At 73.9% G+C, this 113,786-nt stretch carries 97 protein-coding genes (1 of these 97 running past the window's edge); 57 read left to right on the forward strand and 40 right to left on the reverse strand.

Going from position 1 to position 113,786, the window contains the following annotated elements:
- Positions 1 to 120 precede the first annotated feature (120 nt).
- The 4 genes from D7318_RS05575 to D7318_RS05590 all read right to left on the reverse strand — a co-directional run bounded on the left by D7318_RS05575 (position 121) and on the right by D7318_RS05590 (position 3,266).
- Complete coding sequence (locus D7318_RS05575) at positions 121 to 795, reverse strand: response regulator (protein ID WP_120695748.1); 675 nt, start codon at positions 793 to 795, stop codon at positions 121 to 123.
- On the reverse strand, positions 792 to 2,060 hold the full coding sequence (locus D7318_RS05580) for a sensor histidine kinase (protein WP_120696075.1): 1,269 nt from the start codon (positions 2,058 to 2,060) through the stop codon (positions 792 to 794). Before D7318_RS05580 ends, D7318_RS05575 begins: the two co-directional genes overlap by 4 nt.
- A 75-nt stretch (positions 2,061 to 2,135) precedes the next feature.
- Positions 2,136 to 2,414 (reverse strand): PspA-associated protein PspAA, encoded by a 279-nt coding sequence (gene pspAA, locus D7318_RS05585; RefSeq protein WP_120695749.1) that lies wholly within the window; start codon positions 2,412 to 2,414, stop codon positions 2,136 to 2,138.
- A 36-nt stretch (positions 2,415 to 2,450) separates the two neighbouring features.
- Positions 2,451 to 3,266, reverse strand: coding sequence for a PspA/IM30 family protein (locus D7318_RS05590; protein WP_120695750.1), 816 nt, complete (start codon positions 3,264 to 3,266; stop codon positions 2,451 to 2,453).
- Positions 3,267 to 3,522: 256 nt separating this feature from the next.
- Between D7318_RS05590 and D7318_RS05595 the strand changes: the two genes are divergently transcribed.
- Positions 3,523 to 4,113 (forward strand): DUF3043 domain-containing protein, encoded by a 591-nt coding sequence (locus tag D7318_RS05595; RefSeq protein ID WP_120695751.1) that lies wholly within the window; start codon positions 3,523 to 3,525, stop codon positions 4,111 to 4,113.
- 98 nt (positions 4,114 to 4,211) lie between these two features.
- A complete protein-coding gene (locus tag D7318_RS05600) occupies positions 4,212 to 5,240 on the forward strand; it encodes a S1C family serine protease (RefSeq protein WP_120695752.1) in 1,029 nt (342 codons plus the stop codon).
- Positions 5,241 to 5,299: 59 nt separating this feature from the next.
- On the opposite strand, the gene D7318_RS05605 is transcribed toward D7318_RS05600, so the two are convergent.
- On the reverse strand, positions 5,300 to 5,512 hold the full coding sequence (locus D7318_RS05605; RefSeq protein ID WP_113686584.1) for a hypothetical protein: 213 nt from the start codon (positions 5,510 to 5,512) through the stop codon (positions 5,300 to 5,302).
- A 222-nt stretch (positions 5,513 to 5,734) separates the two neighbouring features.
- Between D7318_RS05605 and D7318_RS05610 the strand changes: the two genes are divergently transcribed.
- On the forward strand, positions 5,735 to 6,934 hold the full coding sequence (locus D7318_RS05610; RefSeq protein ID WP_120695753.1) for a bifunctional adenosylcobinamide kinase/adenosylcobinamide-phosphate guanylyltransferase: 1,200 nt from the start codon (positions 5,735 to 5,737) through the stop codon (positions 6,932 to 6,934).
- A gap of 53 nt (positions 6,935 to 6,987) precedes the next feature.
- Positions 6,988 to 8,109 carry a nicotinate-nucleotide--dimethylbenzimidazole phosphoribosyltransferase gene (locus D7318_RS05615; RefSeq protein WP_120695754.1) on the forward strand — a complete coding sequence of 374 codons (1,122 nt, stop codon included), beginning with the start codon at positions 6,988 to 6,990 and terminating at the stop codon, positions 8,107 to 8,109.
- A 1,209-nt stretch (positions 8,110 to 9,318) separates the two neighbouring features.
- Here D7318_RS05615 and D7318_RS05620 read toward each other — a convergent pair.
- Positions 9,319 to 10,068 (reverse strand): hypothetical protein, encoded by a 750-nt coding sequence (locus D7318_RS05620; protein ID WP_120695755.1) that lies wholly within the window; start codon positions 10,066 to 10,068, stop codon positions 9,319 to 9,321.
- Between the two features lie 34 nt (positions 10,069 to 10,102).
- Here D7318_RS05620 and D7318_RS05625 point away from each other — a divergent pair, with 34 nt between their 5' ends.
- From D7318_RS05625 to D7318_RS05650, 6 genes are all read left to right on the forward strand, one after another.
- Positions 10,103 to 10,945 carry an adenosylcobinamide-GDP ribazoletransferase gene (locus D7318_RS05625; protein WP_120695756.1) on the forward strand — a complete coding sequence of 281 codons (843 nt, stop codon included), beginning with the start codon at positions 10,103 to 10,105 and terminating at the stop codon, positions 10,943 to 10,945.
- A gap of 98 nt (positions 10,946 to 11,043) precedes the next feature.
- Entirely contained in the window at positions 11,044 to 12,567 is a 1,524-nt protein-coding gene (locus D7318_RS05630) for a leucyl aminopeptidase (protein ID WP_120695757.1), read from the forward strand.
- Positions 12,568 to 12,751: 184 nt separating this feature from the next.
- Positions 12,752 to 14,140: a dihydrolipoyl dehydrogenase gene (gene lpdA, locus D7318_RS05635; protein WP_120695758.1), complete on the forward strand. Its 1,389-nt coding sequence runs from the start codon at positions 12,752 to 12,754 to the stop codon at positions 14,138 to 14,140.
- A 66-nt stretch (positions 14,141 to 14,206) separates the two neighbouring features.
- On the forward strand, positions 14,207 to 15,979 hold the full coding sequence (gene sucB, locus D7318_RS05640) for a 2-oxoglutarate dehydrogenase, E2 component, dihydrolipoamide succinyltransferase (protein ID WP_120695759.1): 1,773 nt from the start codon (positions 14,207 to 14,209) through the stop codon (positions 15,977 to 15,979).
- 124 nt (positions 15,980 to 16,103) lie between these two features.
- Positions 16,104 to 16,727 carry a GntR family transcriptional regulator gene (locus D7318_RS05645; RefSeq protein ID WP_120695760.1) on the forward strand — a complete coding sequence of 208 codons (624 nt, stop codon included), beginning with the start codon at positions 16,104 to 16,106 and terminating at the stop codon, positions 16,725 to 16,727.
- 242 nt (positions 16,728 to 16,969) lie between these two features.
- Positions 16,970 to 17,944, forward strand: coding sequence for a helix-turn-helix transcriptional regulator (locus D7318_RS05650; protein ID WP_120695761.1), 975 nt, complete (start codon positions 16,970 to 16,972; stop codon positions 17,942 to 17,944).
- A 169-nt stretch (positions 17,945 to 18,113) separates the two neighbouring features.
- On the opposite strand, the gene D7318_RS05655 is transcribed toward D7318_RS05650, so the two are convergent.
- The gene (locus D7318_RS05655) at positions 18,114 to 19,046 is read right to left on the reverse strand and encodes an SDR family oxidoreductase (RefSeq protein WP_230423402.1); all 933 of its coding nucleotides are present in this window, start codon (positions 19,044 to 19,046) and stop codon (positions 18,114 to 18,116) included.
- A gap of 148 nt (positions 19,047 to 19,194) precedes the next feature.
- Here D7318_RS05655 and D7318_RS05660 point away from each other — a divergent pair, with 148 nt between their 5' ends.
- The gene (locus tag D7318_RS05660; RefSeq protein ID WP_120695763.1) at positions 19,195 to 20,115 is read left to right on the forward strand and encodes a TIGR01777 family oxidoreductase; all 921 of its coding nucleotides are present in this window, start codon (positions 19,195 to 19,197) and stop codon (positions 20,113 to 20,115) included.
- Between the two features lie 230 nt (positions 20,116 to 20,345).
- A complete protein-coding gene (locus D7318_RS05665; RefSeq protein WP_230423404.1) occupies positions 20,346 to 21,623 on the forward strand; it encodes an FAD-dependent oxidoreductase in 1,278 nt (425 codons plus the stop codon).
- A 52-nt stretch (positions 21,624 to 21,675) separates the two neighbouring features.
- Here D7318_RS05665 and D7318_RS05670 read toward each other — a convergent pair whose 3' ends face one another.
- A complete protein-coding gene (locus D7318_RS05670; RefSeq protein WP_120695765.1) occupies positions 21,676 to 23,286 on the reverse strand; it encodes a regulator in 1,611 nt (536 codons plus the stop codon).
- A gap of 230 nt (positions 23,287 to 23,516) precedes the next feature.
- Here D7318_RS05670 and lipB point away from each other — a divergent pair, with 230 nt between their 5' ends.
- From lipB to D7318_RS05690, 4 genes are all read left to right on the forward strand, one after another.
- Complete coding sequence (lipB, locus tag D7318_RS05675) at positions 23,517 to 24,308, forward strand: lipoyl(octanoyl) transferase LipB (RefSeq protein WP_120695766.1); 792 nt, start codon at positions 23,517 to 23,519, stop codon at positions 24,306 to 24,308.
- A 79-nt stretch (positions 24,309 to 24,387) separates the two neighbouring features.
- The gene (lipA, locus tag D7318_RS05680; protein ID WP_120695767.1) at positions 24,388 to 25,329 is read left to right on the forward strand and encodes a lipoyl synthase; all 942 of its coding nucleotides are present in this window, start codon (positions 24,388 to 24,390) and stop codon (positions 25,327 to 25,329) included.
- An 80-nt stretch (positions 25,330 to 25,409) separates the two neighbouring features.
- Complete coding sequence (locus tag D7318_RS05685) at positions 25,410 to 25,631, forward strand: hypothetical protein (RefSeq protein ID WP_120695768.1); 222 nt, start codon at positions 25,410 to 25,412, stop codon at positions 25,629 to 25,631.
- Between the two features lie 10 nt (positions 25,632 to 25,641).
- Positions 25,642 to 26,349, forward strand: a complete 708-nt coding sequence (locus tag D7318_RS05690; RefSeq protein ID WP_120695769.1) for a DUF4191 domain-containing protein — start codon at positions 25,642 to 25,644, stop codon at positions 26,347 to 26,349.
- Positions 26,350 to 26,474: 125 nt separating this feature from the next.
- Here D7318_RS05690 and D7318_RS05695 read toward each other — a convergent pair whose 3' ends face one another.
- The gene (locus D7318_RS05695; protein ID WP_120695770.1) at positions 26,475 to 26,942 is read right to left on the reverse strand and encodes an RDD family protein; all 468 of its coding nucleotides are present in this window, start codon (positions 26,940 to 26,942) and stop codon (positions 26,475 to 26,477) included.
- Between the two features lie 203 nt (positions 26,943 to 27,145).
- Here D7318_RS05695 and glnA point away from each other — a divergent pair, with 203 nt between their 5' ends.
- Positions 27,146 to 28,561 (forward strand): type I glutamate--ammonia ligase, encoded by a 1,416-nt coding sequence (gene glnA, locus D7318_RS05700; RefSeq protein ID WP_120695771.1) that lies wholly within the window; start codon positions 27,146 to 27,148, stop codon positions 28,559 to 28,561.
- Positions 28,562 to 28,603: 42 nt separating this feature from the next.
- On the opposite strand, the gene D7318_RS05705 is transcribed toward glnA, so the two are convergent.
- The 3 genes from D7318_RS05705 to D7318_RS05715 all read right to left on the reverse strand — a co-directional run bounded on the left by D7318_RS05705 (position 28,604) and on the right by D7318_RS05715 (position 34,476).
- Positions 28,604 to 33,622 (reverse strand): wHTH domain-containing protein, encoded by a 5,019-nt coding sequence (locus D7318_RS05705; RefSeq protein WP_120695772.1) that lies wholly within the window; start codon positions 33,620 to 33,622, stop codon positions 28,604 to 28,606.
- A gap of 16 nt (positions 33,623 to 33,638) precedes the next feature.
- Positions 33,639 to 33,995 (reverse strand): Pepco domain-containing protein, encoded by a 357-nt coding sequence (locus D7318_RS05710; RefSeq protein WP_120695773.1) that lies wholly within the window; start codon positions 33,993 to 33,995, stop codon positions 33,639 to 33,641.
- Positions 33,996 to 34,071: 76 nt separating this feature from the next.
- A complete protein-coding gene (locus D7318_RS05715; protein WP_120695774.1) occupies positions 34,072 to 34,476 on the reverse strand; it encodes a hypothetical protein in 405 nt (134 codons plus the stop codon).
- Positions 34,477 to 34,583: 107 nt separating this feature from the next.
- Between D7318_RS05715 and D7318_RS05720 the strand changes: the two genes are divergently transcribed.
- From D7318_RS05720 to D7318_RS05730, 3 genes are read left to right on the forward strand one after another with little or no spacing between them, the layout of a single operon-like run.
- Entirely contained in the window at positions 34,584 to 35,090 is a 507-nt protein-coding gene (locus tag D7318_RS05720) for a 2Fe-2S iron-sulfur cluster-binding protein (protein ID WP_120695775.1), read from the forward strand.
- Positions 35,087 to 36,079 carry an FAD binding domain-containing protein gene (locus D7318_RS05725; protein ID WP_120695776.1) on the forward strand — a complete coding sequence of 331 codons (993 nt, stop codon included), beginning with the start codon at positions 35,087 to 35,089 and terminating at the stop codon, positions 36,077 to 36,079. The genes D7318_RS05720 and D7318_RS05725 overlap by 4 nt, the downstream gene beginning before the upstream one ends.
- Positions 36,076 to 38,172: a xanthine dehydrogenase family protein molybdopterin-binding subunit gene (locus D7318_RS05730; RefSeq protein WP_120695777.1), complete on the forward strand. Its 2,097-nt coding sequence runs from the start codon at positions 36,076 to 36,078 to the stop codon at positions 38,170 to 38,172. The genes D7318_RS05725 and D7318_RS05730 overlap by 4 nt, the downstream gene beginning before the upstream one ends.
- A 56-nt stretch (positions 38,173 to 38,228) precedes the next feature.
- Here D7318_RS05730 and D7318_RS05735 read toward each other — a convergent pair whose 3' ends face one another.
- Positions 38,229 to 38,702, reverse strand: a complete 474-nt coding sequence (locus D7318_RS05735) for a DUF4396 domain-containing protein (RefSeq protein WP_120695778.1) — start codon at positions 38,700 to 38,702, stop codon at positions 38,229 to 38,231.
- 253 nt (positions 38,703 to 38,955) lie between these two features.
- On the opposite strand from D7318_RS05735, the gene rsgA reads away from it, so the two are divergent.
- From rsgA to D7318_RS05750, 3 genes are all read left to right on the forward strand, one after another.
- A complete protein-coding gene (gene rsgA / locus D7318_RS05740; protein WP_408055447.1) occupies positions 38,956 to 40,047 on the forward strand; it encodes a ribosome small subunit-dependent GTPase A in 1,092 nt (363 codons plus the stop codon).
- Between the two features lie 275 nt (positions 40,048 to 40,322).
- Entirely contained in the window at positions 40,323 to 40,721 is a 399-nt protein-coding gene (locus D7318_RS05745) for a DUF2795 domain-containing protein (RefSeq protein ID WP_120695780.1), read from the forward strand.
- Positions 40,722 to 40,841: 120 nt separating this feature from the next.
- A complete protein-coding gene (locus D7318_RS05750; RefSeq protein ID WP_120696076.1) occupies positions 40,842 to 41,780 on the forward strand; it encodes a bifunctional helix-turn-helix transcriptional regulator/GNAT family N-acetyltransferase in 939 nt (312 codons plus the stop codon).
- A 326-nt stretch (positions 41,781 to 42,106) separates the two neighbouring features.
- Here D7318_RS05750 and D7318_RS05755 read toward each other — a convergent pair whose 3' ends face one another.
- Positions 42,107 to 43,000: a Gfo/Idh/MocA family protein gene (locus D7318_RS05755; RefSeq protein WP_120695781.1), complete on the reverse strand. Its 894-nt coding sequence runs from the start codon at positions 42,998 to 43,000 to the stop codon at positions 42,107 to 42,109.
- Positions 43,001 to 43,166: 166 nt separating this feature from the next.
- Here D7318_RS05755 and D7318_RS05760 point away from each other — a divergent pair, with 166 nt between their 5' ends.
- The 5 genes from D7318_RS05760 to D7318_RS05780 all read left to right on the forward strand — a co-directional run bounded on the left by D7318_RS05760 (position 43,167) and on the right by D7318_RS05780 (position 49,305).
- Positions 43,167 to 44,456, forward strand: a complete 1,290-nt coding sequence (locus D7318_RS05760; protein WP_120695782.1) for a sensor histidine kinase — start codon at positions 43,167 to 43,169, stop codon at positions 44,454 to 44,456.
- Positions 44,457 to 44,614: 158 nt separating this feature from the next.
- Entirely contained in the window at positions 44,615 to 45,661 is a 1,047-nt protein-coding gene (locus D7318_RS05765) for a phosphatidylinositol-specific phospholipase C domain-containing protein (protein ID WP_120695783.1), read from the forward strand.
- Between the two features lie 70 nt (positions 45,662 to 45,731).
- Positions 45,732 to 46,379 (forward strand): LuxR C-terminal-related transcriptional regulator, encoded by a 648-nt coding sequence (locus D7318_RS05770; protein ID WP_113686617.1) that lies wholly within the window; start codon positions 45,732 to 45,734, stop codon positions 46,377 to 46,379.
- 374 nt (positions 46,380 to 46,753) lie between these two features.
- The gene (locus D7318_RS32670) at positions 46,754 to 48,619 is read left to right on the forward strand and encodes a hypothetical protein (protein ID WP_183091283.1); all 1,866 of its coding nucleotides are present in this window, start codon (positions 46,754 to 46,756) and stop codon (positions 48,617 to 48,619) included.
- Positions 48,620 to 48,672: 53 nt separating this feature from the next.
- Positions 48,673 to 49,305, forward strand: a complete 633-nt coding sequence (locus tag D7318_RS05780; RefSeq protein WP_147437625.1) for a hypothetical protein — start codon at positions 48,673 to 48,675, stop codon at positions 49,303 to 49,305.
- A 30-nt stretch (positions 49,306 to 49,335) separates the two neighbouring features.
- Here D7318_RS05780 and D7318_RS05785 read toward each other — a convergent pair whose 3' ends face one another.
- From D7318_RS05785 to D7318_RS05805, 5 genes are read right to left on the reverse strand one after another with little or no spacing between them, the layout of a single operon-like run.
- Positions 49,336 to 50,439, reverse strand: coding sequence for a LacI family DNA-binding transcriptional regulator (locus D7318_RS05785; protein WP_120695785.1), 1,104 nt, complete (start codon positions 50,437 to 50,439; stop codon positions 49,336 to 49,338).
- Positions 50,440 to 50,473: 34 nt separating this feature from the next.
- Positions 50,474 to 52,141: a glycoside hydrolase family 13 protein gene (locus tag D7318_RS05790; protein ID WP_120695786.1), complete on the reverse strand. Its 1,668-nt coding sequence runs from the start codon at positions 52,139 to 52,141 to the stop codon at positions 50,474 to 50,476.
- 21 nt (positions 52,142 to 52,162) lie between these two features.
- On the reverse strand, positions 52,163 to 53,068 hold the full coding sequence (locus D7318_RS05795; protein ID WP_120695787.1) for a sugar ABC transporter permease: 906 nt from the start codon (positions 53,066 to 53,068) through the stop codon (positions 52,163 to 52,165).
- A 2-nt stretch (positions 53,069 to 53,070) separates the two neighbouring features.
- Complete coding sequence (locus D7318_RS05800; protein WP_120695788.1) at positions 53,071 to 54,093, reverse strand: carbohydrate ABC transporter permease; 1,023 nt, start codon at positions 54,091 to 54,093, stop codon at positions 53,071 to 53,073.
- A gap of 12 nt (positions 54,094 to 54,105) precedes the next feature.
- Positions 54,106 to 55,362 (reverse strand): extracellular solute-binding protein, encoded by a 1,257-nt coding sequence (locus D7318_RS05805; RefSeq protein ID WP_120695789.1) that lies wholly within the window; start codon positions 55,360 to 55,362, stop codon positions 54,106 to 54,108.
- Between the two features lie 238 nt (positions 55,363 to 55,600).
- Here D7318_RS05805 and D7318_RS05810 point away from each other — a divergent pair, with 238 nt between their 5' ends.
- Positions 55,601 to 56,629: a LacI family DNA-binding transcriptional regulator gene (locus D7318_RS05810; RefSeq protein ID WP_120695790.1), complete on the forward strand. Its 1,029-nt coding sequence runs from the start codon at positions 55,601 to 55,603 to the stop codon at positions 56,627 to 56,629.
- A 137-nt stretch (positions 56,630 to 56,766) separates the two neighbouring features.
- Entirely contained in the window at positions 56,767 to 57,630 is an 864-nt protein-coding gene (locus D7318_RS05815; RefSeq protein ID WP_120695791.1) for a phosphatase PAP2 family protein, read from the forward strand.
- A gap of 3 nt (positions 57,631 to 57,633) precedes the next feature.
- Here the strand turns inward: D7318_RS05815 and D7318_RS05820 are convergent, their stop codons facing one another.
- Complete coding sequence (locus D7318_RS05820; protein ID WP_120695792.1) at positions 57,634 to 60,618, reverse strand: bifunctional [glutamine synthetase] adenylyltransferase/[glutamine synthetase]-adenylyl-L-tyrosine phosphorylase; 2,985 nt, start codon at positions 60,616 to 60,618, stop codon at positions 57,634 to 57,636.
- Between the two features lie 67 nt (positions 60,619 to 60,685).
- Complete coding sequence (locus D7318_RS05825; protein WP_120695793.1) at positions 60,686 to 62,047, reverse strand: glutamine synthetase family protein; 1,362 nt, start codon at positions 62,045 to 62,047, stop codon at positions 60,686 to 60,688.
- Positions 62,048 to 62,366: 319 nt separating this feature from the next.
- Between D7318_RS05825 and D7318_RS05830 the strand changes: the two genes are divergently transcribed.
- Both D7318_RS05830 and D7318_RS32675 read left to right on the forward strand, forming a co-directional pair.
- Entirely contained in the window at positions 62,367 to 63,659 is a 1,293-nt protein-coding gene (locus D7318_RS05830; protein WP_147437626.1) for a sensor histidine kinase, read from the forward strand.
- Between the two features lie 35 nt (positions 63,660 to 63,694).
- Positions 63,695 to 65,119, forward strand: coding sequence for a cytochrome P450 (locus D7318_RS32675; RefSeq protein ID WP_183091282.1), 1,425 nt, complete (start codon positions 63,695 to 63,697; stop codon positions 65,117 to 65,119).
- On the opposite strand, the gene D7318_RS05840 is transcribed toward D7318_RS32675, so the two are convergent.
- A complete protein-coding gene (locus D7318_RS05840; RefSeq protein WP_120695795.1) occupies positions 65,043 to 66,101 on the reverse strand; it encodes a terpene synthase family protein in 1,059 nt (352 codons plus the stop codon). The genes D7318_RS32675 and D7318_RS05840 overlap by 77 nt on opposite strands.
- 186 nt (positions 66,102 to 66,287) lie before the next feature.
- Between D7318_RS05840 and D7318_RS05845 the strand changes: the two genes are divergently transcribed.
- Positions 66,288 to 68,039: an NAD+ synthase gene (locus D7318_RS05845; protein WP_120695796.1), complete on the forward strand. Its 1,752-nt coding sequence runs from the start codon at positions 66,288 to 66,290 to the stop codon at positions 68,037 to 68,039.
- 10 nt (positions 68,040 to 68,049) lie between these two features.
- Here the strand turns inward: D7318_RS05845 and pspAB are convergent, their stop codons facing one another.
- The 3 genes from pspAB to D7318_RS05860 all read right to left on the reverse strand — a co-directional run bounded on the left by pspAB (position 68,050) and on the right by D7318_RS05860 (position 70,684).
- Positions 68,050 to 68,634 carry a PspA-associated protein PspAB gene (gene pspAB, locus D7318_RS05850; protein WP_120695797.1) on the reverse strand — a complete coding sequence of 195 codons (585 nt, stop codon included), beginning with the start codon at positions 68,632 to 68,634 and terminating at the stop codon, positions 68,050 to 68,052.
- 7 nt (positions 68,635 to 68,641) lie between these two features.
- Complete coding sequence (gene htpX / locus D7318_RS05855; RefSeq protein ID WP_120695798.1) at positions 68,642 to 69,541, reverse strand: zinc metalloprotease HtpX; 900 nt, start codon at positions 69,539 to 69,541, stop codon at positions 68,642 to 68,644.
- 84 nt (positions 69,542 to 69,625) lie between these two features.
- Positions 69,626 to 70,684 carry an endonuclease/exonuclease/phosphatase family protein gene (locus D7318_RS05860; protein WP_120695799.1) on the reverse strand — a complete coding sequence of 353 codons (1,059 nt, stop codon included), beginning with the start codon at positions 70,682 to 70,684 and terminating at the stop codon, positions 69,626 to 69,628.
- Between the two features lie 206 nt (positions 70,685 to 70,890).
- Here D7318_RS05860 and panB point away from each other — a divergent pair, with 206 nt between their 5' ends.
- Positions 70,891 to 71,760 (forward strand): 3-methyl-2-oxobutanoate hydroxymethyltransferase, encoded by an 870-nt coding sequence (gene panB, locus D7318_RS05865; RefSeq protein WP_120695800.1) that lies wholly within the window; start codon positions 70,891 to 70,893, stop codon positions 71,758 to 71,760.
- 34 nt (positions 71,761 to 71,794) lie between these two features.
- Here the strand turns inward: panB and D7318_RS05870 are convergent, their stop codons facing one another.
- From D7318_RS05870 to D7318_RS05880, 3 genes are read right to left on the reverse strand one after another with little or no spacing between them, the layout of a single operon-like run.
- Positions 71,795 to 72,013: a hypothetical protein gene (locus D7318_RS05870; RefSeq protein ID WP_120695801.1), complete on the reverse strand. Its 219-nt coding sequence runs from the start codon at positions 72,011 to 72,013 to the stop codon at positions 71,795 to 71,797.
- 38 nt (positions 72,014 to 72,051) lie between these two features.
- Positions 72,052 to 72,744 carry an NADPH-dependent F420 reductase gene (npdG, locus tag D7318_RS05875; protein WP_120695802.1) on the reverse strand — a complete coding sequence of 231 codons (693 nt, stop codon included), beginning with the start codon at positions 72,742 to 72,744 and terminating at the stop codon, positions 72,052 to 72,054.
- Positions 72,745 to 72,799: 55 nt separating this feature from the next.
- Entirely contained in the window at positions 72,800 to 73,039 is a 240-nt protein-coding gene (locus tag D7318_RS05880; RefSeq protein WP_120695803.1) for a hypothetical protein, read from the reverse strand.
- A gap of 33 nt (positions 73,040 to 73,072) precedes the next feature.
- Between D7318_RS05880 and map the strand changes: the two genes are divergently transcribed.
- The 3 genes from map to D7318_RS05895 all read left to right on the forward strand — a co-directional run bounded on the left by map (position 73,073) and on the right by D7318_RS05895 (position 76,463).
- Positions 73,073 to 73,939 carry a type I methionyl aminopeptidase gene (map, locus tag D7318_RS05885; protein ID WP_120695804.1) on the forward strand — a complete coding sequence of 289 codons (867 nt, stop codon included), beginning with the start codon at positions 73,073 to 73,075 and terminating at the stop codon, positions 73,937 to 73,939.
- A 143-nt stretch (positions 73,940 to 74,082) separates the two neighbouring features.
- Positions 74,083 to 75,369, forward strand: a complete 1,287-nt coding sequence (locus D7318_RS05890) for an ABC transporter substrate-binding protein (protein ID WP_183091281.1) — start codon at positions 74,083 to 74,085, stop codon at positions 75,367 to 75,369.
- Complete coding sequence (locus D7318_RS05895; RefSeq protein WP_120695806.1) at positions 75,366 to 76,463, forward strand: carbohydrate ABC transporter permease; 1,098 nt, start codon at positions 75,366 to 75,368, stop codon at positions 76,461 to 76,463. Before D7318_RS05890 ends, D7318_RS05895 begins: the two co-directional genes overlap by 4 nt.
- On the opposite strand, the gene D7318_RS05900 is transcribed toward D7318_RS05895, so the two are convergent.
- The gene (locus tag D7318_RS05900) at positions 76,426 to 77,685 is read right to left on the reverse strand and encodes an RNA-guided endonuclease InsQ/TnpB family protein (protein WP_120695807.1); all 1,260 of its coding nucleotides are present in this window, start codon (positions 77,683 to 77,685) and stop codon (positions 76,426 to 76,428) included. The genes D7318_RS05895 and D7318_RS05900 overlap by 38 nt on opposite strands.
- 158 nt (positions 77,686 to 77,843) lie before the next feature.
- On the opposite strand from D7318_RS05900, the gene D7318_RS05905 reads away from it, so the two are divergent.
- The 4 genes from D7318_RS05905 to D7318_RS05920 are packed head-to-tail and all read left to right on the forward strand — an operon-like array spanning position 77,844 to position 82,479.
- Positions 77,844 to 78,689, forward strand: coding sequence for a carbohydrate ABC transporter permease (locus tag D7318_RS05905; RefSeq protein ID WP_120695808.1), 846 nt, complete (start codon positions 77,844 to 77,846; stop codon positions 78,687 to 78,689).
- 46 nt (positions 78,690 to 78,735) lie between these two features.
- Positions 78,736 to 80,340, forward strand: a complete 1,605-nt coding sequence (locus D7318_RS05910; protein ID WP_120695809.1) for an alpha-amylase family glycosyl hydrolase — start codon at positions 78,736 to 78,738, stop codon at positions 80,338 to 80,340.
- 60 nt (positions 80,341 to 80,400) lie between these two features.
- Positions 80,401 to 81,402: an aldo/keto reductase gene (locus tag D7318_RS05915; protein WP_120695810.1), complete on the forward strand. Its 1,002-nt coding sequence runs from the start codon at positions 80,401 to 80,403 to the stop codon at positions 81,400 to 81,402.
- A gap of 36 nt (positions 81,403 to 81,438) precedes the next feature.
- Positions 81,439 to 82,479, forward strand: a complete 1,041-nt coding sequence (locus tag D7318_RS05920; RefSeq protein ID WP_220729518.1) for a DUF5685 family protein — start codon at positions 81,439 to 81,441, stop codon at positions 82,477 to 82,479.
- Between the two features lie 25 nt (positions 82,480 to 82,504).
- Here the strand turns inward: D7318_RS05920 and D7318_RS05925 are convergent, their stop codons facing one another.
- The gene (locus D7318_RS05925; protein WP_120695811.1) at positions 82,505 to 83,500 is read right to left on the reverse strand and encodes a threonine ammonia-lyase; all 996 of its coding nucleotides are present in this window, start codon (positions 83,498 to 83,500) and stop codon (positions 82,505 to 82,507) included.
- Positions 83,501 to 83,595: 95 nt separating this feature from the next.
- Between D7318_RS05925 and D7318_RS05930 the strand changes: the two genes are divergently transcribed.
- Complete coding sequence (locus D7318_RS05930; protein ID WP_120695812.1) at positions 83,596 to 84,501, forward strand: LysR family transcriptional regulator; 906 nt, start codon at positions 83,596 to 83,598, stop codon at positions 84,499 to 84,501.
- 42 nt (positions 84,502 to 84,543) lie between these two features.
- Here the strand turns inward: D7318_RS05930 and D7318_RS05935 are convergent, their stop codons facing one another.
- The gene (locus tag D7318_RS05935; RefSeq protein ID WP_120695813.1) at positions 84,544 to 86,019 is read right to left on the reverse strand and encodes an HtaA domain-containing protein; all 1,476 of its coding nucleotides are present in this window, start codon (positions 86,017 to 86,019) and stop codon (positions 84,544 to 84,546) included.
- The gene (locus D7318_RS05940) at positions 86,016 to 87,509 is read right to left on the reverse strand and encodes an HtaA domain-containing protein (RefSeq protein WP_120695814.1); all 1,494 of its coding nucleotides are present in this window, start codon (positions 87,507 to 87,509) and stop codon (positions 86,016 to 86,018) included. Before D7318_RS05940 ends, D7318_RS05935 begins: the two co-directional genes overlap by 4 nt.
- Before the next feature lie 99 nt (positions 87,510 to 87,608).
- Here D7318_RS05940 and D7318_RS05945 point away from each other — a divergent pair, with 99 nt between their 5' ends.
- The 4 genes from D7318_RS05945 to D7318_RS05960 all read left to right on the forward strand — a co-directional run bounded on the left by D7318_RS05945 (position 87,609) and on the right by D7318_RS05960 (position 92,299).
- Positions 87,609 to 88,643, forward strand: a complete 1,035-nt coding sequence (locus D7318_RS05945; RefSeq protein WP_120695815.1) for a heme/hemin ABC transporter substrate-binding protein — start codon at positions 87,609 to 87,611, stop codon at positions 88,641 to 88,643.
- Between the two features lie 53 nt (positions 88,644 to 88,696).
- Entirely contained in the window at positions 88,697 to 89,725 is a 1,029-nt protein-coding gene (locus D7318_RS05950) for a FecCD family ABC transporter permease (protein WP_120696077.1), read from the forward strand.
- Positions 89,722 to 90,609, forward strand: coding sequence for a heme ABC transporter ATP-binding protein (locus D7318_RS05955; protein ID WP_120695816.1), 888 nt, complete (start codon positions 89,722 to 89,724; stop codon positions 90,607 to 90,609). The genes D7318_RS05950 and D7318_RS05955 overlap by 4 nt, the downstream gene beginning before the upstream one ends.
- Positions 90,610 to 90,790: 181 nt before the next feature.
- Positions 90,791 to 92,299, forward strand: a complete 1,509-nt coding sequence (locus D7318_RS05960; RefSeq protein ID WP_120695817.1) for an exopolysaccharide biosynthesis polyprenyl glycosylphosphotransferase — start codon at positions 90,791 to 90,793, stop codon at positions 92,297 to 92,299.
- Here the strand turns inward: D7318_RS05960 and D7318_RS05965 are convergent.
- The gene (locus D7318_RS05965) at positions 92,296 to 93,264 is read right to left on the reverse strand and encodes a GDP-L-fucose synthase family protein (RefSeq protein WP_120695818.1); all 969 of its coding nucleotides are present in this window, start codon (positions 93,262 to 93,264) and stop codon (positions 92,296 to 92,298) included. The two genes, D7318_RS05960 and D7318_RS05965, sit on opposite strands and share 4 nt — an antisense overlap.
- Before the next feature lie 92 nt (positions 93,265 to 93,356).
- Here D7318_RS05965 and gmd point away from each other — a divergent pair, with 92 nt between their 5' ends.
- The 4 genes from gmd (at position 93,357) to D7318_RS05985 (ending at position 98,589) form a co-directional block, all read left to right on the forward strand.
- Positions 93,357 to 94,370 carry a GDP-mannose 4,6-dehydratase gene (gene gmd / locus D7318_RS05970; RefSeq protein ID WP_120695819.1) on the forward strand — a complete coding sequence of 338 codons (1,014 nt, stop codon included), beginning with the start codon at positions 93,357 to 93,359 and terminating at the stop codon, positions 94,368 to 94,370.
- 93 nt (positions 94,371 to 94,463) lie between these two features.
- Positions 94,464 to 97,238: a CBM96 family carbohydrate-binding protein gene (locus D7318_RS05975; RefSeq protein WP_120695820.1), complete on the forward strand. Its 2,775-nt coding sequence runs from the start codon at positions 94,464 to 94,466 to the stop codon at positions 97,236 to 97,238.
- Complete coding sequence (locus tag D7318_RS05980) at positions 97,238 to 97,741, forward strand: hypothetical protein (RefSeq protein WP_120695821.1); 504 nt, start codon at positions 97,238 to 97,240, stop codon at positions 97,739 to 97,741. Before D7318_RS05975 ends, D7318_RS05980 begins: the two co-directional genes overlap by 1 nt.
- A complete protein-coding gene (locus D7318_RS05985) occupies positions 97,738 to 98,589 on the forward strand; it encodes a glycosyltransferase family 2 protein (RefSeq protein WP_120695822.1) in 852 nt (283 codons plus the stop codon). The genes D7318_RS05980 and D7318_RS05985 overlap by 4 nt, the downstream gene beginning before the upstream one ends.
- Positions 98,590 to 98,665: 76 nt before the next feature.
- Here D7318_RS05985 and D7318_RS05990 read toward each other — a convergent pair whose 3' ends face one another.
- From D7318_RS05990 to D7318_RS06000, 3 genes are all read right to left on the reverse strand, one after another.
- The gene (locus tag D7318_RS05990) at positions 98,666 to 99,772 is read right to left on the reverse strand and encodes a zinc-binding dehydrogenase (RefSeq protein WP_220729519.1); all 1,107 of its coding nucleotides are present in this window, start codon (positions 99,770 to 99,772) and stop codon (positions 98,666 to 98,668) included.
- A 624-nt stretch (positions 99,773 to 100,396) separates the two neighbouring features.
- A complete protein-coding gene (locus D7318_RS05995; RefSeq protein WP_120695823.1) occupies positions 100,397 to 100,894 on the reverse strand; it encodes a hypothetical protein in 498 nt (165 codons plus the stop codon).
- Positions 100,895 to 100,903: 9 nt separating this feature from the next.
- Positions 100,904 to 102,343: a helix-turn-helix domain-containing protein gene (locus D7318_RS06000; RefSeq protein ID WP_120696079.1), complete on the reverse strand. Its 1,440-nt coding sequence runs from the start codon at positions 102,341 to 102,343 to the stop codon at positions 100,904 to 100,906.
- 329 nt (positions 102,344 to 102,672) lie between these two features.
- On the opposite strand from D7318_RS06000, the gene D7318_RS06005 reads away from it, so the two are divergent.
- The 4 genes from D7318_RS06005 (at position 102,673) to D7318_RS06020 (ending at position 104,037) form a co-directional block, all read left to right on the forward strand.
- Positions 102,673 to 103,077 carry a hypothetical protein gene (locus tag D7318_RS06005; protein ID WP_147437627.1) on the forward strand — a complete coding sequence of 135 codons (405 nt, stop codon included), beginning with the start codon at positions 102,673 to 102,675 and terminating at the stop codon, positions 103,075 to 103,077.
- Positions 103,074 to 103,346, forward strand: coding sequence for a hypothetical protein (locus D7318_RS06010; RefSeq protein WP_120695825.1), 273 nt, complete (start codon positions 103,074 to 103,076; stop codon positions 103,344 to 103,346). Before D7318_RS06005 ends, D7318_RS06010 begins: the two co-directional genes overlap by 4 nt.
- Positions 103,347 to 103,453: 107 nt before the next feature.
- Positions 103,454 to 103,786, forward strand: a complete 333-nt coding sequence (locus D7318_RS06015) for a hypothetical protein (protein ID WP_120695826.1) — start codon at positions 103,454 to 103,456, stop codon at positions 103,784 to 103,786.
- Positions 103,783 to 104,037, forward strand: coding sequence for a hypothetical protein (locus D7318_RS06020; protein WP_147437628.1), 255 nt, complete (start codon positions 103,783 to 103,785; stop codon positions 104,035 to 104,037). Before D7318_RS06015 ends, D7318_RS06020 begins: the two co-directional genes overlap by 4 nt.
- Positions 104,038 to 104,085: 48 nt before the next feature.
- Here the strand turns inward: D7318_RS06020 and D7318_RS06025 are convergent, their stop codons facing one another.
- Positions 104,086 to 105,234 (reverse strand): glycosyltransferase, encoded by a 1,149-nt coding sequence (locus tag D7318_RS06025; RefSeq protein WP_120695828.1) that lies wholly within the window; start codon positions 105,232 to 105,234, stop codon positions 104,086 to 104,088.
- Positions 105,235 to 105,387: 153 nt separating this feature from the next.
- Here D7318_RS06025 and D7318_RS06030 point away from each other — a divergent pair, with 153 nt between their 5' ends.
- The 3 genes from D7318_RS06030 to D7318_RS06040 all read left to right on the forward strand — a co-directional run bounded on the left by D7318_RS06030 (position 105,388) and on the right by D7318_RS06040 (position 109,532).
- Positions 105,388 to 106,935, forward strand: a complete 1,548-nt coding sequence (locus tag D7318_RS06030; RefSeq protein ID WP_120695829.1) for an aldehyde dehydrogenase family protein — start codon at positions 105,388 to 105,390, stop codon at positions 106,933 to 106,935.
- A 92-nt stretch (positions 106,936 to 107,027) separates the two neighbouring features.
- Positions 107,028 to 108,473, forward strand: a complete 1,446-nt coding sequence (locus D7318_RS06035; protein WP_120695830.1) for a hypothetical protein — start codon at positions 107,028 to 107,030, stop codon at positions 108,471 to 108,473.
- Between the two features lie 105 nt (positions 108,474 to 108,578).
- Positions 108,579 to 109,532 carry a M28 family metallopeptidase gene (locus D7318_RS06040; protein ID WP_230423417.1) on the forward strand — a complete coding sequence of 318 codons (954 nt, stop codon included), beginning with the start codon at positions 108,579 to 108,581 and terminating at the stop codon, positions 109,530 to 109,532.
- A gap of 25 nt (positions 109,533 to 109,557) precedes the next feature.
- Here the strand turns inward: D7318_RS06040 and D7318_RS06045 are convergent, their stop codons facing one another.
- The 3 genes in view from D7318_RS06045 to D7318_RS06055 are tightly spaced (at most 26 nt apart) and all read right to left on the reverse strand, a layout consistent with a single transcriptional unit that may run on beyond the window.
- Positions 109,558 to 110,784, reverse strand: coding sequence for an MATE family efflux transporter (locus tag D7318_RS06045; RefSeq protein ID WP_120696080.1), 1,227 nt, complete (start codon positions 110,782 to 110,784; stop codon positions 109,558 to 109,560).
- Positions 110,785 to 110,810: 26 nt separating this feature from the next.
- Complete coding sequence (locus D7318_RS06050; RefSeq protein WP_120695832.1) at positions 110,811 to 112,562, reverse strand: lipopolysaccharide biosynthesis protein; 1,752 nt, start codon at positions 112,560 to 112,562, stop codon at positions 110,811 to 110,813.
- A protein-coding gene (locus D7318_RS06055) for a glycosyltransferase (RefSeq protein WP_120695833.1) crosses the window boundary here: on the reverse strand, positions 112,559 to 113,786 show its 3' portion. The gene runs 26 nt beyond the window's last position; the window shows 1,228 of its 1,254 coding nt (coding positions 27-1,254); the start codon falls outside the window, past its right edge; it ends in the stop codon at positions 112,559 to 112,561. The genes D7318_RS06050 and D7318_RS06055 overlap by 4 nt, the downstream gene beginning before the upstream one ends.

Genomic DNA, 113,786 nt, shown 5'->3' on the forward strand with positions numbered 1-113,786 from the left:
TCCCGCCTGGCCGCGTTGCCGAATCGCGCGAGTACGGCTGAGTACGAGCTGCGATCCGGCGCCTTGCCAGGCGGGCGCCATCCGCCGCTCGCTGATCCACCGGGAATTATCAGACAGGCCCTAGCCCGAGCGCGGGCGGACCAGGCCCGTTTCGTAGGCGAGGACGACCAGCTGGGCGCGGTCGCGGGCGTCGAGCTTGGTCAGCAGGCGGTTGATGTGGGTCTTGACCGTGAGGGGGCTGACGGAGAGGCGCTCGGCGATCTGGTCGTTGGACAGGCCGCCCGCGACCTCCACCAGCACCTCGCGCTCCCGCGCGGTGAGCACGTCGAGGGCGCCCGCGTCGAGCTCCGCGCCGTCGCCGTTCCCCTGGGAGGCGAGGAACGTGGCGATCAGCCCCCGGGTCGCCGAAGGGGAGAGCAGCGCCTCGCCCGCGGCCACGAGCCTGATCGCGTGGAGCAGCTCCTCGGGCTCGGCGCCCTTGCCGAGGAAGCCGGAGGCCCCGGCGCGCAACGCCTCGATCACGTAGTCGTCGGACTCGAAGGTGGTGAGGATGACGACCTTCACGCCCCCGAGGTCCGGGTCGGCGCCGATGGCGCGCGTGGCGGCGAGGCCGTCCATGCCGGGCATGCGGATGTCCATCAGGACGACGTCGGCGCCCGCGTCCCTGATGACCTTCAACGCCTCGGCGCCGTCCGACGCCTCCCCCGTCACGGTCATGGCGGGGTCGGACTCCACCAGCACCCGGAACGCGCTGCGCAGCAGCGCCTGGTCGTCGACCAGGACCACCCGGATCACAGGCACCTCCCGCGCGCGGCGGTGATCCGGGCCGCGGCCTCCGGCTCCGCGGGCCGCGGCGTCCTGAGCGGCAGCGTGACCCGCACCCTGAACCCACCGCCCGGCACGGGCCCCGCCTCGCACGTGCCGCTGAGCGCGGCGGCGCGCTCGCGCATCCCGGTCAGCCCGTGGCCGCTGCCCAGCTTCTCGCCCTCGGCCTCGGGGGCCTCGCCCGGCGGCCCGTCGTCGTCCACGGTGATGTCGAGGCCGGGGTCCGCGGCGACGCCCCCGCGGACGATGCGCACCCGGGCGACGGCCTCGGGTCCCGCGTGCTTGTGGACGTTGGTCAACGCCTCCTGCACCACGCGGTAGGCGGCCAGGTCGACGGCCGACGGCAGCGGCTCGTGGGCGGCGGGCGCGTGCACGCTCACGTCCATCCCCGCCTTGGCGAACCCGTCGACCAGCTCGTCGAGCACCGCGAGGCCGCGGACCGGCTCGGTCGGCGCGATCGGCTCGTCCTGCTGGCGCAGCAGCCCGACGGTCGTCTGGAGCTCGCCGAGCGCGCGCCTGCTCGCCTGCCTGATGTGGGCCAGCGCCTCCTTGGCCTGGTCGGGGCGCGTGTCCATGACGTGCGACGCGACGCCCGCCTGCACGTTGACCAGGGCGATGTGGTGGGCGACCACGTCGTGCAGCTCACGGGCGATCCGCATCCGCTCGTCGGCCACCCGGCGCCGGGCCTCCTCGTCGCGCGTGCGCTCGGCGCGCTCGGCCCGCTCCCTGATGGCGTCGACGACGGCGCGGCGGCTGCGCAAGGCCTCGCCCGCCGCGGCGGCCAGGCCCGTCCAGGCGAAGACGCCGAGGTTTTCCGCCTGGTACCAGGGCTGGGCGCCGAGCACCATGGCGGCGGGCGTGAAGACCACGGTGGTCGCCAGGCCCACACGCCACGTGGTGGGCCGGTCGGTGGTGTAGCCGACCGTGAAGAGGGCCACCACCAGGAGGATCAGCACCGAGGGGTGGCGCTCCTGGGGCACGTGCGAGAAGTAGCCGAGGATCATCTCGGTCAGCGAGACGCAGCTGACGACGAACAGCACCGGCATCGGGAACCTGCGGCGCAGCACCAGCGCGCCACAGCCCACGAGCAGCAGCACCAGGCTGTGGACGGGCAGGTCCCGCTTGCCGAAGCCCGGGCCGCCGTCGGGGGGCTTGGCCACGGTGACGAAGGCGCACAGCGTCGCGAAGAGGACCCCCGTCGCGATGAGCGCGTCGAACGCGAGCGGATGGGCCATGAGCCACCGCCACGCGTTGGCCCTCTGCTGAGGCTTCACATCACCCTCATCGTCCGGATCCGGCCGTCGTCCGGATCAGTCCGGGATCAGCCCGTCCTCGGTGAGCATCGCGCGCACCTCGGCGATGGACGCCTCGGGGGCGGGAAGGATCAGCTCCGACGGCTCGAGCGAGTCGTCCGGCAGCGCGGCACCCATGGTCCTGACGGCGTCGAGCAGGGCGGCGAGGGTGCGGCGGAAGCCCTCGGTGTCCCCTGACTCCACCTCGGCCATCAGCTCGTCGTCGAGCTCGTTGAGGGCGGGGAAGTGGCTGTCGTCCAGCCTGACCTGTCCCTCCCCCATGATCCGTACGATCACGATGCCCTCCAGCCGCGCGTCAGCCGCGCCGTCCCGTCACTGCTTGTCGAACTTGGGCGATTCCCGGCGCTGCTCCCCCAGATCCTGCTGGTCCTGCGCGCCGCTCCCCGCGGCGCCGCCCTCGATGGCCTGGCGCCCCGCGGAGCTGCCGCCCGCGAGCTCGGCCTTCATCCGCTCCAGCTCGAACTCTACGTCGGCGTTCCCCGAGATCCGGTCCAGCTCCGCGGTGAGGTCGTCCTTCGAGGCGCCGGTGGGGTCGTCGAGGGCGCCGGAGGCCAGCAGCTCGTCGATCGCGCCCGCACGGGCCTGGAGCTGCGCCGTCTTGTCCTCGGCGCGCTGGATGGCCATGCCGACGTCGCCCATCTCCTCGGAGATGCCGGAGAACGCCTCGCCGATCCTGGTCTGGGCCTGGGCCGCGGTGTAGGTGGCCTTGATCGTCTCCTTGCGGGTGCGGAACGCGTCCACCTTCGCCTGGAGCCGCTGGGCCGCCAGGGTGAGCTTCGTCTCCTCGGACTGGAGCGTCTCGTGCTGCTGCTGGAGGTCGGAGATCTGCTGCTGGAGCGAGGCGCGGCGGGTCAGCGCCTCGCGCGCCAGGTCCTCCCTGCCGAGGGCGAGGGCCTTCTTGCCCTGCTCCTCGAGGCGCGAGGACTGCCCGTTCAGCTGGTTGAGCTGGAGCTCGAGGCGCTTGCGCGACGTGGCCACGTCCGCGACGCCGCGGCGGACCTTCTGAAGCAGCTCGAGCTGCTTCTGGTAGGAGTAGTCGAGCGTCTCGCGTGGGTCCTCGGCCCGGTCGAGCGCCTTGTTGGCCTTAGCGCGGAAGATCATCCCCATCCGCTTCATGACACCGCTCATGGGTCTCGCGCGCCCCCTTCATGACGGACTCGAACCTCGGGCAACTGTGCTGCTGATCCCCTACTACCCTACGGGGCCCCCATCCATTAGCGCACCGCTCACGCCTGAATGGCTCCTCCCCGAGGACGATCACGGAACGCGGCGTCTCACGCCTGAGGAGTACCCGCGGGTTCGGCGGGCTCGGGGAAGGGGCCGTTGCACGATCGTTTTCGCACGACCAGGAGGGGTGGCCGCCGGGAGAACGTAGGCTGGGGGTGTGTTCCGTAGCCGTTCGAAAGACGATGCCGCCCCCCCTCCCGTCGACGAGGAGCCCAGGGGGCGCGACCCGCAGGCGCCGAAGGGGCGTCCCACGCCCAAGCGCAGCGAGGCCGAGGCCCTGCGGCGCGCGGTGGTCAAGCCGCCCACGAGCCGCAAGGAGGCGTCCAAGCGCGCCAGGGAGGCCAGGCGGGCCGCGCTGACCAAGCAGCGCGAGGCCCTGCTCTCCGGCGACGAGCGGCACCTGCCCTCGCGCGACCGCGGCCCGGTGCGCCGTTACGCCAGGGACTTCGTGGACGCCAAGTTCCATGTGGCGGAGTTCTTCCTGCCGATCGCCGTGGTCATCCTGATCATGAGCATGTTGCCGTCGATCCAGGCGAGGAACATCGCGCTGCTCCTGTGGCTCGTCGTCATCGTGATGATCGTCTTCGACTCGATCCTGATGACCCGGCGCCTGAAGAAGCGGCTGCGCGCCAAGTACCCCGACGAGAGCCTGCGCGGCGCGTCGGCTTACGCCCTGATGCGCACGATGCAGATGCGGCGGATGCGCCTGCCGAAGCCGCAGATCAAGCGCGGCGAGGAGCCTCGTTAGCCGTCGCTCGTCGGACGTCGGCCGCCTCGGTCCGCCACCCCTCGAACGGCGTGGCGGGGCATCCCTGATGGCCGGGGGCCCGCGGTCAGAATGCGGTCATGGTCCGCAGTTCTGCTTCCGGTGCCGTTCTCGTGTCCGCCGCCGCGCTGCTCGCCGCGGGGACGGGGTGTACGTCGGGTGGGTCGGGCGGCCGTGAGGCGCCGATCCCCGTCGTGAGCGACGACCTCCAGGAGACCTACCAGGACGTGGTCAACGACGTGCTGCCCTCGGTCGTGCAGATCACCACCGATGACGGCCTCGGCTCGGGCGTCGTGTACGACGGCGAAGGGCACATCGTGACCAACGCGCACGTCGTCGGCGAGGGCGAGTCGTTCGACGTGCTGCTCGCCACCGGGCGGAAGGCGCAGCGCGCCGACCTCGTCGCGTCCTACCCCGAGCAGGACCTCGCGGTGATCGGGCTGCGGGACGTGCCGGACCAGCTGCGGCCCGCGACGTTCGGGGACTCGTCGAGGGTGGAGATCGGGCAGATCGTGCTGGCCATGGGCAACCCCCTCGGCCTGTCGTCGAGCGTCACTCAGGGCATCGTCTCGGCCGTGGGCCGCTCGGTGAGCGAGGGCGAGGGGCAGGCCACGCTTGGCGACATGGTGCAGACCTCGGCGGCGATCAACCCGGGGAACAGCGGGGGCGCGCTGGTCAACCTGTCGGGCCACGTCATCGGCATCCCGACGCTCGCCGCGCGCGACCCGGGCCTCGGGGGCGGGCAGGCACCGGGGATCGGGTTCGCGATCCCGGCCTCGACGGTGACGTTCCTCGTGGACCAGCTGATCGAGCACGGCGAGGTGCGGGACTCCGGGCGCGCGGCGCTCGGCGTCACCGTGCGGACGGTGCTCGGCGACGGGTTCGAGCCGTCGGGCGCGGCGATCGTGGACGTGAACGACGACGGGCCCGCCGCACGCGCGGGGCTGCGCCCCGGCGACGTGATCGTGCGGGTCGCGGGCGAGCGGGTCACCGACGTGGTCTCGCTCTCCGAGGCGCTGGCGGCGCACGGGCCAGGCGACGAGATCGAGGTGACGTTCGAGCGGGACGGGTCGCGGGAGAGCGCGCGGGTCGAGCTGGGTGAGGCGTGAACGCGCCCGCGCCGCACGCCGGGGGGCGCGCGGCGCGGGTCTCAGGGGGCGCGGGGCGCTCAGCCCTCCGTGGCGACGTGCAGGCTCATGGGTCCGTAGATCTTCACGCCGTCCTCGAACAGGCTGACCTGGTCCACGCCCTCGGTCAGCAGCTCGGGCCAGATCTCGCCGATCCAGGACTCCGCGTCGCCCTGGGTGCCGAAGTCGCCGGGGGCCTGCGCCGGCTCGGTCGTCGTGCCGTCGGCCTTCTCGAACCGCCACTCCCACGCCATGCGAAGCCTCCGCTTCCTGCCGACTGATCCCGGTCCGAACGCTGCCGGACTCCCCGTCAGGGCCTGTCCGCCCGACTGACTGATGGCCCGACAGCCTGATCGCAGACTAAATCACGGCGGGCGCCGACGCGCACCACCGCGCGCGGGTCCTGGCGCCGCCCGGCGGGTGATCGGCGGGGGCCGACGCGCGCCCCCCGCGGGCGCCGGGGAGAGGATCGGGGGGTGGATGTCACCCTGCTCGGCACCGGCGCGCCCGCCGGACTCCCGCGCCCCGGTTGTCCCTGCGCCGCGTGCGCCCGCGCACTCGGTGACGAGGTGCGCACGGCCACCGCATTGATGGTCGACGGGGCGCTTCTGCTCGATCTCACGCCGGGGCTCGCGCTCGCTGCCGCCCGCGCGCGGGAGTCACTGCACGGCGTGCGGCAGGTGCTGCTGAGCCACCCGCACGACGGCCCTGCCGTCGCGCTGCCGCCCGAACTCCCCGCGCCCGTACGGCTGCCCGAGGGGCGCGAGCTGACGCTGCTCTCGGGCCACCGGGTGCTCGCGGTCGCGGTGGACGCGCCCGGCACGGGCTACGCGGTCACCGGGCCCGACGGCGCGACGCTGCTGTACCTGCCGCCGGGCGCGGCCCCGGCGGGCGGGCCCGTGGCGGGCGGCCCGTTCGACGTGTGCCTGCTCGACGTGGCGGGGCGGCCCGACGCGCTGGCGCTGCTGCGCGCCACGGGCGCCGCGTCGCTGACCACCGACGTGGTGGCCGTTCACCTGGACCACGGCGTGCAACCCGGCGCGGAGGCGCGGAGGCGGTTGGCCGCGGCGGGCGCGCGCGCCCTGCCGGACGGCGCGACGCTGACCGCGGGCGAAGTGCGGCACGTGCCCGATGTGCCCCGGCGCACGCTGGTGTTGGGGGGCGCGCGGTCGGGGAAGTCCGCCGAGGCGGAGCGCAGGCTCGCGGCGTTCCCCGACGTGGTCTATGCCGCGACCGGCGGCCCGCGGGCGGGCGACGCCGAGTGGGCGGAGCGGGTCGCGGCCCACCGGGGGCGCCGCCCGCCCGGCTGGAGGACGGTCGAGACATGCGACCTGGAGCCGCTGCTCGCCGAGGACGAGGGGCCGCCGCTGCTGATCGACTGCCTCGCGCTGTGGCTGACCGACGCGATGGACCGCGTGGCCGCGTGGGACGACGCGGCGTGGCGGGGCGGCGGCGCCCGCGCGCTGGCGGAGCGCACGGGGGCGCTCGCGGCGGCGTTCCGCGCCACGCGCCGCACGGTCGTGGCGGTGAGCAACGAGGCGGGCTCGGGCGTCGTGCCCGCGACCGCGTCGGGGCGCCGGTTCCGCGACGAGCTGGGCCGCCTCAACGCGGCGGTGGCGGCCGAGTGCGAACACGTCCTGCTCGCCGTCGCCGGGACCGTGTCGACGCTGCGCTGACCCGAGCTCAACGCCCGGCGGTGCGGCGGGAGGCGCGCGGTACGCTCGTGCGCATGAGTGACGGCGGTCTCAGCCTCGACGACTTCGGCGACCTCATCGAGCGCCCCAGTGTCCGCATCCGGCGCAGGGCGGAGGAGCGCAGGGCCCGCACGGGTCTCGCGCCCAAGGCGCTCGGCCGCCTCGACGACCTCGGCGCGTGGCTGGCCGCCGCGCAGGGCAGGGTGCCGGTGGCGCCGATCGAACGCCCGAGGGCCGTGCTGTTCGCGGGCGACCACGGCATCGCCCACCTCGGCGTCTCCGCCCGCGCGGCGGGGACCGCGAGCGCGCTGGTGCGCGACGCGTTGGAGGGCGCGAGCCCCGCGGCGGTGCTGGCCCGGCAGGCGGGGGTGCCGCTGCGCGTCGTGGACCTGTCGCTCGACTGCCCGGCCGACGAGCTGCCTGACGAGGTGGCCCGCCACCGGGTGCGGCGCGGCTCGGGCCGCCTCGACGTCGAGGACGCGCTGACCGCGGCGGAGGCCGAACGCGCCTTCCGCACGGGCATGGCCCTGGCCGACGAGGAGGCGGACGCGGGCACGGACCTCGTGGTCCTGGGCGACATCTCCGTGGGCGGCACGACGGCGGCCGGTGTGCTGATCGCCGCGATGTGCGGCACGGACGCGTCGGTCGTCACGGGCCGGGGCGGCGTCCGCATCGACGACCTGACGTGGATGCGGAAGTGCGGGGCCATCAGGGACGGGCTGCGCCGCGCGCGCCCGGTGCTCGGCGACCAGCTCAAGCTGCTCGCCACGGTCGCGGGCGCGGACCTGACGGCGATGACGGGCTTCCTGTTGCAGTGCGCGGTGCGGCGAACGCCTGTGCTGCTCGACGGCGTGGTGTCGGCCGCCTGCGCGCTGGTCGGCCAGCGGATCGCGTTCCGGGCCCCCGACTGGTGGCTGACGGGCCAGGCCAGCGGCGAGCCGGGCCAGGCGAAGGCCCTCGACAGGATGGCGAGCGAGCCGCTGCTCGACCACGGCATCACGGTCGGCGAGGGCACGGGCGGCCTGCTGGCCCTCCCGCTCCTCCGCGCGGCGGCGGCCCTGGCCGCGGAGCTCCCCGAACTCCCGGCCCCGACCCCACCCGAAGAGCCCTCCACGGCGGAGCCGACGGCGGAGGAAGCGGTGGCGGAGGCGACCTGACGCTGCGCCGGGCGCTGCGCTGGCCCGCACGTTGTGGCTGAGCGGCACTGTCAACGGTCCGGCCGTGGCACGCAGGGAACGTCGCGGCTCCGCCGCGGGCCGCGTAACGCTGCGCTGCCCGCGTACGACTGGCGGCTTCTCGACGCGCTGGCGTATGTGCCCGATGCGGGGCGGGTTGCCACGTCGTGGCGTGCTCTGGGCGGGTGGCGCGGCGGTTGGAGGGGTATGTCGGGGGGCTGTTGGGGCTGCGGGGCTGTTGAGTGGAGGGCGGCTACGGGCTGGACGTCCTCCCGTTCGCCGTCTGCCGGGGTGCTTGTTTCGTGGGGGTGCGGGTTACTGAGGGCACCTACGGGGGGAGGGGTGTCGGGTGTGCGGCCGTCTCGGTCACCGGTCGGTTTCGTTGTGGGCTGGGGCCGTTCGCCGAACGGGCGCGGCCGCGTCCCTCGTTGGCGGCCGTTTTCCCGGTGGTCGGTTGCGGTGGCGCGTTCCCTTCGGGCCTGCCCTGGCCGCCGCTCTCGTCGTTCACCGCGCGCACGTTGAGCTGATGGAGCGGGCCGGTCCGGGGCGAGGGCGCGCGTCGTTCAGCGGCCCCGCTGAGCTTTATGCCCCGCTTACGCGGGGAGGCGTGCTCTTCTGAAACAGGGCACACTTTGTGTTGAACAGAACGTGCGCCGTTTGAAAAGAGCATCCGCCCCGGCATAAGCCGCGGATAAGCACCGGCCCGCTACATCAGCTCAACGGACGCCAGGAATGAAAACGCTTCGGGCGGCCAGGGCAGGCCCGAAGGGTGCGCGCTACCTTAAGCGACCACCGGCACAACGGCCGCCAACTACCCTTCGCGGCCGCGCCCGTTCGGCGAACGGTCCCAGCCCACAGCGAGACCTGCCGTTTACCGGGACGGCCGCACACCCGACACCCCTCCCCCCGTAGGTGCCCTCAGTAACCTGCACCCCCACGAAACAAGCACCCCGGCAGGCGGCGAACGGGAGGACGTCCAGCCCGTAGCCGCCCCGCAAACACCCCCACCACCCCGCGCACGCGCCGCCCGGAGTGGGCGCGGTCGCGGCGTTCCAGGGCGGCGGCGAGCGCGGCGAGGAACAGCGCACCGGTCGCCATCGCGGCGCCGACGAGTGCCCCCGCACGTCGCGGCTGAGGCGGCACCGTCAACGGCCCTGGCGCGGTCGCCCCTTGCGGCTCCGCCGCGCAGCGTCACCGTGGCGGATCATCGTCAGGGATGCCGCCGAGGATCTGGTCCAGCCAGCGGCGGGGGCGGCCCCACAGGGCGTCGTGTCCGCGCGTCCTGCGCTCCGCCCGCGCCCGCGTCCTCGGGAAGTGGGGGTACAGCAGCTTCGCCCACGGCGAGCCCGTGCGGGCCAGGCGCAGGGCGCCGACCAGGGCCACCGGGGGCAGGAACACCCCGAGCACCGCCACCCACAGCTTGCCCTTGGCCAGGCTGACGAGCACCAGCAGGAGGTTCAGCAGCACCGAGAGGAGCAGCCCGCCGCGGCCGAGGCGCTGGCCGGGTGTCAGGTCGTTGACGCCGAAAGGGACCACCCCGGTCAGCAGGATCCCGACCAGCGCCGTCGTGATCACCACGACCTCGACGCTCTTGCGGCCCTGCTCGGTCCAGTAGACGTCGTGCAGGTAGAGGATCAGCGCGAACTCGTCGAGCACGAGCCCCGCCCCCACGCCGAACACCACCCCCATCGCCGCCGCCGTCCACCCGCCGCCGCGCGAGGCCACCGTGCCGAAGCCGCCCACGCACATCAGCACCACGCCGGGCACCACGTGGTGCACATGCGCGTCGCCCGCCGAGATGTCGTGGAACGGGCCGCGCCCCGCGCGGATCAGGCGCGTGATGACGCGGACCACCGCGAAGGTGATCACGAACGCCGCCAGCGCGAGCAGCAGCGGCAGCTTGCCCGGCTCGATGATGTTGCGGTGCCACCAGTCGCCCATGGCACCCCAGGGTCCGGCGCTACCCTGCCCGTCCATGAACGCCACGCCGCCCCCGCCCCCGCCTCCCCTCCCACCGGGCCCGCCGCGCGCCTCCGTGGGCGACGGGGTCCGTTTCGCGTTCGCCCTGCTCACGGTCGTTCCCGTGGGCCGCCCGCGCTGGGACCCGGCCGCCGCGCGGGCCGGGATGCTGTGCGCGCCGCTGGCCGGGCTCGCGATCGGCCTGGCCGCGGCTGCGGTCTGCGGGCTGCTCCTCGCGCTCGACGCGGGGCCGCTGGTGACGGGCGTGCTCACGGTCGCCGCGCTCGCCGCGCTCAGCAGGGGCCTGCACCTGGACGGGCTCGCCGATGTGGCGGACGGGCTCGGCAGCGGGCGGCGGGGCGCGGAGGCGCTGGAGATCATGAAACGGTCCGACATCGGCCCGTTCGGCGTCGCCGTCCTCGTGCTGACGCTCCTGGCCCAGGTGGCCGCGGTGGCCGAGCTCGCGGGCCGCGGTGGGGCGAGGGCGTGCGTCGCCGTCGCGCTGGCGGGGCTGGTCTCGCGCACGGCGCTGACGTGGGCCTGCCGGGCCGGGGTGCCCGCCGCGCGGCCGGAAGGGCTCGGTGCGGCGGTGGCCGGGTCCGTTCCGCGCGCGGGGGCGCTCGGCGTGGCCGGGGCCGCGCTCGTGGCCTGCTGCCTGGCCGGGGCGCTCGCGTGGGAACGCCCGGGCGCGGGCGCCGTCGCGGGCGTGGCCGCCGCCGTGCTGGCGCTGAGCGCGGGCGAGGGGCTGCTCGCGCGCTGCCGCGCCCGGTTCGGCGGGGTCACCGGGGACGTGCTCGGCGCTGTCACCGAGGTCACGGCCGCGGTGGCCCTGCTCGTGCTGACCGTCGCCGCTCACTGAGCGCGATCGGCGTAGTCTGCTGCGGGATTGCCGGTGGAGCCGCACAGCCAGACATCCAGCGACGTGGAACGACGAAGACAGAAACGGACATATTCACCGTGACAGCACTGATCCTCAGCAACCTGCCCGCGACCACGGTGCCCGCGGACGCCGTGGTCATCGGCATCGCCAAGGGCGACTCCGGGCCGCTGCTCGCGCCGGGCTCGCCCTCGGCCGAGGCCGTCGCCGCGGCGTTCGGCGGGGGGCTGACCGACACGCTGGCCACCCTGGGCGCCAAGGGCGGTGAGGACGAGATCACGCGCGTCCCCGCCCCCGCGGGCTGGGCCGTTCCGCTGCTGGTCGCCGTGGGGCTCGGAGAGGAGCCGGAGGACGGGTACGACGCGGAGGCGCTGCGCCGCGCGGCGGGCGCGGCGGCGCGGGCGCTCGCGGGCGCGGGCCACGCGTCGTTCGCGCTCCCCGTGGCGGGCGCGGCCGATGTCGCGGCCGTCGCGGAGGGCGCGCTGCTCGGCGCGTACGCGTTCACCGCCTTCCGCGGCCGCGGGAACACCAGCACGTCGAGCACGCCGCTCGCCCGGGTCACGGTGCTCGACGCCGACGCGGGCGACGAGGCGCACGCCGCGGCGGCCGAGCGCGCCCTGGTCGTCGCCGAGGAGGTCGCCAGGGCCAGGGACCTCATCAACACCCCGCCCAACGCCCTCTCCCCCGCCGACTTCGCCGCGGTCGTGGAGGCCGCGGCCCCCGAGTACGGGGTGACCTTCGAGGTGCTCGACGACCGGCAGCTCACCGAGGGCGGGTACGGCGGCATCATGGGCGTCGGGCAGGGCTCGGCGACCCCGCCGCGGCTGGTGCGGGTGGCGTACACGCACCCCGACGCCGAGGCGACGCTCGCGCTCGTCGGCAAGGGCATCACCTACGACTCCGGCGGCCTCTCCCTCAAGCCGGTCGGGCACAACGAGACGATGAAGTGCGACATGAGCGGCGCCGCCGCCGTGTTCTCCGCCGTGGTGGCCGCCGCGCGCCTCGGCCTCGCGGTCAACGTCACCGGCTGGCTCGCCCTCGCCGAGAACATGCCGTCGGGGGCCGCGGTCCGCCCCGGCGACGTGCTGACGATGTACAGCGGCAAGACCGTCGAGGTGCTCAACACCGACGCCGAGGGCCGCCTCGTGATGGCCGACGCCCTCGCGCGGGCGTGCGAGGAGTCGCCCGACGCCCTGGTGGACGTGGCGACGCTCACGGGCGCGATGGTGGTGGCGCTCGGCAAGCGCACGTTCGGCGTGCTGGGCAACGACGACGGCTTCCGCGAGCTGGTGCACGAGACCGCGGGGCAGGCCGGGGAGCGGTCCTGGCAGCTGCCGATGCCCGACGAGCTGGGCGAGGGCCTGAAGTCGTCGGTCGCGGACATCGCGAACGTCGGCGACCGCATGGGCGGCGGGCTCTCCGCGGCGATCTTCCTCCAGGAGTTCGTGACCGGGGGCACACCCTGGGCGCACCTGGACATCGCGGGCCCGGCGTTCCACGAGGGCGCCGCGTACGGCTACACCCCCAAGGGCGGGACCGGGTCGGGCGTCAGGACGCTGATCAGGCTCGCCGAGCGGGTCGCGGACGGCGACCTCGACGGGTGAGAGCCGGTCAGCCCCGGAGAACCGGCGGGACACGGCAGCGTGCGAAGATGGGTTTCCGGCAGGACAGGGCCAGGCTCAACCACCCAGACGAGCCACACGAGCCGCGTGACCAGCGGCGTACACCCGACCGTCGGCCGGTCACCGTCGACCGGCCCGGCGAACCCCATCCTTGGAGGAACGTGACGTGGCGAACGACGCCAGCACCGTTTTCGACCTAGTGATCCTCGGCGGCGGCAGCGGCGGTTACGCCGCCGCCCTGCGAGCCTCGCAGCTGGGCCTGGACGTCGCCCTCATCGAGAAGAACAAGCTGGGCGGCACCTGTCTGCACAACGGCTGTATCCCCACGAAGGCCCTGCTGCACGCCGGCGAGATCGCCGACGCGGCGCGCGAGGGCGCGGAGTTCGGGGTGCGCAGCACCTTCGACGGCATCGACATCGCGGGGGTCCAGAAGTACAAGGACGGCGTGGTCCAGGGCCTGTACAAGGGGCTCCAGGGCCTGGTCGCCTCCCGCAAGATCACCTATGTGGAAGGCGAGGGCCGCCTGTCCTCGCCGACCTCGGTGGACGTGAACGGCCAGCGCTACACCGGCCGTCACATAGTGCTCGCCACAGGGTCCGTGCCCCGGTCGCTGCCGGGCCTGACCATCGACGGCGACCGGATCATCTCCTCGGACCACGCGCTGGTCCTCGACCGGGTGCCCAAGTCCGCGATCGTGCTCGGCGGCGGCGTCATCGGCGTCGAGTTCGCCTCGGTGTGGAAGTCGTTCGGCGCCGACGTGACCATCGTCGAGGGCCTGCCGCACCTGGTGCCGGTCGAGGACGAGAACAGCTCGAAGCTCCTCGAGCGCGCCTTCCGCAAGCGCGGCATCGCCTTCTCGCTCGGCTCCTTCTTCAAGGGCGCCGAGTACACCGACGACGGGGTGCGGGTCACCCTGGAGAACGGCAAGACGTTCGAGGCGGAGGTGCTGCTCGTCGCCATCGGCCGCGGCCCGGTCTCCCAGGGCCTTGGCTACGAGGAGGCCGGGGTCGCCATGGACCGCGGCTTCGTGCCGGTGGACGAGTACTGCCGGACCAACGTGCCGACGATCTCCGCCGTCGGCGACCTGATCCCCACGCTCCAGCTGGCGCACGTCGGCTTCGCCGAGGGCATCCTGGTCGCCGAGCGCCTCGCGGGCCTGTCGCCCGTGCCGATCGACTACGACGGTGTGCCGCGCGTCACCTACTGCCACCCCGAGGTGGCCTCGGTCGGTGTCACGGAGGCGCGGGCCAAGGAGCTGTACGGGGCCGACCAGGTCGTCACGCTCAAGTACAACCTCGCCGGGAACGGCAAGAGCAAGATCCTCAAGACGGCGGGCGAGATCAAGCTCGTGCGCGTCAGGGACGGCGCGGTGGTCGGTGTCCACATGGTCGGGGACCGGCTGGGCGAGCAGGTCGGGGAGGCGCAGCTCATCTACAACTGGGAGGCGCTGCCCGCCGAGGTGGCCCAGCTGATCCACGCCCACCCGACGCAGAACGAGGCGCTCGGCGAGGCCCATCTGGCCCTGGCCGGCAAGCCGTTGCACTCCCACGACTGACCCTGGCCGCGTTGTCCAGAGCGCGCAGTAACAATGTGACACTTTTCGTAAGGAGCTTCAGAAACCATGGCGGTTTCCGTAACCCTTCCGGCGCTCGGCGAGAGCGTGACCGAGGGCACCGTCACCCGCTGGCTCAAGGCCGAGGGTGAGCAAGTGGAGGCGGACGAGCCTCTGCTCGAGGTGTCGACCGACAAGGTCGACACCGAGATCCCCGCGCCCGCCGCCGGGGTTCTCTCCTCCATCAAGGTCGCCGAGGACGAGACCGTCGAGGTCGGCGCCGAGCTCGCGATCATCGACGACGGCTCGGGCGGGGGCGCCGCCGCGCCCGCGCCCGCCGCCGAGCCCCAGCCGGAGCCCGCCGCGCGGCCCGAGCCCGCCGCCCCGGCGCCCGCTCAGCAGGCGGCCCCGGCGCAGCCCGCGCAGCCCGAGCCCCAGGCGGCGCCCTCCGGGGGCGGGGAAGGCACCGACGTGGTGCTTCCCGCGCTCGGCGAGTCCGTCACCGAGGGCACCGTCACCCGCTGGCTCAAGGCGGTCGGCGAGGAGGTCGACGCCGACGAGCCGCTGCTCGAGGTCTCGACCGACAAGGTCGACACCGAGATCCCCGCCCCCGTGGCCGGCACCCTGCTGGAGATCACGGTCGGCGAGGACGAGACGGCCGAGGTGGGCGCCAAGCTGGGCGTCATCGGCGCCGCGGGTGCCGCGCCCGCGCAGCCCGCCGCCCCGGCCCCCGCCCCGCAGCGGGCGGCGCCCGAGCCCGCTCCCGCGCCCGCCCCGCAGCCCGAGGCGGCCAAGCCCGCGCCGCAGCCGGTGCGGCAGGCCGCGCCCGCCCCTGCCCCCGCGCCCACGCCCTCGCGCGCACCGGCCGCTTCCCCGCGGCCGACGCCCGCCACCGCGCCCCCCGCGGCGGCGGACGGCGCGTATGTCACCCCGCTGGTGCGCAAGCTGGCCGGCGAGAACGGCGTCGACCTGTCCACGGTCAAGGGCTCGGGCGTCGGCGGCCGGATCCGCAAGCAGGACGTGCTCGCCGCGGCCGAGGCCGCCAAGGCCGCCGCTGCCGCCCCGGCACCGGCCGCCGCGGCGCCCGCGGGCCGTGGCCCCGCGCCCGTCCAGCCGTCCCCGCTGCGCGGCCAGACGGTCAAGATGTCGCGGATCCGCAAGCTCATCGGCGAGAACATGATGAAGGCGCTCCACAACCAGGCGCAGCTTTCCACGGTCGTCGAGGTGGACGTCACCCGGGTCATGCGGCTGCGGGCGCGGGCCAAGGAGGCGTTCCTGGCGCGCGAGGGCGTCAAGCTGTCGCCGATGCCGTTCTTCGTCAAGGCCGCGGCCGAGGCGCTCAAGGCGCACCCGGCCGTCAACGCCAAGATCAACGACGACGGCACCGTGACCTACCACGACGTCGAGAACATCGGCATCGCGGTGGACTCGGAGAAGGGCCTGATGGTCCCGGTGATCAAGGGCGCGGGCGACCTCAGCCTGGCCGGGATCGCCAAGAAGACCGCCGAGCTGGCGGGCAAGGTCCGCAAGGGCGGCCTGGCGCCCGACGACATGTCGGGCGGAACGTTCACGATCAGCAACACCGGCTCGCGCGGCGCGCTGTTCGACACGATCATCGTGAACTACCCGCAGGTCGCCGAGCTGGGCATCGGCGCCACCGTGCGCCGCCCCGTCGTCGTGGACCACCCCGAGCTGGGCGAGACCATCGCGATCAGGGACATGGTCTATCTGACCCTGTCCTACGACCACCAGCTGGTGGACGGCGCCGACGCCGCCCGTTACCTGGGCGAGGTCAAGGCCAGGCTCGAGGCGGGCGGGTTCGAGGGCGAGCTCGGCCTCTGACCCGGCTCCCGACTCGGCTCACGCCGACGCACGAGCGACACCGAGCGAGACAGGCCGCGCCCCGCCCGGACCCCTTCCGGGCGGGGCGCGGCCTGTCGGGGCGAGAGCCCGAGAGGAGCGTGGGATGAGCCCGCCGATCGTCCACTCCCTGCGGCAGCAGATCCGCGAGCACATCGTGGAGGGCATCGTCAGCGGACGCTGGCAGCCGGGCGAGCGGATCGTGGAGCGGCGGATCGCGGTCGAGCTCGACGTCAGCCAGACGCCGGTGCGGGAGGCGCTGCGCGAGCTCGAGGCGCTGCGGCTGATCGAATCGGCACCGAACAAGGGCGTTCGGGTGCGGGCGTTGACCGCGGCCGACCTGGAAGAGATCTATCCGGTGCGGGCCGGGCTCGAACAGATGGCGGCCGAGCTGGCCGCCGGGGCCCTGGCCAGGGACGCCTCGGCGCTCGTGCCCGAGGTCGAGGCGCTGCGCAGGGCCGACGCGCTCGCCGACGCGGAGGCCCAGACCGGGCACACGGTGGCGTTCCACCGCGAGCTGGTGAAGGCCTCGGGGAACAGCGTGCTCCTGCACACGTGGGAGTCGCTCGGCATCGAGATCTGGACGGCGCTGTCCATCCGCTGGCTCGGCACCAGGCAGCGGTCGTACGCCGCTGAGCACCAGGAGCTGGTCGACGCCTTCGTGCGGCGGGATCCGCGCATCGGCGAGCTTGTGAAGGATCATGTCCTCAACTGTGCACCGCGTGCCTGATCTTGGCGGAATGCCCGGGAATCTCCTGGCACGGGATGCCAATTTCCGTGCCGCGTGAACTTTTTTGCCGCAAAGCTTTGATCGATCATCGATCAGGGGCATACAGTCTTCGAGAAAGCTGAGCCGCGCCGCACAGCACCTGTCCTGCTCGCGGCGCGGCTCCACCGTGAGGCCCGGGTCCCGATTGTCGCGCCAACGCACGGGGCCCGGCCTTGCCGGTTGACTGCGGGTTGAATGATGCCATGCGCGCCGCACGGTTGATCAAGCTGGTTCTGCTCCTCCAGTCCCGCAGGGCGATGACCGCCGCCGAGCTCGCGGCCGAGCTCGAGGTCTCCGAACGGACGGTGGCCAGGGACGTCGACGCGCTCTCCGAGGCGGGGGTCCCGGTGTACGCGGACCGCGGCAGAACGGGCGGGTACCGGCTGATCGGCGGCTACCGCACGCGCCTCACGGGTCTTGGCCGCGACGAGGCGGAGGCGCTCTTCCTCTCGGGGGTGCCCTCGGCGCTGCGCGACATGGGCCTGGCCGACGCGGCGTCCGCGGCGCGGCTGAAGGTGTCGGCGGCGCTGCTGCCCGAGCTGAGCGGGGCGCACGAGAGCGCGGCCCAACGTTTCCACCTGGACGCGCCCGGCTGGTGGCAGCCGCCCGAGACGCCGGGGCTGCTGCCCGCGGTGGCCGACGCGGTGTGGGACGACCTGGTCCTGCGGGTGCGCTACCGGCGCGGGGACGGCGCGTCGGTGGAGCGCGAACTGGAGCCGTACGCCCTGGTGTTGAAGGGGGGCGTGTGGTATCTGGTGGCCGGGGTGGGCGGGGGACACCGCGTGTACCGGGTGGCGCGTTTCACCGAGGTGGCCCCCGAGGGGCGGCGCTTCACGCGCGACGAGGGGTTCGACCTCGCGGGGTTCTGGGCGGAGCGCTCGGCGGAGTTCGCGCGCTCGATGCTGCGGGACGAGGTCGTGCTCCGGCTCAGCCCCGGCGGAACGCGCGCCCTGCGGTACGTCACCGATCGCGAGGCGGCGGCCGAGGCGCTCGCGGGGGCCGGGGAGCCGGACGGTGACGGGTGGGTCGTGGTGCGGCTGCGGGTGGAGTCGGTGGAGGTGGCGTACACGCAGCTGCTGGGGTTGGGGCCCGAGTGCGAGGTGCTTGTGCCTGCGGCGCTTCGGCGGCGGATGGTTGCTGCCGCTTCGCGGTTCGCCGAGGTGTATGGGGTGGGGTGAGGGGTGGGTGGGGGTCGTTCGTCCTCTGCGGGTCCGTCGTCGGCCGATTCCGCGGGGCCGTTGCGGCGGGCCACGTCCTGGGGCGTCGTTCACCACGTGCGGGGCGTCTTCGGCCGGGGGCCCGTTTCCCCACCCACCCCTTTCCGCCTGCGGCGGCGGGGGGTCGTGACTAGCGGTAGTCGTCCGGGTTCGGGGTCTCGCCCGCGAACACCCGGCTCAGATACGCCCAGACATCGGGGCGTGAGCCGTCCGCGTCCGTGAAGCCGTACTCACGGGCCAGCTGGCCGCTGGAGAGGGAGCGGCCGTTCCAGCGGGAGACGTCGGGGTAGGCCGCCAGGGCCGCCGCCGCGCGGCCCACGAACGTCGGGGACTCCGAGATCGCGAAGTGCGGGTCCTTCACGATGCCGTCGCGCCACGTCTCCTCGGTCACCCCGAAGTATGTGTCGAGCATCGCCTCGGACCGCAGGAACCCCGGCGTCAGCGACACCGCCGCGCAGCCGAGCGGGGCCAGCTCGGCGCCGAGCGACAGCGCCATCCGGATCGGCGCGTACTTGGCGAGGTCGTAGTAGAAGTGCTCGCGGTAGCCCGCGTTGGACTCCGCCGTGCCGTCCGTCACCTCGATCACCAGACCGCCGGGCCGCCTGGTCAGCAGCGGCAGCGCGTGGTGGCTGGTGACGATGTGCGTCTCGACGCCCAGCCTCAGCATCCGCATCCCCCGGTCCAGGGGGACGTCCCACATCGGCACGGTCGACGGGTGGTCGAGCAGGTGGTCGGCGCCCCAGATGTCGTTCACCAGGACGTCGAGGCGACCCCGTTCCCCGTCGATCCGCTCCACGAGCGCCCGCACCCGCTCAGGGTCCAGGTGGTCCGTCGGCACCGCGACGCCCTCGCCGCCCGCCGCCGTGACCAGCTCGGCCGTCTCCTCGATCGTCTCCGACGCCCTTCCGACCTCGCTGACCACGCTCCTGGTGGTCCGCCCGGTCACATAGACCGTCGCCCCCGCCGCGCCCAACTCCACGGCCATCGCCCGCCCCGCGCCGCGCGTGGCCCCGGCGACCAGGACGACCTTCCCCGCGAGCGGCCCGCCACTACCCTGCTGCACGTGCTGTCCCCTCTCCTCCGCGCTCCCGGTGAGCACGGACGACGAGCGTCGCAGCCAATCCAGACACCCTCTGTCCGGCTTTGAAAGGTCCGGCTTTCCCCGTGGCCCGGGTTGCGGGGGCCCCGCGGTGATCGTCCAGGATGGGGACATGGAACCTCGTCGCGTCGCGATCACCGGCAGCCACGGACTCATCGGCGGCGCCCTCGCCGACGCCCTGCTCCGCGAAGGGCACGGCGTCGTCCGGCTGGTACGCGGCGAGCCGCGCGCCGCCGACCAGCGGCGCTGGGACCCCAGCGGGCGCGAGCAGGAGCGGAACGCCGCCGCGATCGAGGACTGCGACGCCGTCGTGCACCTCGCGGGCGCGGGCGTCGCCGAACGGCGCTGGACCACCTCCTACAAGGCGGTGATCCGCGACAGCCGCGTGCTCGGCACCGCCGCCGTCGCCGCGGCCATCGCGTCGCTGACCACCCCGCCCCGCGTCTTCCTCTCCGGCAGCGCCATCGGCTGGTACGGCTACACCGGCGACCGCGTGATCGACGAGGACTCCCCGAGCGGCAGCGGCTTCCTCGCCGACGTCGCCCGCGACTGGGAGGCCGCGGCGGACCCGGCGGAACGGGCCGGGGCGCGCACCGTCCTGCTGCGCACCGGGCTCGTGGTGTCGGGCGCGGGCGGGGCGTGGGGGCGGCTGTTCCCGATCTTCAAGGCCGGTGTCGGCGGGCCGATCGGCGGCGGGCGGCAGTACTGGAGCCCCATCTCGCTCGACGACCACATCGCCGCGATCCGCTTCCTGCTCGACGACGCGACCGGGCTCTCTGGCCCCGTGAACCTGACGGGCCCCCACCCCGTCACCAACCGCGAGGTCGCCCGCGCGATGGGGCGCGTGCTGCGGCGGCCCGCGGTGTTCCCCGTTCCCGCGCCGCTGCTGCGGGTGGTGCTCGGGGAGTTCGCGCAGGACGTGGTGGGCAGCCAGCGGGTCGTGCCGCGGCGGCTGCTCGACGCGGGCTTCTCGTTCGCGCACCCCACCGTCGAGGACGCGGTGCGCGCCGCGGTCGCCGCCCGAAGGGGCTGACAGCACAAGGGGCCCAACGGCCCAGGGGGGCGCGGAAATCGGCCGCTCCGCCCGCGTTGTGCTACCTCCGTGCACCCATGCCCGGTGTATGCGCGTCCTCGCGCCGTGCCCGGCGTGAGAGGGTCGGCTCCGGTCCGGGTATTGCCGGCGCCCGAATCGGGCATAGGCAAGGAGGCCCACAGGCCACCAGCCCGCCGCTCGCATGCACCGACCCCTTACCGGGAGGCCACGTGCTCAAGCGCCGAACGCCCCGCGCGTTCTCCGACATCGTCATCATCGGGGGCGGAACGGCGGGACTGGCCGCCGCCCACCACCTGACCGCGGCCGGTCTCACGGTGACCGTGCTCGAGGCCGAGGAACGGACCGGCGGCCGCATGGCCACCGAGCACCGCGACGGCTTCCGCCTCGACCGCACCGGCCAGCTCACCCTCCACGACTCCCCCGCGCTGCGCGGGCTGCCGCGCCCGCTGTCGCTCCGGCGGCTGACCGGCGGCGTCCTGCTGCGCGGCCGGGACCGCACCCACCGGATCGGCGAGGCCGAGGGCCATGGCAGCGGGACGGCCGACGCGGGGCCGCACGCCCTGGCCCCCGCGTTCGAACGCATCTGGCTGCGCGCCCACTTGGCGCGCCTGGGCCGCTGCCCCGACGCGCGGCTGCGGGACCGGCCCGAGCTGACCGCGGCGGGCGCGCTGCACGCGCGGGGCATACCCCCGCACATAGCCGAGAGCTCGCTGCGGCCCCTGCTGTCCGCGCTGCTGCACGACCCCGACCTCGTGACGTCGAGCCGCCTCGGCGACCTGGCGCTGCGGGCGTTCGCCCGGCGCGGGCTGAGCCTGCCCGCGGGGGGCGCGGCGGCGCTGCCCGGGCTGCTCGCGGCCGGGCTGCCCGCGGACGCGGTGCGCACCGGCGTGCGGGCCACGTCGGTGACGACGACGGCGGTGGCGACGGAGCGGCACGGGACGTTCCGCTGCCGCGCGGTGGTGGTGGCGACCGGGGCGGCCGAGGCCGCGCGGCTGCTGCCGGGGCTGCGCGTGCCGGACTTCAGGCCGGTGACGGTGCTGCACCACGCGGCGCCCGCGGCGCTGCCCTCGGGCGCGACGCTCGTCGTGGACACCGGAGGGCGGGGCCCCGTCGCGCACACGATGGCGGCGTCGGCGGCCGATCCGTCGCGCGCGCCCGAGGGGCGGACGCTGGTGACCTCGGTGGTGCTCGGGCCGCAGGCGGCCGAGCCGACCGAGCTGCTCGACAAGGCGGCCAGGCCCCAGCTGAGCGAGATGCACGAGACGGCGGCCGACGACTGGGAGCTGCTCGCCGCGCACCACGACCCGCAGGCGATGCCGGTGGTGCCGCCGCCGTTCGCCGGGGTGCGCCCCGTGCGGCTGCTCGACGGGCTGTATGTGTGCGGCGACCACCGCGACGCCCCCGGGCCCGTGGGCGACCTGGGCTCGGCGCAACGGGCGGCGTCCGCGGTGCTCGCGGACGCGGGCCGCCAGGCCCTGGCGGGCTGACCGGCGGCCGACCCCGCCCCCGCCCGCCGGGGGCGGGGGCACGGGTGAGGGATCAGTGCAGCGCGGCCACCTTCTCCCGGTACCCACGGACCGGGGCGGCGTCGCGGAAGGGCTCCAGGCGGCGTTCGAAGTCCTGGAGGTACTCGTGCGCCCTGACCGAGCGCATCTCACCGGCCTGGGCCGCGGCCTCGGCGGCGAGCGTGCAGGCGTTGTCCACGTCGCCGAGGCCCAGGCGCGCGCTCGCCAGGACCACCCGGCAGAACAGCCTGCTGCGCGCGTGCGCCGGGCTGCGCAGCTGGAGCGACCGCTCGGCGTGCCTGGCGGCGGCCCTGAACTGCTTGAGGTCGCGGTGGCAGTGCGCGAACTCGTCGGCCAGCTGGGCCTCGTCGAACAGGCGCGCCCAGGGCGGCGCCTCCTCGCCAGGGCGCGCCGACTCCAGGGCCCGCTCGGCGCGGGCGAGGGCCGCGGTGCAGGCGCGCACCTCCCCGAGCAGCCCGTGCCCGCGCGCCTCGACGGCGTGCAGCAGGGCCTGGACGACGGGCGGGACCGAGCTGGCCATGCCCTGCTGCGCCACCCTGGCCAGCTGGACCGCCTCGCGGCCATGGCCCAGATAGACGGCCTGGCGGCTCATGGAGACCAGCACATAGCTGCCGTAGCTGCGGTCGCCCGCCGCCTGCGCCAGCCTGAGGGCCTGCACGAAGTACCGCTGGGCCAGGCCGTGGGCGGCGATGTCGTACGCCGTCCACCCGGCGAGCCTGGTCAGGTCGGCGGCGGCGGAGAACAGCCGCCGCCCCGTCTGCTCGCCGTAGCTGCCGCGCAGCATCGGCTCGAGCTCGTGCTCCATGTACCGGACGAGCGCCTGGCGGGCGTGCCCGCCGCCGTACGCCTGGTCGAGGGTGTGGAAGAGGTCGGCCACCGAGCGCAGCGCGGTGATGTCGCCCGCGGTCACCCGCTGCCCCGGGCCGCGCTCGACCCGGTCGAGCCGGGACGAGGGCCGCACCGAGGGCGGCGCCCCCGGCTGCGCCCCTGGCGGCACCGGCCTGCGGGGTCCCGGCGGGCCCGGCGGCACGGGGGAGCGCGCCGCGCCGCGCACCTGCTCGGGAACGCGGATGGCCTGCGGCCCCGCGGGGTCGGGGGCGCCGCCCGGCGGGGCGGTGGCCTGCTCGGTGGGCTCGCCCCTGGCGACGCGCTCGTCGGGGCGCCCGATGAGCCAGTCGCGGCTGGGCACCACGAGCCCGGCCGGGGTGAACGCGATCTTGCGCAACTCGGCATAGCTGCCCTGGTCCTTGCGCCACAGGCCCGCCACGATGTCCACCGCCTCGGCGGGGCTCGCGGCGAACTCGAGGCCCGCGTAGACGGGGGCACACGCCTCGAGGCCGAGGTCCTGGGCGGACAGCCTGCGGCCGAGCCGCCGGGTGAACACCTCGGCGATCAGCGCCGGGGTGGTGCCGCGCGGGCGCTGGCCGCGGAGCCAGCGGGTGACCGACGTCTTGTCGTACCGGAGGTCGAGGCCGTGTTCGAGGCCGAGCTGGTCAACGCGCCGGGCGAGCCCGGCGTGGGAGAATCCGGCCTCGGCGATGAGCGCGGCGAGCTGTCGGTTCGGGGTACGCGGTGCTGTGGCGGACTGCGGGGAGGCCGGGCCTCCGGGTCGTTCCGTGGACATCGGCGATGCGGTCTCCTGCCTTACGGCTGTGCGGCTGGAACGGCGCGAATGTAACGGTCCTGACCGGTTTCGTCGGCACCTGGACGGAGGATTCATCCATATGTGTGAGCCGGAGGCCCCCCGGGGCCGGGGAAGCGGCCGGGCTTACAGTGGATCCGAGATCCGCCAGACGTAGAGCATGCGTACGAGGCGTCCCCCGGGGGCCCGTACCAACCGAAGGAGCCGCGGCCGTGAGCGAGCTGCGCTTTGTCCATCTGGGCTTCGGCGCCGAAGCCGTCGAGTACCACGCGGCCTGGCAGGAACAACGCCGTGTGCACACCGCCCGGTTCGCCGACGAGATCCCGGACACCTGCCTCCTCCTCGAACACCAGGCGGTCTACACCGCGGGGCGGCGCACGGAGGACAGCGAGCGCCCCCTGGACGGCACCCCCGTCGTCGACGTGGACCGCGGCGGGAAGATCACCTGGCACGGCCCCGGGCAGCTCGTCGGCTACCCCATCCTCAAGCTGCCGCGCCCGGTCGACGTGGTGGCCCATGTGCGGCGCCTCGAGGAGGCCGTGATCCGCGCCTGCGCCGACTTCGGCCTCGAGACGACGCGCGTGGAGGGCCGCAGCGGGGTCTGGGTGCTCGGCGAGGCGCTCGACGACCGGGTGGGACGGTCGGCGCTCGGCGGGCTCTCCCTCGACTTCGACCCGCGCCTGCACGACGAGGAGTTCGACCCGCGCCTGAGCGGCCCCGAGTACGCGCCGTCCAACGCCGGGCAGCGCAACGAGGACCGCAAGCTGTGCGCGATCGGCATCCGGGTCGCCAAGGGCGTGACGATGCACGGCTTCGCCCTGGGCTGCGACCCCGACAACACGTCGTTCGACCGCATCGTGCCCTGCGGCATCAGGGACGCCGGTGTGACGTCGCTCTCACAGGAGCTCGGCCGCCGCGTGACGGTCTCCGACGTGCTCCCTGTCGTCGAGAAGCACCTGACCGAGGTGCTGACCACCTCGCTGCCGCTGCCCCGCGCGGTGTGAGGCGGGCGCCCGGATCGGCCGGGCAAGTGGAGGCGTACGCTGGTGTTCGCCAACGAATCGAAAGTGGTAGGAGGCGGACGTGTCCGCTGTCGCACCCGACGGTCGCAAGATGCTGCGCCTCGAGGTCAGGAACAGCCAGACCCCGATCGAGCGCAAGCCCGAGTGGATCAAGACGCGGGCGACGATGGGCCCCGAGTACCGCGAGCTGCACGGCCTGGTGAAGCGCGAGGGCCTGCACACGGTGTGCCAGGAGGCCGGGTGCCCCAACATCTTCGAGTGCTGGGAGGACCGGGAGGCCACGTTCCTCATCGGCGGCGAACAGTGCACGCGCCGCTGCGACTTCTGCCAGATCGACACGGGCAAGCCGGCCGCCCTCGACCGCGACGAGCCGCGCAGGGTCGCGGAGTCGGTCCAGCAGATGGGCCTGCGGTACGCCACGATCACCGGCGTCGCACGCGACGACCTGCCCGACGGCGGCGCGTGGCTGTACGCGGAGACCGTCCGCCGCATCCACGCGCTGATGCCCGACACGGGCGTCGAGCTGCTGATCCCCGACTTCAACGCCGTTCCCGAGCAGCTGGCCGAGGTCTTCTCCTCGCGGCCCGAGGTGCTCGCGCACAACGTCGAGACGGTGCCGCGGATCTTCCGCAGGATCCGCCCCGCGTTCACCTACGAGCGCTCGCTCGAGGTGCTGACCCGGGCGCGGGCCGCGGGCCTTGTCACCAAGTCCAACCTGATCCTCGGCCTCGGCGAGACGCGCGACGAGGTCAGCACCGCGCTGCGCGACCTGCACGAGGCGGGCTGCGAGCTGATCACCATCACCCAGTACCTGCGGCCCACGCCGCGGCACCACCCGGTGGAGCGCTGGGTGAAGCCCGAGGAGTTCGTGGAGCTGAAGGCCGAGGCCGAGGACATCGGCTACGCCGGGGTCATGTCGGGGCCGCTGGTGCGCTCGTCGTACCGCGCGGGGCGCCTGTACCAGCAGGCGATCGAGCGTCGCACGGGCGTCGATGCCGCGTGACCCCCGGGTCATGAGGCGGTAACACCGTTCGATAACAATAGGGGCACGTTGTTCGACCGCCCTGGGGAGGGGGAACGGCCATGCGGTTCGCCGGTTCGGCACGGCCGAGCGTGACCGGCACGCTGCGCGCGCTCGAGGGGGTGCTGCTCGGCGCGGGACGGCGCACGGCGCTGCGCAACGCGCGGGCCGCCGTCGAGGAGGACCGCGAGCGCGCGGCCGCCCGCCGCGAGGCGGAACGGGCGCTGGCCGCGGTCGCGGGGCGGCGCCCACCCGGTGGGCCTGTGCGGTCACTTGCCCCGTAGACTGGCGGGCATGGCGCGGAAGGACAAGGCCCAGGACTCCGAGAATCCCGGGCGGCTGAAGCAGATCGGCCTGACCTACAAGATGACCCGGCGGGCCGACCGCTGGATCGGATGGGTCCTGGCGGGTGTCGGTCTCGGCACGTTCGGCGTCGTCCTCGGCATCGGCCTCCTGATCGGGCACCCGATCTACCTGGGCATCCTCGGCCTGCTGGTCGCGCTGCTGACCACGGCGATCGTCTTCGGGCGCCGGGCCGAGCGGGCCGCGTTCAGCCAGATGGAGGGCCAGCCGGGGGCCGCGGCCGCCGTGCTCGAGAACATGCGGCGGGGTGTCGTCTTCACCCCGGCCGTCGCGATCAACCGCCAGCAGGACGTGGTCCACCGGGCCGTCGGCAAGTACGGCGTGGTGCTGGTCGCCGAGGGGAACCCCCACCGCCTCAAGAGCCTGATCGCCGCCGAGAAGCGCCGGATGAACCGAGTGGTGTCCGACGTCCCCGTGCACGACGTGGTCGTCGGCACGGCCGAGGGCCAGGTCCCGCTGAAGAAGCTGCGGTCGACCATCCTGAAGTTCCCCAAGGTGCTGCCGGGCCCGCGCGTGACCGAGGTGAACGACCGGCTGCGCGCCATGGGCGACCTGATGAGCAACATGCCGATCCCGAAGGGGCCCATGCCGAAGGGCATGAAGCTCCCCAAGGGCAACGTGCAGCGCCGCGGGCGTTGACGCGGGGACACCCGAGGAAACACCCGAGAAGCACCCGAGGACATACGAACGTCACACGCACGAGCGTCACACCGCGCCCGCCGTCCCCGATCGGGGGCGGCGGGCGTCGGTCGTCGTGAGCGGGCTCAGGCGCGGATCTGGACGGCGCCCGCGAAGCGGTCGTGGAGGCCGCGGCCGTCGCGGTCCCACACCAGCGCGGGGAGGGCGAGGCCGAGCAGCACGGTGCGGAGCACGGCCCGCCCGAACGTCAGCCGCCCGCCGTCGACCGCGATGACCCGCAGCCCGAGGAGCCGCTTCCCCGGCGTCATCCCGAGGGTCCCCACGGTGACGCTGCCCATGATCACCAGGACGACCAGCGTCCAGGTGCCGGTCTCCGACGCCTGACGGTCCACGATCAGACCGTATGCGATCAGACCGCACATGGCCCAGTCGACGAAGATCGCCGCAAGGCGCCTCCCGAGGGGCGCGACCGATCCGGGGCCCGTCTCGGGGAGGCCCAGCCGCTGCCCCCGGTAACCGAAGTCCACGCCCATGTCCTCGGCCGCCGCGCGGGGGCCTGAGAGCCATGAGCCGATAGCCTGGCGCTTGTCCACGGCTCCACCGTAGCGCGCTCACCCGACCGGCCGGTCGGCGGTATCGGGCGAGAAGTCCGGTTAACAGTGGCGAAACAAATGGGTCATGCTTGAGAAATCGCGTTTCCTTAGGGTCGGCCCCGGCAGGCCCACGTACTGGGCCACTCCCCGAGTTGCTCGTTCCCGCCCCCGACGCACCGGGCCGGGACGTAGGAGGACACCGGATGTTCCAGAACGCCGACGAGATCAATCAGTTCATCGCGGACAACGACGTCAAGTTCATCGACGTCCGCTTCTGCGACCTGCCGGGCATCATGCAGCACGTGACCGTGCCGGTCGAGAGCTTCGACCCGACGGCCAGCCTGATGTTCGACGGATCGTCGATCCGTGGCTTCCAGGCCATCCACGAGTCCGACATGGCGCTCGTCCCTGACCTGTCGACGTCGCGCGTGGACCCGTTCCGCAAGGACTCGACGATCAATATCAACTTCTTCATCCACGACCCGATCACGGGCGAGGCGTACAGCCGCGACCCGCGGAACGTGGCGAAGAAGGCCGAGGCGTACCTCGCCTCGTCCGGCATCGCCGACACCGCCTACTTCGGCCCCGAGGCGGAGTTCTACGTCTTCGACGACGTGCGCTTCGAGACCAAGTCGAACGCCGGGTACTACTACATCGACTCCGAGGCGGGCGCCTGGAACACCGGCGCCATCGAGGAGGGCGGCAACCGCGGCTACAAGGTCCGCTACAAGGGCGGGTACTTCCCCGCCCCGCCGGTCGACCACTTCGCCGACCTGCGCGCCGAGATCACCCTCGAGCTGATCAAGGCGGGCCTGAAGGTCGAGCGCCAGCACCACGAGGTGGGCACCGCGGGCCAGGCGGAGATCAACTACCAGTTCAACACCCTGCTGGCCGCGGCCGACGACCTCATGCTGTTCAAGTACATCGTGAAGAACGTCGCCTGGCGCAACGGCAAGACCGCCACGTTCATGCCCAAGCCGATCTTCGGCGACAACGGCTCCGGCATGCACGTCCACCAGTCGCTGTGGCAGGGCGAGTCGCCGCTGTTCTACGACGAGCAGGGCTACGCGGGCCTGTCCGACACCGCGCGCTACTACATCGGCGGCATCCTGAAGCACGCGCCGTCGCTGCTGGCGTTCACCAACCCCACGGTCAACTCGTACCACCGCCTGGTGCCCGGCTTCGAGGCCCCGGTGAACCTGGTGTACTCGCAGCGGAACCGCTCCGCGGCGATGCGCATCCCGATCACCGGCTCGAACCCCAAGGCCAAGCGCGTCGAGTTCCGCGCGCCCGACCCGTCGTCGAACCCGTACCTGGCGTTCTCGGCGCTCATGCTGGCGGGCCTGGACGGCATCAAGAACAAGATCGAGCCGGCCGAGCCGATCGACAAGGACCTCTACGAGCTGGCCCCCGAGGAGCACGCGGAGCTGCCGCAGGTCCCGACCTCGCTCCCCGCGGTGCTCGAGGCCCTCGAGGAGGACAACGAGTACCTCCAGGCGGGCGGCGTCTTCACGTCCGACCTGATCGAGACGTGGATCGACTTCAAGCGGGAGAAGGAGATCGCCCCGATGCAGCTCCGCCCGCACCCGCACGAGTTCGAGCTCTACTTCGACGTGTGAGCCGCGTCGTGTGAGCCGCTCGGCTCTTCGCCCCGAGCCCCGTCACGCGCCCCTCCCCGGGCGTGGGCGGGGCTCGTCGCTGTCGTCGGGCGGCGAGAAGACGACGCCTTCGGGCAGCGGGTAGCCCAGCTCGGCGAGGCGCGTGGCCACGTCGTACGGGGTGCGGTCGAGGTCGTGGGCCAGCCGCAGGACGGACAGCAGCGACGTGGGGCGGAGGAGCGCGGGGGGCGGCGTGAAGTGTTCGCCCATGAGCGCCGCGTCGCCGGGGCGCACCGTCTGGTCCACGGACGCCTCGGGCACCTGGTAGCCGTAGGCGACGAGCCGGTCGCGCACCTCGCGGGGCGAGCGCCCCGAGAAGACCGCGGCCCGCAGCACGTGCGCGGGCGACACGGGGGCGCTCCGGGGCAGCCAGGGCGGCTGGCTGTCCAGGTCGCGGCTGATCAGCAGCAGGTCGTCGCCCTCGAGCGTCTCGGGGAAGTCGTCGTCGCCGAGCCGGTAGCCGAGCTCGGCGAGGCGGGCGACGACCTCGGCGAGGGGCACGTGCAGGCGGGCCGCCACGGCCGCCGCGTGGTGGTGCGGCACGGGCTGGTTCGCGCGCAGCCACGGGCCCGCCGAGTCCAGGTCCCTGCTGAGCAGCAGGGAGTCGCCCGGCCATGGCGCGATCGAGGCGGGCACGTCCTCGGGGACGCGGCAGCCGAGCTCGGCGAGGCGCGCGGCGACGTCGGGGAGCGTCCGTCCCGAGGCCGCGGCGGAGCGCACGAGGTCGCCGATGTGGAGGGGCCCGCGCCAGTCGACGGACGAGCCGTAGGCGCTGGGCTCGCCGTCGAGGAGCACCAGGTCGTCGCCGCCGAGGGTGGCGAGCACGGCGGGGTCGGCGGCGACGGTGTGGCCCCAGGCGGACAGGCGCGCGACGACCTCCTCGGGGGTGAGCCCGGTGGCCCCCGCGGCCCGCACCACGTGGGCGGCCGGGACCGGCACGGCGGCCGAGAGCCAGGGCGGGGCGCGGTCGAGGTCGTGGCTGAGGAGCGTGAGGTCCTTCTCCCCCACCTCGTCGGGCACCGTGAGCCCCGGCTCGGGTCCGGGGCCGAGCTCGCCGAGGCGGGCCGCGACCCCGGCGGGGGTGAGCCCGAGGCGTTCGCCCGCCGCCACGAAGTACGGCGGGGGCACCGGCTCGGCGGCGGTGAGCCAGCGGGGCTTGTCCTCGCCCGTGCGGAGCAGCGAGACGTCGGCCTCCTCCGCCGTGTCGGGGGGCGTGACGCCCTCCTCGAGCGCGTGGCCGAGGTCCGCGAGCCGGGTCAGCACCTGGGCGGGGGTGCGGTCCAGGAGGCGGGCGGCCGAGAGCACGTGCCCGAGGGGCACGGGCACGCCGAGCGCGAGCCACCGGTCGAAGGTGGACTCGAACGCGCCCTCCCTGACGCCGGTGCCCATGAGCAGCAGGTCCTCGTCGCGCACCGTCTCGGGGAGCCGCGTGCCCTCCTCGACCGGGTGTCCGACCTCGGCGAGCCGCGCCGCGGTCTCGGCGGGCGTGCGGCCCAACAGCCGGGCCGCGGACAGGACATGGCCGAGCGGCACCCGCCCGTTGCGCGGGAGGAAGGGGGACTCGCCGTCCAGGTCCCTGCTCATGAGCACCAGGTCGTCGGGGCCCGCCGACTCCGGCGCGGTCACGCCGTCGGGCAGCGGGCGGCCGAGCTCGGCCAGCCGGGCCGCCACCCGGCGCGGGCTCACGCCGAGGTGGATCGCGGTCTTGACCACGTCGGGGAGGAAGGGTCCTGAGTCGTCGGCTGGCCCGTCCGCCGTGGGGTCGTGGGAGCCGAGCTCGGGGTCGGCGGGCAGCGCGGAGAGGCCGATCCGCTCGGGGCCCATGAGGACGACCTGGTCCGAAGGGAGCGCCACGGGGATCGCGCCGTTCCCGCCGTCCCCGCCGTTCTCGCCGCCCTCGACGGTGACGCCGGGGAACGCCCCCGCCCTGGCCCAGGCGAGCGCGCGCCACGCCTCGGTGAAGGACGCGGTGCCCATCTCGGGGCTCGCGGGGACGACGCCGTGTCCGTCCTCGTGGGCCTCGAGCAGCGTCGCGTCGGCGCCGAAGTGGCCCACGGCCGTCACGTCCACGTCGTACGGCCCGAACCTCCAGGGGCGGCGGCCCCCGGCGACGGCCTGGCGGACGATCTCGTCGGCGAGGCGGAGGCGGTGGCCCATCAGCTCGTTGAGCCAGTCGTGGTCGACGACCGTGGCGCCATCGGCGAGCAGGGCCTGGATCTCGCGGTAGAGCGACGCGGTGACATGGGCCGCGTCGTGGTGGAGCACGCCCCTGCGGTCCACGGTCAGCTCGGGCATGTGGGCCCCGGTGAGGTTGACCACGGCGCCGAAGAGGTCGATCCCGGCCCACAGGCCGTCGGCCAGGACGCCGCCGCCGACGGAGCACCACCATGTCTCGGGAGTGCTCGTGGCGTCGACGCGCACGTCGTCCTCGCGGGCCGCGTCGGCCGCGTAGGGGTCCTCGGCCCCCAGCGGGGCGGCGGGCGAGAGAACGTTCGGGGGCCAGCGCAGCCGGGTGTGTCCGTCCTCGGCGGTGACCTCGTAGGGGGCGATCCACAGCAGGCGGCGCAGCAGGTCCGGGCAGGAGGGGGCCTTCGCCGGGTCGCGGAGGTAGAGGCGGACCGTGGTGCCCGCGTCGTGGGCGCGGCCGAGGTCGTGGATGTAGAACAGCGCGCCGGGGCCCGCGATGTCGACCTGGAGGCGGTGGCCCGGGTGGCCGTCGGGGTCGAGGCGGCATGTGGTCACGGTGATGTCGTCGGCGATCATGAAGTAGCTCAACACCCCGATGCCGAATTGGCTGTTGGGGTGCATCTCGATCCCCTCGGCCGCCCACGCCGCCTGCTCGTCCAGGTATTCGGGGAGGTCGGCGAAGCGCATCCCGGCGTGCGAGAAGACCTCGCGCAGCTCGCGTTCGCCCATGCCGACGCCGTTGTCGGCGCACTCGATGTAGGCGCGGCCCTCGGGCGTGGTGCCCTGGGTGAACGTGATGCGGCCCGCCCAGCCCCCCGGGTGGCCGCGGCGGCGGCGCAGGAACGTCGTGCGGGCGTCGCGGTAACGGCAGGCGTCCAGGGCGTTCTGGTAGAGCTCGCGGATGGCCAGGGCGGGGTCGCCGTAGAGCCGCTCGCCCATGAGCAGCTCCTGGATGCGGTCGTCGGCCAGGCGGAACCGCAGGTCGGTGGACTCGTAGGCGGCCTGGCCCCCGGGGCCGGGGGTGGCGTGCAGCTGGTCGGCGGTGGCGTGGGCGGGGAGGTCGCCGAGCGGGGCCAGCTGGGGCTCGCCCGCGGCGCGGACGTCGATGGCGCCGAGCAGCGCGTCGAGGGTGGCGGCCTGCTGGCGCAGCGCCAGCTCGACGGCGGGGTGCGGGCAGGCGGCGCGCAGCACGCGGGTGCGGCCGTGGGCGTCCCAGCGGGCGGCGGCGAGGGTGCGGTGCAGGGCTTCGAGGTCGACGGCGTAGCTGATGCCGAGGTGGTCGACGATGACCTCGGGCAGCAGGGTGGGGTCGAGGGCCAGCCGGTGGGCGACGCTCAGCAGGGCGACGAGCAGGTGCTCGCGGATGTCCTGCTCGTCGTCGGTGGCGCCGGCCAGCTGGCGGACGGGCCTGACGGTGCTGAGGTCGGGGGCGGTGCGGATGGCCCGCAGCAGGGTCAGCAGGTCCTCGGGGTCGAGCAGCTCGGCGAGGAGGCCGCCGGTGGCGGCCCCGCCAGGATCGGGGGCGAGCAGCTCGGCGAGCGCGGTGGCGTGGTGGGCGCGGGGGCGGCGGGCGAGCCAGCGGCCGAAGAGCCACCACGCGATGCCGGTGGCGCCCGCGGTGTCGCCCTGGGCGGTGGCGCGGGCGGCGCGGCGGACCAGGCGGGACTGGCTGCCGAAGAAGTGCTCGTAGCTCGCCCGCTCGTCGGTGGGCGCGGGCGCGTGGCCGAGGTCCGTGGGGGCGATGTCGAGGACGCGGACGGCGGCGCGGCTCCAGTGGGCCGTGTAGAGGTAGGGGACGAGCACGAGCAGGGCGGCCTCGGCCGGGGAGAGGGCCAGCTTCTCGGCGTTGAGGACCTTGGCGAGCAGCCAGCGGACGCGGTCACTCATCCGCTCGGCGAACCTGAGGGGGCGCCATGGGTCGTCGGCGAGCCGGGCGTCGTCGAGGGCGTGCGCGCGGGCGAGCCGCCCCACGAGGCCGGTGACGGCCTCGCGGAGGGCGTCGGCGGCGGGGCCTTCCGCGGTCTGGGCCCAGGCGGGGTGGTCCGTGGCCGAGGCGACCCATGGGTGGTCGCCGCCCCGCGACGCGGCGGCGGCGGCGCGCCGGGGCCTCGGGATGACGGTGAACCGGTCCATGTCGGTCTCGGTCCTGACCCTGACCTGCTGGCGGGGGCAGTTGTGCTCGGCGGTCAGGGCGTCCATGGAGCGCTGGAGCTGGTCGGCGATCCCGCCGAGGGTGCCGGGCCCCTGGTCGTCGGCGACGAGGGTGCACAGCGCGCGCGAGAACAGGCTGAAGCCGCCGTCCGCCGTGGCGTAGCGGGCGCGTTCGCCCGGGGAGCAGGCGTAGACGTGGCAGTAGTGGCGGTCGCCCACGCGGCGCACGCGCATGCTGGACCAGGCCGCGGCGTTGATGCCGCCCATCTCGCGCAGGTCGATGCCCTCGCGGCAGGCGTCGACGAAGACGGCGACGTCGCCGGCGCGGCTGCGCTCGACGTACGGGGTGAAGTCGAGGGGCAGGCAGCGCGCGGCGAAGTCGTGGGAGCGCATCAGGGCGCCGCGGGGCACCAGGAAGTCCTGGCCGCCGTGGTGGATGCCGTGGCCGCTGAGGTACAGCAGCAGCGTCTCGCCGGGGGCGGCGTCCTGGAAGAACGTCTCGACGGCGGAGTCGATGCCGTCGCGGTCGCTGTCGGCGGGGTCGTGCAGGGTGACCCCGTACCCGGTGGCGGTCAGGGCGGCGTCCAGCTCGGCCAGGTCGCGCTCGACGAAGGCCAGGTCGTCGATGGCCGGGTCCCGGTAGCGGGGGACGCCGATCAGCAGGGCGCGGAACGTCGCGCTCACCGGCTCGCCAGGCCGCTCAGGAGCCGTGCCCGAACGTGAGCGTGATGGCGCCGCGGGCGGCCGCCTGCGCCGAGGTGCCCATCAGGGTGATGCCGCCGGTGGCGGTGACCTCGAAGGAGACCTGGGCCTCGCGCAGCGGCATGCCGCCGTCGGGCACGGTGATGCCAGCGAGTACCTCGTGCAGGGCGCCCACCGTGCGCCGGAGGTTCTCCCTGAGGACGGCGACGGGGATGTCGCGGATGGCGCGGCGCGGGGTGCCGTCGCCGTCCCCTCCGTCGTCCCCCGCGCGCCGGAAGAGGCCCATCTCCCCCGCTGCGGCGGTGGGTTCGTCCGTGTCGTCGAGCGAGACGACGACGGAGAGGATCTCGGCCATGGGTCCCCCCTCATATGCCGTGGCCAGAAGCTGACACATTTTAGAACGGCCGTGGCGCGACGGGGAGATGACGGGCTCAGCGGGGCGAGGGGGTGCCCCTGGGGCGTATCGGGGTGCGGTGGTGGTCGGCCGCGCAGGTGTCGCACAGGGCCGTGATCCAGCTGCCGCGCGGGCCGCCGCGGAAGCGGGGGCGGCCCTCGGCGCCGCACATCTCGCACGTGCGGCCCGCGGCCTGCTCGGTGGCGTCGGTGAGCAGGGTCGCGGCGTCAGCCCAATGGCCGTCGAAGTACCCCTGGGCGTCGAAGCGGTCGGCGACGCAGACGCGCAGCCCGCCGAGGCTGCGCTCACACGTCTCGATCCGGTAGTCGGGGGCCAGGGCGAACAGCCTTTCGTGGAGCGCGTGAAGCAGGGCGGCCCAGCCGGGCCCGACGGTGTCGGTCCAGGCGCCGAGCTGCCTGTGGTCCAGGGGCGTGCCAGTCATGGACCCATCCTCGCGCGGGGGTCTGACAATCCCGCCCGAGGTGCCGTTCGTCCCGTTTCGCCCCAGGATGGAAGCGGTCATGCAGCCGGAGGGAACGGACGACGGACATGGAAGCCACCATCACCCTGCGCGTGGACGGCGAGGAGCGGCCCGTCTCGCTCGACACCCGCACGTCCCTGCTCGACGCGCTGCGCGAGCGACTCGGGGTCAACGCGCCCAAGAAGGGCTGTGACCACGGCCAGTGCGGCGCCTGCACGGTCCTGGTCGACGGGCGGCGCGTGACATCGTGCCTGCTGCTCGCCGTGACGCAGGACGGCGCGTCGGTGGTGACGGCCGCGGGGCTGGGCGCCGAGGCGGAGGGCGAGCCGCTGCGGCGGGCGTTCCTCGACCACGACGGATTCCAGTGCGGCTACTGCACACCGGGGCAGGTGTGCTCGGCCGCGGGGATGCTGCGCGAGGCGCGGGCCGGGCACGCGAGCCATGTCACCGCCGACCTGTCGGCCGACGAGATCCCGCTGGACGACGCGGAGATCAGGGAGCGCATGAGCGGCAACCTGTGCCGGTGCGGCGCCTACCCCAACATCCTGGCCGCGATCAGGGAGGTGGCGCGGTGATCCCGTTCGACTACCGGCGCCCCGATGACGCGCCGGGGGCCGTCGCGCTGGTCGCGCCACGGCCCGACGCGGCGTTCCTCGCGGGCGGCACCAACCTCGTCGACCACATGCGCCTCGGCATCGCCCGCCCCGAGCTGCTCGTGGACGTCTCGCGGCTGCCGTTCGACACGATCGAGCGGCTGCCCGACGGCGGGGTACGCGTCGGGGCCGCGGTGCGCAACAGCGACCTGGCCGCCGCCCCGCTGATCAGGCGCCGCTACCCCATGCTGGCCGCGGCCCTGCTCGCGGGCGCCTCGCCCCAGCTGCGGAACCTCGCCACCACGGGAGGTAACCTCCTCCAGCGCACCCGCTGCGCCTACTTCCAGGACGCCACGACGCCGTGCAACAAGCGCGTCCCCGGCTCGGGTTGCTCCGCGCTCGACGGCTTCCACCGGCACCACGCGGTCCTCGGGGCGTCGGACGGGTGCGTGGCGGTGCACCCTTCGGACATGGCGGTGGCCCTCACCGCGCTCGACGCCCAGGTGCGGGTGCTCGGCGGGGCCGGGGAACGGGTCGTGCCGATGACGGAGTTCCACCGGCTGCCGGGCGAGCGGCCCGAGCGGGACACGGTGCTCGAGCACGGCGAGCTGATCACGGCCGTGGACCTGCCGCCGCTGGCGATGGCCGCGCGGTCGGCGTACCGGAAGGTGCGCGAGCGCGCCTCCTACGCGTTCGCGCTGGTCTCCGTCGCGGCGGCGCTCTCGGTCAAGGACGGCGTGGTGGTGGACGCCCGCGTCGCGCTCGGCGGGGTGGCGCACCGCCCGTGGCGCGCGGTGCGCGCCGAGGGCGCGCTGCGCGGCGCGCCCGCCACCGAGGACGCCTTCCGCGCCGCCGCCGACGCCGAGCTGGCCGACGCGCGCCCGCTGCCGGGCAACGCGTTCAAGGTGCCGATGGCGAGGAACGCGATGGTCGCGGTGCTGCGCGACCTGAACGCCGGGGGCGCGCGATGACCGGCGTGGCGGAGCGGGCGGTCGGCGCGCCGCTGGTGCGCAGGGACGGGCCGTTGAAGGTCACGGGGCGGGCCGCGTACGCCTACGAGCAGCCGGTGGCCGACCCGCTCTATCTCTTCCCGATCGAGGCGACGGTCGCCCGAGGCCGGATCGTGTCGATCGACGCCGCGGCGGCGGAGGCGGCCGATGGCGTCGTCGTGGTGCTCACCCACCGCAACGCCGCGCGCCTCGCGCCCGACGCCGACCCCGAGCTGCGGATCCTCCAGGACGACGTGATCCGGTTCCGCAACCAGTTCGTGGGGGCGGTCGTCGCCGAGACCTCGGAGGCCGCCAGGTACGCCGCGGGCCTGGTGCGCGTGGAGTACGAGGAGGCGCCGCACGACGTGACGTTCCGCGCCGACCACCCCGAGCTGTACGCGCCGGAGAGCGTCAACGCGGGCATCGCGACGGACAGCGTCTTCGGCGACGTGGAGATGGCCCTGGCCAAGGCGCACAGGACGATCGACCACGTGTACAGCACGCCGCTCGAGCACCACAACCCGATGGAGCCGCACACGACCGTCGCCGCCTGGCACGGCGAGGACGGCTCGGGGCGGCTGACGCTGCACGACTCCAACCAGGGCGCGAGCACGGCGCGTTCGATGCTGGCCCCGGTGCTGGGGATCGCGCCCGAGCGGGTGCGGGTCATCTCTCCCTATGTGGGCGGGGGCTTCGGCTCCAAGGCCATGCCGCACGCGCACGTGGTGCTCGCGGTGCTCGCGGCGCGACTGGTGGGCGGGCGGCCCGTGAAGTTCGCGATGAGCAGGCGGCAGACGTTCACGCAGGCGTCGCACCGCTCGCCCCAGATCCAGCGCGTGCGGCTCGGCGCGGACCGCGACGGGCGGCTGACGGCGATCGCGCACGGGTCGATCGCCCAGACGTCGCGGTTCAAGGAGTTCGTGGAGCAGACGACGTTCGTCACGCGCTCCATGTACGCCGCGCCCAACCGTTCGACGACGCACCGCGCGGTCCCCTCCGACGTCTCGGTCCCCGGCATCTTCAGGGCGCCAGGCGAGACGCCCGGCTTCTTCGCCCTGGAGTCGGCGATGGACGAGATGGCGCTCGCGTGCGGCATCGACCCGGTGGAGTTCCGCGTCAGGAACGAGCCGGAGCGTGAGCCGGAGACCGGGCTGCCGTTCTCCAGCCGCGACTATGTGGCGTGCATGCGCGAGGGCGCGCGCCGCTTCGGCTGGGAGGGCCGCGACCCGGCGCCCGGCGGGACGCGGGCGGGCGAGTGGCTCATCGGCACGGGCATGGCGGGCTGCGCCTACCCGGCGTACTTCCTGCGCGGCGGCACGCAGGCCGCGGTGGAGGCGCTGCCCGACGGGCGCTACCGCGTGGACATCGCCGCGGCGGACATCGGCACGGGCGCGTGGACGGCGCTCGCGCAGGTGAGCGCCGACGCGTTGGGCGTGCCGGTCGAGGATGTCGACATGGCGATCGGCGACTCGGCGCTGCCGCCCGCGGCGATGGCGGGCGGCTCGATGGGGATGACGTTCTGGGGCACGGCGATCATCGAGGCGGCCCGCGTCCTCAGGGAGCGCTTCGGCGAACGCCCCGAGCCCGGCGCGCGCGTCACCGCGACCGCCCCCGACAACCCGCACGTGGGCAAGGTCTCGATGCACGCGTACGGCGCCCACTTCGCCGAGGTGCGCGTCAACGCCGACACCGGGGAGGTCAGGGTCTCGCGGCTGCTCGGCATGTTCGACCTGGGCCGGGTGATCAATCCAAGGACGACCAGGTCGCAGCTGATCGGCGGGATGATCATGGGCCTGTCGATGGCGTTGCACGAGGAGGGCGTGCGGGATCCCAGGTTCGGGCACACCGTCAACTGCGACCTGGCGCAGTACCACATCGCCGCGCACGCGGACGTGGAGGACGTGGACGCGATCTGGCTGGACGGCGATGACCGGTACTACAACCCGATGGGTGCGAAGGGCGTCGGCGAGACCGGCATCGTGGGCGCCGCCGCGGCCATCGCGAACGCCGCCCACCACGCGACCGGGATCCGGGTGCGGGACCTGCCGATGACGCCGGAGAAGTTCCTGCGCTGAGGCGCCCTCCCCTGCGTCCCGCGTCCGGTGGCACCCGCGATCCGTGGCACCCGCGTTCAGTGGTGGCGGTGTATCACGGCGTGGCCGCGGCCCCGGCCGATCAGCCAGCGGTTGACCGGGGTGGTCACCACGAACGCGACGGCCAGCGCGAACGCCAGCGCCGCCCAGAACAGGCCCTCGTCGAGGTGCGCCTCCATCGCGCCGGGTACCAGCAGCAGCACGCCGTTGTCCACGGCCTCCATGACCGCGATGGACACGGTGTCGGCCGCGAGCGCGACGCCGATCGCCGCCCCGAGGCCGAGCCCGGCGCGCGTGACGGCGTACAGCGTCAGGGCGTAGCCGAAGACGAACGCCAGCGCGATGGCCAGCAGGACCGTGGGGAGCGTCGCCCAGCCGAGGGCCGTGCCGATCACCATCCCGAGGACCTCGCCGATGGCGCAGCCGGTGAGGCAGTGAAGGGTGGCCCTGACGGCCATGGACCACTCGGCGGGGCGCGCGGCGGGCTCGGGGTGTTCCTCGTGGCGCTCCATGCCCGCCACTATACCCCCAGGGGGTATTCGCCTTATTCGGTGTCGCGCCCGTCGGCCCGCGTGCTAACGTCGCCAGCGCTTCGGCGGTCGGCCACGCGTCCGGCCACCGCCACGCGTCGAGACCGGGAGGTGAGATCGATGGTCGCTGTGATGACCGCTGCCCAGGGCAGCGCCCGGACCATCCTGACGTCCCGGGCCCCGGTCTGACTCGTTTCGCGTCCGCGGGGCCCCCTCCCCCAAGGGTCTCCTCACCATGCGTGAAGCTCCGTTCCCCGACATGTCCCCCACCCCGTTCCCCGCCACCGGCCTGGCCGCGCACGGCTGGGACGACTCCCTCGACGCCGCGTTCGCCGAGCACCGCGCCGCGGGCCTCGTTCCCTGCCGCGTGATCCGCGTCGACCGCGGCCGGTGCGACGTCGTCACCGAACACGACAGGCCACGGGCCGCCACCGAGCGTGGCCTCGACCCCTGCACCGGCGACTGGGCCGCGCTGCGCCCGGGCGACCCGCGGGACGAGCCACGGCTCGTCGCGCTGCTGGCGCGCCGCACGGCCATCGTCAGGGCCTCGGCCGGGTCCGACTCCCGCGGCCAGGTCCTGGCGGCCAACGTGGACACCGCCGCCATCGCCGTCTCCCTCGCGGGCCCGCTCGACACCGGGCGCCTCGAACGCCTGCTCGCGCTGGCCTGGGAGAGCGGCGCCAGGCCCGTGGTGGCGCTCACCCAGGCCGACCGCGCCGCCGACCCCGAGGCGATGGCCGCCGAGGCCGCCGCCGCGGCGCCCGGCGTGGACACCGTGACCACGAGCGCGGTGACCGGCGAGGGGCTCGACGTCCTCGCCACGCTGCTCACCGGCACGGTGGTGCTGCTCGGCGTCTCGGGCGCGGGGAAGTCCTCGCTCGCCAACGCGCTGCTCGGCGCCGACCTGCTGGCCACCGGCGGGGTGCGCGCCGGGGACGGCAAGGGGCGGCACACCACCGTGCGGCGCGAGCTGATCCCGCTGCCCGGCGGCGGCGTGCTGATCGACACCCCGGGGCTGCGCGGGGTCGGGCTGCACGACGCGGCCGATGGCATCGAGCACGTGTTCGCGGAGATCGAGGAGCTGGCGGGCGACTGCCGGTTCGGCGACTGCGCGCACGAGTCCGAGCCGGGGTGCGCCGTCCAGGAGGCGATCGCGGCGGGCGACCTCGCGCCGCGCAGGCTCGCCAGCTACCGCAAGCTGCTGCGCGAGAACGCCTGGGCGGCGTCCCGCACCGACGCCCGGTTGCGGGCGGAGTTGCAGGGGCGCTGGAAGACGATCAAACGGTCCCAGCGCGCGGCCTACCGCCTCCGCGACCAGGGGCGCTGAGCCCCGGCCCGGCCTGCCCGCCCGGCCCGCCCGGCCTGCCCGGCCCGACGCGCGAGTGGGGCCCCGGGCGCGGAACCCCTGAAGTCCTCCGCGCCCCGGGCCCCTGTGTGCCCCCACACATCGGCCGCTCGCTCGGCCCGGGCGGCCGGGTTCCCCGCCGCACCCCGGCAAAACGCCACCCGCGCCGACAGTCGTGTCGCCCGGGGAGCGGCGGGTACCCGGGGGCCGTCAGAGATCGCAAGGCATCCAAGGCATCGCCGAAGGAAGGAGCTGCCATGCGACAGCGGGGCAGCAACCGTCTCAACGTCCACCGCGACGACGAGATGAAGCACGAGCTCCAGGGCATGCTGCGCGGCGACCACCCGACCCGGGCCGAGGAGTGGCGCGAGGCCGAGCCCGCCGCGGACGACGACCCCGAGCTGGTCGACGGCCCGGTCAGGCCGAGGAACGTCGTGGACGAGGAGGAGTCGGATCGCGAGGCGTTCCGTCACGACCTCGCCCGGCACCTGCGGCGCAGCGTCTTCCCCGCCAAGCGGCGCGAGCTGCTGGTGACGCTGTTCGAGACGCACGCGTCCGAGCGCCTGGTCGACGCGGTGCGCGAGCTGCCGCCCGGGCACACGTACGGCAACGTGCAGGAGGTCACCGACGCGCTCGGCCGCGGGCCGCGCTCCTGAACGGGGGCGGCCGGGCCGGGGGCGCGCGCGGGACCGTTGACAGGCGTCGACCGCATACCGTTGACTGAGTCAATGAATGGGTCGATGGATGGGTCGATGGATGGGTCGATGGATGGGTCGATGGACACCGGGGTCGGCGAAACGGTCGCGCGGGTCCGGGAGTTCAACCGGGACTACACGCGCCTCATCGGCGCCCTCGACTACGAGCACCGCCTCGGCACGCCCCACTCGCTGCCCGAGGCCCGGGTGCTGTACGAGCTGGCGCGCGGCGAGAGCACCCCCGTGGGGGCGCTGCGGCGGCGGCTCGACATGGACCCTGGCCAGCTCAGCCGCCTTCTCGCGCGCGCCGAGCGGGCGGGCCTGGTGTCACGCGAGCGGGACCCCGACGACTCGCGCCGCCAGCTGGTGCGCCTGACCGGCGAGGGGCGCGGCGCCGCCGACCTGCTGGAAACGCGTTCGGCGGCGGCGGTCGGGGCCCTGGTCGAACGGCTGAGCCCGGCCGAACGGGCGCGGCTGACCGCCGCGTTGACAACGGTCGAGCGGCTGCTCGACCGGGCGCCGGGGCCGCGCCCCGCGTCGTTCACGCTGCGGGAGCCCGGGCCGGGCGAGCTCGGCTGGGTGATCCAGCGCCATGGCGTGCTCTACCCGGCGGAGTACGGGTGGAACGACGCGTTCGAGGTGCTCGTCGCCGAGGTCGTCGCGCGGTACGCCCGCGCGCACGACCCGGCGCGCGAGCGGGCGTGGATCGCCGAGCACGAGGGGGAGCCGGTGGGCTCGGTGTTCTGCGTGGCGGACTCCCCCGACACGGCGCGGCTGCGGCTGCTGCTGGTCGAGCCGGGCGCCAGGGGCCTCGGCATCGGGCGGGCGCTCGTCGCGGAGTGCGTGCGGTTCGCCCGCGAGGCGGGGTACGTGCGGATGGTGCTGTGGACGAACGCCGTCCTCACCGGCGCGCGGCGACTGTACGAGGCGGAGGGGTTCGGACTGGCGTCCGGCGAGCGGCACCGGATGTTCGGCCCGGAGGAGACGGGCGAGGAGTGGGTCCTGTCGTTGACCCCATGAACGGCCGGTGGCGGGTACACCCCCGCGGGTCCGCTGTGGCGCGCCACGCCGCGTACGGCCGGTTCGCCCCGTGCGGCCCGGCCTCCGGCCGGGGACGTGTTTCCCCACCCACCCACCCTTCCCCGCCTCCGGCGGGACCAACGGCCTCACGGCCGGAAGTGGCCCGCCCCGGGCAGGGATGACCGCCTCACGGCCGAGCGTGCCCCCCGCTCGAACAGGCAACGCCGCAGCAGGCCGCAGGCCGCCCCCGGCGGGGATGACCGCCCCATGGCCGGGCGCGGCCCGGCCCCCCGCGCGGCCGCCGCGCCGTTGGAGCGAGCCGCAGGCTATTCGGGCTTCTGGGTTTCCAACGCCGTCTCCGCGCGGGAGAGAATCTCCGTCACCATCAGGCCGAAGTGCGCGTCGCACGCGTGGGGTTCGCCCGTTCTCGCCGCCGTCAGCAGCGCGTCGAACGCGCGCATGAACGGGCGCACCGCCCCGCCGTCGCCGCGTTCGGGCAGCGTCGAGATGCCCGCGCTGCCCCGCAGCTCCGCCGTCACCGACGCCGCCTGCGGCGGCACCGTGTGGGTCAGCGTCAACGTGCTCGACGCCCCCGACGCGTGCCGCAGCACGACATGCACCAGGTCGCCGGGGCCCCGCGCCGCCGTCACGCCCGCGACCTCGCCGAGCGGCGGAAGCAGCAGCGACAGCGCGTGCGGGCCCACGTCCCACAGCGCGCCACGCTCCTCGCGCCACGGCGAGATCCCCACCGGCCGCTCCCCGCCCCCGAAGATCGGCGAGAACCAGTCGGCCCGCCCCGTCACCCACCCGTCGGTCGCGCTCTGCGCCGCCACCCACGCCGCCGTCTCGGGCGCGAACCGCAGTGTGAAAAAGACCACCGACGCCACACCCGCCGCCGTCACCGCGCCCGCCAGCTCCCTGGCCGCGATCACCGACGTGGCCACCGGCTTGTCCAGCAGCAGATGGCAGCCCGCCGCCGCGGCCCGCACCGCGAGGGGCGCCTGCACGTCGGGAGGCAGCGCGAACGCCACCGCCTCGCAGTCCGCGAACAGCGCGTCGGCGCTCTCGTACGCCCTGGTGTCGAGGCCGTCGGCCAGCTCGGCCGCGGCGTCGGGTCGGCGGCCCCACACGCCGACCAGCTCCGCCTCCGGGTGCTCCATCAGGGCCGGGCCCTGCGTGGCCTGGGCCCAAGGGCCGGTACCGAGCAGACCGATTCTCATCGTTCGGGGCCTCTCTCACTGATCCACCGGATCGATTGGTCAGATGATCCTAAGCCGCAACCAGTGGTGTACTCAGATACACCACCACACGGTGCCGCGACCCCCGTGACGCGCGGGCGCGGAAGGCAGCAGACTGTGACCAACACCGGACTAGAAAGGTCGTCGGATGAACGAGCATCGGGTACGGGACGCCCTGCTGGCGGGCGCCCAGGGGCTACTGCTCTCGCTGCTCGCCCTCGGCGTCTCCCTTCTCCTCTTCATTCTCTTCGTCATCTCCCTCGCCTTCGTCGTCCTGGGCATCGGCCTGTTCACGACGCCCGTGATCGTCGACGCGATCCGCGCGCACGCCGACCAGCGCCGCACGTTCTCCCTCGCCTGGTGCGGCATCGCCATCCCCGCGGGCGGCCACAGGCCCGAGCCGCGGCACCCGCGCCGCGGGCTCGCGGGGCAGGTCGAGCGCACCGTGCACATGCTCAAGGACCCGACCACGTGGCGGGACGCGGGCTGGCTCTTCATCGACGCCGTCGCGGGCTTCATCACCGCGATCCTGCCGCCGGGGCTGCTGCTGTTCGGCCTGGAGGGCCTGGTCCTCGTGGCGGGCGTCTGGGTGCCGATCGCCGACGCCACCGGCACCTACTGGTACGGGATCGTGCCGATCGACTCGTGGTTCACCGCCACCCTCGGCGGGCTCACCGGCGTCGGCTACATCGCCGCCTCGCTCCTCTTCGGCCGCCACCTGCTGCGCGTCCACTTCCTGATGACCCGCGCCCTGATCGGCGCCTCCGAGAAGCGGCTGCTCGCGCAGCGCGTCGCCCGACTCACCGAGACCCGGCACGACGCCCTGGACAACTCCGCGGCCGAGCTGCGCCGCATCGAACGCGACCTGCACGACGGCGCGCAGGCCAGGCTGGTCGCCATGGGCATGAGCCTGGGCACCGTCGAGGCGCTCATCGAGAAGGACCCCGAGCAGGCCAAGCGGATCCTCGCCCAGGCCAGGGAGAACTCCGCGGAGGCGCTGTCCGAGCTGCGCGACCTCGTGCGCGGCATCCACCCGCCCGTGCTGGCCGAGCGCGGCCTGGGCGACGCGGCCAGGGCCCTGGCGCTGCGCATGCAGTTCCCCGTCGAGGTGGACGTGGAGCTGCCGGGGCGCCTGGAGGAGCCGGTGGAGTCGGCCGCGTACTTCGCGATCAGCGAGGTGCTGACCAACGCCGCCAAGCACGCCGCGGCCGAACGCGCCTGGCTCGACATCTACTACAGCCGCGAGGACCGCACCCTGCGCATCGCCATCACCGACAACGGCCGCGGCGGGGCCAACCCCGAGGGCGGCAGCGGGCTGCGCGGCCTGGAGCGGCGGCTCGGCGCGTTCGACGGCGTCCTCGCCGTCTCGAGCCCCGTCGGCGGGCCCACCCTCGTCACCATCGAGATCCCCTGCGCGGAGGCCCCCAGCCTGCGCTGACCCCGCCGCGCCCCCGCCCACCGCCGCACGACCGCGGGACGACCGGTAATCGCCCCCGTGACGTCACCTGCCCGATCCCCAACTCGCGTACGATTTCGCCTCGTTGATCTCCCCCACCCGGACCGGCCAGGACCGGCCGGTCGACGAAGGCGGCATCGATGAGTCCCTCAGGCAGACTGGCTGCGGGCGCGGCGACCCTGGCGACCGCGGCCTTGCTCACCACCGTCCTCCCCTCCCCCTCCCAGGCGGCCGACCCCGCCGCCCTGGCCTACTCGGGCACCACGTCGGTCGGCGTGCACAACGCCTATCTGACCGAGACGTACCCGTACCTCGCCGACGCCCTCGACTCGGGCGCTGGCATGCTGGAGCTCGACGTCTGGACGAACTTCTTCGGCGGCGACTGGCGGGTCGCGCACGACAACCCCTTCGCCAACGTCAACAACTGCGCCGACGCCACCTCCCCCGACGACCTGCGCACCGGACCGGTCAACGCCAACCTCGCGGGCTGCCTCGACGACCTGCGCGTCTGGCACGACGCCAACCCCGGCCACCGCCCCATCCAGATCAAGATCGAGTTCAAGGACGGCTTCGCGGACAACCTCGGCCGCGGACCCGCCGCGTTCGACACCCTGGTGCGCGAGAAGCTGGGCGACGCCGTCTACGGCCCCGGCGACCTGATCGGCTCCCACGCGACGCTCGACGAGGCCGTCCAGGCCGGTGGCTTCCCGACCCGCGACGAGCTGGCGGGGAAGTTCCTCATCCACCTCATCCCCGGCACGGTCGAGGAGAACAACCCCCTCGACCAGCTGTGGACCGACGAGGAGTACGCCACCCATCTGCGGGACTCCGCCGCGGACGGCACCCTCGCGTCCACCACGGCGTTCCCCGCGGTCCACGGCGCCGAGGCGGGCGACCCGCGCACCGCGCGCTACGACGCGTCGCTGCGCCCGTGGTTCGTGGTCTTCGACGGCGACGCCGCCACGTTCGTCGGCGGCTCGATAGACACCGGCTGGTACACCGCGCGGAACTACCTCGTGGTCATGACCGACGCGCACAACGTGCCGCCCGCCATCGACCCCGTGTCCCCGACCGAGCAGCAGGCGCTCGCCCGGGTCGCCGAGCTGGCCGCCGACGGCGCGAGCGTCGTCAGCTCCGACTGGCACACGCTGCCCAGCGTCCTCGCCACGGTCCTGCCGCGCGGCTGAGCTGCTCCCCTTTCGGGGCTAGGCTGAACGCAGCACCTCGGGGAGACCGGAAAAGAGACGGAGTACAACCGTGCGCGTTGTTCTGGCCGAAGACCTCTTCCTCCTCAGGGACGGTCTCGTCCGGCTCCTGGAGGCCCACGACTTCCAGATCGCCGCCGCCGTGGACAACGGGCCCGGGCTCAGCAGGGCGCTGGCCGAGCTGAAGCCGGACGTCGCCGTCGTCGACGTCCGGCTGCCCCCGTCGTTCACGGACGAGGGCCTCCAGTGCGCGCTCCAGGCCCGCCGCGAGCAGCCGGGCCTCCCGGTGCTGGTGCTGTCGCAGCACGTCGAGCAGCTGTACGCGCGCGAGCTGCTCGCCGACGGGAACGGCGGCGTCGGCTATCTGCTGAAGGACCGGGTGTTCGACGCGGAGCAGTTCATCGACGCGGTCCGCAGGGTCGCCGCGGGCGGCACCGCGATGGACCCGCAGGTGATCCAGCAGCTCCTGGCCCAGCGCGGCGGCCAGAACTCCCCGTTGGAGCGGCTGACTCCACGCGAGGTGGAGGTCATCGAGCTGATGGCACAAGGGCGTTCGAACGCCGCGATCGCCGAACGCCTGGTCGTCACGGAGCGCGCGGTGGCGAAGCACACGTCCAACATCTTCACCAAGCTGGGCCTCCCCCCCTCGGACGACGACAACCGCCGCGTCCTGGCAGTCCTCGCCTACCTGGAACGGTAGCCGCTGCGCTGGCCCCGACGCGCACAAACGTCTGTCTTGACGTACGTGGAAACGAACGAAACCCGCACGCGCAAAAAAACTTGTCTTGACGTGCACGAGAGCGAAACCCGCACCCGCCCGACGGCAAGCGCCACGAGCGCGGGCCCGCGCAAAAAACCTGCTCTGACCGGCACCACAACACGACCCGCACCCGCCCGACGGTAAGTGTCACGGGCGCGGACACGCGCAAAAAATCCTGCTCTGACGTGCACCACGACGAAACCCGCACCCGGCCGGCGGCACCAAGCACCGACCACGGTGGCCACCGTTCGTAACCCCGGCAAGGGGCAACTCGTTCTGCCGGTGTGTCTGTCAGCGATGTGGCTTCTCAAGACGTGGGCGCGCGTGCGCTCGACGCGCACTATCCGCGGCTCGTGCGCCTCGGCTATCTCGTGCTGCCGGGGTCGGGCGGGCGCCACCGGCGCGTCCTTTCCGCGCATGCCGTCGTGCAACGCGCCCTGCCTCGCGACGCGTTGAACGCGTCGGGCGCCTCGCCCGCCCTGCCCGCGCAGCGGGACGGCGACCCCGGCTACGACCGGCTGCGGCAGCGGGTGCTCGGCGCCGCCCTCGACGCCGCGCGCCCAGGCCGCTTCCGTCGGCTGCCCAAGGCGCCCCATGCGCTGCCGCGGGTCATGGGCCTCCGGCTGCTCCCACGCGGCGGCGAGGACGCCGAACTCCCCCTGGAACAACGCCTGTCCGCCCTCACCCCCACCGCCCGCGCCGCCTATGCGCTGCGCCGCGTCGACGGCCTCGGCGAGGCCGCCGTGCGGCGGCTCCTGCTGGCCGCGGGGGTGTCCGAGCAGGCGGCCAGGGCGGCGGTCAAGGCCGCGGCCGCGCTGCCGGACGACGCGCCGCTCGCCGACCCGTGCGCGCTCACCGCCGAGCCCACCGACCTGGCGCGCCGCCGCCGCGCGGGCCGCGTCGCGCTGGCCGCGGGTGCGGCGCTCGCCCTGGCTGCGGGCGCGCTCGCCGTCCTGCCCGAGGGGTGGGGCCCCGACGGCGCCGCCGCGCCGCCCTACGCCGAGAACGAGGCCGCCGAGGCCGCCCTCGACCCCGCCGCGCTGCGCGCGGTCGCCCCCGACGCGTGGCGCTCCGCCGACCGCACCGACTTCTCCGTCTGGCCGACCCGCGGCTCCGCGCTCGACGACGCCGCGCTGCTGCGCCGCGCGCTCGCCGTGTGGGCCAGGCCGGGCCAGGACGTGTCGGTCTCCGCGACGCCAGGCACCCAGACGGGGCCCGCGCCCGGGCCCGCCCAGCTGCTCTACGCCGGGGAGGTCGGCGGCTCCTCCGTGGTGCTGCTGTACGACGGGCTGCGGGTGGCGCGTTACGCCGAGCCATCGGGCGCCCAAGGCGGCGGCGTGGCACTGGACTTCGCGCGCGCCGACGGGGCCGACCTCATCGGCGCCTCGGCCGTGGTGCTGGGCCGCGAGGACGGCAACACCCGCTATCTGACCGCCCCTTGGGTCTCGGAGGCGGCCATGTCCGACCTGGCGGACGCCGCGGACGAGCCCGCCGACGTCGCGATCGACGAGGACGGGGTGACCGACGCCGTGCGCACCGGCGCCGGGACCGATCCGGCGCGGTGCGACGCCTACCCCGTGCTCGAACTCACCGCGCGCGGCGCCGACTCCGCCTACCGGATGGCCGATCTCGGGGAGCTGCTCCCGGCGTTGCTCACCCTGGGCGACCCGGGTGGCGCGCCGGGCGCGGGGGCGGACGCCGCGGCGCGCGAGGGCTGGGCGCGGATCGCGTGCCACCTGCCCGCGCTCGGCGCGGGCGGCGTGCGGGCGGTCAACGCCTGGGAGTTCGCCTCGCTCGACCTGCCCGACGCGGCGGGCACGGGGCGTTGGCTCTGCACGCGCGCGGAGACCTGGCGCGGCACGGGCAGCAAGGCGCTGGCGCAGTTCGTGCCGCCGCCGACGCGGCCGGGCGAGCCCGGCGTGGTGACGGCGGCGGCCGAGGACACCCCGGCCTGCGGGCCCCGTGACCCGCGGGTGCTCAGTGGGGTCATGTGGCGTTCCCCCGCGGGGAGTTGGTATCTGGTCGCGGGGGGAAGCGAGCAGGTCGTGGCCATCGAGGCCGATGGCGAGGTCACCGGGCGGGCCGAGGGCCCCACGGCCGTGCTGCCCGCGTCGGAGGGCGCGACGGCCGACCTGGTCGGCGAGCTCGCGGACGGCGGCGAGCTGCCCATGCTGGGCTAGCGCTGCCCCAGGACCCCCCGGAACCCCTCGGCGGGTGGCCGCGTCACAGGGCCATGAGGAAACGAGCATTGCTGGGCGTGGTCCCCGCCGTGCTGTTGTTCACCGCGTGCGGCGACGAGGGCGGGTCCGACCCGGCGCGGGGCGACGCGCCGCCCGAGAACCCCCCTCCCGTCGACCAGGAGTACCGGGCCTCTGGCACGGTGCTCCAGTCCCCCGACCACGGCCCCGTGCTGTGCGCGGGGGTCGCGGAGTCCTTCCCGCCGCAGTGCGGCGGCGGCGTCGAGCTGGCGCGGTGGGACTGGGACGCGGTGGAGGCGGCGTCGGAACAGGGCACCACCTGGGGAGATTTCGAGCTGACGGGAACGTGGGACGGCGAGACGTTCACGGTCACCGGGACAGGGCCGCCGTCGAGACCGGCGGAGTGGCCCGCGGCGCCCGCGCCCGACGAGCCGGGCGGCGGCGACCGGGCGGGGCGGGACCCGGAGGAGCTGGCGGACATCCAGCGGGACCTCACGGAGGACTTCCCCGACGACGTGCTGTCGTCGTTCCCCGACGAGGAGCAGGGTGTGGTCCAGGCCGATGTGGTGCTGGCGACGCCCGAGCTGCGGGAGACGGTCGACGAGCGCTTCGGCGAGGGCGCCGTGGTCCTCACCAGCTGGCTGATGCCGGTGTCCCCGGGGAGTTGACGGCGGCGCCGCCGTTGCCCCCCGGGGCGATCAGCGGGACGTCGGCGGCGAGGGCGGGGCTGCGGCGGCGCGTGCCTGGGCCGTCGAGCCCCTGACGACCAGCTCGCACTGGAAGACGAACTCGGTGGGGTGGGCCAGCGTGCCGCCGACCTCCTCGAGGAGGGCGTCCACGGCCGCGGCCGCCATGGCCCTGACCGGCTGGCGCAGCGTGGTGAGCGGCGGGTCGGTGAACGCGAAGATGTAGGAGTCGTCATAGCCGACGACCGAGACGTCGCGCGGCACGTCGAGCCCGCGCTGCCGCACCGCGCGGATCGCGCCGAGCGCGGTCATGTCGCTGCCGCACACGATGCCGGTGCAGCCCGCGTCGAGCAGCGCGGTGGCGGCCGCCTGGCCGCCCTCCACGCCGAACAGCGAGTGCCGCACCACCCCTTCGCCCCCCTCCGCGATCCCGGCCCCCTCGACCGTGAACTCCGCCTCCCTCCCCCCGATCTCCGCCTCCCTCCCCCCGATCTCCTCAAGGAACCCCGCGACCTTGCGCCGCACCGGCACGAACCGGTCGGGCCCGACGGCCAGGCCGATCCGCCGGTGGCCGAGCGCCCGCAGATGGCGCACGGCGATCCGGGTCGCCGCGGCGTCGTCGGGCGAGACGGAGGGCGCGCTGATCGCGGGCTGGAAGCCGTTGATCAGGACGAACGGCACGCCGCGCCCGGTGAGCCTGGCGTAACGCGCCGGATCCGCCGTGGTGTCGGCGTGCATCCCCGACAGGAAGATGATCCCGGTGACGCCCCGGTCGACCAGCTGCTCCACCAGCTCGTCCTCGGTCGCGCCGCCCGGGCTGCGGGTGCAGAGCACGGGCGTGTAGCCGCGCCCGGCCAGCAGCTGCTCGATGACCTGGGCGAACGCGGGGAATATCGGGTTGGTCAGCTCCGGGATCACCAACCCCACAAGACCCGCGCTGCGCTGCCGCAGCCGCGTCGGGCGCTCGTAGCCGAGGACGTCGAGGGCGGCGAGCACCTTCTGCCGGGTGGCCGCGGCGACGCCCGCCTTGCCGTTGAGCACGCGGCTGACGGTCGCCTCGCTGACCCGCGCCTGCGCCGCGATGTCCGCGAGGCGCGCGGGCCCGGCGTCCGTCACCGCGCCCCCTCGGACACGTCTCCGCGCGCGTCGTTCACAGGCTCTCCCACCACACCGTGCAATCCCCCGGCAGCACCCCGGGGTCGGGGAGCGGGGCGCTGGTGAGGAGGGCGCGGCCTGGCTCGGGGAGCAGGCCGGGGACGGGCACGGGGGTGGCGGTCGTGTTGACCGCGCACACCACGGCGGAGCCGTCCGCGCCGAGGCGGCGGAAGGCGAGGACGCCATCGGGCGCCGCCAGCCAGCGCACCGCGTCGCCCGCGCCCAGCGCCGCGTGCGCGCGCCTGGCGGCAAGCGCCGCGCGGTACAGCTCGAGGGTGGAGGCGGGGTCGCCGGTCTGGCGGGCGACCGAGAGCGTTGCCCACGTGGGGGGTTGGGGCAGCCAGCTGCCGCCGTCGCCGAAGCCGTAGGACGGGCCTTCCGGGGTCCAGGGGATGGGCACGCGGCAGCCGTCCCGCAGCCCGTCCTGCCCCTCGGCCTCGGCGCCACGCCGGAAGAACGCCGGGTCCTGGCGCGCCTCGTCGGGGAGGTCGGTGACCTCGGGCAGGCCGAGCTCCTCGCCCTGGTAGAGGTAGGCGGAGCCGGGCAGCGCGAGCATCAACAGCGTTGCGGCGCGGGCGCGTTCGAGGCCGCCGCCGAGGCGGGTGCGGTGGCGCACGACGTCGTGGTTGGACAGCACCCAGGTGGAGGGCGCGCCCACGGGCCGCATCGAGTCGAGCGAGGAGTCGATCGCCCCCCGCAACTCCTCGGCGTTCCACGGGGTGTTGAGATAGTGGAAGTTGAACGCCTGGTGCAGCTCGTCCGAACGGACGTACAGCGCCGTCCGGTCGGGGGTGGGGGTCCACGCCTCCGCGACGCCGATGCGCGGCGTGGGGTACTCGTCGAGGATCGTGCGCCACGAGCGGTAGATCTCGTGCACCCCGTCCTGGTCGAAGAACGGCAGGATGTCCGTTCCCAGCAGCCGCAGTTGACCCGGCTGCCCCATGTCGGGGAGCCCCGGGGCCTTGACGAGGCCGTGGGCGACGTCGATGCGGAAGCCGTCGACGCCCATGTCGAGCCAGAAGCGCAGGACGGAGCGGAACTCGTCGTGGACGGCGCGGTTGTCCCAGTTGAGGTCGGGCTGTTCGGGGGCGAAGAGGTGGAGGTACCACTCGCCCGGGGTGCCTTCGGGGTCGTCGACGCGGGTCCAGGCGGGGCCGCCGAAGATGGACTCCCAGTCGTTGGGCGGGAGTTCGCCGTGGGTGCCGCGTCCGGGGCGGAAGTGGTAGCGCTCGCGCAGGGGCGAGCCCGGGCCCTCGCGCAGGGCGCGCCGGAACCACTCGTGGCGGTCGGACGAGTGGTTGGGGACGAGGTCGGTGATGACCTTCAGGCCCAGGTGGTGGGCGTCGCGGATGAGGGCGTCGGCGTCGTGGAGGTCGCCGAACATCGGGTCGATGGCGCGGTAGTCGGCGACGTCGTAGCCCGCGTCGGCCTGGGGTGAGGCGTAGAAGGGGCTCAGCCACACGGCGTCCACGCCGAGTTCGGCCAGGTAGGGCAGCCGGGCGCGGATGCCCGCGAGGTCGCCCATCCCGTCGCCGTTCCCATCGGCGAACGAGCGCGGGTAGACCTGGTAGATGACCGCGTCACGCCACCACTCCGAGGGGGTGGCAGGAGACGTGGCGGGGGCCCCTGAGGGCTGGGCGCGGTCGGCGAGGTGCTGGGTCATGTCATCCCTGGGGTGATTCGGTCAGGCTTTGGTCGCGCCGGCGGTCAGCCCGGACTGGAGGTGGCGCTGCGCGTAGCCGAAGACGAGGATGGCGGGGACGGCGATGAGGACGGCCGCGGCCGTCATCAGGTGCCAGTCCTGGGTGTGCTGGTTGACAAAGGTCTGGAGGCCACCGGCCAGCGTGAGGTTCCGCTCGCCCGTCATGAACGCCGTGGCGAAGGCGACTTCGGCCCACGCCGTGACGAAGGAGTAGAACGCCGTGACGGCAAGGCCCGGCTTGGCCAGCGGCATGATCAGCCGCCAGAAGACGCCGAACGGGTTGAGCCCGTCGACCCGGCCCGACTCGTCGATGGCCACGGGGATGGTGTCGAAGAAGCTCTTCATCATCCACGCGCAGAACGGCACGGCGATCGTCAGATAGGTGACGACGAGGCCGACCGGCTGGTTGAGCAGCCCGTAGCGGGACATCAGGTTGTACAGCGGCACGATCAGCACCGCCATCGGGAACATCTGCGTGAGCAGCAGGGTCCACATCAGCGGGCGCATGCCGGGAAAGCGGAAGCGGCTGAGCGCGTAGCCGGTGGTGGACGAGATGAAGACGCCGATCACCGTCGTGGCGAGCACGATCACGACCGAGTTGCCGAACCACGTGAGGAACTCGGTGTCGTTGATGACGTGGTCGTAGTTGTCCAGCGTGAAGCCGGAGACCAGCGACCGCGTGAACGTGTCGGTCTTCGGCTTGAACGAGGTGACCAGCAGCCACAGCGGCGGGAACACCGCGATCGCCGCCGCCACGAGCAGCGTCGCGTGCAGGCCGATCGAGGCCGCGCGGGAACGCTCCCCGCGCCTTCGCTGCCGGGGCGCGCCGCGTCGGCGGGTCACGGTCGTGGTCGTGGTCGTGGCCCTGGTCGTGTCGTCGGTGGCCATCGTCACCACACCTCTCCCTGCTTGCGGAGTGCCCTGCGGTAGGAGATCGCGAAGAGGACGAGGAGCAGCAGGATCAGCACGCCCCACGCGGCCGAGTTGGCGAAGTCGCGCGGGCTCGCGGTGAAGGCCAGCCGGAACGCCTCGGTGACCAGGATGTCCGTGGACCCCGCCGGGCCGCCCCGGGTGAGCAGGAAGATCACCGGGAACATGTTGAACGTCCAGATCGTGCTGAGCAGCACCACCGTCATCGACACCGACCGCACGCCGGGCAGCGTGATGAAGCGGAAGCGCTGCCACGCGCTCGCCCCGTCCATCTCGGCCGCCTCGTACTGCTCGGCGGGGATCGACTGGAGCGCGCCCAGCATGGCGATGAGCATGAACGGCACGCCAAGCCAGACGTTGACGGCGATCACGGCGGCCTTGGCCCATGTGGGGTCGGACAGCCAGGCGATGCCGTCGATGCCGCGGCCCTCGAGAAGGCTGTTGAGAAGGCCGTTGCGCTCGTTGTAGAGCATCCGCCAGGCGAAGACGGACACGAACGCCGGGATGGCCCACGGCAGGATCAGGGCCATGCGGTAGGCGGTGCGCCCGCGGAACTGGCGGTTGAGCATGTTGGCGAGGGTCAGGCCGATGGCGAAGGTGATCGCCACACAGGCCACCGTCCAGACCACGGTCCAGCCCAGGCGGTCCCAGAAGGCGTCGTCGCCGAGGATGTCGACATAGTTGTCGAGGCCGATGAACTCATAGGTCGCCGGTATGGAGTTGACGCCGATCGTCCGCTCGACGTTGGCCTCGTCGGCGTCGGTCAGGGAGAGATAGACGCCCCTGACCAGCGGCCAGCCGATGATCGCGGTGATCACCAGGACGACGGGGGCGATCATCGCCCAGGCGTACCAGTGCGTGGAGAGGGCCAGGCGCAGCCGTCCCGGGCCGCCGCCCGCCCCGCGGCGGGGGCCGCGGGCGCGCTCGGCGCCCGTGGCCCCCGCCTCCGCCTCCCCGGGGGAGGCGATGGTGGGTGAGGTCATGGGGTGCCTCCCTTACTGCCAGTCCTCGAGGAGGTCGCGGAAGGCCTCGCCGGTGTCGGCCGCGGCCTCTTCGGGCGAGGCGGACCCGGTGAGCATGGCCTCGATGGACACCCGCAGCGGCTCGAACAGGGACTGCGCCTGCGGGATCCAGGGCCGCTCGTGGGCGATGTCGACGGCGGGCTTGAAGAAGCCGACCATCTCGTTCCCCTGCACCGCAGGGTCCTCGTAGACCGAGGCGCGCGTGGGCAGCAGGCTCAGCTCCTCGGTGATCCGCGTCTGGGACTCGACCGAGGACATGTACTTGACGAACTCGAACGACGCGTCGGCGTCCGGAGTCCCGGCGTACACCGCGTAGTTCCAGCCGCCGAGCGGCGAGCCCTGCGCCTGGCCGCCCGCCGGGACCGGGGCCACGCCCAGGTCCTCGCCGAGCGCGGCGGTGGCGTCCGCGATGGCCCAGGGGCCGTTGATCATCATGGCGACGTCGCCGTTGCCGAACGCCGACATCATGTTCTCCCAGCCCTCGCTGGTGTCGGTGATCGCGGCGCCCGAGTCGATGAGGCCCTGCATCGTCTCGAACGCGGCCACCCCGGCGGCGTTGTCGACCGTGACCTCCTGGGCGTCGGCGTCGACCAGGTCGCCGCCCTCGCCGTAGAGGAACGGCAGGAACCAGTACGGGTCGTCGCCGCGCACATACAGCGGCGTGACGCCGTCCTCGTCGAACGCGCCTGTGGACGCCTCGACGTCGGCGAGCGACGCGGGCACCTCGACCCCGGCCTGGTCGAGCAGCGCCTGGTTGTAGAAGAGGGCGAGGGTGTCGGTCACCTGGGGGACCGCGAAGGTCTCGCCCTCGTACTGGGTGGAGGCCCACGGGGTGGGCAGGAAGTCCTCCTGGTCCTCCAACGCCGCGGTGTCGTCCAGCGGGTAGAGGTAGCCGAGGCTCGCGAAGTCGGCCACCCAGGCGACCTCGGTGCGCATCACGTCGGGGGCCTCGTTCGCGCCCGCCGCGTTCTTGAAGCGGTTCTGCGCGTCGTCGAAGCCGACGTTCACGTAGTCGACCGTCACGCCGGGGTGCAGCTCCTCGAAGTCCGCCGCGACGGCCTCGAACACCTCCGCCTCGGTCTCGTTCGAGGTGTCCCAGTAGGTGACGGTGCCCGACAGCTCGCCGTCACCGCCTCCGCCGCCACCCCCGTCCCCGTCGTCTCCGCCGCAAGCCGTTGCCGCAAGAGCCAGCACGGCAACCACGGCCGTCGTTCCTATGCTGCGCCGCATGTGAACTCCTTCAAGCCTTACGCCCGATACAGGGGTGTTTGTCCACCCTATGCGCCGCACCGCTGCGGCGCCGGACTGGGCAGGAACGTAACAGCGCTGCCATACTTTGGAAAGACCTTGCGGCAAATTGCTGCAAGACTGAGTCCATGCACGAGTCGCTCCTCGAAATTCATACATTCCGGTACGTTTCTCAGCCTCTGGTGGGCAGCGTCACCGGTGACCGGTAAGGTCCCGAACTGTGACCGCACGGCTTGCTGACATCGCAGCCCAGGCGGGGGTCAGCGAAGCGACCGTCAGCCGTGTGCTCAACGGCAAGCCGGGAGTCGCCGCCGCCACCCGCGAATCCGTCCTGACGGCGCTCGACCTCCTCGGCTACGAGCGCCCCGCCCGACTCGTCAAGCGCAGCGCGGGACTTGTGGGCCTGATCACCCCCGAGCTCGAGAACCCCATCTTCCCCGCGTTCGCCCAGGTGATCTGCCAGGCGCTCACCCGCCAGGGATACACCCCGGTGCTCACCACCCAGACCCCGGGCGGCTCCACCGAGGACGAGCTGACGGCGATGCTGGTCGAGCGGGGCGTCTCGGGCATCATCTTCATCTCGGGCCTGCACGCCGACACCAGCGCGGACATGGAGCGTTACGAGCGGCTGCGCGGCTTCGGTGTCCCGTTCGTCATGATCAACGGCTTCTCCCCCAAGGTCCGCGCCCCCTTCGTCTCGCCCGACGACCGCGCGGCCATGCGACTGGCCGTCACCCACCTGGTGTCGCTCGGCCACCGGCGCATCGGCCTCGCGCTCGGCCCGGCCCGCTTCGTCCCGGTGCGGCGCAAGGTCGAGGGCTTCCTCGCGGGCCTTGCCGAGGAGCTGCGCGTCAAGGAGTCCGAGGCGCGGCGCCTGATCGAGCACTCGCTCTACACCCTGGAGGGCGGCCAGGCCGCCACCACCGCGCTGCTCGAACGCGGCTGCACCGCCGTCGTCTGCGCCAGCGACATGATGGCGCTCGGCGCGATCCGCGCGGCCCGCCAGCGGGGCCTGAAGGTCCCGGAGCACTGCTCGGTCATCGGCTTCGACGACTCCCCGCTGATCGCGTTCACCGATCCGCCGCTCACCACGATCCGCCAGCCCGTCCCCGCGATGGGCCAGGCCGCGGTGCGCGCGCTGCTCGAGGAGATCGGCGGAACGCCGGCCCCGCACAGCGAGTTCATCTTTCTCCCCGAGCTGGTGGTCCGCGGCTCGACCGCCACCGCGCCGGTGATACAGAAGACATGACGGGGAGGCGCGTGACCTCGGGGTCACCCCTCGGGGGATGAGCCGGTGCCGTCGGCCGCGCGGATGACGGGCCCGGGGCGAAGACCAGACCGGAGGATGATCGGGCCGGTGTCAGTCCTCTGGCAAACTGTTCGCCCATGGGGGCAACAACCAGCGTCAGTTCGAAAGTGGAGCGAGTGGATCCGGCACGACCCGTGACCGGCCGCGACAACGGTGCGGCACCCCCGAGACGCCTCGGCTCGCTGCGGCGGCCCCGGCGGCCCAGGGTCTGGTTCGAGCTGATGCTCATCGCCATCAGCTACCTGGTCTACTCGCTGATCCGCAACGCCGCCCCCCTCCGCGAGGACCAGGCGCAGTCCCACGCCCGTTGGATCTGGGAGCTCCAGGGCTCCCTCGGCCTCGACTTCGAGCTGGCGCTCAACAAGGCGGCGGCGGGCGTCACCTGGCTCATCGTCGCGATGAACTACTACTACGCGACGCTGCACTTCATCGTCACGATCGTCGTGCTGGTCTGGCTGTTCCGCAGCCACCCCGGGCGGTACGGCGCGACGCGCCTGGTGCTGTTCGCGACCACGACCGTCGCCCTGCTCGGGTACTACTTCTACCCGCTGGCCCCGCCCCGCCTGATGGACGGGATGGACTTCATCGACACCGCGGCCGTTCACCAGACCTGGGGGTCGCTGTCCGCCGAGGACAGCGCGATGGCCTCCGTGTCCAACCAGTACGCCGCGATGCCGTCGATGCACATCGGCTGGTCGCTGTGGTGCGGCATCACCATCGCCGTGCTGGCAGGGCCGCTGTGGGTCAAGCTCCTCGGGGCGCTCTACCCCGTGCTCACGCTCGTGGTCATCATGGCCACGGCGAACCACTTCTGGCTCGACGCGGCCGGGGGCATGGTCTGCCTGGCCTTCGGGTTCGCGGTGGCCTCCCTGTGGTACGGCAGGCAGTGCTACCGGCTGCCGCGCCACGTCCCGTCGGAGGACGCGCCTCGACCCGAGTAGGGATCAGCCCTCGTAGAACAGCCGCTCGACGACCGTGCGGGCGCGGCGGGTGGTGCGCCGGTAGTCGTCGAGCATCCGGCCGACCGTCCCCGGCTCGTACCCCAGATAGCGCGCCACGGCCGCCGACTCGCGGGCGTCGGCGGGGAACGTGTCCTGCGGGCGCGCGCGCACCAGCATCACGGCGTTCCGCACGCGCGAGGCCAGCACCCACGCCTCGTCGAGCACCTCGGCGTCCTCCGCGTCGAGCAGCCCCGCGCCCACCGCGGCGGCGAGCGCCCCGCGGGTGCGGGTCGTGCGCAGCGCCTCGACCTCGTGGGCGTGGCGCAACTGGAGCAGCTGAACGGTCCACTCGACGTCGCTGAGCCCGCCCCTGCCCAGCTTGGTGTGCAGGGTGGGGTCGGCGCCGCGCGGCAGGCGTTCGGCCTCCATCCTGGCCTTGAGCCGCCGGATCTCGCGGATCGCGTCCTGGTCGAGGCCGCCCACGGGATAGCGCAGCGGGTCGATCAGCTCGGTGAACCTCCGGCCGAGGTCCGCGTCGCCCGCCACCGGCTCGGCGCGCAGCAGCGCCTGGCTCTCCCACACGAGCGACCAGCGGCGGTAGTAGGCGGCGTAGCTGGTGAGCGAGCGGACCAGCGGGCCGTTCCTGCCCTCGGGGCGCAGATGCGTGTCGACCAGCAGGGGCGGGTCGATGCTGGGGAGTTGGAGCAGCCGGATCATCTCGTTGGCGATGGCCGAGGCGGCCTCCGCCGCGGCGCGCTCGTCGGCGCCTTCGGCGGGCTCGTGGACGAGGACGACGTCGGCGTCGGAGCCGTAGCTCAGCTCGTGCCCGCCGAAGCGGCCCATGGCGATGACGGCGAGCCGTGCGGGCGGCGGCCGGTGGCCGATGGCGGCCGTGGCGGCGGTGAGGGCGCCGCGGAGGGTGGCGGCGTTGAGCGCGGTGAGGGCCGAGCCGACGCGGTCGAGGGCCTGGCCAGGGGCCTCGTGCGGGGCCACGTCGGGGGCGTAGGCGCCGACGATGTCGGCCGCGGCGGTGCGGAACAGCTCGCGGCGGCGCACCCCTCGGGCCACCGCGACGGCGCTCTCGGCGGTGTCGGCGCGGCCGACGGCGGCCTGGATCTCCTGGGCGAGGGCGGCGGGCGGGCGGGGCGCGAGTCCCTCGGCCGCGCCGAGCAGGGCGACGGCCTCGGGGGCGCGCAGCAGCAGGTCGGGGGCCAGGCGCCCGGCGGACAGGACGCGCGCGAGGTTCTCGGCGGCGGCGCCCTCGTCGCGCAGCAGCCGCAGATACCAGGGGCTGGTGCCGAGCGCGTCGGACACCTTGCGGAAGTTGAGGAGCCCGGAGTCGGGGTCGGCCGAGTCGGCGAAGCTGGCCATGAGGACGGGCAGCAGGGTGCGTTGGATGGCGGCCTTGCGGGTGACGCCCGAGGCGAGCGCGGAGAGGTGGCGCAGGGCGGCGGCGGGGTCGGCGAAGCCGAGCGCGACGAGCCGCTCCTTCGCGGCGTCCTGGCCGAGCCGCAGCTGCCCCGCGTCGAGGCGGGCGACGGCGTCGAGCAGCGGCCGGTAGAACAGCTTCTCGTGCAGGCGGCGGACGCCCGCGGTGTGGCGGCGCCAGGCGGCGGTCAGCTCCTTGACGGGCTCGCCCGCGAAGCCGAGCGAGCGCCCCAGGCTGCGCAGCTCGGCCTCCTCGGTGGGCATCAGGTGGGTGCGGCGCAGGCGGCGCAGCTGGATGCGGTGCTCGACGGTGCGCAGGAAGCGGTAGGAGGCGTCGAGCGACGCGGCGTCCTGGCGGCCGACATAGCCGCCCGCGGCGAGCGCGGCCAGCGCGTCGAGGGTGCTCGAGCCGCGCAGCTCGGGGTCGGTGCGGCCGTGGACGAGCTGGAGGAGCTGCACGGCGAACTCGACGTCGCGCAGGCCACCGGGGCCCAGCTTCAGCTCGCGTTCGGCCTGGGCGGCCGGGATGGAGCTCTCGACGCGGCGGCGCATGCGCTGCACGTCCGACACGAAGTTCTCGCGCTCGACGGCCTGCCACACCAGCGGGGCCACGGCGGCGGCGTACTCCGCGCCGAGCGCCTCGTCGCCCGCGACGGGGCGGGCCTTGAGCAGCGCCTGGAACTCCCAGGTCTTGGCCCAGCGCCGGTAGTACGCCAGGTGGCTCACGAGGGTGCGGACCAGCGGGCCGTTCCTGCCCTCGGGGCGGAGGTTGGCGTCCACGGGCCAGATGGTGCCCTCGGCCGTGGTGTCCGAGCAGATCCGCATCAGGTGGGCGGCCAGGCGCGTGGCGGCCTGGAGCGCGGGGCCCTCGTCGGCGCCGTCGGCGGGCTCGGCGACGAAGATGACGTCCACGTCGGAGACGTAGTTCAGCTCGCGGCCCCCGCACTTGCCCATGCCGATGACGGCGAGGCGGCACGCGGCGTCGTCGTCGGGGGCCGCCGCGGCGGCGATCCGCAGGGCGGCGCGGAGCGTCGCGGTGGCCAGGTCGGCCAGCTCGGCGGCGGTCTCGGCGACGTCGGTGGTGCCGGTGATGTCGCGCGCGGCGATGGTCAGCAGGGCGCGGTGGTAGGCGACGCGCAGTCCGTCGGGGTCGGCGGCGTCGGCCAGGGCCGCCTCGAACTCCTCGGTGCCCGGGTGCAGATCGGCCGTCTCGAACGCGACGAGGGCCCGCCACTCGGCGGGGTGGCGGACGAGGTGGTCGGCGAGCCCGTCGGAGGCGCCGAGCACGGCGAGCAGCCGGTCCCGCAGCGGCTTGGCGGCCAGCAGGGTGTCGAGGAACGCGGCCCGTTCGCCGTCGGGCTGGGCCTCGGCCAGCCTGACCAGGGCGCCGAGGGCCGCGTCCGGGTCCGCGGTGGCCGCGAGCGCGTCGAGCAGCGGCCCGTCGGCGGCGGCCGACCGCAGCGCGGGAGCGTCGAGCAGCCGGGCCGCGTCGGTCGGGTCGGTGAACCCCCGCCGCAGCAGCTGCCCGAACCGGCTGTCCCGCCGCCCGCCCAACGGCACGCCGTCGCCCCCCTCCGCACTGATCTGTTCTGTGCTGATCCGTCCCAGGAAGCCTAGCGACCCCTGGTCACAGCACGGGCAGGTTCTTGCGGAGCTCGAACGCCGTGACCTCGCTCCGGTACTCCTCCCACTCCTGCCGCTTGTTGCGGAGGAAGAAGTCGAAGACGTGCTCGCCCAGCGTCTCGGCGACCAGCTCGCTGTGCTGCATGAGGTTGATCGCCTCGCCGAGGTTCTGCGGAAGGGGCTCGATGCCCAGGGCCCGGCGTTCGCGATCGGTCAGCGCCCAGACGTCGTCCTCGGCGCCAGGCGGCAGCTCGTACCCCTCCTCGACGCCCTTGAGGCCCGCGGCGAGCAGCACGGCGTAGGCCAGGTAGGGGTTGGCGCCCGAGTCGAGTGAGCGGACCTCGATGCGGGTCGAGCCGGTCTTGCCCGGCTTGTACATGGGCACGCGGATCAGCGCGGAGCGGTTGTTGTGGCCCCAGCAGATGTACGAGGGCGCCTCGCCGCCCGCGCCCGCGGTGCGCTGGGTGCCGCCCCAGATGCGCTTGTAGGAGTTGACCCACTGGTTGGTGACGGCGGAGATCTCGCCCGCGTGCCTGAGCAGCCCGGCGATGAACGAGCGGCCGATCTTGGAGAGCCGGTAGTCGGCGCCGGTCTCGTGGAAGGCGTTGCGGTCGCCCTCGAAGAGCGACAGGTGGGTGTGCATGCCGGAGCCGGGGAACTCCGAGAACGGCTTGGGCATGAACGTCGCCTGCACGCCCTGCTCGAGCGCCACCTGCTTCATCACCAGGCGGAACGTCATGATGTTGTCCGCGGTGGAGAGCGCGTCGGCGTAGCGCAGGTCGATCTCCTGCTGGCCCGGGGCGCCCTCGTGGTGGGAGAACTCCACGGAGATCCCCATGGACTCGAGCATCGTGATGGCCTGGCGGCGGAAGTCCATGCCGACGGCCTGCGGGGTGTGGTCGAAGTACCCGGAGGTGTCGGCGGGCACCGGCCTGGTGCCGTCGACCGGCTTGGAGTCCAGCAGGAAGAACTCGATCTCGGGGTGGGTGTAGAAGGTGAAGCCCAGGTCGGACGACTTGGCGAGGGCGCGCTTGAGGACATAGCGCGGGTCGGCGTACGAGGGGGAGCCGTCGGGCATCAGGATGTCGCAGAACATCCGGGCGGTGCCGGGGGACTCGGCGCGCCAGGGCAGTATCTGGAACGTACTCGGGGCGGGCTTGGCGATCATGTCGGACTCGTGCACACGGGCGAATCCCTCGATGGCCGAGCCGTCGAAGCCGATCCCCTCCTCGAACGCCTGCTCGAGCTCGGCGGGGGCCACGGCGACGGACTTGAGAAAGCCCAGCACATCGGTGAACCACAGCCGGACGAAGCGGATGTCCCGCTCCTCCAGCGTGCGGAGCACGAACTCCTGCTGCTTCTCCATTTCCACCCATCCTCGCTGGTCAGACGGCTCTTCCCCCGCCCGCGGGGTCCTGCGGGGCTCGAAGAGCATCCCATCACAGGATTTCCGCCGCGTTGCGCATGCGCGACCGCGACGGCCCGGCTCCATTGTGGGGTACCCGAGGAGGACCGGCCCAGCCGCGCGGGGGCCGTGGCGACCCCGTTCGGAGGAGGTTCGGGCAACCGCCTGCGGCGGGCCTTCGGCGCGCTCTACTCTCCCTCTCACAGAGCGAGTTGACGCCGTCACGGCTCGTCGCCGACGCGTGCGCCGAGGCCGGTTCCCGGGGCAGTGAGGACCCATCGTGCATGCCGAACCCTTACCGAGAGACCACCGCAGGGCCGCGACCACGGGACGGTGGGCCGCCGCGCCCGCCCTGGTGGGCCTGCTGGCCGTGGCCGCGGCGCTGCTCGTCGCCGAGGGCGCGCGGCCCGCGGTGCTCGGCTGCGGCGCTGCGGCCACGCTCGCGGTGGGCGCCATGGCGGGCGAGACCGCGCGGCGCGGCAGGCTCGTCGCGGCGCTCGGCGAGCGGCTCGACCAGCAGGCCGACGACACCGCCACGCTGGTCTACGAGGTGGTGCCGCCCCTGCTCGAGCGGCTGCGCGACGGCGAGGTGGAGGGGGACGTGCTGCCGCCGTTGACGCCGGGCCCGTTCTCCGACGTCCGGATCAGCGCCGCGCACGAGACGCTGCTGTTCGCGCTCGTGGACATGGCCCGCGAGAAGGAGCTGCAACGCGACTCGGGGAAGCGGGCCATCGTCAACGTCGCGGGCCGCATCCAGTCCGAGATCCACCGGCTCCAGCACCGCGTCGGCGCGATGCAGTTCCGCCATGACAGCCCCGAGCTGATGGGCGAGCTCATGGAGGTCGAGCACGGGGTGAACGTCGCGGGCCGCCACGCCACCGCGTTGGCCGTCCTGGGCGGCGGCACCCCGCTGCGCCGCAGGCGGCAGCCCGTCCCGCTGTACGACGTGCTGCGCGCGGGCTCGGGCCCGATCACCGAGTACGCGCGCGTCACGCAGCACCACGTGGTGGAGGCGGCGGTGGTGGGCGAGGCGGTCGAGTCGCTCATGCTCGTGATGGCCGAGCTGCTCGACAACGCCACGCGGTTCTCCCCGCCGAACACCAAGGTCGTGATCAACGCCCAGGAGGTGGCGCACGGCATCGAGGTGTCCGTCGAGGACTGCGGGGCGGGCCTGACCTCCGAGGCCACCGAGCGCGCCGAGGCCCTGCTGCGGCAGGGCGTGGACGGCATCGACGTGCTCGACCTGGGCGAGACGGCGCGGATCGGGCTGCGGGTCGCGGGCATCCTGGCCGCGCACCACGGGGCGCGGATCTCGCTGCGGCCCTCGACGGGGGCCGGGGTACGGGCGGTGGTGTTCCTGCCGGACGAGTTGTTCACGGTCCTGCCCCCCACGGGCCATCCGACGCACGCCAGGCCGAGCCCGTTCGCGCCCTGGCCGCCAGGACCCGCAGGGTCCGGCGGGTCCGACGGGTCCGGCGGCCGGGGCTGGAGCGCCGACGAGCGCACGCCGAGCGGGCTGCCCCGGCGCAAGCGCCCGCCCTGGCCCCGGATCGGCGGGCCGCAGCGGCGCTGACCCCATCCCGACCCCGACCCCTCAAGGAGGCCCCCGTGTGCTCCACCTCGTCAGAACCGGCCCGGCGGCCCGAGACCCGGCCGCCCGAGGCCGAGCGGCCCACGTGCCCGGTCGCGCGGCCCGGCCCCGGCGGCGTCCAGCGGCTCGACGGACGGGCCGTGGCGGCCGAGCCCGCCGCGTTGTTCGAGCGGCTGCGCGCCGAGCACGGGCCCGTGGTGCCGGTGCTGCTCGAAGGCGACGAGCCCGCGTGGCTGGTCGTCGGGTACCACGAGGTGCTCCATGTGGCGCGCAACCCCCGGCGGTTCAGCCGCGACGGCCGCCTGTGGACCGCGTGGCGCGAGGGCAGGGTCGGGCCGCAGGCGCCCCTCGCGCCCGTGCTGGCATGGGGCCCCGACTGCGCGCACCAGGACGGCGCGGAGCACCAGCGGCTGCGCGCCGCGGTCAACGAGAGCCTCGGGCGCTTCGACCGGCGCGGGCTGCGCCGCCTGGTGCGGCGCCACGCCGACCGGCTGATCGACGACTTCGCCGGGGAGGGCCACGCGGAGCTGCTGTCCCGGTACGCCAGGCGGCTGCCCATGCTGACGCTGACCGAGGTGCTCGGGCTACCACCGGACGAGGGCCCCGGGCTCGTCGAGGCCGGGCGTCGGCTGCTCCTGGGCGCCGAGGACGCGGTGGCGAACGACCGGCACATCCACCGCGTGCTGCGCGCGACGGTCGAGCGCAAGCACGCGGCGCCCGGGCACGACCTGGCGTCCTGGCTGATCGCGCACCCGGCCGACCTGACCGACGACGAGGTGGTCCACCAGCTGCGGCTCGTGCTGGTCGCGGCGAACGAGTCCACCACCAACCTCGTCGTCAACACCCTGCGCGTCGTCCTGGCCCATCCCCCGCTGCGCGGCTCGCTGTTCGGCGGCCGGATCACGCTGGCCGCGGCGGTGGAGCAGGTCCTGTGGGACGAGCCGCCGATCTCGGTGTGCCCTGGCGGCTTCGCGACGCAGGACCTCGAGCTGGGCGGGCAGCGCGTCCACGCCGGTGACGTCCTGCTCCTCGGCCTGGCGGCGGCCAACGCCGACCCGCGGATCAGACCCTCGCCCCGCGCCTCGACGCACGGGAACCGCTCGCACCTGGCCTTCGCCGGTGGCCCGCACGAGTGCCCGGGACAGGACATCGGGCGGGCCGTCGCCGTGACCGCGATCGACGCGCTGCTGGGGCGACTGCCCGATGTGCGGCTCGCGGTCGAGCCCGAGGAGCTGACGTGGTCGGCGTCCACCTGGGCGCGCCATCTGGACGCGCTGCCCGTGGCGTTCACCGCGCGCCGCCCCGCGCCCCGCGCCCCGGCGCCCGCGCCGCCCGTTCCCCCCGCGCCCCGCGCGGCGCCGCCCGCTAGGCCACCACGGGAGCTCCATCGGCGGGCCGCGCGCGCGGGACGTGCGGCGTTCGCGCGGCTGCTCGGCCGCTGAGCAGGCCCGCGACCGGCGCCGCCGGCGGCGGGCCCGCGGCGTGGCGCGCGGCGCCCCACAGCTGGTTCGCGACCATCCAGGCGCGCAGCCCCGCCAGGTAGCGCTCCACCGCGGCGACGCCGCGCGCGTCGAGGCGCCAGGCGCCGAGCAGCCCCGGCACGGCGGCGGCCACCGTGCGGAACGCCTCGACCCGCTCCCGCGCCAGGTCCACCACCTGGCCCGTCGCCTCGGCGCGCGTGCAGCCCCGCTCGCGCTGGCGGATCAGCACGAGGTTGTGCGGATCCCCCGCGGCCTCCGCGCGCTCGGCCGCGTGGACGTCGTCGCACAGGAGGACCACGTCGCCCGCGTGCCGGGTCAGGGCGCGCAGCTCGCGGCTCCAGTAGGCGGCGGGCGGCACCTCGAAGCGCCCGGCGCGCTCGATCAGGTCGAAGCACGGCGCGGCCCCGACGGCGTGCCCGCGCAGCCCGAGGTAGGCGTCCTCGCGCGGCCTGACGCCCAGGGCGCGGTTGTGCGCCTCCTGGAGGCGGGCGCGGAGGAAACGCGTCAGGCTCCCCGCCGCGCGCGCCCGCCACGCCGGTGACATCCCGGCAGCGCAGCGCCGCCACACATCGGCGTGGGCGCGCGTGAGGGGCAGGTCGAGCTCGGGCGGGGCGCCGGGCAACCGGTAGGCGATGGCGGCGAGTTCGGTGGTGATCCGGGTGATCCGCTCCGGCTGGGTGACCCGTGGGTCGCCGTACTGGTCGCCCAGCGTGAAGGCGACGCACACCGCGTCGGTGACCAGGTCGAGGTCGTCGCCCGCGGCCTCGGGGTGGGCGGAGGAGGCGAGGTCGGCCAGCCGCAGGGCGCGGTAGCGGCGCAGCGCGGCGGCGCCCCTGGCCAGACCGTGGCCCACGACCCACTCCAGGTGCCGCTCCCGTGCGCGCTCGGCGTCGGGATTGGCCAGGGCCTGGAAGGGTAGGAGAGAACAGACGTCCTGCGACATGCCATCCGCCTTCGGCATGGGTCGGCGACGTGGGGTGGCGACCTGGGGTAGCTCTGCCCTCGCGCGCCCCTGGGCAACCCAGGGCGCGGCATCCTGGCCGAATATGCCGGGCGACGATGTCGATCGGGCCGGTTCGGACGTGGCCTGGGCCCCCATAATGTCAATCAGACGATTAGACTCGGGCGCGTGCCACAGCTACGTATCGCCCTGAATCAGATCGACTCGACCGTCGGCGACCTCTCCGGCAACGCCGACGCCGTGCTGCGCTGGACCCGGCACGGCGTCGAGCGCGGCGCGCACCTGGTGGCGTTCCCCGAGATGATGCTGACCGGCTACCCGGTGGAGGACCTGGCGCTGCGCGCGTCGTTCGTCTCCGCGAGCAGGACAGAGCTGCGGCGCCTCGCGGCGCGGCTCGCCGACGAGGGGCTCGGCGATGTGCCGGTCGTGGTCGGCCATCTGGACCGGGCGGCCGAGCGGCTCGAGGAGAGCGTCGGCCAGCCCGCGGGCGCCCCGCGCAACGCCGGCGCGGTGCTCCACCGCGGCGCGGTGGCGCTGACGTTCGCCAAGCACCACCTGCCCAACTACGGCGTGTTCGACGAGTTCCGCTACTTCGTGCCGGGCGACACGCTGCCCGTGGTGCGGGTGGGCGGCGTCGACGTGGCGCTGGCGATCTGCGAGGACCTGTGGCAGGACGGCGGCCGGGTCCCCGCGGCGCGCGCGGCCGGGGCCGGGCTGCTGCTGGTGATCAACGCCTCGCCCTACGAGGTGCACAAGGACGACACGCGCCTCGACCTGGTGCGCAAGCGGGCGCGCGAGGCGGGCTGCACGCTGGCGTACCTCGCGATGGTGGGCGGCCAGGACGAGCTGGTCTTCGACGGCGACACGCTCGTGGTGGACCCGGAGGGCGACGTGATCGCCCGCGGGCCGCAGTTCGCCGAGGAGTGCGTCCTGCTGGACCTCGACCTGCCCGCCGCCGCCCCCGAGCCGCCCTCTGGGCGGGTCGAGGACGGCCTCGTGGTGGACCATGTGACGCTCTCGGCCGAGCCGGTGGCGCCCTACCCCGCCGAGCACACCGGCGGCGAGGCCGAACGCCTCGACGACACCGAGGAGATGTACCAGGCGCTGGTCGCGGGCGTGCGGGCGTATGTCAGGAAGAACGGCTTCCGCTCGGTCCTGATCGGCATCTCGGGCGGCATCGACTCGGCGCTGTGCGCGGCGATCGCGTGCGACGCGCTCGGCCCCGAGAACGTGTTCGGCCTGTCGATGCCGTCCGCGTACTCGTCGGAGCACTCGCGCGACGACGCCGCCGAGCTGGCCAGGCGCACGGGCCTCGACCTGTGCACGGTGGCCGTGGGCCCGATGTTCGACGCCTACATGGCGGCCGTCGAGCTCACCGGGCTCGCCGAGGAGAACCTCCAGTCACGGCTGCGCGGCACGCTCCTGATGGCCGTCTCCAACCAGGACGGCCACATCGTGCTCGCCCCGGGCAACAAGAGCGAGCTCGCCGTCGGGTACTCCACGCTCTACGGCGACTCGGTGGGCGCGTACGCGCCGATCAAGGACGTGTACAAGACGGGCGTCTACCGGCTGGCGCGCTGGCGGAACGACGCGGCGAAGCGGCGCGGCGAGACCCCGCCGATCCCGGAGAACTCGATCGCCAAGCCGCCGAGCGCCGAGCTGCGCCCAGGCCAGGTGGACACCGACTCGCTGCCGGACTACGACGAGCTCGACGCCGTTCTCACGCTCTACGTCGACCGGGACCAGGGGCGCGCGGAGATCATCGCGGCCGGGCACCCGCCCGAGCTGGTCACCCGGATCCTGCGGATGGTCGACACGGCCGAGTACAAGCGACGGCAGTACCCGCCGGGCACCAAGATCTCCGCGAAGGTCTTCGGCAAGGACCGCAGGCTGCCGCTCACCAACCGCTGGCGCGAGTAGCGGGGGCGCCTCACAGGCCAGGCGCGCCCCACACCGGGAACCAGCGGGCCAGCTCGGGCTCGATCCGCAGGTCGTTCTCGATCAGGGCGCGCGCCTGGAGCTCGAGCCCGTTGTCCCGGCGCTCGACGGCGCCCGGCACGGGCGCGAAGGGGTAGAACGTGCCGCGCTTGTAGAGGTACACCAGCGCGAGCGGGTGGCCCTCGCGCTCGAACCCCGTGAGCGAGCACAGCAGCTGGGGTCCGAAGCCGCCCTCGGTCAGCAGGGTGTTGACCGCGTGCAGGTCGTTGACCAGCGCGCCGATGTCCTCGGGGGCGTGGGTGGCGAGCAGCCATGTGTAGCCGTAGGTGTCCTGGCTGAACTCCACGGGAACGCCACGGCCCGGCGCCGCGTCGGCGTCGAGCAGCTCGCGGACCTCGTCGCGCACGCGGGAGAACGCGCCGCCCTCGACGGAGGCGAAGCAGACCGAGCCGCGCCCGGTCGGCCTGAAGCCCGCGCCCGCCTCGAGCGTCACGGCCGCCGACGGCACCGCGAAGAGCTGGTCGAGGTCGGGGCGGACCGGCTTGCGGCGGCCCAGGATCGCGTCCCAGAAGCCCATGCGGGGCTCACCGCCCCAGCTCGGCGGAGAGCCGCCCGAGCCGGTCGAGGCGCTGCTCGAGCGAGGGGTGCGAGGACAGCAGCCGCCCGAGGCCGCCCTTGGAGGCGAGCGCGGGGGCGAAGAAGAACGCGTTGAACGGCTCGGCCCTGCGCAGGTCCCGCGTCGGGATGCGGCCCATCTGGCCCGAGACCTTGGTCAGCGCGGAGGCCAGCGCCGATGGCCGCCCGGTGAGCAGGGCCCCGGCCCGGTCGGCCGACAGCTCGCGGTAGCGGGACAGCAGCCGGGTCAGCAGGAAGCTGATCACATAGACGACGGCGCTGATCAGGGGGATCAGCAGCAGGAACACATTCTGATTGTTCCGCGCGCCCCGGCCGAACAGCCCGGTCCAGAGGGCCACGCGGGTGATCAGCCCGGCCAGCACGCCGAGGAACGCCGCGATCGTCATCACGGCCACGTCGCGGTGGGCGACGTGCGACAGCTCGTGCGCGAGGACGCCCTCGAGCTCGTCGGGCTCGAGGCGGCGCAGCAGCCCGGTGGTGACGCACACCAGCGACTTCCGCTGGCTGCGCCCGGTGGCGAAGGCGTTGGGCACGTCGGAGTCGGCGATGGCCACGCGCGGCTTGGGCATGTCGGCGAGCGCGCACAGCCGGTCCACGGCCCCGTGCAGCTCGGGCGCCTGCTCGGGGGTGACCTCGCGGGCGCCCATGCTGAACGCGGCGATCCGGTCGCTGAACCAGAACTGCGCCACGAACAGGCCGCCCACCAGCAGGATGATCAGCGGCCACGCCTTGCCGAGCGCGGCGATCAGCACGCCGACGAAGACGACGTAGAGCAGCCCGATCAGGAACATCGTCAGCGCCATGCGGCGGGTGAGCCCCCGGTCGGGCACGTAGCGCGTGCGGGCCATCGCTGTCCTCCCCTCCATCCGGTCTCTTTCCGGAACGTCTCTCTCAAAAGTAAGACGTTCCTGACCAAACCGGAAAAGGGGCCCTCAGAGGTCGACGCGGGCCGCGACGGGCAGGTGGTCGCTGCCGGTGGCGGGCAGGGTCCAGGAGGAGACGGGCTCGAGCTCGCGCACCAGGATCTGGTCGATCCGCGCCATCGGGAACCCGGCGGGCCAGCTGAAGCCGAATCCGGCGCCCGCCGCGCCCTGCGTGGAGCGCAGCTGCGAGGTCAACGGGGCCAGCGCGCCGTCGTTCATCGTCCCGTTGAGGTCGCCGAGCAGGACGGCCCGCTCGACCGGCTCGGCGGCGATGGCCCGCCCCAGCATGTCGGCCGCGTCGTCGCGCTGCCCTGCGGTGAACCCCGCGCGGAACTGCACGCGCACGGAAGGGAGATGGGCCACATAGGCGGCGACGGCGCCGTCCGGCGTGGACACGGTGGTCCGCATCGCGCGCGTCCAGCCCATGCCGATGTCCACGGGCTCGGTGTCGCTCAGCGGGTGGCGGCTCCACAGCCCGACCGTGCCCTGCACGGTGTGGTAGGGGTGCGTGGCGGCCAGCGCCTCCTCGTAGGCGTCCACGCTGCTCTGCGGCAGCTCCTGGAGGGCGATGAGGTCGGCCCCCGTGCCGCCGAGCTGCCGCGCGGTGGCCTCGGGGTCGGCGTTCCCTGCGTCGACGTTGTGGCTGACGACCATGAGGGCGCCGCCCGAGCCGGTCTTGTCGAGCACGAGGCCGCCGAAGAGGTTGAACCACACCAGCAGCGGCACGAGCAGCGCGACCAGGGCGGTCACCGAGCGGCGGACGACCGCGCAGCCGATCAGCACCGGCACGGCAAGGCCGAGCCAGGGCAGGAACGTCTGGATGAGGCTGCCGAGGTTGCCGATGGTGTTGGGCACCTTGGAGTGCGCCAGCATGATCAACGCGAGCAGCAGGGCGATGGCCGCGATCACCCAGCCGCGGCGCCAGCGCCCCGTGGCGTCCCGCCAGTGGGGCCGCTCCCGGTCGCCGCCGCCACCGGAGCCGCCGGGGCCGCCCGAGCCGTCGCCGCCGGAGCCCTTGCCTTCCGGGCCCTCGTCGGGGCGCGTCTGAGGGGTGTACACAGGTGCCATCCGCCGCCCTCGCTGACCTCGCGCTCCGCACCGGGTCCCTTTCGGTCGACCCGGACACACGTCCGGTCTCAAGACGGTCACGGGAGCGCGCGAGGTTCCGTTATATCAGCACCCTCTTCCCGGGTGCGCGGCGTCGGTGCCACCATGGAAGGCGATCCGGGGACGCCTTGCGAAGGCGCTTCGAGACGACGAACAGGAGCAGCGCTATGACCAGCGCGATGACAGGGCAGAAGCCTGCCACACCAGGGCTCTACGGCGGCACGAGCAGCCGCCGGATCACGGTCAGGGACATAGCGGCGGCCAAGCGGCGCGGCGAGAAGTGGCCGATGCTGACCGCTTATGACGCGATGACCGCCTCCGTCTTCGACGAGGCGGGCATCCCGGTGATGCTGGTGGGCGACTCCATGGGGAACGCCCACCTCGGCTACGAGAGCACGGTCCCGGTCACCCTCGAGCAGATGACGATGCTGGCCGGCGCGGTGGTGCGCGGCACGCGGCGGGCGCTGATCGTGGGGGACCTGCCGTTCGGCTCGTACCAGGAGGGCGCGGTGCAGGCGTTGCGCAGCGCGACCCACCTGGTCAAGGAGGCGGGCGTCGGCGCGGTGAAGCTGGAGGGCGGCGAGCGGTCGGCCGACCAGATCAGGCTGCTCGTCGAGTCCGGCATTCCCGTGATGGCGCATGTGGGCCTGACGCCGCAGTCGGTCCACGCCTACGGCGGCCATCCGGTGCAGGGGCGCGGCGAGGAGGCGGCGCAGCAGCTGCTGCGGGACGCCAAGGCGGTGCAGGACGCGGGCGCGTTCGCGGTGGTGCTCGAGCTGGTGACGGCCGAGCTCGCCGCCGAGGTCACCCGCGGGCTGCACATCCCGACGGTCGGCATCGGCTCGGGCGTGGAGTGCGACGCCCAGGTGCTGGTGTGGACGGACATGGCCGGGATGACCGAGTGGCCGGGCGGCCGGGTGCCGCGGTTCGTCAAGCAGTACGGGCGGCTGCGCGAGGCGCTCGGCGAGGCGGCGCGCGCGTTCGCCGACGACGTGGTGGGCGGCGCGTACCCCGCCGACGAGCACAGCTTCCACTGATCCGGCGCCCCGGGGCGGCCCCGCCCGCGCGGCCTCAGGCCGTCGGGCGGGGCCGCCCCGCGACGTCGTCGCGCTTGGCGCGGCGGTGGTAGTACCAGGCCATGTTCGACGACAGCCCTGTCATCAACACCCACACGATGCCCAGCCAGTTCCCCGAGGCGAACGAGATCACCGCGGCGACGATCGTGAGCGCGCACAGGGCGAGGGCGTAGAGGGCCAGGCGGCGCTGCTGGGTGGGCGAGGGGGAAGGCATGGCCGGGGTCTCCGTGGTGGTCGTTCGGTCGTGGCGGGTCACAGGCCGGTGAGCCTGACCCCCGCGTGGGTCTTGTAACGGCGGTTGACCGCGATGAGGTTGGCGGTCAGGGCCTCGACCTGGTGGGCGTTGCGCAGCCGCCCCGAGAAGATGCCGCGCATGCCGGGGATGAGGCCCGCCAGGGCCTGCACGGTGGCGCAGTCGGCGCGGTCCTCGCCCAGGACCATCACATCGGTCTCGATCTTCTCGACGGCCGGGTCCTGGAGCAGCACCGCGGACAGGTGGTGGAACGCGGCGGTCACGCGGGATTCGGGCAGCAGGGCGGCGGCCTGCTCGGCGGCGCTGCCCTCGTCGGGGACGAGGGGGTGGGGCCCCTTCTTGTCGAAGCCGAGGGGGTTGACGCAGTCCACGACGAGCTTGCCCGCGAGCTCGGCGCGGAGCGAGGTGAGGGTCGCGGCGTGGCCCTCCCAGGGCACGGCGACGATCACGACGTCGCTCTCGCGCGCGCACGTGGCGTTGTCGAGCCCCCTGACGCCGTGGCCGATCTCCTCGGCGGCGGCGACGGCGCGTTCGGCGGCCCGGGAGCCGATGCTCACCCGCTGGCCCGCGACGGCCAGCCGGTAGGCGAGTCCCCTGCCCTGGTCCCCCGTGCCGCCGAGGACGCCGACGGCGAGCCCCGAGACGTCGGGCAGGTCCCAGGGGTCCGTCGCGGCGGGCTTGTGTGAAGTCATGCCTGCATCTTGCCACTGCCCGCCCCGGCCCCCGCCCGCGGTCCCCGCCCCCGCCTCAGTCGTCGGCCTCGTCGCGGTCGGCCTCGTCGCGGTCGTTCCAGCGGGGGTCGTGGCGCCATGCGGCGTCGCGCTCGTGGGCGGTCTCCATGGCGCGTTCGGCCTCGCCCCTGGTGGCATAGGGCCCGAAGCGGTCCTTGCCGGGACAGTCGGGGCCCTCCTCGACCGTGCGGTGCCGCAGGCAGTAGTACCACTCGCCGGGTCGCCCCGACGCCTTGCGTCGGAAGAGTGCAGCCATGCCCTCATCCTGCCCGGCCGTAAACTCACCCGCATGTCTGGTCAGTCGCTCCTCGTTCCCGGCAGGATCTCGCCGCAGCGCGCGGTGCCCGCCGCCATCCGGCGCCCCGAGTACGTCGGCCGCAAGGCGCCCGCCCGCTACACCGGGCCCGACGTGCAGGACGCGGAGACGATCGAGCGGATGCGGGTGGCCGGGCGGATCGCCGCGCGGGCCATGGCCGAGGCGGCGTCGCACATCGCGCCCGGCGTGACGACGGACCGGCTCGACGAGGTGGCGCACGCGTATCTGTGCGACCACGGCGCCTACCCGTCGACGCTCGGCTACCGCGGCTTCCCCAAGTCGCTGTGCACCTCGGTGAACGAGGTGATCTGCCACGGCATCCCCGACTCCACGGTCCTGGCGGCCGGGGACATCGTGAACCTGGACGTGACCGCGTTCGTCGACGGCGTGCACGGGGACACCAACGCCACCTACCTCGTCGGCGGCGACGAGGCGGTGGACGAGGAGTCGCGGCTGCTGGTCGAGCGGACCGGCCAGGCGCTGAGCCGGGCGATCAAGGCGGTGCGCCCCGGGCGGCGGATCAACGTCATCGGCCGGGTCATCGAGGCGTACGCCGCCCGCTTCGGCTACGGCGTGGTGCGCGACTTCACGGGCCACGGCATCAACACCGCGTTCCACTCGGGCCTGATCATCCCCCACTTCGACGACCCGAAGGCGACGACCGAGCTGGTGCCGGGGATGACGTTCACGATCGAGCCGATGCTGACGCTCGGCACCCACGAGTGGGACATGTGGGCGGACAACTGGACGGTGGTCACCAAGGACCGCAGGCGGACGGCGCAGTTCGAGCACACGCTCGTGGTGACGGACGAGGGCGCGGAGATCCTCACGCTGCCATGACGCCCACCCCCCGAACCCATTTCGGTGAATATTTCCGATAAGAGCGTTTTCCGCTTCGTCTGAGAGGGCGGGCACGGGACGCTGACACCCAGTACGCGGTCATCCACAAGGAGTACGCCCTGGGTACGTCCATCCGCAGAGCGGTGGTGTTCTGCGCCGTTCCCGTCCTGCTGGCCGCGACCGCCTGCGGCTCCGGTGTCGGCACCGCATCGGTCGATCCGAAGGACGTGGGCCCGGCGAAGGGCTCCATCACCTGGTACGCCATCAACTTCGGCCCCGAGGGCCTGCCGCAGAAGCTCATCGACGCGTTCGAGAAGAAGCACCCGGACATCTCGGTGAAGTACCAGCCGGCACCGAACAACACCGACACCATGCGGGCCACCCTGACCACCGAGATCACGGGCGGCTCGGGGAGCATCGACGTCTTCAACGGCGATGTCATCTGGCCCGCCCAGTTCGGCGCCGCGCACCTCGCCATGCCGCTGGACGAGCACCTGCCCGACGACTTCTGGGACCGCTACACGGACCAGCGCGCCCGGGTCACCGAGCACGAGGGCAACCACGTCGCCGCGCCCCTCTACAGCGACCAGGGGTTCATGTACTACCGCAAGGACCTCCTGGCGAAGCACGACATCGACGTGCCCGAGACCTGGGAGGAGCTGCGGGACGCCGCCGAGCGCCTCCAGGACGGCGGCGACGTGCGCTACGGCTATGTGGCGCAGTGGGCCAACTACGAGGGCCTGACGGTCAACTTCACCGAGATGTCCGCCGCGGCGGGCGGGCGCAGCGTGACGAAGGGAGAGCACGACGCCGCCATCGACTCCCCGGAGAACCGGCGCGTCCTCGAGTTCATGCGCGGGATGATCACCGACGGGGTCGCGCCTTCGGCCAACACCAGCTTCCAGGAGCCGCAGTCGCTCCAGACGTTCGTGGAGGGCGACGCCGCGTTCCACCGCAACTGGTCGCACGGCCTGGCCGAGGCCGACAACCCCGACACCTCGAGCGTGGTCGGCAAGGTGGGCGTCACCGAGATGCCGACGTTCGAGGGCGAGAAGGGCCCGGGCAAGGGCGCGTTGGGCGGCTGGAACCTGATGGTCAACCCGCACAGCGAGGCGATCGGCGCGGTGCTGGCCTTCATCGAGTGGATGACGGGGAACGAGGCGCAGCGCATCCTCGCCGAGAACGGAGTGCTGCCGACGGTCACCGACGTGCTCGACGACGAGGAGCTGCACGAGAAGAACCCCGTGCTGGCCCTGGCCGCCGACTCGGAGCTGGTCACCAGGCCCGCCGACACCCCCAGGTACCCGCAGGTCAGCAACGGCATCTTCACCAATGTCAACGGCGCCCTCGCCGGGTCCACCACCCCGGTCACCGCGCTGCGCTCGGCCTCCGACGACATCCAGCGCGCATTGGAGCACAACGCCCTATGAGTGACACTCCCCCGGAGGGCGTCCCCCGGGCCGAACAGCCGTCCGACGGGGACGACGGGCACACGGTCGCGTACGGGCGCGGCAAGCGCGAGCGGGCGGCGAAGGGGCGCCCCTCGGCCAAGGGCGCGGCGACGGCGAGCGGGCCACCGCCGCGCAAGCGCAACCGCGTGCCGAGGTTCGGGCGGGTGGAGCGCACCGTGCTCGAACGCCGCTTCGCCCGGCTCGGCTGGGGCTTCGCGACGCCCGCGCTCTTCGTCGTGCTCGCGGTGACCCTCTTCCCGATCGCCTACTCGGTCGCGATGAGCCTGAGCCATGTCGAGGTGTCGGCGGGCGGCTTCCACCTCTCCGGCTTCACCGGGGAGCACTACGGGCTGCTGCTGCGCTCGGGACGGTGGTGGCACGCGTTGATCTTCACGGTCCTGTACACGATCGGGACCGTGCTGGCCGAGCTGATCCTCGGCACGATCATCGCGCTGGTGCTCGAGCGGCTCGGCGGCCCGGGCCGGGGCTGGATGATGGCGCTGCTGCTGCTGCCCTGGGCGATGATCACGGTCGTCTCGGCGCAGCTGTGGGCGTACATGTACAACGGCGTGTACGGCGTTCTCACCAGCGTCTCCGAGGGGATCACCGGGCATCCCGTGCAGTTCCTCGGGACCCGCTTCCCCGCGATCATCTCGATGGCGGTCGCGGACGTGTGGAAGACCACGCCCTTCGTCGCGATCATCGTGCTCGCCGGGCTGATGATGCTGCCCGACGACGTCAACGAGGCGGCGAAGGTGGACGGCGCGGGGGCGTGGACGGCGTTCTGGAAGGTCCGACTGCCGCTGCTGCGGCCCGCGTTGACCATCGCGGTGCTGTTCCGCATCCTCCAGGCGTTCGGCATCTTCGACCTGCCGTTCGTGCTGACCGGCGGAGGGCCCGGCGACGCGACGGAGTCGATGGCGTTGCTCGGCTGGCATGTGATGTTCACCAACCTCGACTTCGGGCCCGGCGCGGCCGTGGCGGCGAGCACGGCGCTGCTGGTGCTCGTCGGCTGCCTGCTCTTCCTGCGCGCGTTCAGGGCCCGGGTCGCCGACGAGGAGACCACAGCTTGACTTCCTCCCCCGCCTGAAGGCGGGGGGTTCCAGCGGTCGCCCGCTGGGGTTCCTGCTTCATCGACGACTGCCCTGTCCGGGAGGACTCCCGTTGAGGTCTTACACCGTCTCCACAGGCTGCTGCCGCCAGCCCGGCGGCCAGGATGGTGCGTGCCGCGTTCACGTCACGGTCGTGCACCGCGCCGCAGTCACACGTCCACGTCCGGACGTTCAGCGGCAGTTTCTCGCGGACCGTGCCGCAGGCCCCGCACAGCCTGGAGCTGGGGAACCATCGGTCGATCACCACGAGTTCACGCCCGTACCAGGCACACTTGTACTCCAGCATGAAGCGAAGCTCCGTCCAGGCCGCGTCCGAGATGGCGCGCGCGAGACGCCCGTTCTTCAGCAGGTTGCGGACGGTGAGGTCCTCGATCACGACCGTTTGGTTCTCACGGACGAGCCGAGTGGTGAGTTTGTGGAGAAAGTCCCGGCGCCGGTCGGCGATCCGCGCATGGACACGGGCGACCTTCCGGCGGGCCTTCTCACGGTTGGCCGAGCCCTTCGCCTTACGGGACAACTCCCGCTGCGCGCGGGCCAGGCGCACACGGTCACGCCGCTCGTACCGGGGATTGGCGATCTTCTCCCCGGTGGACAAGGTCACCAGCGAGGTGACGCCCGCGTCGACACCGACCGTGTTCGCGGTCGCCGGGACCGGGGCGGGGGTGTCCTCGCACAGCAGGGACACGAACCAGCGTCCAGCGGCGTCGCGGGACACCGTCACGGTCGAAGGACTCGCACCGCCGGGCAGGGGACGCGACCAGCGGATGTCCAGCGGCCCGGACATCTTCGCCAGCGTCAACTCCCCCTCACGCCACGTGAACGCGCTCCGGGTGTACTCGGCCGACGCCCTCGACCTCTTCCGCGACTTGTAGCGGGGGTATTCGGCCCGCTTGGCGAAGAAGCTGGTGAAGGCCGTCTGAAGGTGACGCAACGCCTGCTGGAGCGGGACGGAGGACACCTCCGTCAGGAACGCCAGTCCCTCGGTCTTCTTCCATCCGGTCAGCATCGCCGACGACTCCACGTAGGAGACCCGGCGCTGCTCGCCGTACCAGGCCCGCGTGCGTTCCTCCAGCGCCTTGTTGTACACGAGACGGACGCAGCCGAACGTCCGCGACAGCTCCGCCGCCTGCCCGTCCGTGGGGTAGAAGCGGTACCTGAACGCCCGCTTGACCTGCCGCGCCATACCTCACACCCTATCAACCCCCATGTGACCCAAGGGTGTCGACCGGTGGCCGTGGACGCCGAATCGCCCTGGCGGCTATCCGCCTTCCCCTGCCCTGCTCCGCAGGAGCTTCGTTTCCTCCCCGGCCTGAAGGCCGGAGTATCCACCAAGGAGACCAGATGAGCCGCATCGTCGAGCGCGTGCGCCGCGTCCGCTTCACCTGGACCCACCTCGCGGCGCTCGTCATCGCGCTGCTCGTGGCGGCGCCGCTGTACTGGATGGCGGTCTCCTCGTTCAAGGGGAAGGACGAGATCGGCGCCAACCCCCCGACCGTCTTCGCCGACCACCCCACGTGGGACAACTACCGGGAGGCGTTCGCCGACAACAACTTCGGCACCTACCTGCTCAACTCCGTGCTGGTGTCGGTGATCGCCACGATCCTGGTGCTCAGCCTCAGCTCGTTCGCCGGGTACGCGCTGGCCCGGCTGCCGCTGCGCGGCAAGGCGCCCATCATGGTGGCGCTGCTGATGATCTCGCTCTTCCCGACCATCGCCCTGGCCGCCCCGCTGTTCCTGCTGATGCGCGACGTGGGGTGGCTCAACAGCTATCAAGGGTTGATCATCGTGTACACGGCCCTCAACGTGCCGTTCGCGGTCTGGATCCTGCGGAACTTCTTCCTCGGGATCCCGAAGGAGATGGAGGAGGTCGCGTGGGTGGACGGCGCCTCGCCGGTGCGCACCGTGCTGACCGTGATCCTTCCGCAGGCCAGGCCCGGGATGTTCACCGCGGCGATCTTCACGTTCACCGCGTGCTGGACCGAGTTCCTGATCGCGCTGACGCTCAACACGGCGGATCGGTACCGGACGATGCCGGTGGGTCTCGCGCTGTTCGGCAGCCAGTTCACGGTGCCCTACGGGACGATCTTCGCCGCGGCGACGGTCTCGGTGCTGCCCATCGCCCTCCTCGTCCTGGTCTTCCGCCGCGCCGTGGTCTCGGGCCTGACCGCGGGCGCCGTGAAGGGCTGATCTCCTGGGCCGCCCCGTTCCACGCCCCACGAAAGGTCCCGTCACCATGCCGACCTTCAGCCGCCCGACGCCCTCCTGGCTGGCCGACGCCGTCCTCTACCAGATCTATCCGCAGAGCTTCGCCGACTCCGACGGCGACGGCATCGGCGACTTCGCGGGCATCACGGAGCGCCTCGACCACCTTCAGTGGCTCGGCGTCAACACCGTCTGGCTGAACCCGTGTTTCGCCTCGCCGTTCCGCGACGCCGGCTACGACGTGTCCGACTACCTCTCGGTCGCCCCGCGCTACGGCACGGCCGACGACCTGGCCGCGCTCGTCGAGGCGGCGAAGGGGCGCGGGATCCGCGTCATGCTCGACCTGGTGGCCGGGCACACGTCCGACCAGCACGCGTGGTTCCAGGCGGCGGCGAACGACCCGGACGACGGCCGTTACATCTGGGCCGAGCCGGTCGACGACGCGCCGCTGCCCGACCGTTTCGTCCCCTCCCCCGGGACCAGGCCCGGCGGGTACCTGCCCAACTTCTTCGACAGCCAGCCCGCCCTCAACTTCGGCTACGCGCGCACCGATCCCGACGAGCCGTGGCGCCAGTCCGTGGACGCCGAGGGTCCGCGCGCCAACCGGGCGGCGCTGCGCGAGATCATGGACCACTGGCTGCGGCTCGGGCTCGCGGGATTCCGCGTGGACATGGCGCACTCGCTCGTCAAGGACGACCACGACCTGGCCGAGACCTCCACGCTGTGGACCGAGCTGCGCCGGTGGCTCGACGCCACCCACCCCGAGGCGGCGCTGCTCGCCGAGTGGGGTGACCCCTCGGTCTCCGTGCCCGCGGGGTTCCACTCGGACTTCTTCCTCCAGTTCGGCGGCCCCTCCGACGGCCTGCCGCTGCGCTCCCTGTGGAACAACAACCACGGCACCGTCGCCGACCACTGGACCCAGCGCCACTGCTATTTCGACGCCGAGGGCGGCGGCACCGCGGGCACGTTCGTCACCGCCTGGGAGTCGCTCCACGCGGTCACCGCCGACTGCGGCTTCATCACGCTGCCCACCGCCAACCACGACTTCTCGCGCCTGGCCTGCGGCCCGCGCACCGCGGAGCAGCTGCCCGCGGCGTTCGCGTTCCACCTCACCTGGCCGACGCTGCCCGCCATCTACTACGGCGACGAGATCGGCATGCGCTACATCCCCGACCTCGACGACCACGAGGGCAGCGTCCTCGGCCCCCGCTACAACCGCGCCGGGTCCCGCACCCCGATGCAGTGGGACACGTCGGCCAACGCGGGCTTCTCCACCGCCCCGCACGACCGGCTCTACCTGCCGATCGACCCGTCGTCCGACCGGCCGACGGTGGCCGAGCAGCGCGCCGACGAGGGCTCGCTGCTGCACCTGGTGCGCCGCCTGATCGCGCTGCGCAAGAGCACGCCCGAGCTGGGCAGCCACACGCCGGTCGACGTGCTGCACACCGGCTATCCGCTGGTCTACACGCGCGGCGGGCGCTATCTGGTGGTCGTCAACCCCCGCAGGGACGCGGCCGAGTTCGCGCTGACCTCGCCCTCGATCGCCCCGGGGCGGCGTGTGGAGGGCGACGGGGTGACCGTCGAGGGGGGACGGATCGACGCGAACGGCTTCGGCTGGGGCATCTTCGCGCTGTAGCAGGGGAGTCGCGCGTCCCGGCTTCCGCTCGAGTGTGCTCCAAGCGGCAGACTGCCCGGCATGGAAGACACGACGCAGACACGCGTGCTGGGGCGCAGCGGCATTCCGGTCAGCGCGCTCGGCTTCGGCTGCTGGGCCGTCGGCGGCGAGTGGTTCGCCGCCGACGGCCGCCCGCTCGGCTGGGGCCCGGTGGACGACGACGAGTCGGTGCGCGCCATCAGGCGCGCCATCGACCTGGGGGTGACCCTCTTCGACACCGCCGATGTCTACGGCACGGGGCACAGCGAGGAGGTGCTCGGCCGGGCGGTCGCGGGGCGGCGGGACGAGGTGCTGATCGCGTCCAAGTGGGGCAACGTCTTCGACCCGGCGACCAGGACCAGCTCGGGCACGTTCGACGTCACGCCCGAGCACGCCCGCCGCGCGCTGACCGACACCCTGCGGCGGCTCGGCACCGACCGCCTCGACCTCTACCAGTTCCATGTCAACCAGGGGCCGCTGGACGCCGCGGCCGAACTCAGGGAGGTCTGCGAGGAGTTCGTCGCCGAGGGGCTGATCAGGGCGTACGGCTGGTCCACCGACGACCCCGAGCGGGCCAGGCTGTTCGCCGCGGGGCCGCACTGCGCGACCGTGCAGGTCAGCTGCAACGTCCTGGCCGACGCCCCCGAGATGCTCACGCTGTGCGCCGAGCTGAACCTCGGCGCCGTCATCAGGGGCCCCCTCGCCATGGGCGCGCTCACCGGCAAGTACGGGCCGGGCGGCACGGCCACGCTCGGCGCGGGCGACATCCGCGCCAGGCCGCCCGAGTGGCTGACGTTCTTCGAGAACGGGCGGGTCACCGCGGCGTGGCAGGCGCGCTTCGACGCGGTGCGCTCGATCCTCACGAGCGGGGGGCGCACCCCGGCGCAGGGGGCGTTGGCCTGGCTGTGGGCGCGCAGCCCGCACACCGTGCCGATCCCCGGCATCCGCACCGTGGCGCAGGCCGAGGAGAACGCGGGCGCGCTGGCGTTCGGGCCGCTGACCGAGGCTCAGATGCGGGAGATCGAGGCGCTTCTGGCATCATGAGCCCCATTGTTCGCACACTGAAACAGGGGGCTCGCCTTGTTCGGGATCATCAGGCCGTGCCGACACCGGCTGCCGGGAGGGCTACGCGAGGAGTGGATGGCCCATCTGTGCGGCCTCTGCCTGGCGTTGCGCGGCATCGAGGGCCAGGCCGCGCGCATGGCGACGAACTACGACGGACTGCTGATATCCGTCCTGCTCGAGGCCCAGACCGAGCGGACCCCCGGGGCCCGGCGCACCGCCGGGCCCTGTCCTTTGCGCGGGATGCGCCGGGCCGATGTGGCGCGCGGGCAGGGGCCGAACCTCGCCGCCGCCGTCTCGCTCGTGCTGGCCTCTGCGAAGATCCGCGACCATGTGGCGGACGGCGACGGGCTGTTGGCGCGCAGGGCGGCGGCCACCGCCGCGCGGCGCGTCGCCAAGGGCTGGGACGCGGCCGGGGCGCGCGGCGGCGCGGGCGTCGGCTTCGACACGGCGGTGCTGGTCGACGCGGTGGACCGGCAGCAGGGCATCGAGTCGCTCGCGGGCCCCGGCACCCCGCTGCTGACGGTCACCGAGCCCACCGAGACGGCCACGGCCGCCGCGATCGCGCACACCGCGCGCCTCGCGGGGCGCCCGGGCAACGTCGCCCCGCTCGCCGAGGTGGGGCGCCTCTTCGGGCGCGTCGCGCACCTGCTCGACGCGGTGGAGGACCAGGCGGACGACGAGGCGAACGGCGCCTGGAACCCCCTCACCGCCACCGGCACCCCGCTGACCGAGGCGCGGCGACTGTGCGACGACGCCGTGCTGGGGGTCCGCCTCGCGCTCGCCGAGGCCGAGTTCGCCGATGACCTGCTGGTGCGGGCGCTGCTCGTGGACGAGCTCGAGCACGCGGTGCACCGGACGTTCGTCTCGGCCGGGGCACCCTCCTCGGGCGACGGCGGGCACGGTGCGGAGGACGGCGGGCACGAGGACAAGCCGTCCAAGGGCCGGGGCTCCCGCACGCGCTGCGGCCGGGGCGGGGACCCGAACAAGCGGAGGAGGCGCCGCAACGACGCCTGCGACTGCGGCGGCTTCGCCGCCTGCACCTGCTGCAACTGCTGACGCGGGCGCCCTGAAGGACGCCGGGTCAGCCCGCGGTCCGCCGGGCGATGCGGGGCCCGCGCCCGCACGCCAGGATCTCGTGCTCGCTGGCGTTGCCGCCGCTGCACATCACCGCCACCCTGCGCCCGGCGAAGCGGGCCGGCCTGGTGAGCACCGCGGCCAGGGCGGCGGCGCCCGCGCCCTCGGCGAGGGTGTGCGCGTCGCGCATCAACGCCCACTGCGCGGCGGCGATGTCGTCGTCGCCGACCAGCACGAAGTCGGCGAGGCCGCCGCGCATCAGCTCCTGGGTCAGCGCGAAGCCGCGCCCGGTGGCCAGGCCCTCGACGCGCGTGCGGTTCGGGCGGGTCAGCGGCGCGCCGCCCGCGTGCCACGTGTCGTGGGCGGCGGGCGAGGCCGCCGCCTGGACGGCGATCACCTCGCAGCGCGGCGCCAGCGCGGCGGCGACCAGGCAGGCCGCCGCCGCGCCGCTGCCGCCGCCGACCGGGACGACCAGCGCGTCGAGGCCAGGCTCGCGGTCGAACACCTCCAGATACGCGGTCGCCACCCCGGCGATCAGGTCGGGCTCGTCGGCCGCGCTGACCAGCCGCATGCCGCGTTCCGCCGCGAGGGCCGCGGCGCGCTCGGCGGCCTCGCCCAGGTCGGCGCCCGCCTCGATCAGCTCGGCGCCCATGGCCCGAACGGCGTGCGCCTTGGCGGGGTTGGGGCGCTCGGGCATCACGATCGCGCAGGGCGCGCCGAAGCGGGCGGCGGCGTAGGCGAGGGACTGGGCGTGGTTGCCCGTGGAGTACCCGACGACGCCCCGAGCGCGCTCGGCCCCGTCCATCCCGGCCAGCAGCGTCAGGCCCCCGCGCACCTTGAACGCGCCGGTGGGCTGCGCGTTCTCGTGCTTGACCAGGACGGTCGCCCCCGCGGTGGCGTCGAGCGCGGGATAGGACCACATCGGGGTGGGCGGCAGGTGGTCGGCCAAGAGGCGGCGGGCGCGCAGCGCGTCGGTGATGGTGGGGCGTCGCGGCGATGACATGCCAGCACCGTGCCATGACCTGGATCGATAGATCCAATGCCGGTTTTCTCTGAACCCATCGACGTCGCCTATGCGTGGGGGTTACGCTCGCGGCCATGCTGGATCTGACGCGGCTGAGGGTGCTGGTCGCGGTGGCGCGGGAGGGCTCGGTCACCGCGGCGGCCGAGGCGCTGCACTACGCCCAGCCGTCGGTGAGCCACCACCTGGCCAAGCTGGAGGCCGAGGCGGGCGTGGTGCTGGTGCGCCGTGCGGGGCGCGGGATCGTGCTGACGGACGCGGGGCGGCTGCTCGCGGCGCGGGCCGAGGAGATCCTGGGCCAGGTGGAGGCGGCGCAGACGGAGCTCGCGGCGCACGCGGGGCTCGCGACGGGGCGCGTGCGGCTCGCGGCGTTCCCTTCGGCGCTCGCCACGCTCGTCCCGGCCGCGGCCGCGCTGCTCGCGGCCGACCATCCGGGGGTCGAGCTGGCGCTGAGCGAGGCGGAGCCGCCCGAGGCGCTGACCGCGCTGCGGAACGCCGAGGTGGACGCGGCGCTGATCTTCGACCATGACGAGCCGCTGCCGGGCGACCGGCGGAACACCACGGTGACGCGGCTGGTCCACGAGCCGATGTATGTGGTGACGCCCGAGGGCGCGCGATGGGAAGGGCCCGTGACGTCGCTGGCGACGTTCGCGGCCGAGAACTGGATCGCGGGGTGCGAACGGTGCAGGACGCACCTGTCGGCGCTGTGCGCGCGGGCGGGGTTCGCGCCGCGGATCACGTTCGAGACGGACGACTACGTGGCTGTGCAGGCGCTCGTCGCGGCCGGGCTCGGGGTCGGGGTGCTGCCGGGGCTCGCGCTGCGGGCGCACCGGCACCCGGGGGTGCGGGTCGACCGGCTGCCCGAGGACCGGCGGTGCGTGTCGCTGGCGATCTACGGCAGGCCGCCCGCGGCGCTGCCCGTGCAGGCGTTCGCCGCGGCGCTGCGGGCGGTCGCGGACCGGACGGAGCTGTCCGGGCCTTGACCGCGCCGCGGCGCGCGGGCGTCGTGTTTGGTGTGTGAGGCGTTACGGGGTGGTGTCGGTGGTCGTGGTGGTGCGGCGGCGCGCGGCGTGGACGGCCGCGCCCCCCGCGGCGGCGAGGGCCGCGGCGGCGCCGAGCAGGGCCGCGGTGTCGGTCGCGCCGCCGGTCGCGGCGAGCGCGCCGCCCGCCGCGCCGCCCTGGGGTGCGGGGCCGCCGGGGGTGTCGTCGCCGTCCGAGCCGCCGGGCCCGTTCGGGTCGGTCGGCAGGTCGGCGTCCTCGGTGAGGGCGACGGTCACGGTGACCGGGTCGAGCTCCTCGCCCTCGGCGTAGAAGCCCGCGAACGCCTGGGCGCCGTCGGCGGTGAGCGCGGCGGGCACCGCGGCCAGGGTGATCACATCGCCATCGGGGGTCAACGCGCCTTCCGGCACGTCGAGTTCGGCGACGGCGATGTCCTGGTACGCGGAGACCTCGCCGGTCTCGCGGTCCTTGGACGACACGTCGGCGATCAGCGTGCCCCCGGTGCCTTCGATGTCCACGGCCAGGTCGGAGAACGACAGGTCGAGCGCGCCGTCGTGGCCCGTGAAGCGGACCGCGCCGTCGAACCCGGCGTCGAGGGCGGGCGTTTCGGCGACATACGCGCCGGTGGCACCGGGGAAGCGGTAGCCGTCGGCGATCTCGGTCGCGCCGCCGGTGAGCTCGACGTCGCCGCCCGCGATCGGCCCGGTGACATAGGAGCGGAACGACTCCTTGACGCCCCAGTCGAGCGTGCCGTCGTGGACCGGGCCGAGCGGCTCCTCGTCACCGCCGGGGTCGTTCCCCTCCGGGTCATCGCCGTCGGGGTCATCGCCGTCCGGGTCATCGCCGTCCGGGTCCTCGCCGCCCGGGGTCTCAGGGGTGACCGTCAGGGTCGCCGGGTCGAGCGCGGTGCCCTCGGCGTACATCGGGGTGCCGTTGTAGGAGAACGCCTCCGCGCCGTCGGCCGTGAGCGTGGCCGGGATGTCGGCGAACACCAGCGCCCCGCCCTCGCCCGAGCCCGGCGCGACGCCGGTCAGGTCAAGATCGGCGAACTCCACGTCCTCCGTGGTCTCGCCCGCGATGGTGACATCCGTGACCAGCGTGCCCGCGGTGCCCTCCGTCACCACCCGGGGCGCGGACAGCTTCAGGTCGAGCAGCCCGTCGTGGCCGAGGAAGTGGACGCTGCCGTCGAACGCCGTGTCCACGGCGTGCGTTCCGAGGTCGTAGGCGCCGGTGCCCCCGGTGAAGCGGAAACCGCTCTCCGTGGCCTCGGCGCCGTCCGCCGCGGTGGCGCTGCCATGCGCGATCGGCCCGGTGATGTAGCGGCGGAACGACTCCTTCACGCCCCAGTCGAGCGTGCCGTCGGTCAGGCCGATGGCCTGCTCCCCCGGCCCTTCCTGCGCGAACGCCGGGGTGACGGGGGCGGTGAGGGCCAGCGCGGTGGCGGTGGCCGTGGTGAGCAGCAGGCCGCCGCGGGTCAGCGTGCGGGATCTGAGGGCAGTCATGACGGGTCGGACTCCTCGTTCGATGGGGAGGTGGATGGGGTTTCTTCCTCGGTCGTGGCGGTGGGCCCCGCGGCGCGCGCGGCGCGGCGGCGCAGGAGGAGCGCGGCGACCGCGAGGGCGGCGAGCGCGGCGGCCCCCGTGGCGATCAGCGTGGTGGTCGACGCGCCGCCGCCGTCCCCCGAGTCGGCGGTGGCGGGCGTCGGTTCGGGGTGGTCGGACGGCTCGGGGGACGCCTCGGCGGTGGGCTCGACGCCGAGGTCGGGCAGGGCGGGCAGCTCGGCGTTCTCGTCCACGGCGATGGCCAGGGTGAGCGGGTCCATGGCGGTGCCGGGCGCGTAGAGGTCGCCGAACGCCGCGGCGCCACGCTCCGTCAGCTCGGTGGGCACCTCGCTCAGCAGCAGGAGACCGCTCTCCGGCTCGCCGGGCCCGGCCTCGAACGTGACGAGCGGCTGGTCCTCCTCGGTGGCCCCTTCCGCCGTCACATCGGCGGCCAGCGTGCCCGTGCCGTCGGCCACGGTGACGGTGACGCCGTCGAGCCGCAGGTCGAGCCCGGTGCCGGTGAAGCGCACGCCGCCCGCGAACGCGACCTCGGCGGCGCCCGCGCCAGGATCCACGGTGCCCTCGCCCTCGGGGAAGCGGAAGAGCGCACCGCCGTCCAACGCGCCCCCTTCGAGCTCCCACGCGCCCTCGGCGACGGGCCCGGTGACGTACTCGCGATAGGTGCGGCGCACGCCCCAGTCGACGGCGGCGTCCACGATCTCCCGTTCCCCGCCCGCGTCCCGGCCCGCGTCGTCCGGCTCACCGTCCGGCTCGTCCGAGGGCCCGGGCCCGTCGGGGGCGGGCGCGGCGGGCTCCTCGGTGTCGGCGGTGAGCGTCACCGGGTCGAGCGCGTCGCCCGCCGCGTAGTACCCGGCGAACGCCGTGGCGCCCTCGGCGGTCAGCGTCGCGGGGATCCCCGTGACGGCGAGCCGGGTGCCGCCGCGCAGCTCGACGCCCCCGAAGTCCAGGTCGGCCAGCGGCACTTGGGCGGACTCGGTGAACGCCCCCGTGTCCCGGTCGCGGCTGCGCGTGTCCGCGTGGAGGGTGCCGGAGCCGCCCTCGACGCGGACGGTGGGGTTGCTGATCGTCAGGTCGAGCTGAGGGGTGCCGTCCTCCTCGCGGTGCCCCGTGAAGTGCACGCCCCCGGCGTACGCGGCGGTGAACGCGCCGGTGTCCTGGTCGTAGCCGCCGCTCGCCGAGTGGAAGCGGAACTGGCTCTCGCCCACCGTGGCCGCGCCCCCGTTGAGCGTCCAACCGCCGTTCGCGATGGGCCCGGTGACATAGGTCTGGAACGACGCCCTGATGCCCCAGTCGAGCCGCCCGCCCGCGATCGTCCGCTCCTGGGCGGGGTGGACGGCGGGGGCGGCCTGGGCGGCGGCGGGCGGGAGCAGCACGGCGAGCGCGGTCAGTATCCCGGTCAGCGCGCGTCTGCGCGGCGGTGCGGGCAGCATCCTAGGGTCCTCCCAGTCACCCCGGGGCGGATAGGTGAGGTTAGGCTAACCTAAGTCATCCGCGGTCCAGCCCGCACCCCCGAAAGAGGTGGACGCATCGTGGCGCACCGGCTCAGATCCGCAGGTCCGCTCGCAACGCTCGCCCCGCTGCTCGCGCTTGTCCTCGTGCTCGGCGGGTGCGCGGGCTCCGACGGCTCCTCGTCGGGCGGCGAGGAGCCCGGGGCCTCGGCGAACTCGGCCGAGGCGCCGCCCGATCGGGTGGAGCCGCTCGAAGGGCCGCCGCCGGAGCCCGAGTTGCCGGTCACGGTCGCCTCGGCCGACGGCGACGAGGTGACGGTGGCGTCGGCCGAGCGGATCGTTCCGCTCTCCGGGTCGCTCTCCGAGATCGTGTTCTCCCTCGGCCTCGGCGACCGGGTGGTGGCCCGCGACGTGACCGCCACGTTCGAACAGGCCGCGGACCTCCCGCTGATCACGCGTGGGCACGACGTCTCGGCCGAGGGCGTGCTGTCGCTCAGGCCCGATGTGGTGCTGGCCGAGTCCACCACGGGACCCGACGAGGCCGTCGACCAGATCAGGGCGGCGGGCGTCCCGCTGCTCGTGCTCGAACCCGCCCTGTCCCTCGACGACATCGGGCCGCGCGTCGACGCGGTGGCCGAGGCGCTGGGCGTCGAGGCCGCGGGCGGGGAGCTGGCCGAGCGCACCGCCGAGCGCATCGGGGCCGCGCAGGGCGGGATCCCCGAGACCGGCGACCGGCCGCGGGTGGCGTTCCTTTATCTGCGCGGCTCCGCCTCGGTCTATCTGCTCGGCGGTCCCGAGTCGGGGGCCACGTCGCTCATCGAGGCGGCGGGCGGCAGCGACGCGGGCGTCGAGTCGGGGCTCACGGGCGACTTCACGCCGATCACGAGCGAGGCGCTGGCCGCCGCCGCGCCCGATGTGATCCTCGTCATGACCAAGGGACTCGAATCCGTCGGCGGCGTCGACGGGTTGCTCGAGATCCCCGGCATCGCGCAGACCCCCGCAGGGCTTGACCGCCGCGTGGCGCACATCGACGACGGCGTCCTGCTGAACTACGGCCCGCGCACCGACCAGGTGCTCGCCTCGCTCGCCGCGCAGCTGCACGAGGGCGGCGCGTGAGCACCGCCACCAGGCCCACGCGGGAGGCGGGTCGGGGCGCGGCGGAACGGGCCATGGCGCGGCGGACCCCGCTCCTCGCGGCCGGGCTCGCGGCGGCCCTCGCGGTGCTCGCCCTGGTGTCGGCCGCGACGGGCGCGTACCCGATCCCGCCGGGCGACGTGCTCGGCTCGGTGCTGCACCGGGTGGGGCTCGGGGGCGCGGAGCTGGACCGGGTGGGCGAGAGCGTGCTGTGGGACGTGCGGTTCCCCCGCGTGGTGCTCGCGCTGCTCGTGGGGGCGTCGCTCGGCTGCGCGGGCGCGCTCATGCAGGGGGTGTTCGGCAACCCGCTGGCCGAGCCAGGGGTGATCGGCATCTCGTCGGGGGCGGCCGTGGGGGCGGTGGCGGCGATCGCGTTCGGCTGGACGTTCCTGGGCACGTGGACCGTCACCGTCTTCGCGTTCGCGACGGGTCTGGTGACGGTCGTGGTGGTGTATGCGCTGTCGCGCGCGGGCGGGCGCACCGAGGTGGTGACGCTCATCCTCACGGGCATCGCCGTCAACGCCTTCGCGGGCGCGCTGATCGGGCTCTTCGTGTTCCTCGCCGACAACGCGCAGATCACCCAGATCACCTTCTGGCAGCTCGGCTCGCTCTCCCAGGCGACGTGGCCCAAGGTGCTCGCGGTGCTGCCGTGCGCCATCGCCGGGCTGCTGATCGCGCCGGCGTACGCCCGGCGCCTCGACCTGCTCGCGCTGGGCGAGCGACCCGCGCGCCACCTGGGCGTGGACGTCGAACGGCTGCGGCTCGCGCTGATCCTGGTGGTGGCCCTGCTCACGGCGGCCGCGGTCGCGGTGGCGGGCGTCATCACGTTCGTCGGCCTCGTCGTCCCGCACCTGCTGCGGATGGCGGCGGGCCCCGGGCACCGCTTCCTGGTGCCGGGCAGCGCGCTCGCCGGCGCGCTCGTGCTGCTGACCGCCGACCTGGTGGCGCGCACCGCGGTGCAACCGGCCGAGCTGCCGCTCGGGGTGCTGACGGCGCTCGTGGGCAGCCCGTTCTTCTTCTGGCTGCTGATGAGGACCCGCCGCAGGCAAGGGGGTTGGGCATGAGCGGCGTGCAGGGCACGGGCGGGACCGGCCTGCGGCGGCGGCTGGCCCGGGCGCTCGCCGGGGGTGGCCCGCGGCTGCCCGACGCCCCCGTGCCGGGGCTGACGCTGGCCACCGCGAAGGGACTCACCGTGCGCCTGGGGAGGCGCACGGTGCTCGACGGCGTCGACCTGGGCGTCGCGGCGGGCGAGGTGCTGGCGCTCGTCGGGCCCAACGGCGCGGGCAAGTCCACGCTGCTGGCCGCGCTCGCCGCCGACCTGCCCCCCGCCGAGGGGGAGGTGACCATCGAGGGGCGCCCGGCGCACGCCTGGCGCGCGCCCGAGTTGGCCCTGCGCCGCGCTGTGCTTCCGCAAATATCCACGCTGGCCTTTCCCTTCACCGTGGCCGAGGTGGTGCGCATGGGGCGTGCGCCCTGGGCTCGCACGCCGGCGCGGGAGGAGGACGACGCGGCCGTGGCCGAGGCGATGGAGGACGCGGAGGTCGTCGCGTTCCACGACCGCCCGTTCGCCGCGCTCTCGGGGGGCGAGCGCGCCCGCGTCGCGCTGGCCAGGGTCCTGGCGCAACGGGCGCCGCTGCTGCTGCTCGACGAGCCGACGGCCGCGCTCGACCTGCGCCACCAGGAGCTGGTGCTCCGGGTCTGCCGCGAGCGGGCGGCGCGGGGCCCCGGCGTGGTCGTCGTGCTGCACGACCTCGGCCTCGCCGCCGCGTGGGCGGACCGCGCCGCGGTGCTCGACGGCGGGCGGATCGCCGCCGAGGGGCCGCCCGACGGTGTGCTGACCGAGGAGCTGCTGAGCGCCGTCTACCAGCACCCGGTCGAGGTGCTCCCCCACCCCCGCACGGGCGCCCGCCTGGTGGTGCCCAGACGCCCTGGAAGACCAGCCCCCTGAACCTGGCGATTTCGGAAAGTTCCCGCGAACAGCCGCCGAACGACAGTGGGATGCCCTACCCTTTTCCAGCGGCAGGGCGCGCACTCACGGGGAGATGAAGGCGCGCCTTCTTTGTCGCTCCGCTCCTTCACGTAATTCACGCAATCTCCGCAGTGTTGCCGCATCAGACCTTGGGGGGTTCATGCGTCATTCACAGGCATCGTCGCGCTATGGGGGCATCCGAAGACCATCCGTGGTCGGTCGGCGCTCCCTACCCCACCGTGACACCGCTCGCTGGTACGCGCCCGTCGCCGTCACCGCCGACGCCTCGGGCGTGTTCGTCCCCGTCCTGACCGTCTACGCGCTGGCCCCCGAGCCCCGCCCGCTGGCCGCCGCGGCCACCGCGGGGCTGTGCTGGCTCACCATCCGCGCGGGCCACCGCCGTTACCTCCGCGGCAACCTCGGCGAGACCCGGGGCCTGCTCGCCGCCGCGCACGACTGGCTCGTCCTCCTCGGCGTGCTGGCCGGGCTGCGGGCCCTCACCGGCGAGAGCTCGGCCGTGGGCTCCGCCCTCGTCGCCCTGGCGCCCGCCCCCCTGATCACCGGGGTGACATGCGCCCTGATCCACCACCATCTGACGGGGCAACGGCATCAGGCGCAGGCGCTGCGGCGCGTGCTGCTGATCGGCGAGCCCGGGCCCGTGGACGACGTGGCCGCGCGCCTCGCCGCCCGCACCGACCACGCGTATGTCGTGGTGGGCACCGTGCTCGCGGGCCCCGGCGCCACCGACTGCGGCATCCCCGAGCTGGGCCGCCTGGACGCCTCGTGCCCCGAGCGCGTCCCCGCGGTCCCCGACCTGATACCCGACGGCCAGGACGGGACGACCGTCCTGGCCGCCGCCAGGCGGCAGGACGCCGACCTCGTGCTGGTCATCCCGGGACCCGTGCTCGGCGGCGAGCGGCTGCGGCGGCTGACGTGGGCCGTGCAGGACGCGGGGATCCCGCTGGCCGTCGCGTCGGGGCTCACGGAGGTGGCGCGGCGGCGGCTCTCCGTCTCCTCGGCCGCGGGGCTCACCCTCCTGCATGTCGCGCCCCCGCTGCGCCGGGGCGCGCAACCCCTCGTGAAGGCCGTCCTGGACCGCGCGGCCGCCGGGGTCGCGCTCCTGGCGCTCGCGCCGCTGCTCGCGCTGGTCGCCACGGCCGTGCGCCTCGATTCGCGCGGGCCCGTGCTCTACCGGCAGACCCGGATCGGGCACCGGGGCACGCCGTTCACCCTGTGGAAGTTCCGCACGATGGTCCCGGACGCCGAGCTGCGGCGCCCCGAGCTCGAGTCGGCCAACGACCACACCGCGGGGCCGCTGTTCAAGATGCGCGGCGACCCGCGCGTCACCCGGCTGGGGCGGCTGCTGCGCCGCTCGTCGCTCGACGAGCTGCCCCAGCTGTTCAACGTCCTGCGCGGGCAGATGGCGCTCGTCGGCCCCCGCCCGCCGCTGCCCGAGGAGGTCGCCAGATACGGCGCGGTCGAGCTGCGCCGCCTCGGGGTCAAGCCGGGGCTGACCGGGCCCTGGCAGATCAGCGGGCGCTCGGAGCTGTCGTGGGACGAGGGCCTCGCGCTCGACCTGCACTACGCGGACAACTGGTCGGTCACCGGCGACCTCGACGTGCTCGCGCGCACCCTGCGCGCGGTCGTCGACGGCCGCGGGGCGTACTAGTGCCGGGTCGCCCCCTCCCCGCGGGGGGCCGCGCCCTCGCCGAGCCACCACGCGTATGTCTCGCGGATGCCGCGCGCCAGCGGCGTCCGCGGGACGAAGCCGAGGGCGCGCAGCCTGGTGGTGTCGAGCAGCTTGCGCGGGGTGCCGTCCGGCTTGGTCGGGTCCCAGGCGATCCGGCCGGTCCAGCCGACCGCGTCGGCGACCGTCGCGGCCAGCTCGGCGATGGTGACGTCCTCGCCGCAGCCGACGTTGACCGCCGTCTCGCCGTCGTAGGAGCGCAGCAGCAGGAGGCACGCGCGGGCCAGGTCGGAGCTGTGCAGGAACTCACGGCGCGGCGTCCCCGTGCCCCACAGGACCACCTCGTCGCGGCCCGCCTCCTTCGCCTCGTGCAGGCGGCGGATGAGGGCGGGCAGCACGTGCGAGGTCTCGGGGTCGAACGTGTCGCGCGGGCCGTAGAGGTTGGTGGGCATCGCCGCGATGTACGCCCGCCCGAACTGCCGCCGGTACGAGCGGACCTGGGAGATGCCCGCGATCTTCGCCAGGGCGTAGGGCTCGTTGGTCGGCTCCAACGGCCCGGTCAGCAGCGCCTCTTCGGGGATCGGCTGCGGGGCGAGCCTGGGATAGATGCACGAAGACCCCAGGAACAGCAGTCTGTTGACGTCCGCGGCGTGCGCGCCCGCGATCACGCTGAGCTGGATCCTGAGGTTGTCCTCGAGGAACGGCACCGGGCGCGTGTGGTTGGCCATGATGCCGCCCACCGTCGCCGCGGCGAGCACCACGGCGTCGGGGCGCGCCTCGCGCAGGAACGCGCCGGTCGCCTCCGCGTCGCGCAGGTCGAGTTCGTCCCTGGTCCTGGTCAGCACCTCGTGACCGGCGTCCGCCAGGACGCGGGCGATGGCGGATCCGGCCAGGCCCCGGTGGCCCGCGACGAAGATCCGGGCGTCGGGATCGAGCAGCGTCGTCATGCGACGCGATTGTGCCAGGGCGCGCCACGGGGCATGGCGCGTTCCACCGTCCGCCCCACCGTCCGTACCGACCTCTCGGAAGGGGATCCTCCATGGGCAAGACCGCGTTGATCACCGGGGTGACGGGCCAGGACGGCTCCTATCTCGCGGAGTTGCTGATGGCCAAGGGCTACACGGTGCACGGCCTGGTGCGGCGCTCCTCGTCGTTCAACACCGAGCGGATCGACCACATCTACCAGGGCCCGCAGGACCCCGCGCGCACCCTGGTGCTCCACCACGCCGACCTGACCGACGGGGTGGCGCTGGTGAACCTGCTGCGCGAGACCCGGCCCGACGAGGTCTACAACCTGGGCGCGCAGTCGCATGTGCGGGTGTCGTTCGACGCGCCGCTGTACACCGGGGACGTCACGGGCCTCGGCACCGTGCGGCTGCTCGAGGCGATCAGGGCGAGCGGCGTGGACACCCGCATCTACCAGGCGTCGTCGTCCGAGATGTTCGGCGCGGCGCCGCCGCCACAGCACGAGCGCACCCCGTTCCACCCGCGCAGCCCGTACGGCTGCGCCAAGGTGTTCAGCTACTGGTCGACCGTGAACTACCGGGAGGCCTACGGCCTGTTCGCGGTGAACGGGATCCTGTTCAACCATGAGTCGCCGCGCCGCGGGGAGACGTTCGTCACCCGCAAGATCAGCAGGGCGGTCGCCCGGATCAGGGCCGGGCTCCAGGACCGCCTCTACCTGGGCAATCTGGACGCGGTGCGGGACTGGGGCTACGCGCCCGAGTATGTCGAGGCGATGTGGCGCATGCTCCAGCGGGACGAGCCCGACGACTACGTCGTCGCCACCGGGGTGCCCGCCACCGTGCGGGACTTCCTCGAGGCGGCGTTCGCGGCGGGCGGGCTCGACTGGGCGGAGCATGTGCGCTTCGACCCGAAGTACGAACGCCCCAGCGAGGTGGACGCGTTGGTGGGCGACGCGACGAAGGCCCGTGAGCTGCTCGGCTGGCAGCCCTCGGTGCACTGGAAGGAGCTGGCCGGGCTGATGGTGGAGGCCGATGTGGCGGCGCTCGACGCCGAGTTGAGCGGCGCCCGGGTGCGCATCGACCGGTGAGTTCAGGCCGCGTGGCCCCCGCGCGCAACCAGAGGCGGCGCCAAGTGGTCGAAACAGAGGGCGAAGGCAGGGAGTTCGGGAAATGGTGGGGCGATGAGCACGGGATCGGGACGGGCGAGACGCGCGTGGCGCGTGCGCGGTGGGGCGCTCGGCGCCGTGCTGGCGCTGACGGCGGGGCTGCTCGCCGGGACGGGGGGCCCTTCGGCGCCCCAGGCGCGGGCGTTGACGCCCCCGCTGACGATGACCGCGGACGACCTGCCGACGTGGCAGACCAACGGCATCGTCTACGCCCTCGCCGAGGCGAACGGCGTGGTCTACGTCGGCGGCACGTTCTCCACGGTCCGCCCGCCCGGCGCCGCTTCGGGCACCCAGGAGGTCCCCGCCGCCAACTTCGTGGCCCTCGACGCCGCCACGGGCGCGCCCGTGGACTGCGACCTGTCGTTCACCGTGGGCTCGGGCACCGCGACCGTCCGCTCCCTCGCCGTCTCGCCCGACGGGCAGACGCTGTACGCGGGCGGCACGTTCGGCTCGGTCAACGGCGTGGGGGCCAGCAGCGTCGCGGCGTTCGACCTGGGCGAAGGGTGCGCGCGGCTGCCGTTCCCCGTCGCGGCCAACGGCATCGTCCGCGCCATCGAGGCCAGCGACGAACGGGTCTATCTGGGCGGGGACTTCACCCAGCTCAACGGCACCGCCAGGGCCCGCTTCGGCGCGGTCGACACCGCGGGCGCCGTGCAGGGCTGGCGGGCCGACGGCGACGAGATCGGCAAGGCCATCGCCCTGACCCCCGACGGCGAACACGTCATCCTCGGCGGCGACTTCTTCGAGATCAACGGCGCCGACTCCCACGCCCTCGCGGTCGTGGACGCCGACACGGGCGCCAACGTCCGCACCTATCCCCTGCCGTTCATCGAGTCAAGATCCACCGTGCAGGACCTCGTGGTGGACGCGAACGGCTTCTACACGGCCAACGAGGGCACCGGCGGCTTCGACGGGCGCATCGCGCTCGACCTGGAGACGTTCGACCAGAAGTGGCGCGACACCTGCCTGGGCGCCACCCAGGCCGTGGCCGTGCACGACGAGGTGCTCTACAGCGGCCACCACGCCCACGACTGCTCCAGCATGGGCGCCTTCCCGAACCAGGCGCGCTACCACCTGCTGGCGCAGTCGGTGCACGACCCCGAGCTGCTGGGCTGGTTCCCGAACACCAACGACGGCCTCGGCGAGCAGCTCGGCCCGCGTGTGATGACCGTGGCGGGCGAACACCCCACGGACGACCGCGAGTTCATGTGGGTGGGCGGCGGCTTCACCACGGTCAACGGGCAGCCGCAGTGGGGCCTGACGCGCTTCGCCACGGGCCCCGACACGGGCGCGCCCACGGTCCCCGAGGCGCACGCCGCGAGCCCGGCGGCCGACCGCGTCGACGTCACATGGGCGCCCAGCCTCGACCTGGACGACAGCCTGCTGACCTACCGCGTCTACCGGAACGGCGGGAGCCAGCCGGTGCACACCGTCGAGGGCTCGTCCCTGCCCTGGCGCAAGCCCCAACTCACCTGGTCCGACCCGGATGTGGCGGCCGGGGAGACCCATAGCTACCGGCTGACCGCCACCGACGGCGCCGGGAACACCAGCGCGCTGTCACCCCCGGTGAGCGTGACGGTGGCCAGCGGTGGACAGCCCTACGCGGACGCCGTCCTCGCCGACGACCCGGTGATCTTCTGGAACTACGACGAGACGGCAGGGAACTTCGCGTCGGACGCCTCGGGCAACGGCGGCAACGGCATCCACCGCGGCGGCCCCCAGCGCGGCACCACCCCGCCAGCCGTGCCGGGGCCAGCCGCCGCGGCCGTGGGCTACGACGGCACCGACTCCTACACCTACAGCGACCGCGCCTACGCGGGCATGACGCGCTACACGGTCGAGACGTGGTTCAACACCACGACCACGCGCGGCGGCAAGCTGATCGGCATGGGCGACCGCATCCTCGAGCTCAGCTCCCGGCGCGACCACAACGTCTACATGCTCAACGACGGCCGCCTCACATTCGGCGTCTACACCAACACCTACCGGACGATCACCAGCGCCCAGTCGTTCAACGACGGCGAGTGGCACCATGTCGCCGCGTCCGTCGGGGCGAACGGCATGCGGCTCTATGTCGACGGCGAGCAGGTCGCGGCCAATGGCGTGGTGACGGCGGCGCGCAGCGTCAGCGGGTACTGGCGCACGGGCGGCGACAGCCTCTCCGGCTGGCCCAACCGCCCGGCCAGCGACTATTTCGCGGGGCGCCAGGACGCCACCGCGATCTACCCCGCGCAGCTGTCGGCCGCCCGCGTCGCCGCGCACCACGACGCGGCGTCGATCCCGACGGACACGGTGACCGCGCTCGCGCCCACCGCCGACACCTATGTCAACGGCGCGGCGGTGAACGCCAATCACGGCACCCACCAGCAGCTCGCCGTGCGCGGCACCCCGGCCTACGAGAGCTATCTGGCGTTCGACCTGCCCGAGGCGCCGCCGGGCCAGGTGCTCAAGGCGGCGGCGCTGCGGGTGCGGGTGAGCAACGACGCGGCCGCCGGGTCGCTCGACGACTTCTCGGTCCGCCCGATCACCGGCGCGTGGACGGAGACCGGCACCACCTACGCGACCCGCCCGGCCCTGGGCGCCGAGGTGCTCGGCACGCTGAGCGCGCCCGCGGCGCTCGGCGGCGCGCACAGCGTCCCGCTCGACCTCGGGACGGTGGAGGGCGCGCTGGGCGGAACGTTCGACGTGGCGCTCACCGGCACCGGGACCGACAGCCTGTGGCTGTGGGCGGACGAGGCGGCGGCCGCGGGGAATCGGCCGCAGCTGCTGCTGACGTTCGGGGCGCCCTGATGCGGCGCCGCCGCGCCCCGCTGCTCGCCCCCCTGCTCGCCGTCGTGTTCGCCGCCGCCCTCGCCCTGACCGCGTGCGGCGGCGGGGACGGGGGCGGGGGCGACGGGGACGGGGATGACGGCGCGGCCCCGACGGCGCCCGCCTCGGCCTCCGCGTCCGATGGGGCGGCGCCCGGGCCCGCGCCCGAGGACGAGCAGGAGGAGGCGGACGACGGCATCCCGGACGAGACCGTGCCCACCGACGAACTCACGCCTCCCGAGGGGGAGTTCAGCGAGGAGCAGCAGGGGTATCTCACCGATCGGGTGCCCGAGGGGGTGGACCCGGGGGCCATCCTCGACCTCGGGGCCGAGGCCTGCGACCGGATCGGCTATCTGGAGCGCCACGACCGCGAAGCGGCCGTCGCGGCGCTGCGCGACGGCGAGATCCCGGACGCGGAGCCCGCCGTCGAGCACCTGTGCCCCGAATACGCCGAGTTGCTGACCGAAGCGCGAGGAGAACAGTGACGCGACTGCCGATCGTGGTGGCGATCCCCACGAAGAACGAAGCCGCCAACATCGCCAGCACGGTGCGTTCGGCCATCGGCCACTTCGCCGCCGTCGTCGTGGTGGACTCCGACAGCACCGACGACACGCGGGCGCTGGCCGAGGCCGAGGGCGCGGAGGTCGTCCCCTACGCGTGGGACGGCGCGTACCCCAAGAAGAAGCAGTGGTGCCTCGACCACATACGCACCGACATCCCGTGGCTGCTGTTCCTCGACGGCGACGAGACGCCCAGCGGCCAGCTCCTCCTCGAGCTGCGCCGGATCTTCCTCGACGGCCGCCCGATCCGCCCGGCGGCGTTCGACATCCCGCTGCGCTACTGGTTCGCGGGGCAGCGGCTGCGCCATGGCCACACGATCGTGAAGCGGGCCCTGCTCGATCGCACCAGGGCCCGCTTCCCCGAGCCCGACGACCTGGCCGCGCCCGGCATGGGCGAGCAGGAGGGCCACTACCAGCCGCTCGCCGACCCGGTGCACCGGCTGCGCGGGCCGATCGAGCACCTCGATCTCGACCCGGTGCGCACATGGTTCGAGCGGCACAACCGCTACTCGGACTGGGAGGCATGGCTCGAGGCGCACCCCGAGGTGCGCGAGGAGATCCGCACGGCCAAGACCCGCCAGGGCCAGCTCTTCCACCGCGCGCCGTTCAAGCCGCTGCTGTCGTTCGGCTACGCGTACGTCTACCGCCTGGGCTTCCTCGACGGGCGCGCGGGCTGGGACTACGCGCTGGCGATGAGCTTCTACCGCTGGCAGATCGGCGTGAAGGCCCGCGAGGCGGGGCGGGCCGCCGCCCGCGGCGGGAACGGAGGCTGAACGGCGGCTCGGCGTCGGGGCGGCGGGCCGCGGCGGGGGGTGGTGGCGGGCCGGGTGGTGGTGGCGGCGTGCCGGGTCAGGGGACGATGAGTGCCTTCACCACGCGCTGCGCGGCGACGTCCTCGAGCGCGGTCTGCGCCTCGTCGAGGCCGTACTCCCTGCTGATGAGGTCGGTCCACGGGAACTGCCGTCGGTAGCGCGCCATCACCTGGACCGCGCGGTACATGTGCCCGACGTCGCTGCCCCAGCAGCCGCGGATGTCCAAGTGCTTCTGGTTGAGGTCGAGGTGGGGGTTGAAGGCCGCTTCACCGGCGTTGGTGTACTGGCCGACGACGACGTAGCGACCCGCGTCCCGGGTCAGCCGCATGCCCTCGGGGACCGCGGACGGCACCCCGGTCGCCTCGATCGTGACATCGGCTCCGCGTCCGCCGGTCGCCTCCAGGATCGCCGCGTGCCGGGCCGCGGGCGTCGTGGTACCGATGTCGATGACGGCGTCCGCGCCGAACCGGGTCGCCGCGTCCAGCCTGGCCTTCGGCCCTCCGATGACGATCACCGATCCGGCTCCCCGCAGCTGGGCGAGCACGGCGGCGCACTGGCCCACAGGTCCCGCGCCCTGGATGACGACCGTGTCACCGAAGGCGATCTCGCCGAGAGTCACCGCGTGCAGCGCCGTCGGCATGCCACAGCCACCGGAGAGGAACGCGCGCCAGTCCAGCTCGTCGGGCAGGGGAATCACATGAACGCCCGGCCTGAGATGGATGTACTCCGCCCATCCCCCCAGGAGGCCGTCGTCGGCCGACAGCGTGACCCCGTACACCTTCCGTGCCGGGCAGCGGGTGGTGGCGTGGCCGACGGTGCAGTACCAGCAGCGCCCGCAGGTCCCGTACACATCCAGGAACGTCACCACCTGCCCCACTTCAAGGGGCGCTCCCGACACGTCCTCGGGAACCTTCCCCGTCGCGTCCGCGGGGCCGAGCGCGGCGATCCGTCCGACGCTGACATGACCCGGAATGATCGGGTAGGGCACGCCCGCGAGCTGGCCCTTCCACAGATGGGTGTCCGTGCCGCACACCTCGCTGCCGAGGGTCCGCAACAGGATCGCGCCGGGCTCGAGCTCGGGCCACGAGAACTCCCGCCGCTCCAGTGGCGCCTCGGGCCCGGGCATGACGACCGCGGATATCACCGGGGATTCCTGTCTGTTGACGTCTGCTGTGACGTCCTCATCGTAGAACCCGAGGTGACGGAGGGGCTGTTCGCAGTTCCCCGGCGCGCACTCGGGAGTACCGTGTCGAGGTCGATGGCGGGCCAGCCCGCGCAGCGCAACCGGTGGCCGCTGCCCACCGTCGCGGCCCTGGCCCGTGCCGCGGGCGCCGCATCGGGTCTGGCCGCCCATCCGCTGAACCGCCCCCGTCCACGGCGCTCCCCCGGGGGCGCGGTGAACGGGCGCTTTCTGCGTTCTCCCGCACGGCCCAAGGCCCCGCTCGCTAGCATCCGTAGTGATGCATTCCGCGCCTTGCCCCAGGAATCCGGGCAGGTCAGGAAGCGTGCTCCCCGCAGGCGCGGGGGTGGTCCCTCATGGGCGACGGCGAGACCGGGTGCCCAGTCGTGCTCCCCGCAGGCGCGGGGGTGGTCCCGGCATTGGCCGCCACAACGTCCTCGGCGAGAAGCGCTCCCCGCAGGCGCGGGGATGATCCCGCACAGCGCTCCACCGGTGCGACACCCCGGTGGCGAGAGGCCGCCGCCGCGTGACGGCGGCGGACGTTCAACGCCCCCGCGCGCGAGCCGGGTCGCGGGCGGGGGCGCTTCGTCATGACCTCTGTGTGCGCCGTGCTGCGCCGACAGGCCACACGACATCAACGGGCAGCCCCGCCTCACGCGCCTCGATGACCACGTCAGCCGTACCACCGCCCTTGCCGCTCGGCGGCGACCCATCCCACACCGCGACGAGGCGGTCGGCGCGGCGCAGCAGTTCCTTGTTCGCGGCTTCGTAGGCGGCGCGATTCGCGGTCTCGTGGGGCACGGTGTGGACCTCCACCGCGGCCTCCACCAATCTGTCGAAGGTCTCCGCGTGCTCTGGCTTCACCTTCTCGCCACGGTAGTCACGCGAGGGGATGATCACCACCAAGCGCCCGCCCGCGCTCAGGATGGCCTCGGCGAACAGGGCGTCGGCGCCAGCGGCGATACAGGAGACCCCCACCAGTTCCTCCGGGGAGTGGACAGCGAGTACCCCTTGCAGCGCGGCCCTGATCACGGGGACGCTCTCCTCTGTGAGGTCCATGTGGCCGGTGACGGCGATGGTGGTCATCTGTTCCTCTCAGGTGGTCAGCAGTTCGCGGAGGTCGTGCCGGGCCTCGCGCACGGCGATGTTCGCAGTGTGGCCTACGGTGTAGGGGTACAGCCGCCCCAGCTTGACGCGTACCTTCTTGGATTCGGTGAGCCGGGCCACCTCGATGGCCCGGTGAGTCCTGTCCACGGCGCTGCGGATGTCTCCGAGGAGCCACGAGCACTCGGCCAGCCCGGCCCAGTCGAGGGCGTGGCTGCGGGCGGCCTCGGTGCCGCGCAGCTCAACCGCAGCCCCAATCCGCTCGATCGCGGCCTCCGTATAACGACCCGGCTCATGCCGCGCCAGGCCCAACAGCCGATTCCCCATGGTGCCCGCCAGTTCGGCTGGGCCGAAGTACCGGATCCAGTACGGGTCTTCCTCGACGGGGCCCGCCTCAGCCAGTGTGGCCGACGCCTGGTCCGCCGCGCGGTGGAATGCCGCGGGTCGTCCCAAAGACGCGTAGGCCCACGCCTCACGTGCATGCAGCAGGGATCGAACCCGGGCCGCGAGTCTTGCTTCTTGCTGCGCGAGACGAACGAGTTCAAGCGCATCCTGGGGCCGGTCTTGGTCGGGATAGAGCATCTGCCGCGCCATGCCAGCGAGGATGTTTGCCCCGAACGCCCGGTCGCCGCCCGCGTGCGCGGCCCGCAGGGCGAGGCGGTAGTAGTCCTGCGCGGTCCGGTGCAGCCCGCTGTCCCACGCCATGCCCGCCGCAGTGCCCGCGAGGTCTGCCAGCACGCAGAACAAGCGGCGCTCAACTGCCGCCGTCTGGTGCTCACCGAGCGCCTCGGTCACCTCGGCGAGCTGGCCGAGGACCGCCCGGCGTCGGAGCCCTCCCCCGACGTGGTGGTCCCACTGCCGCATCAGCCGCGCGGTCTTCTCAAGTTGCGTTACCTCGCGGGTGCCGAGGCGGCCGACTCGTCGCCCCTCGCCTGCGGGAGTGGTGTGAAGCCAGCCTTCGAGGGCGTCGAGAAGGGGAGCGCCCACGGTGATCGTGGTGAGTGCGCGGGATGCGGTGCGTCGGTCTATCACCAGGTCGGTCCTCGTCATACGGGCTGCGGCGGTGACTGCTGCGGCCGGTGTCCAGGGAGACGACGTCAGGTCTCGGTGAGGCGATGGCGCCTCCACCGGGCCGTCGCTGCGAGGAGTCTCCCACGGCCGTGCAGCGAGGCCGAGGAGCTGTCCAGGGATGCGGAGTCCATCAGCGATGCGGGCGATGACGTCGTATGAGGTCACCTGATGGGTGCCCTTGATGATGGTGGAGACCTTGCCAGGGGTGAGTCGGCAGGCCGCCGCGAGTCTGTTCTGACTCAGGCCGCCGTACTTTTTGAGCAGGGAGAAGGCAGCCGCGAAGTCGTGCTCGGCGAGGGCACGTCGTAAGTCCTCCCGTTCCAACAAGTCCGGGCTGACGAGGCTGTGGGTCGCGTCCACGGTGGCCACCTCCCAAGGCAGCGCGTAACTGATAGTCACTCTCCCTGCGCGCGCAGTCTATTACCGTCTCAGTAACCCCTGCCGGTCATCCCCGAATCGTCGATCTGGCGGGAGCCTCGGTATATCAACCATCCGAGGAGAACAGCCATGGCTGGTCTTACCCCCCGCACGCCCCCGCCCGAGCCCGCGCCGCCGCCGTTGTCCGATGACGAGCCGATGACGGTGATTGTTGGGCGGGATTGTCCGCCCGCGGTGCCGCTTGCTCTGTGTCTGGGCTGCCCGGAGCGGGTGCGCGACCGCGCCGCCCACGTGGGTTCGGGCGGTGGGTCGTGAGCGAACGCTGTGCGTCGTGCGGGACGACGATGCCGCCGTTGACCGTGGTGGCGGTGCACCATGCCGGGTCGGGTGGCGGGTGGACGCATCGCGCGTGCGCGCGCTGCCTGGCGCGTGAGCGGCTGATCCCGCTCGTCTTCCACCCGCTGCGCCACGACGGGTCACGGCTGACGTACCCGGAGATCGTTCCGGGTGAACTGGTCGCCACGCTCGCGCCGTTGGGCGAGTCCCCCGTGCTCGCCGCCCCGATCGGTCGGCTGCTGGCCGCCGTGGCCCGCACGAAGGACCGCACGCTCGACGCCGACCAGCGGCACGCCGCCCACGACGCCGCCCGCGCCGCCGTCGCACGGCTGCGGGAGGCCGCCCGGCAGGAAAGCGGCACCGTTCGGGAACCACGGTGAACGGCGCGATCGATTTCTCCCTCCGCGACCCCGACCGAGGCAACGACCGGCCCGTCAACGGCCGCTGCTGGCTCGGCTGCGACCCGCAGGTCATTCAGCCGGTCATCTGGATCGGGCCCGTCTCCATCGCAGGGCCGAACGGGATCGCCACCGCACCCGCCTACGCCTGCCCTCGCTGCGTGCGCCGCCTGTACGCCATGGCCCGCGCCGACGAGATCGAACGCGACCGCCCGCCGCACCTGACCGAGCAGCCGCACCACCACCCCTGACCCCCACCCATCACGACAAGCTTCCGGAGTCCGCCATCTTCTGGCCATTCCTCTTCCGGCCCCCGTCCCACCGGCACAACGAGCGCCCGCCGAAGCGACATGCGGCGATGTCCGCGACGGATGTGCGACGCGTCGAGGTCACCACGGCATCCATCCTCACCGGGGACGTACTCACCATCGGCGAGCGCCACTTCAAGGTCATCACCCGCACCCGCGTCCACGGCGGGATCAAGCTGAGGCTCACCTCGGGCCACCTGTTCGTCATGCCCCACCGCACCACCCTCACCATCTGGCGCGCCGACCCACCCGGCTTACGCCCCCGCTCCTTCTGGGAGACAGCCCTCCGCCCACCCCCGCCGTCGCGGACGGAGATCGTCGCGCAGGTCGTCGTCGGCTGCGCCCTCGTCATCGTCATCGCCCTGGCGGTGATCGCACGATGAACCCCACCGGGATGGTCGCGATCGAGATCACCGCCACCACGGTCAAGCTCGGCGACCAACTCGTCGTCGGAGGACGGCCCTACACCGTGTGCGACATGAGCGCGCTCGCCAGCGGCGGCAAACTGCTGCACTTCCACGGAGGCGAGTCATTCCACATGGGCTGCTTCACCGTCCTGTGGGCCAGCCGCCACATCTCCCAACTCCCCGGCTTCATCCCACCCCGCCCCAGACGTTACGAGAGAACACGGTAGCGAAGGCACGGGCACACCCCGACCGACGCGGCGCCGATGCCATCCCGATCACCGCCGCGCCGTCATCCCCGCCCCGCGCACCCCCGCGTACACCCGCTCCAGCGCGTCAAGCACGCCGTCAAGCGTGAAGCTCTCGCGCACCAGCTCGAACGCCGCGACCGACGCCTTCTCGTTGGCCGCCGGGTCGAGCAGCTCGAGCACGGCCGACGCGACGGCGGAGCCGTCGGGGATCACCCGGCCCGCGCCCGCGCGCGCCACATCGGGCGCGAGTCCCGTGGTCTCGGTCACCACGACCGGCGTGCCCACCGACATCGCCTCGAGCACCGAGACCGAGAACGCGTCCTGGATCGACGGCAGCACGAAGACATGGGCGGAGCGGAGGAGTTGGAGCACCGCGTCGCGCCCCTCGACCGGGCCCACCTGGTCGAGCGCCCCGCGCACGCCCAGCGCGTCGGCCAGCGCGAGGGTGTCGGCGAGCGCGCCGGTGTCGGGCCCGGCCAGCACGAAGCGCGCGTCGGGGTGCCGTTCGAGCACGGCGGGCATCGCGGCCACGAAGTCCTCGGGCCGCTTGCCCGCCTGCACGCGCGCGAGGTAGAGCACGGTGGGAGGGCCTTCGAGGGTGCGCCGTTCGGCCTGCGGGGGAACGCCGTTGACCAGCCGGTGCTGTGGCCCGATCGGGGCGGGCGCGACCACGGCCGCGGTCTCGCGGCGCTCGCGCTCGGTCAGGTACAGGACGGCGTCGGCCCGGCGCAGCACGCGCCGCACGCCAAGGGCGTCCACGAGCTTGGCCACCGGCTTGTCCGTGGGATCCACCATGCCGTGCGTCTGGAGCACCAGCGGCGTGCCCGCCGCGACGGCGGCCAGCGCGAACGGCAGCGTGATCAGGTCCCGCATCAGATGGACGTGCACGACGTCGGCGGAGCGCGCGTAGGCGCCCGCCCTGGCCAGCAGCGCGGGCGAGGTGATGCCGCTGACCTCGAAGCGGGGCAGCACGTGCCGGGCCTGGAAGAGCCGCACCGGCACGCCGTCGACCTCGCGCGGCAGCGCGCCGCGGGAGGGGAAGCCGTCGCCGAGCGCGACGAGCGTGGCCCGCCACCCGCGCTCGCGCAGGCCGCGGCACTGGCCGAGCGCCACCCTGGTGGGGCCGCCGAACGCGTGGGTGGGGGTGTGGAGCGTCACCACCTGGAGGATCCTCACCTCGCCATCCTCCCACCGGACGCGGCCCGTCGGGGCGGCGCTCCGAGCACGCCGAGCGCTCCGAGCAGCGCCTTCCACGCCGCCTTTAGGGGCGCCCAAGCCGCGTCGCTACCGTCGGGCTCAGACCGCTGGGTTATCCCGAGAGGATGGATCATGCGACCTCCGCAACTGACTCGGAAGGCCGGCACGGGGTGGAACGAGACCTATGAACGCTGTCTGCGGGCGGCGCCCGAGGCGTTCGACGACGAGCGCGTGCGCAACCTGTGGGCGGGAGCGTGGCAGCGCGACGGCATGCCGCAGCCGACCGTCTCCCCCATCGAAGGAACGCCCGTCCCCGGGCCGCCGCTGCTGACGGCGGGGGAGGGCCACGAGGCGGTGCGCGCCGCCCACGACACGCACCAGACATGGCGGCGCGTCCCGCTCGCCGAACGCAGGGCCAGGGTGGGCGCGGCGCTCGACGCGCTGACCGAGCACCGCGACCTGCTGGCGCTGCTGCTGGTGTGGGAGATCGGCAAGCCGTGGAAGCTGGCCTGCCAGGACGTGGACCGCTGCGTCGACGGCGTGCGGTGGTATCTGGACGAGTGCGAGGGGCAGTTGGCGGGCCGGGTGGCCCTGGACGGCCCGGTGTCGAACATCGCGAGCTGGAACTACCCGATGAGCGTCCTGATGCACGCGGTGCTCGTGCAGGTCCTCGCGGGCAACGCGGCGATCGCGAAGGTGCCCACCAACGGCGGACTGAGCTGCCTCACCCTGGCCTCGGCGCTCGTGGCCAGGGAGGGCCTTCCGGTGACGTTGATCAGCGGCGGCGGCGCGGAGCTCAACCCCGCGCTGGTCGGCTCCGACCTGCTCGGCTGCGTCGCGTTCGTCGGGGGCCGCGCGGCCGGTGGGCGCGTCGCGGCGTCGCTCTCGGGCACCGGGCGGCGCCACATGCTGGAGCAGGAGGGCCTCAACACGTGGGGGGTGTGGGAGTACAGCGACTGGGAGCTGCTTGGCGGCCAGCTCAGGAAGACGTTCGACTACGGCAAGCAGCGCTGCACGGCGTATCCGCGGTTCGTGGTGCAGCGGGAGCTGCTCGACCGGTTCCTCGACGTCTATCTGGCGGCCGTGAAGGACGTGCGCTTCGGCAACCCGCTGGCCGTCGAACGCCCCGACGACGACTTCCCCGAGCTGGACTTCGGGCCGCTCATCAACAACGCCAAGGCCAAGGAGCTGGCCGGGCTCACGAGTGACACGATCGCGGCGGGCGGCCTGCCGATCCACCGGGGCTCGCTCGACGGCGGGCGCTTCCTGCCGGGGCAGGACACCTCCGCCTATCTGGCGCCCGCGACGATCCTGTCGCCGCCGCGCTCTTCGCCGCTGTTCCACGCCGAGCCGTTCGGGCCGATCGACACGATCGTGGTGGTCGACACGAGGGCCGAGCTGCTGTCGGCGATGAACGTGTCCAACGGCGCGCTCGTCGCCACGGTGTCGTGCGACGACGAGACGGTGGCCGCCGAACTGGCCGCGGAGGTCCGGGCGTTCAAGGTCGGGATCAACCGCCCGCGGTCCCGGGGCGACCGCGAGGAGACGTTCGGCGGGCACGGCAACGCGTGGCGCGGCGCGTTCGTCGGCGGCGACCTGCTGACGCGCGCGATCACCCGTGGCCCGCACTCCGAGCGGCTGCCGGGCAACTACCCCGACTACACGCTGCTGCCCGCCTGACCCGGGCCCTGAGGCGCCCCGCCGCGGAGGCCGACAACGGCGTCGGACTCCTCGGCCGCGGAAGGGCCCACCGGCCCGACTACACTGGGCCGGTGGCCGTTGAGGCGCCCAGCAGGGCGGTACTGTCCCGGCCGCTGTCGGTCCCGCTGATCAGCGGGATCGTGGGGGTGCTGCCGCTCGCCGTCGCGGCGCAGCCGGGCGAGGGGCTGCGGGACACCACGTTCTGGCTCCAGCTGGTCGTCGCGTGCTACGCCGGTGTGCGGCTGTGCGCGATGGTGCTCTCCGGCCGACGGCGGCTGATCCAGGGCGTGTTCTGGCTCTTCGGCTATCTCGCGATGGGCATCGCGCCGCTCGCGCAGAGCGTGCTGGGGCGGGATCCCACGCCCGTGCTCGGGCCGCGCGAGGACACCCAGCTGGCCACCGCGCTCGTGCTGTGCGGGATGGCGGCGTTCGACGTGGGCGCGCTGCTGGCCCGGCACCGGCCCGCGGTCGCGGCGCGGCGGCGCAGGCCGCCCGCCACCGTGCACCGGGGGCGGCTGTGGCTGCTGGTGGCGCTCGCGTATGCCGCGAGCGGGCTGCTGATCGTCCAACTCGGCGGCCCCGCCGTGTTCTTCACCAGCCGCCAGGAGATCAGCGCCAGCCTGAGCGAGGCGACGGGCGGCTCCGCGGCCGAGGGCGGGGGCGAGGCGGGCAACGCCCTGCTGCGGGGCTTCGGCACCGTTCCCGCGCTGCTGGCGCTGCTGTTCCTCACGCGGTGGCTCGTGACGTCGAGGGCGGCGCGCAGGCGGCCCTCGGTGCTGCTGCCGTGGGCCGGGCTGCTGGTGGTCAACGCGATCGTCAACAACCCCGTGTCCAACCCCCGTTACTGGTTCCTGACGGTGCTCTTCGCGCTGCTGTTCACGCTCTTCCCGCGCAGCCCCGTGATGTACCGGGCGTCGCTGGCGCTCGGGGTGGTGATCGCGCTGCTGGTCTTCCCCTTCACCGACCGGTTCCGCTACGACGAGGACGGCAGGCGGCCCCTGGAGACCAACGCCCCGCTCGAGCCGCTGGTCGTCAAGGACTACGACCAGGTCAACATGTTCGCCAACACCATCACCTACGCCGCCGACGGCAACGGGCACACCTATGGCCGACAGGTCGCGGGCGCCGCGCTGTTCTTCGTGCCGCGTGGTGTGTGGGAGGGCAAGCCCGAGGACACCGGCTTCCTCGTGGGCGGCTGGATGGGCACCACGAGCGCCAACCTCTCCTCGCCGCTGTGGGCCGAACTCTGGCTGGACTTCGGCCCGTTGGGCATGACCGCGGGCATGCTCGGGATCGGCTACGTCGCCGCCCGCACCGACCGGCGCTATGTGCGCAGAACGGTCGACGACCCCTCGCCGGGCAACGTCCTCGCCGTGGTCGTCCCGCTGTTGGCGGGGTATGGCTTCATCCTGCTGCGCGGCTCCCTGCTCCAGGCGTCGGGCCGCATCGGGATCGCGGTGCTGTGCCTGCTGCTGGTGACCACGCTGCGCGAGAACCGCCACGCGCGGCTGCGCTGAGCGGACCCCAACTCTCCCCGCCTGAGCCGCCCTTGACGGCATGGCGACACACGTTCGATGCTCGTGGTCCGTTCGCGCCCCCACCGCGTCCCTGGAGTCGCCACCGTGCCTCGTCCCTCCCGCGCCGTCCTGGCCGCCCTCTCCGCCGCGCTCGTCCTCACCGCGCTCCCCGGCGCGGCGACCGCGACCGCCACGGCCCCCGCCGCGCCCCCCACCGCCGCGGCCGCCCCCGACATCGCGCTCGACCGGCTGCTCGCCCAACTCGCCGACTTCGAGGCCATAGCCGATGCCAACGGCGGCAACCGCGCGCATGGCCGCCCCGGTTACGCCGCGTCCGTCGACCACATCCAGGAGCAGCTGGACGCCGCCGGATTCACCACCGAGCGGCAGGAGTTCACCGCGGGCGGCACCACGGGCCACAACCTGATCGCCGAGTGGCCGCAGGCCGCCACCGACGACGTGTTGCTCACCGGCGCCCACCTGGACTCGGTCGGCTCGGGCCCCGGCATCAACGACAACGGCTCCGGCTCGGCCGCCGTCCTCGAAGTCGCCCTGGCCGTCGCCGAGTCGGGCCTCGCGCCCGAGCGGCGGCTGCGCTTCGCCTGGTGGGGCGCGGAGGAGCTCGGCCTGGTCGGCTCCCGCCACTACGTCGACTCGCTCGCCCCCGACGAGCTGGCCTCCCTCACCGGCTACCTCAACGCCGACATGGTCGCCTCCCCCAACGCGGGCTACTTCGTCTACGACGAGAACCCGGAGATCCAGGCGGTGTTCGCCGACTGGTTCGCCCAGCGGGGGGTCACGACCCAGGCCAGCTCCGAGGTGCGAGGGCGCTCCGACCACGCGCCGTTCGACGCGGTCGGCGTGCCCGTCGGCGGCGTGTTCACCGGCGCGGGCCAGGCCAAGACGGCGGCGCAGGCCGAGCTGTGGGGCGGCGACGCGGGCGTGTCGTTCGACCCGTGCTACCACCGGGCGTGCGACGACCTCGCCAACGTCGACGAGACGGCGCTCGACCGCAACGCGGACGCGCTCGCGCACGCCGTGTGGGAGCTCGGCTCCTGACCCGGCTCCCGACCCGGCTCCCGACTCAGCTCCTGACCACGGTGCGGAGCTCGAGCGCGACCCGCGCCCACACCGCCGCCGCCTTGGCGGCCGAGCCGAAGGCCAGGCCCCAGGCGGCGCCGGTGATCCCGCCGAGCCCGTAGCCGACCAGCAGGCAGCACACCGAGAACGCCGAGAAGACGACCTGCAACGGCAGCGTGGCGCGCGGGCTCAGCAGCCGCAGCGTCAGCAGCCCGCACGTGCCGAGCGCCATCGCGGCGTACTGGCTGCCCGTGGCGGGCAGCAGCTCGACGGCCAACTCCCAGGTGTCGCCCAGGATTTCGCGCCCGGCCGCGTCGGGGAGCAGCGACAGGGCGAGGGCCAGGGCGACCGCCACGGCCGCCAGGACGCCCCCCGCGAGGCCCGCGGCCCTCGCCTGCCGGTGCGGGCCCCCGTGGCGCCCCAGCAGCGGGGGCCCGAAGCCGGTGGCCGCGTTGAACAGCACGTTCATCGGCCCGAACAGCGTGGACGCGCCCCGCAGCGCGCCCACGGCCAGCGGGTCGGCGAGGACGCCGAGGCCGACCACGGCCACCTGCGACCCCGCGTTGCCCACCCCGAACTCCACCGCGAACCTGCGCCCGAGATGGCGCGGATCGAGCAACGCCCGCGCCCCCACCGCGCCACGCGCCCCCCGCGTGCGCCGGATCAGCAGCAGCCCGGCGAGCGCAAGCGCGGGCAGCGCCGACAGGCCCCACACCAGCACCATGCGCGCGGGGCCCGTGCCATACGGCTGGGCCGCGAGCAGCGGCAGCGCCACCGCGCCGCGCACCACGTCGGAGGCCAGGGCGAGATGGGGCACCCGCAGCACGGCGAACGCGTACCGCAGCGCCTCCTGCGTCAGCACCACGGGCAGCACGACGCCGAGCGCGGCGAGCCCGCCCGCGATCCCGCCGGGCAGCGCGACCGTGGCGGCGGCGAGCACCGCGCCGAGCGCGCCCGACGCGTACAGGGTGAACGCCACCGACGCCCGGCAGTGCCGGTGCAGCGCCGACTCCCTGCCGCGCCGCAGGGCGAGCGGCTGCCCCACATAGGCGCCGGTCAGGCCGAGCAGCAGCGCGAAGACGGTGTAGACGACGGCGAACGACGCGAAGTCGTCCACCGTGGACTGGCGCGCGGCGACGATGACGACCGCGACATTGGTGAGCGCCGCCACGCCCTGGTCGGCGACCGAGGCGGCGGCGGCCGACGCGGCGCTCGCGGGCCGTCCGCCCATGTCGTCGGTGGGGTCGGGGGAACTGGTCACGGGCGCGGGGAACCGTCCTCGAGCTCGGCCGGGTCGAGCACCCTGAGGCCGAGGGTCTCCGAGCCGATGTCGCGGTGCGCCTGCTGGGAGGCGCGCGCCGCGCGGCGCTCCCGCTCCCGTTCGCGCGAGCTGACGGAGGCCACCTTGGGGCGGGTCCCCGACACCTCGGTGACATCGGCGTCGCGCCCGCCCTCCTGGCCGCCGCCCCACGAGTGCAGCACGGCGCCGAGCAGCGCGCCGCCCGCGCCGACCACCAACTCCCGTACGCGCGCGAGGTCGTCGCGGCGCACCTGGCTCGGGTCGCACACCACGAGGACGTTGTCGACGCGGTCCACCAGCGCTATGGCGTCGGCGTAGGACAGCACGGCGGGGGCGAGCACCACCACGACGGAGCCCTTGGTGTCGGCGTGCCCCAGCAGGGTGGTGGCGGCGGGCGAGGTGAGGGCGCGCGGGACGTTGCGCACGCGGCGGCCCGGCACCAGGTCGAAGATGCCGGACTCGCCCGCGTCGATGGGCACCCGCGCGCCCACCGGCCAGGTGCCCTCGCGGTACCCGGGCGAGCCCGCCCAGCCCGGGCGCCCGCCGTCGGTGTGCCGCAGCTGCTCGGCCAGGGTCGGGGTGCGCAGGTCGGCCTCCACGAGCAGCGCGTCCATGCCCATCTCGGCGAACGCCGCCGCCAGGTTGACCGAGGCGGCCAGCGACGCCTCGATGCTGCCGCGCGGCGCGACCACGAGCAGGCGGCGGCGCTGGGCGAACGTCTCGTCGTAGGCGAGCCTGAACGCCACCGACCTGTACTCCTCCGCGAGCCGCCCGGCCGCGAGCAGCTGGTCGGGGTGGCCTCGCCCGGTGCGGGGCAGCACGCCGAGGACGGGGGCGCGCAGGGCGCGGGTCACATCGCCGGGCGAGCGGACCGTGGGGTCGAACACCAGCCGCACCCACGCCGCGAGCAGGCCGAGGCCGATGCCGACGACATAACCGAGGGCCAGCAGCAGCGGCAGCCCGGGGCCCGAGGGGCTGCCGGGCGCGGTGGCCTCGGTGATGACCCGGCCGCCCGAGGTGTCGAGGGCCTGGAGGCTGGAGATCTGCGCGTTGATCTCCGAGATCTGCCCGGTGAGCGTGGACAGGTCGGCGACCGCGCCGTCATAGGCCGAGCTGCCGTCGAACAGCGTGTCGAGCTCGGTCTCCAGCTGGTCGCGGCGCTCGACGAGGGGCGCGCGCTGGCCCTCGAGGGATGCGACGTTGTGCGCGATGGTCTCCTGCGCGTCGGCCTGCCGGTTGGCGAGGTAGGCGGCGACGAACGCGTTGGCGCGCTCGGCGGCCACGTCGGGGTCGCCGTGCGAGTAGGAGAAGCGCAGCACCTCGGTGTTGGGCGGGTTGGTGACGGTCAGCCCACGGCCCAGCTCGCGCGCCCGGTCGGGGTCGCCGAGCTCATCGGCGGCCCGCCGGGCGACGAGGTCGCTCACGGCGGTGCGGCGCTCGGAGCCCATGGCCACGCGGTCCACGGGCGTTCCCGCGAACGGGTCGGCGGTCGGGGCGCGCACGGTGACCTCGGACGTGGCGATGTAGGACTCGTTGCCGGTCAGGCCCAGCCAGCCGCCGCCCGCGAGGCCGAGCAGGATGCCGCACACGATCAGCAGCCGGTAGCGCAGGAGCTGGCGGAACTGGTCGCGCAGCAGGTCCGGCTCGTCGTACCCGCCCGCGGGGGGCGCGGGGGCGCCGCCCCGCGCGTCGTCGCGCACCGCGCTCATGATCCTTCTCCGTTCCTGCGGGCGTCGGCGGCCAGGGCGAGCGCCTCGTCGAGCAGCGCGGTGACGCGGCCGAGGCCCGCGGCCCGCGACAGGTGGTCGCGGGCATAGGCGGCGCCGCGCGCGCCCAGGGCGTCGGCGGCGGCCGGGTCGGCGGCCAGCTTCCTCGCGGCCGCGGCCAGCGCGGCCGGGTCCTCGGGCGGCACCAGACGGCCCGCGTCCGAACGCCGCACCTCCGCCGCGGTGCCGCCCTCCGCCGCGACCGAGGCGAGCACGGGGCGCCCGGCCGCGAAGTACGACGTCAGCTTGGACGGCACGCTCATGTCGAGGACGGCCGCGCGCTGGGTGACCACGAGGACGTCGGCGGCGGCCAGCACCTCGGGGAAGTCGGCGTCGGCGGCGGGCGGCAGCAGCGTGACGTTGGGCAGCCGCTCGGCCCGCGCGGCGAGGCGGGCGCGCTGGCTGCCGTCGCCCATGAGCACCACGCGCAGCTCGGGCGCCTCGCGTGCGGCGTCGATCAGCACGTCGAGGCCCTGCTTGAGGCCCATGTTCCCGGAGTGCAGCACCACCGTGGCCTCGGGCGGCCAGCCGAGGCGCTCCCTGGTCGCGGCCCGCGCGCCCGGCGAAGGGGCCCGCACATGCGACCAGTTGGGCACCAGCCTGATGCGCTCGGGGGGCACGCCGAGGGCGCGCACGCGGTCGCGGAAGCTGTCGTGGATGACGCCCACCAGGGTCGCCCCGCGCAGCACGCGGCGCTCCACCGCGGAGGCGGCCGACGCGGCGCGGCCCCCGCCGCTGATGCCGCTCTGCGCGGCGGCGGCGCCCATCAGGTCCTGCACGATGGGCAGATAGGGAACGCGGTGGCGGCGCGCGATGCGGGCGGCGAGCACCCCGCCCGCCAGGCTCGGCACCTGGGCGAGCACCGCGTGCGGGCGGGCCATGCGCGGGGGCGCGACCAGGCCGCCCGCCAGGATCGACGCCTCGTACAGGGCGCGGCGCGCGGCGGTCTGCCGGGGCGGCACCGAGTGCCGCCTGCGGTGCACCAACACCCCGGCGCGCCGCTCCTCGGCGCGCCACCTGCCGCGGTAGGCCGGGTCGAGGCGCCAGGCGGGGTAGTGCGGCATGCCCGCGAGCACATGGACCTCGGCGGCGCGCCGGGTCGCCAGGTGCTCGGCGATCTGGGTGGCGTAGGGGCCGATACCGGCCTGCTCGGGCGCGTAGTTGGTC

The organism is Streptomyces radicis, from assembly GCF_003626575.1.
Lineage (GTDB): Bacteria > Actinomycetota > Actinomycetes > Streptomycetales > Streptomycetaceae > Streptomyces > Streptomyces radicis.

Bases quoted from the DNA above. Each gene is read 5' to 3' on its own strand.
- D7318_RS05580 (WP_120696075.1), bottom strand. From the start codon at position 2,060: ATGGCCCATCCGCTCGCGTTCGACGCGCTCATCGCGACGGGGGTCCTC.
- D7318_RS05590 (WP_120695750.1), bottom strand. From the start codon at position 3,266: ATGAGCGGTGTCATGAAGCGGATGGGGATGATCTTCCGCGCTAAGGCC.
- D7318_RS05600 (WP_120695752.1), top strand. From the start codon at position 4,212: ATGGTCCGCAGTTCTGCTTCCGGTGCCGTTCTCGTGTCCGCCGCCGCG.
- D7318_RS05605 (WP_113686584.1), bottom strand. From the start codon at position 5,512: ATGGCGTGGGAGTGGCGGTTCGAGAAGGCCGACGGCACGACGACCGAG.
- D7318_RS05615 (WP_120695754.1), top strand. From the start codon at position 6,988: ATGAGTGACGGCGGTCTCAGCCTCGACGACTTCGGCGACCTCATCGAG.
- D7318_RS05620 (WP_120695755.1), bottom strand. From the start codon at position 10,068: ATGGGCGACTGGTGGCACCGCAACATCATCGAGCCGGGCAAGCTGCCG.
- D7318_RS05625 (WP_120695756.1), top strand. From the start codon at position 10,103: ATGAACGCCACGCCGCCCCCGCCCCCGCCTCCCCTCCCACCGGGCCCG.
- sucB (WP_120695759.1), top strand. From the start codon at position 14,207: ATGGCGGTTTCCGTAACCCTTCCGGCGCTCGGCGAGAGCGTGACCGAG.
- D7318_RS05645 (WP_120695760.1), top strand. From the start codon at position 16,104: ATGAGCCCGCCGATCGTCCACTCCCTGCGGCAGCAGATCCGCGAGCAC.
- D7318_RS05650 (WP_120695761.1), top strand. From the start codon at position 16,970: ATGCGCGCCGCACGGTTGATCAAGCTGGTTCTGCTCCTCCAGTCCCGC.
- D7318_RS05660 (WP_120695763.1), top strand. From the start codon at position 19,195: ATGGAACCTCGTCGCGTCGCGATCACCGGCAGCCACGGACTCATCGGC.
- D7318_RS05670 (WP_120695765.1), bottom strand. From the start codon at position 23,286: ATGTCCACGGAACGACCCGGAGGCCCGGCCTCCCCGCAGTCCGCCACA.
- D7318_RS05685 (WP_120695768.1), top strand. From the start codon at position 25,410: ATGCGGTTCGCCGGTTCGGCACGGCCGAGCGTGACCGGCACGCTGCGC.
- D7318_RS05690 (WP_120695769.1), top strand. From the start codon at position 25,642: ATGGCGCGGAAGGACAAGGCCCAGGACTCCGAGAATCCCGGGCGGCTG.
- glnA (WP_120695771.1), top strand. From the start codon at position 27,146: ATGTTCCAGAACGCCGACGAGATCAATCAGTTCATCGCGGACAACGAC.
- D7318_RS05710 (WP_120695773.1), bottom strand. From the start codon at position 33,995: ATGGCCGAGATCCTCTCCGTCGTCGTCTCGCTCGACGACACGGACGAA.
- D7318_RS05715 (WP_120695774.1), bottom strand. From the start codon at position 34,476: ATGACTGGCACGCCCCTGGACCACAGGCAGCTCGGCGCCTGGACCGAC.
- D7318_RS05720 (WP_120695775.1), top strand. From the start codon at position 34,584: ATGGAAGCCACCATCACCCTGCGCGTGGACGGCGAGGAGCGGCCCGTC.
- D7318_RS05730 (WP_120695777.1), top strand. From the start codon at position 36,076: ATGACCGGCGTGGCGGAGCGGGCGGTCGGCGCGCCGCTGGTGCGCAGG.
- D7318_RS05735 (WP_120695778.1), bottom strand. From the start codon at position 38,702: ATGGAGCGCCACGAGGAACACCCCGAGCCCGCCGCGCGCCCCGCCGAG.
- rsgA (WP_408055447.1), top strand. From the start codon at position 38,956: ATGCGTGAAGCTCCGTTCCCCGACATGTCCCCCACCCCGTTCCCCGCC.
- D7318_RS05745 (WP_120695780.1), top strand. From the start codon at position 40,323: ATGCGACAGCGGGGCAGCAACCGTCTCAACGTCCACCGCGACGACGAG.
- D7318_RS05750 (WP_120696076.1), top strand. From the start codon at position 40,842: ATGGACACCGGGGTCGGCGAAACGGTCGCGCGGGTCCGGGAGTTCAAC.
- D7318_RS05755 (WP_120695781.1), bottom strand. From the start codon at position 43,000: ATGAGAATCGGTCTGCTCGGTACCGGCCCTTGGGCCCAGGCCACGCAG.
- D7318_RS05760 (WP_120695782.1), top strand. From the start codon at position 43,167: ATGAACGAGCATCGGGTACGGGACGCCCTGCTGGCGGGCGCCCAGGGG.
- D7318_RS05765 (WP_120695783.1), top strand. From the start codon at position 44,615: ATGAGTCCCTCAGGCAGACTGGCTGCGGGCGCGGCGACCCTGGCGACC.
- D7318_RS05780 (WP_147437625.1), top strand. From the start codon at position 48,673: ATGAGGAAACGAGCATTGCTGGGCGTGGTCCCCGCCGTGCTGTTGTTC.
- D7318_RS05790 (WP_120695786.1), bottom strand. From the start codon at position 52,141: ATGACCCAGCACCTCGCCGACCGCGCCCAGCCCTCAGGGGCCCCCGCC.
- D7318_RS05795 (WP_120695787.1), bottom strand. From the start codon at position 53,068: ATGGCCACCGACGACACGACCAGGGCCACGACCACGACCACGACCGTG.
- D7318_RS05800 (WP_120695788.1), bottom strand. From the start codon at position 54,093: ATGACCTCACCCACCATCGCCTCCCCCGGGGAGGCGGAGGCGGGGGCC.
- D7318_RS05805 (WP_120695789.1), bottom strand. From the start codon at position 55,362: ATGCGGCGCAGCATAGGAACGACGGCCGTGGTTGCCGTGCTGGCTCTT.
- D7318_RS05815 (WP_120695791.1), top strand. From the start codon at position 56,767: ATGGGGGCAACAACCAGCGTCAGTTCGAAAGTGGAGCGAGTGGATCCG.
- D7318_RS05825 (WP_120695793.1), bottom strand. From the start codon at position 62,047: ATGGAGAAGCAGCAGGAGTTCGTGCTCCGCACGCTGGAGGAGCGGGAC.
- D7318_RS05840 (WP_120695795.1), bottom strand. From the start codon at position 66,101: ATGTCGCAGGACGTCTGTTCTCTCCTACCCTTCCAGGCCCTGGCCAAT.
- pspAB (WP_120695797.1), bottom strand. From the start codon at position 68,634: ATGGGCTTCTGGGACGCGATCCTGGGCCGCCGCAAGCCGGTCCGCCCC.
- htpX (WP_120695798.1), bottom strand. From the start codon at position 69,541: ATGGCCCGCACGCGCTACGTGCCCGACCGGGGGCTCACCCGCCGCATG.
- D7318_RS05860 (WP_120695799.1), bottom strand. From the start codon at position 70,684: ATGGCACCTGTGTACACCCCTCAGACGCGCCCCGACGAGGGCCCGGAA.
- panB (WP_120695800.1), top strand. From the start codon at position 70,891: ATGACCAGCGCGATGACAGGGCAGAAGCCTGCCACACCAGGGCTCTAC.
- D7318_RS05870 (WP_120695801.1), bottom strand. From the start codon at position 72,013: ATGCCTTCCCCCTCGCCCACCCAGCAGCGCCGCCTGGCCCTCTACGCC.
- npdG (WP_120695802.1), bottom strand. From the start codon at position 72,744: ATGACTTCACACAAGCCCGCCGCGACGGACCCCTGGGACCTGCCCGAC.
- D7318_RS05880 (WP_120695803.1), bottom strand. From the start codon at position 73,039: ATGGCTGCACTCTTCCGACGCAAGGCGTCGGGGCGACCCGGCGAGTGG.
- map (WP_120695804.1), top strand. From the start codon at position 73,073: ATGTCTGGTCAGTCGCTCCTCGTTCCCGGCAGGATCTCGCCGCAGCGC.
- D7318_RS05895 (WP_120695806.1), top strand. From the start codon at position 75,366: ATGAGTGACACTCCCCCGGAGGGCGTCCCCCGGGCCGAACAGCCGTCC.
- D7318_RS05900 (WP_120695807.1), bottom strand. From the start codon at position 77,685: ATGGCGCGGCAGGTCAAGCGGGCGTTCAGGTACCGCTTCTACCCCACG.
- D7318_RS05905 (WP_120695808.1), top strand. From the start codon at position 77,844: ATGAGCCGCATCGTCGAGCGCGTGCGCCGCGTCCGCTTCACCTGGACC.
- D7318_RS05910 (WP_120695809.1), top strand. From the start codon at position 78,736: ATGCCGACCTTCAGCCGCCCGACGCCCTCCTGGCTGGCCGACGCCGTC.
- D7318_RS05915 (WP_120695810.1), top strand. From the start codon at position 80,401: ATGGAAGACACGACGCAGACACGCGTGCTGGGGCGCAGCGGCATTCCG.
- D7318_RS05925 (WP_120695811.1), bottom strand. From the start codon at position 83,500: ATGTCATCGCCGCGACGCCCCACCATCACCGACGCGCTGCGCGCCCGC.
- D7318_RS05930 (WP_120695812.1), top strand. From the start codon at position 83,596: ATGCTGGATCTGACGCGGCTGAGGGTGCTGGTCGCGGTGGCGCGGGAG.
- D7318_RS05935 (WP_120695813.1), bottom strand. From the start codon at position 86,019: ATGACTGCCCTCAGATCCCGCACGCTGACCCGCGGCGGCCTGCTGCTC.
- D7318_RS05940 (WP_120695814.1), bottom strand. From the start codon at position 87,509: ATGCTGCCCGCACCGCCGCGCAGACGCGCGCTGACCGGGATACTGACC.
- D7318_RS05950 (WP_120696077.1), top strand. From the start codon at position 88,697: ATGGCGCGGCGGACCCCGCTCCTCGCGGCCGGGCTCGCGGCGGCCCTC.
- D7318_RS05955 (WP_120695816.1), top strand. From the start codon at position 89,722: ATGAGCGGCGTGCAGGGCACGGGCGGGACCGGCCTGCGGCGGCGGCTG.
- D7318_RS05960 (WP_120695817.1), top strand. From the start codon at position 90,791: ATGCGTCATTCACAGGCATCGTCGCGCTATGGGGGCATCCGAAGACCA.
- D7318_RS05965 (WP_120695818.1), bottom strand. From the start codon at position 93,264: ATGACGACGCTGCTCGATCCCGACGCCCGGATCTTCGTCGCGGGCCAC.
- gmd (WP_120695819.1), top strand. From the start codon at position 93,357: ATGGGCAAGACCGCGTTGATCACCGGGGTGACGGGCCAGGACGGCTCC.
- D7318_RS05975 (WP_120695820.1), top strand. From the start codon at position 94,464: ATGAGCACGGGATCGGGACGGGCGAGACGCGCGTGGCGCGTGCGCGGT.
- D7318_RS05980 (WP_120695821.1), top strand. From the start codon at position 97,238: ATGCGGCGCCGCCGCGCCCCGCTGCTCGCCCCCCTGCTCGCCGTCGTG.
- D7318_RS05995 (WP_120695823.1), bottom strand. From the start codon at position 100,894: ATGACCACCATCGCCGTCACCGGCCACATGGACCTCACAGAGGAGAGC.
- D7318_RS06015 (WP_120695826.1), top strand. From the start codon at position 103,454: ATGTCCGCGACGGATGTGCGACGCGTCGAGGTCACCACGGCATCCATC.
- D7318_RS06020 (WP_147437628.1), top strand. From the start codon at position 103,783: ATGAACCCCACCGGGATGGTCGCGATCGAGATCACCGCCACCACGGTC.
- D7318_RS06030 (WP_120695829.1), top strand. From the start codon at position 105,388: ATGCGACCTCCGCAACTGACTCGGAAGGCCGGCACGGGGTGGAACGAG.
- D7318_RS06045 (WP_120696080.1), bottom strand. From the start codon at position 110,784: ATGGGCGGACGGCCCGCGAGCGCCGCGTCGGCCGCCGCCGCCTCGGTC.
- D7318_RS06050 (WP_120695832.1), bottom strand. From the start codon at position 112,562: ATGAGCGCGGTGCGCGACGACGCGCGGGGCGGCGCCCCCGCGCCCCCC.